96 protein-coding genes (2 of these 96 cut by a window edge) are annotated in these 115,343 nt (G+C 70.6%); 46 read left to right on the forward strand and 50 right to left on the reverse strand.

Annotated elements, in window-relative coordinates:
• Positions 1–915 carry the 3' portion of a ParB/RepB/Spo0J family partition protein gene (locus BM424_RS18470; protein ID WP_093419593.1) on the forward strand. 96 nt of this gene lie to the left of the window's left edge, so 915 of the gene's 1,011 nt are visible here — the last part of the coding sequence; its start codon lies beyond the left edge, outside the window; its stop codon occupies positions 913–915.
• Positions 916–1,051: 136 nt separating this feature from the next.
• On the opposite strand, the gene BM424_RS18475 is transcribed toward BM424_RS18470, so the two are convergent.
• Positions 1,052–2,002: a D-alanine--D-alanine ligase family protein gene (locus BM424_RS18475; RefSeq protein WP_093419596.1), complete on the reverse strand. Its 951-nt coding sequence runs from the start codon at positions 2,000–2,002 to the stop codon at positions 1,052–1,054.
• A 77-nt stretch (positions 2,003–2,079) separates the two neighbouring features.
• Entirely contained in the window at positions 2,080–3,417 is a 1,338-nt protein-coding gene (locus BM424_RS18480) for an aminotransferase-like domain-containing protein (protein ID WP_093419598.1), read from the reverse strand.
• 324 nt (positions 3,418–3,741) lie between these two features.
• Between BM424_RS18480 and BM424_RS18485 the strand changes: the two genes are divergently transcribed.
• On the forward strand, positions 3,742–4,368 hold the full coding sequence (locus BM424_RS18485; protein WP_093419601.1) for a GNAT family N-acetyltransferase: 627 nt from the start codon (positions 3,742–3,744) through the stop codon (positions 4,366–4,368).
• Positions 4,369–4,375: 7 nt separating this feature from the next.
• Here the strand turns inward: BM424_RS18485 and BM424_RS18490 are convergent, their stop codons facing one another.
• The 9 genes from BM424_RS18490 to BM424_RS18530 form a co-directional block, all read right to left on the reverse strand.
• Positions 4,376–5,524, reverse strand: a complete 1,149-nt coding sequence (locus BM424_RS18490) for an N-acetylmuramoyl-L-alanine amidase (protein WP_093419604.1) — start codon at positions 5,522–5,524, stop codon at positions 4,376–4,378.
• Positions 5,525–5,838: 314 nt separating this feature from the next.
• Positions 5,839–6,171, reverse strand: coding sequence for a thioredoxin (gene trxA, locus BM424_RS18495; RefSeq protein ID WP_139274098.1), 333 nt, complete (start codon positions 6,169–6,171; stop codon positions 5,839–5,841).
• 50 nt (positions 6,172–6,221) lie between these two features.
• On the reverse strand, positions 6,222–7,202 hold the full coding sequence (gene trxB / locus BM424_RS18500) for a thioredoxin-disulfide reductase (protein WP_093419609.1): 981 nt from the start codon (positions 7,200–7,202) through the stop codon (positions 6,222–6,224).
• A 213-nt stretch (positions 7,203–7,415) separates the two neighbouring features.
• Positions 7,416–8,240 (reverse strand): anti-sigma factor, encoded by an 825-nt coding sequence (locus tag BM424_RS18505; RefSeq protein ID WP_175548157.1) that lies wholly within the window; start codon positions 8,238–8,240, stop codon positions 7,416–7,418.
• Positions 8,237–8,842 carry an RNA polymerase sigma factor SigM gene (sigM, locus tag BM424_RS18510; protein WP_093419612.1) on the reverse strand — a complete coding sequence of 202 codons (606 nt, stop codon included), beginning with the start codon at positions 8,840–8,842 and terminating at the stop codon, positions 8,237–8,239. Before sigM ends, BM424_RS18505 begins: the two co-directional genes overlap by 4 nt.
• 131 nt (positions 8,843–8,973) lie before the next feature.
• The gene (locus BM424_RS18515; RefSeq protein ID WP_093419614.1) at positions 8,974–10,533 is read right to left on the reverse strand and encodes a protein kinase family protein; all 1,560 of its coding nucleotides are present in this window, start codon (positions 10,531–10,533) and stop codon (positions 8,974–8,976) included.
• A gap of 84 nt (positions 10,534–10,617) precedes the next feature.
• Positions 10,618–12,429, reverse strand: coding sequence for a murein biosynthesis integral membrane protein MurJ (murJ, locus tag BM424_RS18520; protein WP_245775953.1), 1,812 nt, complete (start codon positions 12,427–12,429; stop codon positions 10,618–10,620).
• Positions 12,430–12,489: 60 nt separating this feature from the next.
• Entirely contained in the window at positions 12,490–14,715 is a 2,226-nt protein-coding gene (locus BM424_RS18525; protein WP_093419617.1) for a DUF6049 family protein, read from the reverse strand.
• Positions 14,712–15,290, reverse strand: coding sequence for an NUDIX hydrolase (locus BM424_RS18530; RefSeq protein WP_093419620.1), 579 nt, complete (start codon positions 15,288–15,290; stop codon positions 14,712–14,714). Before BM424_RS18530 ends, BM424_RS18525 begins: the two co-directional genes overlap by 4 nt.
• 114 nt (positions 15,291–15,404) lie before the next feature.
• On the opposite strand from BM424_RS18530, the gene BM424_RS18535 reads away from it, so the two are divergent.
• Positions 15,405–16,889: a CCA tRNA nucleotidyltransferase gene (locus tag BM424_RS18535; RefSeq protein WP_245775954.1), complete on the forward strand. Its 1,485-nt coding sequence runs from the start codon at positions 15,405–15,407 to the stop codon at positions 16,887–16,889.
• 223 nt (positions 16,890–17,112) lie between these two features.
• A complete protein-coding gene (locus BM424_RS18540) occupies positions 17,113–17,628 on the forward strand; it encodes a YqgE/AlgH family protein (RefSeq protein ID WP_245775980.1) in 516 nt (171 codons plus the stop codon).
• Between the two features lie 61 nt (positions 17,629–17,689).
• On the opposite strand, the gene BM424_RS18545 is transcribed toward BM424_RS18540, so the two are convergent.
• Positions 17,690–18,091: an SdpI family protein gene (locus tag BM424_RS18545; RefSeq protein WP_093419628.1), complete on the reverse strand. Its 402-nt coding sequence runs from the start codon at positions 18,089–18,091 to the stop codon at positions 17,690–17,692.
• A gap of 278 nt (positions 18,092–18,369) precedes the next feature.
• Between BM424_RS18545 and leuS the strand changes: the two genes are divergently transcribed.
• The 3 genes from leuS (at position 18,370) to BM424_RS18560 (ending at position 24,624) form a co-directional block, all read left to right on the forward strand.
• Complete coding sequence (gene leuS, locus BM424_RS18550; RefSeq protein ID WP_093419631.1) at positions 18,370–21,255, forward strand: leucine--tRNA ligase; 2,886 nt, start codon at positions 18,370–18,372, stop codon at positions 21,253–21,255.
• A gap of 309 nt (positions 21,256–21,564) precedes the next feature.
• A complete protein-coding gene (locus BM424_RS18555) occupies positions 21,565–23,577 on the forward strand; it encodes an acyl-CoA dehydrogenase family protein (protein ID WP_093419633.1) in 2,013 nt (670 codons plus the stop codon).
• A gap of 99 nt (positions 23,578–23,676) precedes the next feature.
• Complete coding sequence (locus tag BM424_RS18560) at positions 23,677–24,624, forward strand: hypothetical protein (RefSeq protein WP_093419636.1); 948 nt, start codon at positions 23,677–23,679, stop codon at positions 24,622–24,624.
• Between the two features lie 16 nt (positions 24,625–24,640).
• Here the strand turns inward: BM424_RS18560 and BM424_RS18565 are convergent, their stop codons facing one another.
• From BM424_RS18565 to BM424_RS18580, 4 genes are read right to left on the reverse strand one after another with little or no spacing between them, the layout of a single operon-like run.
• Positions 24,641–25,921, reverse strand: coding sequence for a cytochrome P450 (locus tag BM424_RS18565; protein ID WP_093419638.1), 1,281 nt, complete (start codon positions 25,919–25,921; stop codon positions 24,641–24,643).
• Between the two features lie 9 nt (positions 25,922–25,930).
• Positions 25,931–26,281, reverse strand: a complete 351-nt coding sequence (locus BM424_RS18570) for a DUF742 domain-containing protein (RefSeq protein WP_093419641.1) — start codon at positions 26,279–26,281, stop codon at positions 25,931–25,933.
• Positions 26,278–26,679: a roadblock/LC7 domain-containing protein gene (locus BM424_RS18575; RefSeq protein WP_093419643.1), complete on the reverse strand. Its 402-nt coding sequence runs from the start codon at positions 26,677–26,679 to the stop codon at positions 26,278–26,280. The genes BM424_RS18570 and BM424_RS18575 overlap by 4 nt, the downstream gene beginning before the upstream one ends.
• Complete coding sequence (locus BM424_RS18580; protein WP_245775955.1) at positions 26,676–27,830, reverse strand: ATP-binding protein; 1,155 nt, start codon at positions 27,828–27,830, stop codon at positions 26,676–26,678. The genes BM424_RS18575 and BM424_RS18580 overlap by 4 nt, the downstream gene beginning before the upstream one ends.
• A gap of 617 nt (positions 27,831–28,447) precedes the next feature.
• Between BM424_RS18580 and BM424_RS18585 the strand changes: the two genes are divergently transcribed.
• On the forward strand, positions 28,448–28,774 hold the full coding sequence (locus BM424_RS18585; RefSeq protein WP_139274099.1) for a hypothetical protein: 327 nt from the start codon (positions 28,448–28,450) through the stop codon (positions 28,772–28,774).
• 19 nt (positions 28,775–28,793) lie between these two features.
• On the opposite strand, the gene BM424_RS18590 is transcribed toward BM424_RS18585, so the two are convergent.
• Positions 28,794–29,492 (reverse strand): TetR/AcrR family transcriptional regulator, encoded by a 699-nt coding sequence (locus BM424_RS18590; RefSeq protein WP_093419650.1) that lies wholly within the window; start codon positions 29,490–29,492, stop codon positions 28,794–28,796.
• A 178-nt stretch (positions 29,493–29,670) separates the two neighbouring features.
• Between BM424_RS18590 and BM424_RS18595 the strand changes: the two genes are divergently transcribed.
• The gene (locus tag BM424_RS18595) at positions 29,671–29,937 is read left to right on the forward strand and encodes a glutaredoxin domain-containing protein (RefSeq protein WP_093419652.1); all 267 of its coding nucleotides are present in this window, start codon (positions 29,671–29,673) and stop codon (positions 29,935–29,937) included.
• A gap of 837 nt (positions 29,938–30,774) precedes the next feature.
• Complete coding sequence (gene ptsP, locus BM424_RS18605; protein ID WP_425442030.1) at positions 30,775–32,400, forward strand: phosphoenolpyruvate--protein phosphotransferase; 1,626 nt, start codon at positions 30,775–30,777, stop codon at positions 32,398–32,400.
• Positions 32,401–32,488: 88 nt separating this feature from the next.
• Here the strand turns inward: ptsP and BM424_RS18610 are convergent, their stop codons facing one another.
• A complete protein-coding gene (locus tag BM424_RS18610; protein WP_093419659.1) occupies positions 32,489–33,172 on the reverse strand; it encodes a response regulator in 684 nt (227 codons plus the stop codon).
• Entirely contained in the window at positions 33,169–34,362 is a 1,194-nt protein-coding gene (gene macS / locus BM424_RS18615; RefSeq protein ID WP_245775956.1) for a MacS family sensor histidine kinase, read from the reverse strand. Before macS ends, BM424_RS18610 begins: the two co-directional genes overlap by 4 nt.
• A gap of 210 nt (positions 34,363–34,572) precedes the next feature.
• On the opposite strand from macS, the gene BM424_RS18620 reads away from it, so the two are divergent.
• A complete protein-coding gene (locus BM424_RS18620; protein ID WP_093419661.1) occupies positions 34,573–35,769 on the forward strand; it encodes a diguanylate cyclase in 1,197 nt (398 codons plus the stop codon).
• A gap of 46 nt (positions 35,770–35,815) precedes the next feature.
• Here BM424_RS18620 and BM424_RS18625 read toward each other — a convergent pair whose 3' ends face one another.
• Positions 35,816–36,994, reverse strand: coding sequence for an AI-2E family transporter (locus BM424_RS18625; RefSeq protein WP_093419663.1), 1,179 nt, complete (start codon positions 36,992–36,994; stop codon positions 35,816–35,818).
• Between the two features lie 225 nt (positions 36,995–37,219).
• Between BM424_RS18625 and BM424_RS28925 the strand changes: the two genes are divergently transcribed.
• On the forward strand, positions 37,220–38,023 hold the full coding sequence (locus BM424_RS28925) for a hypothetical protein (RefSeq protein ID WP_093419666.1): 804 nt from the start codon (positions 37,220–37,222) through the stop codon (positions 38,021–38,023).
• 161 nt (positions 38,024–38,184) lie between these two features.
• On the forward strand, positions 38,185–39,291 hold the full coding sequence (locus BM424_RS18635) for a hypothetical protein (protein ID WP_093419669.1): 1,107 nt from the start codon (positions 38,185–38,187) through the stop codon (positions 39,289–39,291).
• A gap of 53 nt (positions 39,292–39,344) precedes the next feature.
• On the opposite strand, the gene BM424_RS18640 is transcribed toward BM424_RS18635, so the two are convergent.
• The gene (locus BM424_RS18640) at positions 39,345–40,643 is read right to left on the reverse strand and encodes a glycosyltransferase 87 family protein (protein ID WP_093419672.1); all 1,299 of its coding nucleotides are present in this window, start codon (positions 40,641–40,643) and stop codon (positions 39,345–39,347) included.
• 329 nt (positions 40,644–40,972) lie between these two features.
• Between BM424_RS18640 and BM424_RS18645 the strand changes: the two genes are divergently transcribed.
• Positions 40,973–41,833, forward strand: a complete 861-nt coding sequence (locus tag BM424_RS18645) for a sensor domain-containing diguanylate cyclase (protein WP_093419674.1) — start codon at positions 40,973–40,975, stop codon at positions 41,831–41,833.
• A gap of 111 nt (positions 41,834–41,944) precedes the next feature.
• Here the strand turns inward: BM424_RS18645 and BM424_RS18650 are convergent, their stop codons facing one another.
• Together BM424_RS18650 and BM424_RS18655 are read right to left on the reverse strand one after the other, a co-directional pair.
• The gene (locus tag BM424_RS18650; protein ID WP_093419677.1) at positions 41,945–43,042 is read right to left on the reverse strand and encodes an inositol-3-phosphate synthase; all 1,098 of its coding nucleotides are present in this window, start codon (positions 43,040–43,042) and stop codon (positions 41,945–41,947) included.
• Between the two features lie 20 nt (positions 43,043–43,062).
• On the reverse strand, positions 43,063–43,683 hold the full coding sequence (locus BM424_RS18655) for a PadR family transcriptional regulator (protein ID WP_093420109.1): 621 nt from the start codon (positions 43,681–43,683) through the stop codon (positions 43,063–43,065).
• Positions 43,684–43,895: 212 nt separating this feature from the next.
• On the opposite strand from BM424_RS18655, the gene BM424_RS18660 reads away from it, so the two are divergent.
• The 5 genes from BM424_RS18660 (at position 43,896) to BM424_RS18685 (ending at position 50,135) form a co-directional block, all read left to right on the forward strand.
• The gene (locus BM424_RS18660; RefSeq protein WP_217649757.1) at positions 43,896–44,300 is read left to right on the forward strand and encodes a DUF5318 domain-containing protein; all 405 of its coding nucleotides are present in this window, start codon (positions 43,896–43,898) and stop codon (positions 44,298–44,300) included.
• Positions 44,301–44,400: 100 nt separating this feature from the next.
• Positions 44,401–47,502: a transglycosylase domain-containing protein gene (locus tag BM424_RS18670; RefSeq protein WP_175548158.1), complete on the forward strand. Its 3,102-nt coding sequence runs from the start codon at positions 44,401–44,403 to the stop codon at positions 47,500–47,502.
• A gap of 197 nt (positions 47,503–47,699) precedes the next feature.
• On the forward strand, positions 47,700–49,274 hold the full coding sequence (locus BM424_RS18675) for a glycosyltransferase family 87 protein (RefSeq protein ID WP_093419687.1): 1,575 nt from the start codon (positions 47,700–47,702) through the stop codon (positions 49,272–49,274).
• Between the two features lie 30 nt (positions 49,275–49,304).
• Complete coding sequence (locus tag BM424_RS18680; protein ID WP_093419689.1) at positions 49,305–49,718, forward strand: hypothetical protein; 414 nt, start codon at positions 49,305–49,307, stop codon at positions 49,716–49,718.
• A gap of 219 nt (positions 49,719–49,937) precedes the next feature.
• Entirely contained in the window at positions 49,938–50,135 is a 198-nt protein-coding gene (locus BM424_RS18685) for a PspC domain-containing protein (RefSeq protein WP_093419692.1), read from the forward strand.
• A gap of 44 nt (positions 50,136–50,179) precedes the next feature.
• Here BM424_RS18685 and BM424_RS18690 read toward each other — a convergent pair whose 3' ends face one another.
• Both BM424_RS18690 and BM424_RS18695 read right to left on the reverse strand, forming a co-directional pair.
• Complete coding sequence (locus BM424_RS18690) at positions 50,180–51,595, reverse strand: M20/M25/M40 family metallo-hydrolase (RefSeq protein WP_093419694.1); 1,416 nt, start codon at positions 51,593–51,595, stop codon at positions 50,180–50,182.
• 54 nt (positions 51,596–51,649) lie between these two features.
• Positions 51,650–52,285 carry a GOLPH3/VPS74 family protein gene (locus BM424_RS18695; protein ID WP_093419697.1) on the reverse strand — a complete coding sequence of 212 codons (636 nt, stop codon included), beginning with the start codon at positions 52,283–52,285 and terminating at the stop codon, positions 51,650–51,652.
• A gap of 413 nt (positions 52,286–52,698) precedes the next feature.
• Here BM424_RS18695 and pdhA point away from each other — a divergent pair, with 413 nt between their 5' ends.
• Genes pdhA through BM424_RS18710 form a run of 3 tightly spaced genes read left to right on the forward strand, consistent with a single transcriptional unit; the run spans position 52,699 to position 56,316 of the window.
• Complete coding sequence (gene pdhA / locus BM424_RS18700) at positions 52,699–53,925, forward strand: pyruvate dehydrogenase (acetyl-transferring) E1 component subunit alpha (RefSeq protein ID WP_093419700.1); 1,227 nt, start codon at positions 52,699–52,701, stop codon at positions 53,923–53,925.
• Positions 53,925–54,941, forward strand: a complete 1,017-nt coding sequence (locus BM424_RS18705) for an alpha-ketoacid dehydrogenase subunit beta (protein ID WP_093419702.1) — start codon at positions 53,925–53,927, stop codon at positions 54,939–54,941. Before pdhA ends, BM424_RS18705 begins: the two co-directional genes overlap by 1 nt.
• A gap of 13 nt (positions 54,942–54,954) precedes the next feature.
• Positions 54,955–56,316, forward strand: a complete 1,362-nt coding sequence (locus BM424_RS18710) for a dihydrolipoamide acetyltransferase family protein (RefSeq protein WP_093419705.1) — start codon at positions 54,955–54,957, stop codon at positions 56,314–56,316.
• 42 nt (positions 56,317–56,358) lie between these two features.
• On the opposite strand, the gene BM424_RS18715 is transcribed toward BM424_RS18710, so the two are convergent.
• From BM424_RS18715 to BM424_RS18725, 3 genes are all read right to left on the reverse strand, one after another.
• Positions 56,359–56,829: a pyridoxamine 5'-phosphate oxidase family protein gene (locus BM424_RS18715; protein ID WP_093420112.1), complete on the reverse strand. Its 471-nt coding sequence runs from the start codon at positions 56,827–56,829 to the stop codon at positions 56,359–56,361.
• 95 nt (positions 56,830–56,924) lie between these two features.
• Positions 56,925–57,209, reverse strand: coding sequence for a hypothetical protein (locus BM424_RS18720; RefSeq protein ID WP_425442031.1), 285 nt, complete (start codon positions 57,207–57,209; stop codon positions 56,925–56,927).
• Between the two features lie 471 nt (positions 57,210–57,680).
• Entirely contained in the window at positions 57,681–58,247 is a 567-nt protein-coding gene (locus tag BM424_RS18725) for an SCP2 sterol-binding domain-containing protein (protein ID WP_245775957.1), read from the reverse strand.
• 109 nt (positions 58,248–58,356) lie between these two features.
• On the opposite strand from BM424_RS18725, the gene BM424_RS18730 reads away from it, so the two are divergent.
• Positions 58,357–59,028 (forward strand): TetR/AcrR family transcriptional regulator, encoded by a 672-nt coding sequence (locus BM424_RS18730; protein ID WP_093419709.1) that lies wholly within the window; start codon positions 58,357–58,359, stop codon positions 59,026–59,028.
• A 95-nt stretch (positions 59,029–59,123) separates the two neighbouring features.
• Here the strand turns inward: BM424_RS18730 and BM424_RS18735 are convergent, their stop codons facing one another.
• Positions 59,124–59,960, reverse strand: coding sequence for a MaoC/PaaZ C-terminal domain-containing protein (locus BM424_RS18735; protein ID WP_093419712.1), 837 nt, complete (start codon positions 59,958–59,960; stop codon positions 59,124–59,126).
• A 14-nt stretch (positions 59,961–59,974) separates the two neighbouring features.
• Positions 59,975–61,306, reverse strand: coding sequence for a 3-oxoacyl-ACP reductase (locus BM424_RS18740; protein ID WP_093419714.1), 1,332 nt, complete (start codon positions 61,304–61,306; stop codon positions 59,975–59,977).
• 126 nt (positions 61,307–61,432) lie between these two features.
• Here BM424_RS18740 and BM424_RS18745 point away from each other — a divergent pair, with 126 nt between their 5' ends.
• Positions 61,433–62,710: an acetyl-CoA C-acetyltransferase gene (locus BM424_RS18745; protein WP_093419717.1), complete on the forward strand. Its 1,278-nt coding sequence runs from the start codon at positions 61,433–61,435 to the stop codon at positions 62,708–62,710.
• Positions 62,711–63,106: 396 nt separating this feature from the next.
• Positions 63,107–64,297, forward strand: a complete 1,191-nt coding sequence (locus tag BM424_RS18750) for an ATP-binding protein (protein WP_093419719.1) — start codon at positions 63,107–63,109, stop codon at positions 64,295–64,297.
• A gap of 409 nt (positions 64,298–64,706) precedes the next feature.
• Here the strand turns inward: BM424_RS18750 and BM424_RS18755 are convergent, their stop codons facing one another.
• The 3 genes from BM424_RS18755 to BM424_RS18765 form a co-directional block, all read right to left on the reverse strand.
• Positions 64,707–65,672: a glycoside hydrolase family 26 protein gene (locus BM424_RS18755; protein ID WP_093419722.1), complete on the reverse strand. Its 966-nt coding sequence runs from the start codon at positions 65,670–65,672 to the stop codon at positions 64,707–64,709.
• Positions 65,673–65,804: 132 nt separating this feature from the next.
• Positions 65,805–66,506 carry a phosphotransferase family protein gene (locus BM424_RS18760; protein WP_342742631.1) on the reverse strand — a complete coding sequence of 234 codons (702 nt, stop codon included), beginning with the start codon at positions 66,504–66,506 and terminating at the stop codon, positions 65,805–65,807.
• A complete protein-coding gene (locus tag BM424_RS18765; protein ID WP_342742632.1) occupies positions 66,445–67,968 on the reverse strand; it encodes an MFS transporter in 1,524 nt (507 codons plus the stop codon). The genes BM424_RS18760 and BM424_RS18765 overlap by 62 nt, the downstream gene beginning before the upstream one ends.
• Before the next feature lie 73 nt (positions 67,969–68,041).
• On the opposite strand from BM424_RS18765, the gene BM424_RS18770 reads away from it, so the two are divergent.
• The 9 genes from BM424_RS18770 (at position 68,042) to BM424_RS18810 (ending at position 80,407) form a co-directional block, all read left to right on the forward strand.
• Positions 68,042–68,953, forward strand: coding sequence for a LysR family transcriptional regulator (locus BM424_RS18770; protein ID WP_093419727.1), 912 nt, complete (start codon positions 68,042–68,044; stop codon positions 68,951–68,953).
• Positions 68,954–69,059: 106 nt separating this feature from the next.
• The gene (locus tag BM424_RS18775; protein ID WP_093419729.1) at positions 69,060–70,874 is read left to right on the forward strand and encodes an NHL domain-containing thioredoxin family protein; all 1,815 of its coding nucleotides are present in this window, start codon (positions 69,060–69,062) and stop codon (positions 70,872–70,874) included.
• Between the two features lie 196 nt (positions 70,875–71,070).
• Complete coding sequence (locus tag BM424_RS18780) at positions 71,071–71,391, forward strand: GroES family chaperonin (RefSeq protein ID WP_093419732.1); 321 nt, start codon at positions 71,071–71,073, stop codon at positions 71,389–71,391.
• A 73-nt stretch (positions 71,392–71,464) separates the two neighbouring features.
• A complete protein-coding gene (locus BM424_RS18785; RefSeq protein WP_093419734.1) occupies positions 71,465–73,657 on the forward strand; it encodes a VanW family protein in 2,193 nt (730 codons plus the stop codon).
• A 635-nt stretch (positions 73,658–74,292) separates the two neighbouring features.
• Positions 74,293–75,078 (forward strand): basic amino acid ABC transporter substrate-binding protein, encoded by a 786-nt coding sequence (locus BM424_RS18790; RefSeq protein ID WP_093419737.1) that lies wholly within the window; start codon positions 74,293–74,295, stop codon positions 75,076–75,078.
• 143 nt (positions 75,079–75,221) lie between these two features.
• The gene (locus BM424_RS18795) at positions 75,222–76,016 is read left to right on the forward strand and encodes an amino acid ABC transporter permease (protein WP_093420117.1); all 795 of its coding nucleotides are present in this window, start codon (positions 75,222–75,224) and stop codon (positions 76,014–76,016) included.
• Positions 76,013–76,765 carry an amino acid ABC transporter ATP-binding protein gene (locus BM424_RS18800; RefSeq protein WP_093419739.1) on the forward strand — a complete coding sequence of 251 codons (753 nt, stop codon included), beginning with the start codon at positions 76,013–76,015 and terminating at the stop codon, positions 76,763–76,765. Before BM424_RS18795 ends, BM424_RS18800 begins: the two co-directional genes overlap by 4 nt.
• Positions 76,766–77,135: 370 nt before the next feature.
• A complete protein-coding gene (locus BM424_RS18805) occupies positions 77,136–79,412 on the forward strand; it encodes an oxidoreductase (protein ID WP_245775958.1) in 2,277 nt (758 codons plus the stop codon).
• A 125-nt stretch (positions 79,413–79,537) separates the two neighbouring features.
• A complete protein-coding gene (locus BM424_RS18810; RefSeq protein WP_245775959.1) occupies positions 79,538–80,407 on the forward strand; it encodes an SGNH/GDSL hydrolase family protein in 870 nt (289 codons plus the stop codon).
• On the opposite strand, the gene BM424_RS18815 is transcribed toward BM424_RS18810, so the two are convergent.
• On the reverse strand, positions 80,375–81,589 hold the full coding sequence (locus tag BM424_RS18815; protein ID WP_093419744.1) for an ROK family transcriptional regulator: 1,215 nt from the start codon (positions 81,587–81,589) through the stop codon (positions 80,375–80,377). The two genes, BM424_RS18810 and BM424_RS18815, sit on opposite strands and share 33 nt — an antisense overlap.
• 121 nt (positions 81,590–81,710) lie before the next feature.
• Here BM424_RS18815 and BM424_RS18820 point away from each other — a divergent pair, with 121 nt between their 5' ends.
• From BM424_RS18820 to BM424_RS18830, 3 genes are read left to right on the forward strand one after another with little or no spacing between them, the layout of a single operon-like run.
• A complete protein-coding gene (locus BM424_RS18820) occupies positions 81,711–83,045 on the forward strand; it encodes an extracellular solute-binding protein (protein ID WP_093419747.1) in 1,335 nt (444 codons plus the stop codon).
• Positions 83,046–83,057: 12 nt separating this feature from the next.
• Positions 83,058–83,927, forward strand: coding sequence for a carbohydrate ABC transporter permease (locus tag BM424_RS18825; protein WP_245775960.1), 870 nt, complete (start codon positions 83,058–83,060; stop codon positions 83,925–83,927).
• Positions 83,924–84,763, forward strand: a complete 840-nt coding sequence (locus BM424_RS18830) for a carbohydrate ABC transporter permease (protein ID WP_093419750.1) — start codon at positions 83,924–83,926, stop codon at positions 84,761–84,763. The genes BM424_RS18825 and BM424_RS18830 overlap by 4 nt, the downstream gene beginning before the upstream one ends.
• A gap of 619 nt (positions 84,764–85,382) precedes the next feature.
• Here BM424_RS18830 and BM424_RS18835 read toward each other — a convergent pair.
• The 5 genes from BM424_RS18835 to BM424_RS18855 form a co-directional block, all read right to left on the reverse strand.
• Positions 85,383–87,200: a phosphoenolpyruvate carboxykinase (GTP) gene (locus tag BM424_RS18835; protein ID WP_093419752.1), complete on the reverse strand. Its 1,818-nt coding sequence runs from the start codon at positions 87,198–87,200 to the stop codon at positions 85,383–85,385.
• Between the two features lie 434 nt (positions 87,201–87,634).
• On the reverse strand, positions 87,635–88,384 hold the full coding sequence (locus BM424_RS18840; protein WP_175548159.1) for a DUF6802 family protein: 750 nt from the start codon (positions 88,382–88,384) through the stop codon (positions 87,635–87,637).
• A 72-nt stretch (positions 88,385–88,456) separates the two neighbouring features.
• A complete protein-coding gene (locus BM424_RS18845; protein WP_093419755.1) occupies positions 88,457–90,304 on the reverse strand; it encodes a dynamin family protein in 1,848 nt (615 codons plus the stop codon).
• Positions 90,305–90,342: 38 nt separating this feature from the next.
• Positions 90,343–90,810, reverse strand: a complete 468-nt coding sequence (gene grpE, locus BM424_RS18850; RefSeq protein WP_425442032.1) for a nucleotide exchange factor GrpE — start codon at positions 90,808–90,810, stop codon at positions 90,343–90,345.
• Positions 90,807–92,327: a dynamin family protein gene (locus tag BM424_RS18855; RefSeq protein ID WP_093419760.1), complete on the reverse strand. Its 1,521-nt coding sequence runs from the start codon at positions 92,325–92,327 to the stop codon at positions 90,807–90,809. The genes grpE and BM424_RS18855 overlap by 4 nt, the downstream gene beginning before the upstream one ends.
• A 204-nt stretch (positions 92,328–92,531) precedes the next feature.
• Between BM424_RS18855 and BM424_RS18860 the strand changes: the two genes are divergently transcribed.
• The 3 genes from BM424_RS18860 (at position 92,532) to BM424_RS18870 (ending at position 95,125) form a co-directional block, all read left to right on the forward strand.
• Entirely contained in the window at positions 92,532–93,329 is a 798-nt protein-coding gene (locus tag BM424_RS18860) for an HAD family hydrolase (protein ID WP_093419762.1), read from the forward strand.
• Between the two features lie 132 nt (positions 93,330–93,461).
• Complete coding sequence (locus BM424_RS18865; RefSeq protein ID WP_093419764.1) at positions 93,462–94,403, forward strand: ABC transporter ATP-binding protein; 942 nt, start codon at positions 93,462–93,464, stop codon at positions 94,401–94,403.
• Positions 94,400–95,125: a hypothetical protein gene (locus BM424_RS18870; protein ID WP_093419767.1), complete on the forward strand. Its 726-nt coding sequence runs from the start codon at positions 94,400–94,402 to the stop codon at positions 95,123–95,125. Before BM424_RS18865 ends, BM424_RS18870 begins: the two co-directional genes overlap by 4 nt.
• A 535-nt stretch (positions 95,126–95,660) precedes the next feature.
• On the opposite strand, the gene BM424_RS18875 is transcribed toward BM424_RS18870, so the two are convergent.
• Positions 95,661–96,101, reverse strand: a complete 441-nt coding sequence (locus BM424_RS18875) for a universal stress protein (RefSeq protein WP_093419770.1) — start codon at positions 96,099–96,101, stop codon at positions 95,661–95,663.
• Between the two features lie 255 nt (positions 96,102–96,356).
• Here BM424_RS18875 and BM424_RS18880 point away from each other — a divergent pair, with 255 nt between their 5' ends.
• The 4 genes from BM424_RS18880 (at position 96,357) to BM424_RS18895 (ending at position 100,978) form a co-directional block, all read left to right on the forward strand.
• Positions 96,357–96,932 (forward strand): hypothetical protein, encoded by a 576-nt coding sequence (locus tag BM424_RS18880; protein ID WP_245775961.1) that lies wholly within the window; start codon positions 96,357–96,359, stop codon positions 96,930–96,932.
• Positions 96,933–97,088: 156 nt separating this feature from the next.
• Positions 97,089–97,733, forward strand: coding sequence for a tRNA (guanosine(46)-N7)-methyltransferase TrmB (gene trmB, locus BM424_RS18885; protein ID WP_217649763.1), 645 nt, complete (start codon positions 97,089–97,091; stop codon positions 97,731–97,733).
• Positions 97,734–97,982: 249 nt separating this feature from the next.
• Entirely contained in the window at positions 97,983–99,218 is a 1,236-nt protein-coding gene (locus BM424_RS18890; RefSeq protein WP_093419775.1) for a nitric oxide synthase oxygenase, read from the forward strand.
• Positions 99,219–99,646: 428 nt separating this feature from the next.
• The gene (locus tag BM424_RS18895; RefSeq protein WP_093420127.1) at positions 99,647–100,978 is read left to right on the forward strand and encodes an amidohydrolase family protein; all 1,332 of its coding nucleotides are present in this window, start codon (positions 99,647–99,649) and stop codon (positions 100,976–100,978) included.
• 76 nt (positions 100,979–101,054) lie between these two features.
• Here BM424_RS18895 and BM424_RS18900 read toward each other — a convergent pair whose 3' ends face one another.
• Positions 101,055–101,747: an SDR family oxidoreductase gene (locus BM424_RS18900; protein ID WP_093419778.1), complete on the reverse strand. Its 693-nt coding sequence runs from the start codon at positions 101,745–101,747 to the stop codon at positions 101,055–101,057.
• 131 nt (positions 101,748–101,878) lie between these two features.
• On the opposite strand from BM424_RS18900, the gene BM424_RS18905 reads away from it, so the two are divergent.
• The gene (locus BM424_RS18905; RefSeq protein WP_175548174.1) at positions 101,879–103,180 is read left to right on the forward strand and encodes an MFS transporter; all 1,302 of its coding nucleotides are present in this window, start codon (positions 101,879–101,881) and stop codon (positions 103,178–103,180) included.
• 209 nt (positions 103,181–103,389) lie between these two features.
• Here BM424_RS18905 and BM424_RS18910 read toward each other — a convergent pair whose 3' ends face one another.
• The 9 genes from BM424_RS18910 to BM424_RS18950 all read right to left on the reverse strand — a co-directional run bounded on the left by BM424_RS18910 (position 103,390) and on the right by BM424_RS18950 (position 114,861).
• On the reverse strand, positions 103,390–105,459 hold the full coding sequence (locus BM424_RS18910; protein WP_245775962.1) for a PhoX family protein: 2,070 nt from the start codon (positions 105,457–105,459) through the stop codon (positions 103,390–103,392).
• 506 nt (positions 105,460–105,965) lie between these two features.
• Positions 105,966–107,966 carry a PhoX family protein gene (locus BM424_RS18915; protein ID WP_093419783.1) on the reverse strand — a complete coding sequence of 667 codons (2,001 nt, stop codon included), beginning with the start codon at positions 107,964–107,966 and terminating at the stop codon, positions 105,966–105,968.
• A gap of 111 nt (positions 107,967–108,077) precedes the next feature.
• Positions 108,078–109,301: an MFS transporter gene (locus BM424_RS18920; RefSeq protein ID WP_093420132.1), complete on the reverse strand. Its 1,224-nt coding sequence runs from the start codon at positions 109,299–109,301 to the stop codon at positions 108,078–108,080.
• 127 nt (positions 109,302–109,428) lie between these two features.
• Positions 109,429–111,162: a hypothetical protein gene (locus BM424_RS18925; RefSeq protein WP_093419786.1), complete on the reverse strand. Its 1,734-nt coding sequence runs from the start codon at positions 111,160–111,162 to the stop codon at positions 109,429–109,431.
• A gap of 121 nt (positions 111,163–111,283) precedes the next feature.
• On the reverse strand, positions 111,284–111,658 hold the full coding sequence (crcB, locus tag BM424_RS18930) for a fluoride efflux transporter CrcB (protein ID WP_093419788.1): 375 nt from the start codon (positions 111,656–111,658) through the stop codon (positions 111,284–111,286).
• The gene (locus tag BM424_RS18935; RefSeq protein ID WP_093420134.1) at positions 111,655–112,104 is read right to left on the reverse strand and encodes a fluoride efflux transporter FluC; all 450 of its coding nucleotides are present in this window, start codon (positions 112,102–112,104) and stop codon (positions 111,655–111,657) included. Before BM424_RS18935 ends, crcB begins: the two co-directional genes overlap by 4 nt.
• A gap of 165 nt (positions 112,105–112,269) precedes the next feature.
• The gene (locus tag BM424_RS18940) at positions 112,270–112,800 is read right to left on the reverse strand and encodes an OmpA family protein (protein ID WP_093419791.1); all 531 of its coding nucleotides are present in this window, start codon (positions 112,798–112,800) and stop codon (positions 112,270–112,272) included.
• 292 nt (positions 112,801–113,092) lie between these two features.
• Positions 113,093–113,893 carry an ABC transporter permease gene (locus BM424_RS18945; protein WP_093419793.1) on the reverse strand — a complete coding sequence of 267 codons (801 nt, stop codon included), beginning with the start codon at positions 113,891–113,893 and terminating at the stop codon, positions 113,093–113,095.
• A complete protein-coding gene (locus tag BM424_RS18950) occupies positions 113,890–114,861 on the reverse strand; it encodes an ATP-binding cassette domain-containing protein (protein WP_093420137.1) in 972 nt (323 codons plus the stop codon). The genes BM424_RS18945 and BM424_RS18950 overlap by 4 nt, the downstream gene beginning before the upstream one ends.
• 239 nt (positions 114,862–115,100) lie before the next feature.
• On the opposite strand from BM424_RS18950, the gene BM424_RS18955 reads away from it, so the two are divergent.
• Positions 115,101–115,343, forward strand: partial view of an acyl-CoA dehydrogenase gene (locus BM424_RS18955; protein WP_093419796.1) — the 5' end (the start) only. It continues 1,599 nt past the right edge of the window; 243 of the gene's 1,842 nt are visible here — the first part of the coding sequence; the start codon lies at positions 115,101–115,103; the stop codon falls past the right edge of the window.

Consider the following 115,343-nt stretch of genomic DNA (forward strand, 5'->3'; position numbering starts at 1 on the left):
ACGTCCGGGGTTCGCGGCGGCGACGCGTACGGAACTCCCGAGCAGAGCTCCCCTGTTTCACGTGAAACCGAGGAGACCGTGGAGGGGTCCGTCGCGGGTGCCGTGTACAAAGAGATCCCCATCGCGTCGATCACTCCCAACCCGAAGCAGCCTCGTCAGGTCTTCGACGAGGAAGCGCTCAACGAGTTGGAGCACTCGATCCGCGAGTTCGGGCTCATGCAGCCCATCGTGGTGCGCGAGATCGAGAACGATCAGTACGAACTGATCATGGGCGAACGCCGGTGGCGCGCTTCGCAGCTGGCGGGTCTGGAGGAGATCCCCGCGATCGTCCGGGAGACCAAGGACGACGCGCTCCTCCGGGACGCGCTGCTGGAGAACATCCACCGCGTGCAGCTCAACCCGCTGGAAGAGGCGGCGGCCTACCAGCAGCTGCTCGACGAGTTCGGTGTCACCCACGATGAACTCGCCGATCGGATCGGGCGGAGCCGTCCGGTCATCACCAACACGATCCGCCTGCTGCGCCTCCCCCTGGAGGTGCAGCGCCGGGTGGCGGTCGGCGTGCTCTCGGCCGGCCACGCCCGCGCGTTGCTGAGCCTGGACGACGTCGGGCATCAGGAGGACCTCGCGAAGCGGATCGTCGCGGAGGGGCTGTCGGTCCGCGCGACCGAGGAGCAGGTGACGCTGAAGAAGTCCGAGGGCCCGGCGAAGGAGAAGTCGGCGGCGAAGAAGCCGATCCAGGCCCCCGGCTTCGATCGGCTCGCGGATCGGCTGGCGAACCACTTCGACACCAAGGTGAAGGTGAACCGCGGGACCCGGAAGGGCAAGATCGTGATCGAGTACGGGTCGGTCGACGATCTTGAACGCATCGCGGAGATGATCTTGGGTCAGGAAGCCCGCGGAATCAGCGAGGAATGACACCAGGGCTTTACGTCACGGTGACGATGACGATCAGTAGTCGAACCGATCGCGCGCGGTGACGATCGGCTACCGATGAGAAAGCGGCGGACTCCGAGGAGTCCGCCGCTTTTGTTTCACGTGAAACCGGCGCGAGTCACGCGCCGCGCTGGATCGCCCGCTCGACGAGTCCGGCGTAGGTCTCCCCGAGCGACCGGCCGGCCGCCTCGACCGCCATCGGCAGCAGCGAGGTCTCGGTCAGTCCCGGCGACACCTTCGCGTCGAGGAAGTGCGGGACGCCGTCGGTATCGATGATCGCGTCCGTCCGGGAGATGTCGCGGAGCCCGAGCAGCTTGTGCGCGGCGATCGCCAGCTCCCCCGCCGCCGTCGCGGCGTCGGCGGAGATGTCGGCCGGGGCGCGGTAGTTGGTGAGCCCGGCGGTGTAGCGAGCCGTGTAGTCGTAGACGCCGTCCGCCGCCTCGATCTCGACCGCCGGCAGCGCCTTCGGACCGTCCGGCCCGTCGACGACCGTGATCGCGACCTCGGTCCCCTCGATGAAGCGCTCCACGAGGACCGCGTCGCCGTAGGACAGCGCACCCACCATCGCCGACGGCAGCCCCTCGGCGTCCCGGACCACCTGAGCGCCCAGACCGGAGCCGCCCTGGTCCGGCTTGAGCATCAGCGGCAGGCCGAGCTTGCCGACGAGCGCGTCCAGCACGTGCTGGGCTCCCAGCTCGCGGAAGGTCGCGTGGGGCAGTGCCACCCAGTCCGGCGTCGTCAGGCCCGCACGGGCCAGCTCAGCCTTCGCGGTGGGCTTGTCCCACGCGCGACGGGAGGCGTGCGGGCCGGTGCCGACGTAGGGGATGCCGAGCATGTCCAGCACGGCCTGCACCGAGCCGTTCTCCCCCTCCCCGCCGTGCAGCGCGATCACCACCGCGTCGGGACGCTCCTCGGTGAGACGGGACAGCAGGCGCGCGTCGGCGTCCCACTCCGCCACGGTCATGCCGACCGAGCGCAGCGCGGCGGACAACCGGCGACCGGAACGCAGCGACACGTCGCGCTCGTGCGACAGTCCACCGGCGAGCACGGCAACCCAGCGATCAGACACTTGTGAAGCACCTCGGAAAAGTAGCGGTCCACCGCACCTGGAGAGGCGCAGTGGACCGGTCGTGTGGATGGGAAAACTCACGCGGTATCGGGCGACGGCGCCTGCGGTCCCGGCACGCTCCTCGGCGGCACCGTACCGAAGGTGCGGACCAGCTCCATCTCCTCGGACAGCGTGTTGGCGAGCCGGCGCACGCCCTCGCGGATCCGCTCCGGCGTCGGGTAGCAGTACGACAGCCGCATCTGCCTGCTGCCGAAGCCGTCCCGGTAGAAGCCGGTGCCCGAGACGTAGGCGACCCGCTGGGTCACCGCGCGCGGCAGCATCGCCTTGGTGTCCACGCCCTCCGGCACGGTCAGCCAGACGAAGAAGCCGCCCTCGGGTTTGGTCCACGTGCACCCGGCCGGCATGTACTGCTCCAGCGCGGCCATCATCGCGTCCCGGCGTTCCCGGTACTGCTCCTGGAAGATCTTGATCTGGCCCTGCCAGTCGTGCGTCGACAGGTACCGCGAGACGATCATCTGGTTCAGCGTGGGTGGGCACAGCGTGGCCGACTCGGCCGTCAGCACCAGCTTCTCCCGGATCGCCAGCGGGGCCAGCACCCAGCCCACGCGCAGGCCCGAGGCGAAGGTCTTGGAGAACGAACCCAGGTACACCACGTTGTCCGGGTCCATGCTCCGCAGCGCCGGGTAGGGCTTGCCGTCGAAGCCGAGCAGGCCGTACGGGTTGTCCTCGACGACGAGGATGTCGGCCTGGCGGCAGATCTCCAGGATCTCGGCCCGCCGGTTCACCGCCAGCGTGATGCCGCCCGGGTTGTGGAAGTTCGGGATCGTGTACAGGAACTTGATCCGCTTGCCCTGCTTGCCGACCTCGTCGATGGCCTGGCGCAGCGCCTCCGGCTGCAGGCCGTCGTCGTCCATCGCCACGTGGACGACCTCGGCCTGGTACGCCCCGAACGATCCCAGCGCGCCCACGTACGACGGGCCCTCGGCCAGGATCACGTCACCCGGGTCGCAGAAGATGCGGGTCACCATGTCCAGGCCCATCTGGGAACCGGCGGTCACCACCACGTCGTCCGGGTGGGCGCTGATCCCCTCCAGGGCCATCACCTCGCAGATCTGCTCGCGCAGCTCCGGCACGCCGTGCGCGGAGCCGTACTGCAGCGCGACCTGCCCGTCCTCGGACACCAGCCGGGCCACCTCGGTGGCCAGCGAGTCCAGCGGGAGGGCGGCGAGGTTGGGCATGCCGCCCGCCAGCGAGACCACCTCGGGGCGGCTGGCGACGGCGAAGAGAGCTCGGATCTCGGAGGCGGTCATCCCGGCCGTGCGCTCGGCGTAGCGAGCTCGGTAGGCGTCCAGGTTGCGGGCGGCCTTGTCCAGCGACTGCTCGGGCTGGTCCGGTTGGCTTCCTTGATCCGACATATCGCGCTCCCGTTTCGGTTAGGCGCACCAAGATTCGGGCGATTCTATAAGGCCTATCGTCGTGCGGTATCGCCTGTGTAACAGGCCTCTCGTCGGCGCTGGTGGGCCGCCCGGCGGCCGCTTCGTCGTTTCACGTGGAACATCAGGTTGGTCCCGGTGCCGCTCGTCCGCCCGTGGATCTTGATTCGGTTGTGGTTAGGGATCTCACCCCATCGAGGCGTTCCGGGTGAGTAGCGGTGCTTCCCGTCGGGCAGGTGACCGGCCTATTCTGGCGGTACTCCCGCCGAACCGAGCGCGGGTTGGTGCGGCTTGCCAGGAGGTCAGGTGTCGCGACGCGTGGTCGGCGTCACGCTGGACAACCTCGACCACCTGCCCCCGAAGTGCCGCCGGTGCGTCTACTGGGAGCTGGCGCCGCACATCAGGGAGCAGGCGGAGGAGTTCGGCGAGACCGAGCTGGAGAAGGAGGCCTGGGTCTCCAGCGTGCTGCTGGAGTGGGGCTCCTGCGGTCGCCTCATCTACGTCGACGGCGTGCCCGCCGGGTACGCGATCTACGCGCCGCCCGCCGCCGTGCCGCGGGCCGCGTCCTTCCCCACCGCCCCGGTGAGCGCCGATGCCGTGCTGCTCACGGCGCTGAAGGTGACGCCCGAGTTCGAGGACGGCGGCCTGGGCCGCGTGCTGGTGCAGAACGTCGCCAAGGACCTGACCCGGCGCGGGGTGAAGGCGGTCGAGGCCTTCGGCGACCTGACCGGTGAGGCCGAGGGCTGCGTGATCCCGGCGGGGTTCCTGCAGCAGGTGGGGTTCAAGACGGTCCGCCAGCACCCGAAGTGGCCGCGGATGCGGCTGGAGCTGCGGACCGCCATCAGCTGGAAGGAGGACGTCGAGGCGGCCCTGGAGCGCCTCCTGACGTCCGTCACCATCAAGACCGCGGAACCGGCCGTCGGCGGCGCCTGAGACGCTCTCAGGCGCCCTCAGCGCGCGCCAGCTCGTGGCGCAGCAGGTCGTCGAAGGTGAACGTGCCCGTCGGCTGGTCGTCCTTGCCGAGCAGGTACAGGCGCTTGACCGCGACCAGCAGGCCCTCGGCCACCACGTCGCGGAACGACGGGTCGAGCAGCCGGTTGCGGTCGCCCTCGTTGGTCAGGTAGCCGAGCTCCATCCGGACCGCGGGCATGCGGGTCAGCCGGAGGACGTCCCAGGTCTTGGGGTGCGAGCGGCAGTCGCGCATGCCGGTGCGGGCCACGATCTCGCGCTGCAGGAAACCGGCCAGCGCTTCCCCCACCGTCGAGGTGGTGCCGTTGCCGGTGCCGAAGTGGAAGCTCGCCACGCCGTCGGCCAGCGGCGACGGGTTGGCGTCCAGGTGCAGCGACAGGAACATGTCGGCGCCCGCCTCGTTGGCGAACGCGGCGCGGTCGGCGTCGGGCGGGCAGGCGTTCGGCCCGCGCGTGATCAGCGCTTCCATGCCGGTGGCCACCATCCGGCCCTCCAGCCGGCGGGCCAGGTCCCAGGTCAGGTCGGCCTCGGAGACGTCGCCGACGGTGACCCCGCGGTCCGAACCGCCGTGGCCCGGGTCGATCACGATGCGCTTGCCGCGCAGCCGCGGACCGGCGCGGCGGACCTTCTCCTGCTCGCGCAGGAACACCGGCCGACCGCCGCGGACCTTGGGCGCGAGCTGCTTGAGGGCGCGCAGGGTGCCGGGGCCGCAGATGCCGTCCGGGGTGAGCCCGTAGTCGCGCTGGAAGCTGCGCAGCGCCTGCTCCGTCTCGGCGCTGAAGATGCCGTCCGGGCGTCCCGCGTCGTAGCCCAGCTCCAGCAGCCGCTCCTGCAGGGCGAACACGTCGTCGCCGCTGACCGGCTTGGACACCAGGAAGGCCAGCGAGCGGTCGCCGAGGCGCCAGCGGGCGTCGGTGAGCGCGCGGTAGGTGGCCGGCCCGACGACGCCGTCGGTGATCAGTCCGCGCTGCTGCTGGAATCCGCGTACCGCTTGTTCCACCGCTTCGTCGAAGATCGCGGGCCCCGGCCGACCGTTGGCCGGCAGCAGTCCCAGCGACGCAAGGGTGTTCTTGATCTCGGCAACGGCCGGACCGACGTCACCGCGGTGGAGCAGCTGCATGCACTCCTCGCTCGATTCAGGCGTCGGCGAGACACCGACGCGGAGGATGATCGGGTTGCCCCGATGTTCTGCGTTTGCGGAGCGGGCCCGCTGCCGGCGGACCCGTCGGGTCATTGTGCCTTGCGCGCCGCACCCCGGCGCTGCGGCCTACGAGCACCGGGTCGGACGTGCGACAACGGACCGTACACGATTGATCCCGCACGGCGGCGAAAACACGAACCCGCCGTCACTGTCCTATCGACAAGACGGCGGGTCCGCGTTATTCGGTTGCCCCGAAACGAGGCTGATTTCACAGCGAAATCACAGGTTTTCGATCAGAGGTAGTCCTCGAGGTCCGACAGCAGCGCGGCCTTCGGCTTGGCGCCGACGATCTGCTTGACCGGCGCGCCGTCCTTGAAGACCAGCAGGGTCGGGACCGACATCACCTGGTAGTCGCGGGAGATGCTGGGGTTCTGGTCGATGTCGAGCTTCGCGACGGTGATCTTGTCGGCGTGCTCGTCGGCGATCTCCTCCAGCACCGGGGCGACCATCTTGCACGGGCCGCACCAGGTGGCCCAGAAGTCGACCAGCACGGGCTTGTCGCTGTCGAGAACGGTGCTCTTGAAGGAATCGGCGTCCACGGTCACGGTGTTGCCGGCCATGTTCATCTCCCTTGTGTTGAGAAGTGGGGTGGTCTGGGTGTCGGGGGTGGCGGGCCTCAGGCCCCGTAGCCGCCGCCGACCAGTTCGGAGGCGATCTCGGCCTGCGGGGTCTCGTTCTCGGCGAGCCAGCGCTCGGCGTCGATCGCGGCGGAGCAGCCGGACCCGGCGGCGGTGATGGCCTGCCGGTAGGTGTGGTCCACCAGGTCACCGCAGGCGAACACGCCGGGGATGCCGGTGTGCGTGCTGGGCTGCTGGACCTGCACGTAGCCCTCGTCGTCGAGGGAGACCTGGCCGCGCACCAGCTCGCTGCGCGGGTCGTGGCCGATGGCCACGAACATGCCGCTCACGGCCAGCTCGGAGGTCTCGTCGGTGACGGTGTCGCGCAGCTTCAGCGAGGCGACCTTGCCCTCGCCCTGCACCTCGTCGACGGCCTTGTTGGTCAGCCACTTGATCTTCTCGTTGGCCCGCGCGCGCTCCAGCATGATCTTGGAGGCGCGGAACTCCTCGCGGCGGTGGATGATCGTCACCGACTTCGCGAAGCGCGTCAGGAAGGTGGCCTCCTCCATCGCCGAGTCACCGCCGCCGATCACGGCGATGTCCTGGTCGCGGAAGAAGAACCCGTCGCAGGTCGCGCAGGCCGACACGCCGCGTCCGAGCAGCGTCTCCTCGCCCGGGACGCCGAGGTAGCGCGCCGCGGCACCCATCGCGAGGATGACCGCGCGGGCCTTGTACTCGACCCCGTTGGCGACGACGGTCTTGACGTCACCGGCGAGGTCGACGCGCTCGACGTCCTCGGTGCGCAGCTCGGCACCGAAGCGCTCGGCCTGGGAGCGCATCTGCTCCATGAGGTCGGGACCCATGATCCCGTCCTTGAACCCCGGGTAGTTCTCCACCTCGGTGGTGGTCATCAAGGCGCCACCGAACTGGGTTCCCTCGAAGATCACCGGCTCCAGCTCTGCCCGGGCCGCGTACACCGCAGCGGTGTAGCCGGCCGGACCGGAACCAACGATGATCACGTTACGGACGTCGCTGGTCACCGTGCCCCTTCCCTCGTCGCGTCTGCGCCGCGCAAGGAGCGCGACCGTATTGGCATCAACGCGATCCTATTCGGCGATGTTCCCGATCTCCGGGACCCGGTGCTGCAGCGCACAACACGCCCGATTCCTCCCACGATGCGAGAGGAATCGGGCGTCGGGCGCTAGCTGCGGAGCGACCCGCACCGCCGAGCAAGGCGACCGCTCACCATCCCCTTAACCACCGAAGGTGCTGTCGGAGATCGTTGACGGGTTGCCGCTGCCGCAGTCGGGGCCGACCGCTAAGAGGCGGAACTTGCCGAGCCCGCCGCCGGGCAGCACCAGCAGTTGGGCGGGTTTGCCGTTGAGGGTGATCTCGCGGGCGCCCATCGGCTTGCCGCCGCGCACGCCGTTGGCCTGCAGGCAGCCGATCAGCTGCTGCGGGTCGGCGAGCGTGGACACGTACTGGTCCGAGGACATGACCTGCGAGAACTGCTGTCCGTCGAGGTGCACCTGGTCACCGGCGAGGGCCAGCGGCCCGCCCTGGCTGCCCTGCTGCGGCGACGGGGCCTGCGGCTGCGCGGTGTTGCTGTCGCCGCCGGTGCCCGGCAGGACCGCGAAGATCACCGCCGCTGCGGCCGCGGCGACGCCCACGAGCCCGGCGCCGAGCGTCATCCGGCGGCGGCGACGTGCCTTGGCCGCGGCGAAGTCGACGACCTGACCACCGCTGCCTGCAGGGCCGCTGGTCGCAGCGGTCGACATCGTTGGCACCGGGCGGGTCGGGTCCTCCTCACCGCTCCGGGCGCGGACCTCGGCCTGCAGCGCCGCTTCGATGCTCGCCGAGACGTCGTCCGGGATGGTCAGCGGCGGCAGGTCGGCGAGGTCGGCGCTGGTGGCGTCCAGCGCGGCCATGATCTCCCGAGCCTCCGGGTCGGCCTCGACCTGGCGGCGCAATTCGTCGGCGGTCGGGCCGTCCAGCACTCCCGCGTGCAGATCGGCCAGCAGGTCCAGGGACCAAGGTGGCCCCTGCGGCGCCCCCGCGCGCCGGCTCTCCCCGCTCATCGTCCCTCCCGTCGACGCATTGCCATCGCGTCATCTGGGACGTTCGCATCTGCACTTGGGTTCCGCAGGTGCCCCAGAAGTTTCGCGAGCCTGGCTCGGCCGCGCGCGCACCGGCTCTTGACGGTGCCGTCGGCGACCCCGAGCATCGCGGCGGTTTCGGCCACCGAATACCCCTCCACATCGACCAGGACGATCGCGGAGCGCTGGTCCTCCGGGAGTTGGGCCAGCGCGTCCTGCACGGCCATTCTGGTGTCCTGATCGGCGATCGCGTCGCGCGGGACCGCCGGTTCGGGGCCGGTTTCCGGCAGCGGGACCGTGGGGCGCGCCTGGCGGCGGCGGATCCGGTCCAGGCAGGCGTTCACGACGATCCGGTGCAGCCACGTGGTGACCTGCGATTCGGCGCGGAACGACGCGGCGTTGCGGAAGGCCGAGATCATCGCGTCCTGCAGCGCGTCCGCCGCCTCGTCGGGGTCGCGCGTGGTCCGCAGCGCCACGGCCCACAGCCGATCTCGATGTCGGCGGAAGAGCTCGGAGAACGCATGCGGATCCCCGCTTGTGTGCGCCGCGATCAGCTCGGCGTCGGAAGGGACAGGGACAGACACGGCTCAAGACAATACTGACCGTGAGACGCCGCTAGGGCGGCGTGCGGAAATGTGACCGAATTCCGCTGCGTGCCCAGGAAAAAGCGGATGTGATCGTGACTTCGATCACATCCGCTTCGTCGTTGTCGCCGTCAGGCCGCGCTGCCGGACACCGTGATCTCGTTGATCTTGGAGCTGAACTCGCCGCCCTCCTGCGAGAGCTGGGTGAGCACCACCATGATCTTGCTGCTCGGCGCCACCGCCTCCAGCTTGATCGGCGTGTCCCCGGAGTTGAGGGTCGCACTGCCCAACAGCTTCGAGTCCATGCTCGGCGAGCCGTCGACCTGGCGGATCTCCACCTTGGAACCGGCGCTCGGCGAGTTGATGACGATCTGCTGCAGCACCGCCGGGCGCTCCAGGGTCAGCACGGCACCGGTGGCGGTGTTGATGCCGCCGGGACCCAGCTGCTGGTAGTAGCCGAAGGTCGACCAGTAGGTGCTCGGGTCGCCGTCGAAGAGGTTGTTGATCCGCGCCGGCGCGTCCGGCTGGCCCTGGGCGGTGAACGACTCGCCGCTCGCGATCTTCACCGGCGCCGCCTGCGGCGACGGTTGCTGGGCGGCGGTTCCCGGGTTGTTGCCGCTGATCACCGTGCCGGTGCCGCTGGACTGGTTCGACTCGGTGAAGATGCCGATCACGCCGACCGCGATCCAGCCGATCACCAGGATCGTCGCGACCGCGAGCACGCCGACGCTGACCGCGAGCTTCTTGTTCCGGGTCTTGTCCGGCTTCGGGTCCTCGCGCCGCCACACCTCGTTGGACTCGGCGGGCGGGGTGCCGTTGGACAGCGTGTTCGTCGGCTCGTAGGTCGCGTACTGCTCCAGCACCCGCAGCACGGCCGCGCCGGTGCGGACGCCGCCGGTGGTGCCGGTCGAGTCCGGGTTGCCCAGCGCGCGAACCGCGACGGTGGACAGCTCCATCGGCACGGTCGGGCGCAGCGTGCGCGGCGCGACGAGGTTCCCGTCCGGTCCGGTCGGTGCCGCGGGCAGCCCCTCGGGGGCGTCGCCCAGCGCCCAGCGTCCGGTCAGCAGCAGGTAGAGCGCGGCGCCGAGGCCGCGCACGTCGTCGCTGGAGGTGGCGTGCGCGAGCGGTCCCGGGAACGCCATCCGCACTTCGCCTTCCGGCGTGACCCGGATGCGCTGCGGGTGATCGGCGCCCAGCACGAGACCGGCGTGGTGCGCCGCCTCGACCGCCGCGGCCAGCGGCTGCATCAGCCGGGCAGCGGTCCCCGGCGGCAGCGGGCCCTCGGCGACCAGGTCCAGCAGATCGGTGCCGTGCGTCCACTCGGCGATGACCAGACCGAGGACCCCGGGCGGATCGCCTGCGGACGAGGTGACGACGTCGAGCACCCGCGCGACGCCGACGTGGTTGAAGGTGCTGGCGTGCATCGCGCGTTCCAGGGTGCGTCGCGCGTTGGTGGCGGCCTCGGCGTCCGCGCGATCCCCGACCAGGATCGTCAGCGCGACGTCGCGGCCCAGGACTCCGTCCTTGGCACGCCACAGTTCGGCGTTGCAGCGATCATCGGAACCGACTTGGGAGAGCAGCCGGTACCGGCCGTGGTCCAAGACCCGGCCCGGTGTGAGCTGCTCCGGGGCGTCGGCTCCCGGTTCGTCGTCGCTGTCCGCCGCGATCCGCTCGGTGGGTTTGCTGGTCACCTTCCCTCTCCCGCTCCTCCCGGTCCGCCTACGGGTTGCCCTCACGGAAGGAGACTTCGTAGACGAGGGTACGTGACGCGAAAGTCAGCGACGACGTAGCAAACCGGTGAGGCGCCCGATCGCCGGTTGAAGTTCCGCCACTCGAAGCATGGACATCAACCCGAAGATCACCGCGAACCCGATGACGCTGCCGATCAGCAGCTGCAACCACCCGGTTCCGGCCCCCGCCGCGCCCGGGACCAGCGCGTCGATGCCGACGGCGACACCCCACGCGGCGAGTCCGCCGATCACCGAGGCGATCAGCGATTTGCCCGCCGTGGCGAGAAATCGCCTGCTGCCGAGCGGTCCGAGCCGGTGCCGCAGCCAGGCCTCGCCGACCAGCCAGCCGACGATGAACGTGAAGGAGTTGACAAAGGTCAGACCGAACACGATCTGATCGGACGGCAGGATCGCGGCCACCAGGACCGCCAGCAGCACCTTCGCCACGGTCATCACGACCATGATCAGCGTCGGCGTGCGGGCGTCGTTGAGCGCGTTGAACGTCCGCATCTGCATCATCGTCAGCGCGTACGGCAGCACGCCGAAGGCCGAAATCGCCAGCGCCACACCGAGCGTCGTGGCCGACCCGGTCTCGCCGCGGAGCGCGAACAGGGACAGCGCCAGCGGCACGCCGAGCGCGGTCATCACCGCGCTGACCGGCATCAGCGTCACCGTCGACAGCCGGTTGCCCAGCGACAGGTCGTCGATCACCTTCGCGTAGTCCTCGTCGGCGGCGGCCGCCGACATGCGCGGCAGGATCGCGGTCATGATCGAGAACCCGATGACGCCGTACGGGAGCTGCAGCAGCATCCAGACGTAGTTGTAGGTCGACCAGCCGCCCGCGTCGCCGGTGAAGGCGACCCGGCTCAGCGCGACCAGACCGATCTGGCTGACCGCGACGTAGGCCAGCATCCACAGCGCCAGGCCGCCGAACTCCGACAGCCGGGAGTCCCAGCCCCAGCGCCAGCGGAAGGTGAAGCCGGTCGAGCGCAGCGCCGGGATCTGGATCGCGGCCTGGCTGACCACGCCGAGCGTGACGCCGATGCCGAGCACCAGCACGTGCGCGTCGGTCATGGTGACGGGGTTGAGCGACATCTCCCCCGGCAGCAGCATGTACACGCCGATCGTGACGATCACGACCAGGTTGTTGACCACCGGCGCCCAGGCCGGCGGGCTGAAGATCTGCTTGGACTGCAGGATCGCGCCGGCCAGCGCGGACAGGCCGTAGAAGAAGATCTGCGGCAGCAGCAGGTAGGCCAGGACGTTGACGAGCTCGGTGTTCGAGGTGTCCGACGCGGTGACGAAGATCCAGGTCAGCAGCGGGGCGGCGATGACGGCGATGAGCGTGCCGATGCCCAGCACGACCACGGCCAGCGTCATCATCTGCTGCACGAACCGCTGCCCGCCGTCGGCGTCGGCCTTCTGCGAGCGCACCAGCACCGGCACCACGACGCTGGTCAGCACGCCGCCGATGAGCAGCTCGAAGATGCTGTTGGGCAGCGTGTTGGAGACGTTGAACGAGTCGTTGACGACGCCGAAGCCGACCGCGAAGGCCAGCAGCAGCTTCCAGAAGAAGCCGGTGATCCGGCTGATCAGCGTCGCGATCGCCATCGATCCGCTGGCCTTGAGCAGCGACGGCTTGCCCGGTGAGACCGGCCGGATGACCTCGGTCTGCGCCTGCTCGAAGGCCTGATCCGGGCCCGGTTCGGCGGGGATCGCCGCGATCGGCTGCGTCTCGGCGACGTGCCAGCCCTGCCGGGGGTGGCCGCCCGGCCGTCCCTGCCGCGGGTCGCGGTTCATGGGCATCGTCGGGCTGTCGGGCTGCCCGCCGGACAGCCTGGGATCCTGTCGGTTCACTACCTCAATCCTTACCCGCGCCTGCGCCGCCCGGCGTTCCGGGACGTGCGCACCAGGATCTCAGCCCCGGTCGCGGTCGCCTTCGGTGGTGGGCCGCTGCGCGGCGGGAGCGCCGGTGGCGGTGTGCGCGAGCGGCTGCGTCTGGGCCGCGTCGGCCGCCTGCTGAGCTGCGGCTTTGCGTTCCCGGCGGGCCTTGGCCTTGTTCAGGATGCGGCGCACCGACAGCAGCACCAGCACGGCACCGGCGATGCCGGTCAGCCACGGGATCATCGGGCCGTACTCGGTGGACTCCATCGGCAGCCGCTTGGTGGTGCCCAGCGGCGTGCCGGAGCCCGCGGTGACGCTGATGTCGACCATGAAGCGGCCCGCGCGCTTCGCGGAGGCCTCCAGCATGAACTGGCGCCGCCCGTTCGCGGGCACGGTGGCCAGGCCGCCGCCGAAGTCGTGCTGCACCTCGACTCCCGGCACGTTCGGGATCTTGAACCGGATGCCGACGGTGAACGGCAGGTCGTTGACCACGGTGACCGGGATCGGGCTGTCCGAGGACAGCCGGTTGGTGGTGCCCGGGTACTCCTCGATGCGGACCTTGCCGAGCATGTCGTGGATCGGCCCGGTGGCGCGGCGCACCCAGTCGTCGGCCGCGCCGGCGTTGCCGCGCCAGGCGCTGGAGACGCCGTGCAGCAGGCCGTTGCGCAGCGGCGTCGTGACCCGGCCGGGCTCGACGGTCTGGGCGCGGTCCGACTCCGAGGAGCGGGCCAGGTCGCCGACCTTGAAGTTATGCGCGGCGAGGTGGTCGATCACCTCGCGCGGGATCTCCGAGCCGCCCGCCTGCACCGGGTAGGTCAGGTCGGCCTCGGCGAGAGTCGCCGGGTTCGGCTCGGGCAGCGCGGTGAGCCGGATCAGCCCGTCGGCGTCGAGCTTGGACAGCCCGGTGAGCAGGCCGCGCAGGTCGTCGGCCCGCATGTTCCAGCGGCGCGGCGGCACCAGCACCGAGGTCGCGTTCGGGACGTAGCCGCCGGTGGCCCGGAACGCCAGCGCGCCGAGCGCGTTCTGCGAGGTCAGCGACCCGCCGCCGGGCGGCGAGGGCTGGGTGACCTCCTGCTGGGTGTCGCGGTTCGGGTCGAGCGCGGAGGCCATCAGCGGGTCGATCGGGATGGCGGTGGTGTTGCTGCCGCGCAGCTTGACCGGGGTCAGCGAGCCGGCCGGGATGTTCACCGCGCGGGTGTCGAGCAGCATCGTCGACGGCAGGTCGCCGGCCTTCGGGTCGGCGATCGCGCCCTCGATCGGCCACAGCACGTCGCGCGGGTCGACGCCGAGCCCGTCCGGGGCGCTGAGCAGCTGGGAACCGTCCATCGCGCCGTTGACCAGGTCGGACAGCCCGGCGCGGCCGAGCGCGACGACGTCGGCGTCGGCGTAGGGCAGCGGGATGACGCAGCGGCCGGTGGTGGCCTGGCGGAGCTTGGTCAGCCACAGGTCGGCGGCGGAGCGGCCGATGCCCTCGACGAGGGTGCCGTTGGGCTGGCGCACCTGGTAGCCGCCCTGCATGGCCTTGGCGGTGATGAGCAGGTCCGGGTCGATGGCGAAGCACAGCGCGTTGCCCAGCGAGGACCCGGCCGGGGCGCTGTCGCTGATGGCCTGCACGAGGTCGTAGAGCCGCCCGCCGGGGGCGAGCGAGGTGGAGAGCTGGTCGTCGACGAGCACCGCGCGGCCGCCGGGCAGCGCCTCGCGCTCCAGGCGCGGGGTGTCGACGATCGGCACGATCAGGCTCGTCGGGGTGGCCTGCGCGGGGCGCATCGGCGGCTGGCCGGGCAGCGCGGTGACCGGCAGCAGGAACTGGGCCTCGGCGATCCGGCTGCCGCCCGCCTGGACGTTGACCAGCAGCGGGTAGACGCCGGGCTGGCTGAGCTGCAGCGAGTTCGCGCCGGTCAGCGGGACGCGGATCTGCACGGGCAGGGACTGGCCGGGTTCGAGCCGGTCGGCGAGCGGCGCGGAGGCGGGCTGGGTGATGCCGTCGGAGCCCTCGCGGATGGCGCGCTGCACCGCGGGTTCGCTGGTGGGCGGGGTGCCGCGTTCGACGCGGGCCTGGATCCCGTTGAGCGCGCGACCGCCGCGGTTGGTCAGCGTGCCGCTGACGACGACCTCGCCCGGTGATCCGCCGCCCACCACCGATGGCGTGACCTTGGTCACGTCGAAGTCGGCTGCGTTGCCGCTCTGCGCGGTCGCCCCGGTGACCGGCAGCATCGCGAACAACAGCACCGCGCACAGCGCGGCCAGCAGAAACCTCACGTCTGCTCCGTCCCGCTCCCTCTCGTCGGTCGTGCCCCGAGGCGTTCGCCTCCCGCGCGACCGTCCGCGCCGCCGTCGCGCTCACCGCCGTCGCGCAGGCTCAGGGCCCGGCGCACGAGTCGGCGTTCGTCGGCGTAGGCCAACACCTCGTCCAGCTCACCGAGCGGCACCCATGCCACCTCGGTGACCTCCACGTCCTCGTCGGACAGCTCTCCGCCCACCGCGTCCAGCAGGTAGTGGTGCACGGTCTTGTGGATCCGCCGGTTCCCGGCGGCGAACCAGTAATCGATGGTGCCGATCGCGATCACCACGCGGCCGATGATGCCGGTCTCCTCGGCGACCTCCCGCACCGCGGTCTGCTCCGGCGTCTCACCAGGCTCGATGTGTCCCTTCGGCAACGACCACAGCAGTCGCCCCCTGCGATCCAACCTCCCGATGATCGCAGCCAGCCGGTGATCGCCGTCGATCACCAGCCCTCCGGCCGAGGTCTCGTCGACCGTCCGCAGCCGACGCCGCCGGCGCCGGTTCCGACGCCCCGGCTGGGAACCGCCGGAGCGGCCGGGCGACGGGGGCATGGCCCCGATGGTAGTGCTTCGCGGGAGGGCGCGGTCGGCTCGCACGGGCCCCGGGCGGTGGAACCTCGGGCGCGCGTCGTGGGTGGTCTCACGCGGCCGATACCCTGGTGAATCGTGTCCACCAAGCAGCAACCCGGCATTCCTCAGGCCTCCTCCGAGCTCGATGCCCAGCGCAACGCCGTCGTCGAGCTGATCAAGGTCGCGCCGGTCGCCGAGGAGCTGGGCGAGCGCTTCGCCGCCGCCGGTCACCGGCTCTACCTGGTGGGCGGCAGCGTGCGGGACGCCCTGCTGGGGCGCCTGGGCACGGATCTGGACTTCACCACCGACGCCCGCCCGGAGCAGGTCCGCGAGCTGCTGACCGGCTGGGCGGAGACGATCTGGGACACCGGCATCCAGTTCGGCACGCTCGGCGCCTTCCGCCGAGGCACGACGGTGGAGATCACCACCTTCCGCGCCGACAGCTACGACCGCGTCGGCCGCAACCCCGAGGTGGCCTTCGGCGACTCCATCTCCGGGGACCTGGTGCGCCGCGACTTCACGGTCAACGCGATGGCCATCGAGCTGCCCGCGCGCACCTTCGTCGACCTGCACGGCGGGATGTCCGACCTGGTCGAGCGGCGGCTGGACACCCCGGCCGCGCCGGAGGACTCCTTCGCCGACGACCCGCTGCGGATGCTGCGCGCGGCCCGCTTCGTCGCCCAGCTGGGCTTCACCCCCAGCGAGCGGGTCGTCGAGGCGATGACCGCGATGTCCGGCGAGATCGCCCGGATCACCCCGGAGCGCGTGCAGGTGGAGCTGTCGAAGCTGTTGTGCGGCGAGTTCCCGCGGCGCGGGGTGGAGCTGCTGGTGAGCTCGGGGCTGGCCGAGCACGTGCTGCCCGAGGTGCCGGCGATGAAGCTGGAGATCGACGAGCACCACCAGCACAAGGACGTCTACAGCCACTCGCTGACCGTGCTGGACCAGGCCATCGACCTGGAGCGGGCGGCCGACCCGGACGGCGAGCCGGACCTGGTGCTGCGGCTGGCGGCGCTGCTGCACGACATCGGCAAGCCGGCGACCCGGCGCTTCGAGTCGGGCGGCGGGGTGAGCTTCCACCACCACGAGGTGGTCGGGGCGAAGATGACCCGCAAGCGGCTGCGCGCGCTGCGCTACCCCAAGGACGTCATCAACCAGGTCTCGGACCTGGTGTTCCTGCACCTGCGGTTCCACGGCTACAGCGACGGGCAGTGGACGGACTCGGCGGTGCGCCGCTACGTCAACGACGCGGGCCCGCTGCTGCCCCGCCTGCACAAGCTGGTGCGCGCCGACTGCACGACCCGCAACAAGCGCAAGGCCAACGCGCTGCAGCGCGCCTACGACGATCTCGAGGAGCGGATCGACCGGATCGCGGCCGAGGAGGACCTGGCGAAGGTCCGCCCGGACCTCGACGGCAACGAGATCATGCAGCTGCTCGGCGTCGATCCGGGTCCGGTGGTGGGCAAGGCGTGGAAGCACCTCAAGGAGCTCCGGCTGGACCGCGGACCGATGTCGCGGGAGGAAGCGATCGCCGAGCTGCACCGCTGGGCCCGCGAGCAGGGCATTGAAACCGCAGGTCAGTGACCTGCAGCCGGTGCACTATTACTACTGAGTGCTGACCAGTGAGCATTACCGCTCACTGGTCAGCACTCGTTCGTATCGGTTTCCGGTTTTCCGCCCATCTTGTTGCGCGAGGAAGGGACCGTCCCCGCCGATCCGGTGAGATCATGCGGAGGTGGGATCGGACGCCAAAGGATCAGACGCCGAGGTGGAGCCGGGCACCCTGCTGGTCGCCGCTCCGCAGCTGATGGACAAGAACTTCCGGCGAACCGTCGTCTACGTCATCCACCACCGCTCGGAGGGCACCCTCGGGGTCGTGCTCAACCGGCCCAGCGAGGTCGCCGTGCACGACGTGCTCCCGAAGTGGGGCGACCACGCGACGCTCCCCCAGTCGCTGTTCGTCGGCGGACCGGTCGAGCAGCGCACGGCGATCTGCCTGGCGACCCTGCGCGCCGGTGAGGACGTCGGGGCGATCGACGGAGTGGTCGGCGTGCGCGGGCCCGTGGGGATGGTCGACCTGGACGGCGACCCGGAGGCGCTGGCGCCCCGCACGCGCGGACTGCGGTTCTTCGCCGGCTACTCGGGCTGGGACGCGGGCCAGCTGGCCGGGGAGATCGAGCGCGGCGACTGGCTGGTCGTCCCGGCGCTGCCCGACGACGTCATCGCCGACCCCGACACCGAGCTGTGGTCCCGGGTGCTCCGCAGGCAGGGCCCGCCGCTGGCGTACCTCGCCACCCACCCCGGAGACGTGAAGCTGAACTAGTTCTCCACAGCCTGTGGACAACTTCCTGTGGAGAACGTGGGGAGAAGTGCGTTCTCACTGGTCAGCCGCCGCAGCAGCCGCCCGCGCACCCTCCACAGCCGGCGGCCGGAGCGGGAGCCGGGACGGTCTCCGCGGCCCGGTTGCCCACAACCCCGCCGACGGTCATCAGCGCGAAGGCGCCGACCAGGCCGAGCACCGCGACCATCCCGACGCTGAAGCCGCTCACCAGCGCGGGCAGCGACACCCCGGCCAGCACGGCGATCGCGCCGCCGGCCAGCATCGCCGGACCGGCCGCCCGGTTGGCGAGCTCGAAGGCCTCCTCGCTGCGCATCGCGGCGGGAGTCCGTACGCCGACGTAGGTGTTGAGGGGCAGCGAACCCCGGAGGCCCCGGAACCCGAGCAGCACCAGGGCCGCTCCGCCGAGGATCAGAACCGCGCAAAGGATCACCTGAACAGCGAGCACCCCCGCAGCCTAAACCTCCGCCCGGCGGAGATCCGCCGGACATCGGCTCCGGGTGCGCTGTCCCACACGCCGAGCGGAAACCGTTTTGCCTGGTCCGCTACTCTGGAGCCATGAGCGCGCGGCTGCTTCTTGCGAGGCCGCGTTGAACCGATGAGACGGTTCAGCGCGGCGACCCCTCATGCCCGACCAGGGCTGGGGGGTTTTCCGTTTTTCGGGGGCGGCACACTAGGGCGCACGAACGCGCGCGTTCCGGCGGAGCAGGGAAGGACGCAAACGACATGACTGGCCAGCCCAACGAGGCCACTTCGACCGAAGAGGTGCCGGCGCACCGCTACACGGCGGGCACCGCGACCGAGATCGAGCAGCGCTGGCAGCGGGAGTGGACCGAGCGCGGCACGTTCCACGCGCCGAACCCCGCGGGCCCGCTGGCCGACGGCGAGGTGCCCGAGGACAAGCTGTTCGTCCAGGACATGTTCCCGTACCCGTCCGGTTCCGGTCTGCACGTCGGGCACCCGCTGGGCTACATCGGCAGCGACGTCTACGCCCGCTACCACCGGATGCTGGGCCGCAACGTGCTGCACACGATGGGCTTCGACTCGTTCGGCCTGCCCGCCGAGCAGTACGCGGTGCAGACGGGCACCCACCCGCGCACCACGACCGAGGCCAACATCGAGCGCTTCCTGGGCCAGATCCGCCGGCTGGGCCTGGGGCACGACGAGCGCCGCCGCATCGCCACCACCGACATCGAGTTCTACCGGTGGACCCAGTGGATCTTCCTGCAGATCTTCAACGCCTGGTACGACCCGGACGCCGACGGCGGCCGGGGCCGCGCGCGGCGGATCAGCGAGCTGGAGGCCGAGTTCGCCTCCGGTGAGCGCGCCACCCCGGACGGCCGCCCGTGGGCGGAGCTGTCCGAGGCCGAGCGGCGCGACGTCGTCGACCCGTACCGGCTGGCCTACCTGTCCGAGGCGCCGGTCAACTGGGCGCCGGGCCTGGGCACCGTGGTGGCCAACGAGGAGGTGACCGCGGACGGGCTGACCGAGCGCGGCAACTTCCCGGTGTTCCGCCGCAACCTGAAGCAGTGGATGATGCGGATCACCGCCTACGCGGACCGCCTGGTCGACGACCTGGACCGGCTGGACTGGCCGGACAAGGTCAAGACGATGCAGCGGAACTGGATCGGCCGCTCGCAGGGCGCCAACGTGGTGTTCCCGGTCGGCGACTCCGGCCGGTCCGTCGAGGTCTTCACGACCCGTCCGGACACCCTGTTCGGCGCGACCTACATGGTCCTGGCGCCGGAACACCCGCTGGTCGACGAGCTGGTCGCGGACGCCTGGCCGGACGGCGCGGACGAGCGCTGGACCGGCGGCGCGGCCACCCCGGCGGACGCGGTGGCCGACTACCGGCGCGCCGCCTCGATGAAGTCCGACCTGGACCGGCAGGAGAACAAGGAGAAGACCGGCGTCTTCACCGGCGCCTACGCGGCCAACCCGGTCAACGGCGCGCAGATCCCGGTCTTCATCGCCGACTACGTGCTGATGGGCTACGGCACCGGCGCGATCATGGCCGTCCCCGGCCAGGACCAGCGCGACTGGGACTTCGCCACGGCCCTGGGGCTGCCGATCATCCGGACCGTGCAGCCGGCCGACGGGTTCGACGGCGAGGCCTACACCGGCGACGGACCGGCCATCAACTCCGCGTCGGAGTCCACCGGCCTGAGCCTGAACGGCCTGGACATCGCCGACGCCAAGAAGACCGTGATCGCCTGGCTGGAGGAGCACGGCCACGGCCGCGGCACGGTCCAGTACAAGCTGCGCGACTGGCTGTTCGCCCGCCAGCGCTACTGGGGCGAGCCGTTCCCGATCGTCTACGGCGACGACGGCGTGCCGCGCGGCGTGCCGGAGGACCAGCTGCCGGTCGAGCTGCCGGAGGTGGAGGACTACTCGCCGCGCACCTTCGACCCGGAGGACGCCGACTCGCGCCCGGAGCCGCCGCTGGCCAAGGCCGAGGCGTGGCGCAACGTCGAGCTGGACCTGGGCGACGGGCTCAAGCACTACGAGCGCGACACCAACGTCATGCCGCAGTGGGCGGGTTCCTGCTGGTACCAGCTGCGCTACATCGACCCGGACAACTCCGAGCGGTTCGTCGACCCGGCCAACGAGCAGTACTGGATGGGCAAGAACCCGCAGAAGCACGGCGGCAACGACCCGGGCGGCGTGGACCTCTACGTCGGCGGCGTCGAGCACGCCGTGCTGCACCTGCTGTACTCGCGGTTCTGGCACAAGATCCTGTTCGACCTGGGCTACGTGTCCTCGGAGGAGCCGTACCGGCGGCTGTACAACCAGGGCTACATCCAGGCCTACGCCTTCACCGACGCGCGCGGCGTCTACGTCCCGGCCGAGGAGGTCGAGGAGAAGGACGGGAAGTTCTTCTACCAGGGCGAAGAGGTCTCCCGCGAGTACGGGAAGATGGGCAAGAGCCTGAAGAACTCGGTGTCGCCGGACGAGATGGCCGACGCCTACGGCGTGGACACGCTGCGGCTGTACGAGATGTCGATGGGCCCGCTGGAGGCCTCGCGCCCGTGGGTGACCAAGGACGTCGTCGGCTCGCACCGGTTCCTGCAGCGGCTGTGGCGCAACGTCGTCGACGAGACGACGGGTGAGCTGCGGGTGACCGACGAGGAACCGGACACCGAGATGCTGCGCGCCCTGCACAAGACGATCGCGGGCGTCCGGGAGGACTTCGCCGAGCTGCGGTTCAACACCGCGGTGGCGAAGCTGATCGAGTTCAACAACCGGATCACCAAGACCTACGCCTCGGCCGCGGGCACCCCGCGCTCGGTGGTGGAGCCGCTGGTGCTGATGGTGGCGCCGCTGACGCCGCACCTGGCGGAGGAGCTGTGGACCCGCCTGGGCCACGCCGAGAGCCTGGCGCACGGCCCGTTCCCGGTCGCCGACGAGCAGTACCTGGTGGAGGACTCGATCGAGTACCCGATCCAGGTCAACGGCAAGGTCCGCTCCCGCGTCCAGGTCCCGGCCTCCGCCGATCAGGACGCGGTGAAGTCCGCGGCCCTGGCCGACGACAAGATCGTCGCGGCGCTGGACGGCAAGGACCCCCGCAAGGTCATCGTCGTCCCCAACCGCCTGGTCAACATCGTCGCCTGACCCTCGCTCACCCTCCGCACGTCAAAAACCCCGGTTTTCGTCCCCGCGAAAACCGGGGTTTTCGACGTTCCGGACCCCGACGGTTCGCACCTCGGGTCAAATCCTGCGGTATTCGACCGGTCAAAAACCGCAGGATTCGACCGGTCAAAACCTGCGGTATTTGACCCGAGGTTCCGCGGGGTTCGGGCGTGTGCGGGGTTGGGGGTGGGTGTCCGGTATTACGCTGCGTGGTGAGTTTCGTCGCATGGCGGGGTTACCCGTCGGTAACTACGGTGGGCGGCGTCGGACGGAGAAGCTGGAGGCCGCGAGATGACCAAGCCCGCTGACGCGAGGTCCGCTGACACCGAGCCCGCTGACAGGTCCGCCGGGGCGGGGTCCGGGGACGGGCCCGCGTTCGACGCCGCTGAGCTGCGGACGCTGCTGGACGGTCGGTGGGCGTCGGTGCGCGAGAAGGTCCGCGCGTCGCTGCGCGAGAACGACCTGTCCAACGCCGACCACCTCGACACCGAGAGCCACCGGGCGCGGACGCTGGAGCAGCTGCGGCTGCTGGCCAAGTCCGGCGTGCCCGAGCTCGGCTTCCCCGTCGCCCAGGGCGGCGGCGGTGACCAGGGCGGATCGGTGGTCTCGCTGGAGCTGCTGGCCGGGAACCTGTCGCTGATGGTCAAGTCCGGCGTGCAGTGGGGCCTGTTCGGCGGCGCGGTCGTCGCCCTGGGCACCGAGCGGCACCACGAGCGCTACCTGCGCGACATCATGAGCGCCGAGCTCCCCGGCTGCTTCGCGATGACCGAGACCGGGCACGGCTCCGACGTGCAGCGGCTGCGCACCACCGCCACCTACGACCCGGCGACGCAGGAGTTCGTCGTCCACACCCCGCACGAGGCGGCGCGCAAGGAGTACATCGGCAACGCCGCCCGCGACGGCCGGATGGCCGTGGTGTTCGCCCAGCTCATCACCGCGGGCAAGAGCCACGGCGTGCACGCGCTGCTGGTGCCGATCCGGGACGAGGCGGGCAACCCGCGCGAAGGCGTGCGGATCGAGGACTGCGGCCGCAAGGCCGGGCTCAACGGCGTCGACAACGGCCGCCTCTACTTCGACCAGGTGCGGGTGCCGCGCGAGAACCTGCTCAACCGCTACGGCGACGTCGCCGAGGACGGCACCTACACGAGCCCGATCGACAGCGAGGGCAAGCGCTTCTTCACCATGCTCGGCACGCTCATCCGCGGCCGGATCTCGGTGGCGGGCACCTCGGGCTCGGCGGCCAAGCTGGCGCTGGAGATCGCGCTGCGCTACGCCGACGCGCGCCGCCAGTTCGACCGCCCGGGCTCCGACCAGGAGGTCGTCGTCCTCGACTACCTGGCGCACCAGCGGAAACTCCTCCCGGCGCTGGCGAAGTCGTTCGCCCTGCACTTCGCCCAGGAGGAGCTGGTGCAGGCCCTCGACGAGGTGCAGCGCACCGGTGACGAGCGCGCCCAGCGCGAGCTGGAGTCCCGCGCCGCCGGGCTCAAGGCGGTCACCACCTGGCACGCGACGCACACCATCCAGACCTGCCGCGAGGCCTGCGGCGGCGCCGGGTACCTCACCGAGAACCAGCTCGCGGGCCTGAAGGCCGACACCGACGTGTTCACCACGTTCGAGGGCGACAACACGGTCCTGCTGCAGCTGGTCGCCAAGGGCCTGCTGACCAACTACAAGGACCAGTTCGACGGGATCGGCACGCTGGGCCTGGCGAAGTTCGTCGCCGACCAGTTCGTGGGCGCGGTCATCGAGCGCTCCGCGGCGCACTCCATCGTGCAGCGCATCATCGACGCGTCGAACAAGGACGACATCCTCGACCGCGGCTGGCAGCTCAAGGCCTTCGAGGACCGCGAGGAGCACGTCCTCGACGGGCTGGGCCGCAGGCTGCGGAAGGCCAACAAGGACAACGCCTTCGAGGTGTTCAACGACGCGCAGGACCACGTGCTGCGGGCCGCCCGGGTGCACATCGACCGGCTGGTGCTGGAGTCGTTCGTCGCCGCCGTCGACCGCTGCGCCGACCCGCGCAACGCCGCACTGCTCGACAAGGTCTGCGATCTCTACGCGCTGACCATCATCGAGGAGGACAAGGCCTGGTTCCTGGAGCACGAGCGGATCAGCGCCCGTCGCGCCAAGTCCATCACCCAGGCCGTCAACACCCTCTGCGGCGAACTGCGCCCGCACGCGGTCGATCTCGTCGAGGCCTTCGGCATTCCCCGGCAGTGGCTCACCGCCCCCATCGCGACCGGGGCCGAATCCGCCCGCCAGGACGCGCAAATCGCCCACGACAGGACACATCCCCTGCCGTGACGCGGTTTCTCCCCCGGTGGTGTTCGAAGCGGAGGGAACCGGAGCGGTTCCGGTGCGTCCGAGGGACGTACGCGTGGAACACCACCGAGGGAGGAAGCGATGAGAGCGCTGGTTCGCAAGAGCGCCGTGGCCGCGGTCAGCGGAGCGCTGCTGCTGGGGGTCCCGGTGACCGGGTCGGCCGCCGAGAGCGCGGCCATCACCTGCAATTCCGATTCCAGCGGCGAGGACGCGTCGTTCTACGGCGGGCCCTCGGCGGGCTACACCTACGACGAGAAGTTCAGCGCGGGCCCGGCCATCCCGGGCATCCCCGAGCACACGCCGCAGGGCCTGGCCGCGTGGAACGACTGGGACGGCGCGGGCCACGGCCTGCTGCTGATCACCGCCTACGGCCCCGACGGGTCGAACGCCAAGATCTACGGCGTCGACCCGGCCTCCGGCAAGACCGTCGGCGACGTCGAGATCGCCGAGACGCACGCCAGCGGCATCGCGATCGCCCGCGGCTGGGCGTTCGTGACCGGCCGGAACAACTCCGAGGGCCACTACACGATCCGCAAGTACAAGCTGTCCCAGATCGCCGACGCGCTCAAGGCCGAGGGCAGCCCGTACCTGAAGCAGACCGGCGAGGCCCGCGAGGTCTACGGCGCCTCGTTCCTGGCCGGTGACGGGAACACGCTCTACGCGGGCAAGTACAGCCGCGACGGCCGGGAGAAGATGTACGCCTACTCCGTCGCCGAGAACGGCGACCTGACCACCGGCAAGTCCTTCGAGGTCCCCAAGGGCACCCAGGGCCTGATGGTCACCGGCGACGAGTTCGTCTACAGCACCTCGCTGTCCCGCGACGTGCGCAGCAACATCTACGTCACCACCAAGGGCGCCACCGACATCGACATCCCGGCGACGCACTGCTTCCGCTCCCCGAGCATGTCCGAGGGCATCGACGACCTGGGCGGAACCGCCTACGTGCTGCACGAATCCGGCTCCGGCCAGTACCCCGACGCGCTCAACGTCGTGAAGCGGCTGCACAAGGCGAAGGCCGGATCCCTGTAAGCCGGCTCCCGGCGGGTCAGCCGCCGCGCAGCCAGCGGACGAACCCTCCCCAGAACCCGGCGGGCCGGTAGGGGCCGGGTTCGCGCCGCACGACCGGAGTCGGCGAACCCAGCCACGGCCGGATCTGCTTGGGCGGTGGCGGGAACGTCACCGGTAACGAGGCCAGGGCCCGGTGGAACGGGCCGGGTTTCCACTCCAGCTCGTCGGCGGGCACCGCGGGTTCCAGGTCCGGCAACCGGTCCAGGACGCGTTCGACGGCCGCGGTGCCCGTCATCCGCGCGATGCGCTGCGCGGGTGTCGGGCACGCGTGCCTGCCCGCGCCGAACGCGACGTGCGCCCGATTCCCCACTCTCCCGGGGGAATCCACCGCCGGATCGGTGTTGGCGCCGGCGAAGCTGATCAGCAGCGGCTGGTCCGCAGGCACCGGGATGCCGCCGACCTGCACCTCCCGGGTGGGGAAGACGGCGCCGTGGTTGGCGATCGGCGGATCGGTCCACAGCACCTCGTCGAGCGCGTCGGCCACCGGCAGGCTCCCGCCGGAGAGGTCCCCGGCGAACCGCTCGTCGACCAGCAGCAACCGCAGCGTGTTCGCGATCAGGTTCTGCAGCGGTTCGCTGCCCGTCCCGCACAGCAGCGTCACCTGGTGCACCGCCTCCTCGTCGGAGAGCCCGGCCTGGTGCGCGAGCAGCCAGGACACCACGTCGGGGCCGGGTTTCCGGCGCTTGGCGGCGACGAGCTCGGCGACGGCCTCGCCGATGCCGCGCCCGCCGTCCACGCCGTCGGACAGGGCCAGCGCCCCGGAGACGATCTTCTCCGAGATCACCGGCGGCGCCCCGCAGATCCGGGTCACCATCAGCAGCGGCAGCACCCGCGCGTACTGCTCGACCAGGTCCGCCCTGCCGTCGGCGGCGAACCGGTCGATGAGCGCGTCGGCGGTCTCCTCCAGGTGGGTGCGGAGCTCCCTGGTGTCGACGCGGGCGAGCGCGTCGGTCATGGCGCCGCGCAGCCGGGTGTGCGGGGCGCCGTCGGTGAACATGCAGTTCGGCCGGTAGGTCATCTGCGGCAGCACCGGGCAGTTCTGCGGCACGGTGCGCTGCCAGGACCTCGGGTCCTTCGGGAAGTTCGCCGGATCGCGCAGCACCTGGAGCGCTTCGGCGTAGCCGAGCACCAGCGTCGCGGGCACGTCCGGTGCGATCTCCACGGGTGCGGTCGGTCCGGCTTCCCGCAGCCGCCGGTAGGCGGACTGCGGGTCGGCGGCGAATTCCGGTGCGTGCAACCGGGTTCGGTCGTCGGTCACGAATGCTCCCTAGAGACTGGCGCGGAGCCCGTCGAGGACGCCCTGCAGCAGTTCCATCCGCGGTGCCTCGAGGTCGCGCTGGGCGCTGCGGGTGACGATGTGCCCGCTGTCGAGGAGGTCTCCGAGCAGCACCTTCGTCACCGACATCGGCAGCGCGAGGTTCGCGGAGAGCTCGGCGACCGACAGGGGCCGGTCCCGGCACAGCCCCAGCGTGCGCCGCATCTCGGGTCCGGCGGTGCCGGGCGAGGCCTGGCGGACCGCGTAGATCTGGGTGTCCATCTCGAAGGTGTTGCGCGAGGGCCGGGCCCGGCCGCCGGTGACGACGTGCGGCCGGACCAGCGCGCGCTCATGGCGTTTCACGCGAACTCACCGATGCGCTGACCGGCGCTGAGTTCCTTCCCGAGCCGCTGGACGAGCTCCATCAACCGGTGGGTCATGCTCTCCACGTCGACGTCGTGACCGGCGGAGGCGGCGACGTAGGCGCGCGGGCCCGCGGCGACGAGGAAGACGTAGCCGTGGTCGTACTCGGTGATGGTCTGCTGCCAGGACTTCTCGGTCGAGCCGCAGAAGGCGGCGTTGGCGCGGGCCAGCGACTGCAGGCCGGACATGGCGGCGGCGTGCCGCTCGGCGTCGTCGGAGGTGATGTCCGCGGAGTGGGCCATGAGCAGCCCGTCGGAGGACAGCAGGATCGCGTGCCTGGCCTCCGGGATCCGCAGCGCCTCGTCGAGCATCCACCCCAGGTCGTGTTGTCGGTTCATGATGTGGTCGTTCCCTCTTCGTCGTCCGGTTTTTCCTCGGACCCGCGACCGGTGAGGCTGCCGCGTTGCCACGCCCCCATCACCGATGGCTTGCCCCTTCCCCAGTTCCCCTGCTCGGCGGCTCGCGCCGGCACGGTGGTGCTGCTGCGACGCTGCCGCTTGGGCAGTCCGCCGCTGGTCTCCTGCGGTTCGTTCGCGGCCGGTGCGCTCCTCGCCTGCGCGGGCGCGGGTTCTTCGGTCTTGGTGAGCAGTTCGTTGGGCAGGAACAGCACCGCGCGCATGCCGCCGTAGGGCGAGGCGGCTTCCACGAAGACCTTGAACCCGTACCGCGCGGCGAGCACTCCGGCGAGCGCGAACCCGATCTGCGGCGGGTCGCCGAGCTTGTTGATGTCGACGACTTCCCGGCCGGTGAGCAGCGCTTTCGCGCGTTCGCGGGCTTCGGGGTTCATGCCCACCCCGGCGTCGTCGACGACGATGGACAGCCCGTTGTGCGCGGGCTGGAAGTGCACCTGGACCTGCGTGGCGGGCTGCGAGTAGCGGGCCGCGTTGTCGAGCAGTTCGGCCAGGGCGAGCACGACGGGTTCGACGGCCCGGCTGGACACGGCGAGCTCGCTCTCGGAGTGCGCCTCGATCCGCAGGTAGTCGCGGATGCGGGAGGTCGCCCCGCGCACCACGGCGAGCACCGGCGCGGCCGAGCGCTGCTGGCCGGGCCAGGTGCCGCACAGCACGGCGGTGGCCTGGGCGCGCCGCACGAGCTGCGAGTTGGCGTGGTCGATCTTCATCAGCCCGGCGAGCACGGCCGGGTCGTCGTGCTCGTGCTGCATCTCGGTGATGGCCAGCTGCTGCTCGTTGGCGAGGCTCTGCACGCCGCGCATGGTGGAGATCAGCGTGGCCTTGGCGGCGCGGTCGGCGCGCTGCCGGGTCTCGTCCGCGAAGCCCGCGAACTGGCCGATGACGGTCTGCAGCTCGTGCTGGAAGGCGGTGTCGGCGAGGGTGGGTCGCAGCGGTCCGGGCACGTCGATGGGCAGGCCGCGCTCGGCGTCCATCAGCGCCGGGAGCCGGCGCGTGACCAAGTGGTGCGCTTCCTCATCGCGCAGCCGGATCTGGAACTTGAGGCGCTGCAGGGAAACCAGGAAGGCCAGCAGAATCACTACGATTGCCGCAAGGGCAACCCACAATGCCACGTCCACTGGGGAGTGCTCCGTCGTTAGCGTGCGTGAATGAATTCGAAAGCGCTGGGAACGACGAAGTTACCACGCTGATGGGGCGACAATCGAAAGAGATTTACTGCGCAAGCAACCACTGATCGTGACGAGATCGGCGTGATGACCAGCGAAGATGTGACCTAGGTAGCGTGCCATTGCGACACTTGCGTGATCTGCTGGGCTCGGTGGAACCCCTTTCGTGCGCGCTCGGTGACAACGCTGCGGGGATGCCCTCCCATTCCGCCGAACGACGGAAATCCGTGAACCGGAGCAACCAAATTTCGCAGCACGAACACGGCCCTCGCGTCCTCGTTTCCTCGATCTGATGAACTCCCGCGAAGTCGCCCGGCGAACGTCTACAATCCCGCGAATTCTCGCCCTCCCGAAAACGATCACCGCGCTCGTGCCGCTTCGAGGGCGTCTCCGCCCGGGCATCGCGACCCGCTTCGACGACCTGCGCGCGCATCGCTAGTCTCTCCACATCGGACTGATGAAAACGGAGGTATGACAGCATGTTTCGCGAAATCACGCTTCAGGTGGTCTCACCCGGGTGGTTCGTGGGGGTGGGTGCACTCCTGGTGACGGCCGTGTTCCTGCTGACCTTCCCGCTGCGCGGCGGGCACGGCCAGCACGCGGGCTCCGGACCGGGCGCGCTGACGGTGTGGAAGTTGCAGAAGACGATCCGCGATCGGAGCGAACTCTCCGATTTCGCAAGGTATTTCATCGCGGTGCTGGAGGCCGACCGGCGACCCGGGACGGCGCGGCAGCGCGCCCGGACCGAGCCGCCGCCCTACATCGGGACGCACCGCCGACGGGAGTTGTTCCACCCGGACGTCGTTCACCCGCGCGTGCGGATCACCCTCAGCCCCGGGCTGGTACGACCACACTGAGTGAGAGCCGGGGCGACGATCAGGTCAGGCCGCTCTCCTCGGCGAGCTCCTGCAGCGCCGCGTCGAAGAGCTGATCGGCGTGGATCACCTCGAACGGGAAGCGGCCGAAGACCTCCAGCGCGATATGCCCGTACAGGCGCACCCACCAGCGCATCAGGAAGTACACCGCCTCGGCGTCGATGGCCTCCGCAGGAACCTCGATGCCCTCGTGGGAAAAGGCGTCGGCCAGCGACTTCTGCTGCACCGACAGGTCCGGCAGCGTCAGCGACGCCTTCACCTTCTCCTGCGCGTTCGGGTTCTCCGAGATCATCGGGGCGACGATGCTCAGGAACACGCCCGCGAACCGGTCCGGCTGCCGGGAGCGGTCCTTCGGGGTCGCGAACACCAGCGCGAACTCCTTCGGGTGCGCCAGCGCCCAGGAGCGGAACCGGCGGCAGACCGCGAACGTGCGGTCCAGGAACTGCTCGGTCTCCGGGTCGAACGCGGCCGAGAGCTCCTCGGAGAGGTCCGCGCACACGTCGTCGCACAGCTGGCGCAGCAGGTCCTCGCGGGAGGAGTAGTAGCGGTAGAGGGCGGGCGCGGTGATGCCCAGCTCGCGCGCGATCGCGCGCAGCGTCACCGCGTCGCTGCCGTGCTCGACGAGCAGCGTCCGGGCGTGGCGCCGGATGTCCTGCTCGGTGGCCGTCCGCGCCCGCTCGCGCGGGGACAGCTCCGTCATGTCCTCTACCCCTCGGTCCTGGGCCCGGTTCCTCGACCGGTCGGTCAGACCGTAACGGGCGTCACCACCGGGCTGGAAGGGGTCCTGTGTGGACGACATGAGCTGCGTCTCGCGGCGGATGAATTCGCCGCCCGGATTGTTCAAGCTGGGAGAGGAACTTGGCACAACTGGAGGTCTGATGTCCGCCGAGAAGGTCACCGTCTACAGCCGGCCGGGCTGCCCCTTCTGCATGTCGCTGCGCGCGGGTCTGCAGGGATCCGGCCTGGCGTTCGACGAGGTCGACATCTGGCAGGACCCGGAGGCGGCGGGCGTCGTGCGCTCCATCGCCGACGGCAACGAGACCGTGCCGACCGTGGTGATCGGGGACTGGAAGGCGGTCAACCCGTCGGCCCGCGAGGTCCTGGCGGCGGTGGCCGAGCACGCCCCGCACCTGCTGCCCGCCTGAGAACCGGCTGCTGGGCCGAGATCGGGGCTGCTGGGCCGAAGTCAGCGCCGTGGGCCGACCGCACGGGGGGCGTTGCGGCCGGCCCACAGCAGGTTGCGATCGTCGATGGCGCGATTACCGACGAGCGACAACCCGTTCAGTTTGACGGCAACGCCCGGGGAAAAGATCCTCCTTGACAGGGGAATTCGCTCGAACGGTGGATCACAAGCGGAGTAATCTGTTGTGTCCGAAAGCACATGGAATTCTGCATTCAAGGCGTTTCCCCTGGTGAGGACCTCACTCGCGTTTTCTTCCCGATCTTTTCCGGCCTTTCCGCCGATCGCGTGGGCCGGGGACCCCGGTCGAGGCGACCGGGGACTGGGATTCCTCGTGATGACTGGTGTCGACCGGTTCGCCCGGAACGACTTCAGCGCGATCGTCGGCGGTCCGGGAGTCGGGGATCCGGGGGTCGGGTTCGGGGTCGTCGTCCGCCGGGGAGGGCTGGGCCGCGAAGAAGGTCACGATCGCGGCCAGTCGTCCGGCGAAACGGTGCGCGTCCAGTGTCGGCTCGGTGAGCGTCGCGGTGAATGCCATGCCCACAGCCTGCGGTTTCAGGGGTGCGAGCCGGATCCGTACGGCTACTCAGTTGCTACCTATGAGTAACGCCACGCGCTGCTGCATCCGGGTGACGTAGGAATCCGCGATCGACCTGCGGGTGCCCACTGGCTCACACGGTCGAGCCAAATGGGAAAACCGTCCCTACGCTGGTCTTCAGCCGGGCGTCGAGGTGCGTGTCGTATCCGCGCCGCGTCCTTCTGCCGAGCAACGCGGAAAGGTATGGTCTAGACCATGTCGCGTATGACTGGTGTCGGAGTCAGCTCCGGCCGTGCCGCCGGGCCGATCGTCCGGGTCGCCGACCCGCTGCCCGAGCCCGCCGCCACGCCCGCTCCGGCCGACCCCGCCGCCGAGGCGGCCCGGATCCGCCCCGCCGCCGACGCGGTCTCCGAAGGGCTGTTCCAGCGCGCCGCGAAGGTCGGCGGCGACGCCAAGGCCGTCCTCGAGACCACCGCCGCGATGGCCATGGACCCGGCCCTGACCTCGCAGGCCGAGCAGCTCGTGGCCACCCGCTCGCTGCCCGCCTCCCGCGCCGTCTTCGAGGCAGCGAACGGCTTCGCCGACGCGCTGCGCGCCGCCGGGGGCTACATGGCCGAGCGCGCCCGCGACGTGCACGACGTGCGGGACCGGATCATCGCCTCCATCGAGGGGATCACCCCGCCCGGCGTCCCCGAGATCACCGAGCCGAGCGTGCTGATCGCCCGCGACCTCGCACCCGCCGACACCGCCGACCTCGACCCGGAGCTGGTGCTCGCGCTGGTCACCGAGGAGGGCGGGCCCACCAGCCACACCGCGATCCTGGCGCGCGCCCTGGGGATTCCGGCGGTCGTCGCCGTGCGCGGCGTGCTCGACGCCGCCGCCTCCGGCGCGACCGTGGACGGCGACGAGGGGACGGTCGAGCTCTCCGAGGCGGCGGTCGCGGCCCGCGCGGCCGAGCGCACCGAGCACGCCGACTGGGACGGCGTCGGGCGCACCGCCGACGACGCGCCCGTGAAGGTGCTGGCCAACGTCGGCTCGGCCACCGACTCGACCGCCGCGGTCGAGGCCGGTGCGCAGGGAGTCGGGCTGTTCCGCACCGAGTTCTGCTACCTGGGCGCCGACGAGGAACCCGACGTGGCCACCCAGCGCGCCGCCTACGCCGAGGTGCTGGCGCCGTTCGCGGGCAAGCCCGTGGTCGTGCGCACCCTCGACGCCGGTGCCGACAAGCCGCTGGCGTTCCTGGACATGGGCGTCGAGCCGAACCCGGCCCTGGGCGTGCGCGGGCTGCGGGTCGCCTTCGACCGGCCGGACCTGCTGGACACCCAGATCGAGGCGATCGCCGGGGCCGCCCAGGACTCCGGCGCCGAGGTGTCGGTGATGGCCCCGATGGTCGCCACCGCGGACGAGGCCGCGTGGTTCGCCGAGCGCGCTCGCGCCGGCGGAATCGATCGAGTGGGCGTGATGATCGAGGTCCCGGCCGCGGCGCTGTCGGCGGCCGAGATCCTGCAGGCCGTCGACTTCGTCAGCATCGGCACCAACGACCTCGCCCAGTACGTCTTCGCCGCCGACCGGATGGCCGGGGCGCTCGCCGGGCTCAACGACCCCTGGCAGCCCGCGCTGCTGCGGCTCATCGGGATGGTCGGGGAGGCAGGTCGACTTGTCGACAAATCGGTAGGTGTCTGCGGTGAGGCCGCCTCCGACCCGCACCTCGCGGGCGTCCTCGCGGGCCTCGGCGTCACCAGCCTCTCGATGAACGCCCCCGCCGTCCGAGCGGTGGGCGCGGCCCTCGCCCAGCACCCCCTCGACACCTTCCGCAAAGCCGCCCGAGCGGCCCTCGAAGCCCCCAGCGCAGCAGCAGCCCGCCACACGACCAAGACGACCCTCGCCTGATCCTCGGGACAAAACCTGCGGTATTCGACCCGACAAAACCTGCGGTTTTTGACCGGTCGAATACCGCAGGATTTGACCGGGGGGAGGGTCAGGAGTCCTCGGGGGTTTCGGGGTCTCGGTCTTGGTCGAGGCCGTGCTCGATGGCGTAGCGGGCCAGTTCGACGCGGTTGTGGAGCTGGAGCTTGCGCAGCGTGGACTGGACGTGGTTCTCGACCGTGCGGTGCGAGATGACCAGCTTCGTCGCGATCTGGCGGGCCGTCATGCCCTTGGCGACCAGGCGCAGGACCTCCGTCTCGCGCTCGGTGAGCTGCGGGGCCTGGTGCTCCGAGTCGGGCGTGATCGCCATGCGGCGGTACTCGCCGAGCACCAGCCCGGCCAGGCCCGCCGTGAACACCGCGTCGCCGGCGGCCGTGCGGCGGACCGCGTCGACCAGCTCCTCCGCCGAGGCGGACTTGACCAGGTAGCCCGAGGCGCCCGCCTTGACGGCCTCCAGGACGTCGGCGTGCTCGCCGCTGGCCGAGAGCACCAGCACCCGCGTGCCCGGGATCTCCTGGGTGATCTGCAGCGTCGCCTGCACGCCCGAGGTGTCGCCCAGGTTGAGGTCCATCAGCACCACGTCCGGCGTCACGGCCTGCGCGATGCGCAGCGCCGACCCGGCGTCGCCCGCGGTCGCGCGGACCTCGAAACCGCGCTCCCCCAAATCGCGCGCGACCCCGTCCCGCCACATCGGGTGGTCGTCGACGACCATCACGGTGACCGGCGGTTCGCTCATCGCTCTCCTCCTCTGGGGCGTTGGGGCCCTCGGGATCGTCCGGGCTCGGGAGCGCGGGGAACGCGCACCTCCCACTCGGTTCCCTCGCCCGGCGCGGTGTCGAGAGTGATCATCCCACCCAGGGCGGCGACCCGGCCCCGGATGGATTTCGCAATCCCCATCCGCCCTTCGGCGGCAGCCTCGTCCAACCGGCCGTCGGGGATGCCCGGTCCGTCGTCGCGGACGCTGAGCACGATCTCGTCCGGCAGCTCCTCCAGCAGCACCCACGCCTGGGCCTTCTCGCCCGCGTGCTTCTCGACGTTGGCCAGCGCCTCCCGCACCACCGCCGCCAGGTCCGCGCTGAGCTGCTCGGTCAACCGCACCGGGGTCCCCGGCACCGACACGTGCACCCGCGCGGTGCGCAGCACCTCCAGCCGGGCCGCCAGGTCCGGGTCGCCGTCCTCCGCGGACTCCGGCGTGCTGGCGATCAGCGAGCGCAGCTTGATCTCCTGCTCCCCCGCCAGCTCGGCGAGTTCCGCCGCCTCGCCGCCGAGCTCCGCGCCGCGCCTGCGGACCCGGGCCAGCACCTGCAGCACGCTGTCGTGGATGGACCGGGCGAGCCGTTCCCGCTCCGCCGTGGCCGCTTCGGCGCGCAGCGCCCGCGCGAGCCGCTCGGTCGACCGGCGCGCGGTGTCCGAGTTCAGCCCGATCACCAGGCCCACCCCGACCAGCAGCAGCGTGTCCATCGCCATGTCCGCGCCGATGCGGCCGCGGATCAGCAGGTTGGCGGCCGCGGCGATGATCCCCGCGACGACACCGCCCTTCATCCCCCACTGCACCGCCGCCGCGGTGACGCCCGTGGAGTGCCAGACCGTCACCACCGAGGGATCGGAGGTGCTCATGTGCGCCTCGGTGAGGATGAACTCGTTGAGCAGGAACAGCGTGTTGACCACCACGACGTCGGCGGCCACCAGGCGGTTCGTGCGCCCGGCGCGGGTCCGGTAGCGCCAGACCGTGAACACCGTCCACACCGCCATGCAGCTGATGCAGACCGTCGCCAGCCACGGCCGCGCGTAGGTCTCGTACTTCATGCCGAACCAGAACGCGGCGTAGAGGAACGTCACGACGCGAAAGACGTTGTGCCCCCGCCACAGCGGGGTGCGGCCGTCGGCCACCTGCGGCGGTGTCGGCGCTGCGTGCGAACCGGTCAATTCGAAGTCCCCTCCCGGGCAACCATCCTGCCGCACGGGCGGCCCGCGGCGGAATCGCGCGGGAGGGAAAGCGACACGGGTCGCGTTGCTCCGATCCGCCGAGCCGCCACGCCCGGTTGGGGGTCATCGGCGCGAAACGCCGTTCACCGTTTTCACGTTGTGCTTCGGTCCGCCGAATCGCTGTGCGAGGCTCCGGGCGGGAGGTGGGAGATGGGGGATTGGTCGCTGTGGCGGATGCGCCCTGCTGCGATCGGCTACGCCCTGCTCGTCCAAGCGCTGGCGGTCGCGCTGGTGGTGCTGGTGTTCGTCACCGGCCGCCGGCCGGACTCCGACGAGCTCGTCAACTTCGCCGCGCTGGCCATCACGGCGGGCGCGACGATCATCGTCACCTCCGTCTCGATCAGCCTCCGGCGGCAGATCCGGCGCAACCCGTGGACGCTGCACATCGTCTACCTCGCGGCCGGAATCCTGCTGCTGCCACCGAATCTCCTGGTCCTGCTGCTGCTCGGGCCCACGCTGCACGGGGTTCTGCACGACCGGCCCGAGCCGCACCGCTGGCTGTTCACCACCGCGGCCACCACCCTCGCCACCTTCGCCGCACGTCTGGTCATGGGCTGGAACGACCCGGTGTGGACGCCGCCCGGGTTCTTCCTCACCGGCGTCGTGCTGCTGGTGGTGCGGTCCTCGGTGGTCGCGGGCGGAATCCGGTTGCGCAGACCGGACGCCACCCGCAGCGCGGTGCTCGGCGAACCGATCGACGTGCTGCTGGGCATCGTCGCGGCGAGCCTCGGCGGACTGCTGGCGGTGGCGATGTCGGCCTCACCGTTCTCCGCGCTGCTGGTCGGCCCGTCGATGGTGCTGCTGGACCTGGCCAGCCAGATGCCGCAGTGGCGGCGCTCCGCGCAGCACGACGGCAAGACCGGGCTCGCCAACGCCACCCACTGGGACCGGCTCGCGCGCCTGGAGCTGATGCGCGCCCGCCAGCGGCAGCAGCCGGTCGCGGTGCTGCTGATGGACCTCGACCACTTCAAGCGGGTCAACGACGAGATCGGTCACGTGGCCGGTGACACCGTGCTGGGCGGGTTCGCGGGGATGATCAACAACAACGTCCGCCGCGAGGACCTGGCCGGGCGCTTCGGCGGCGAGGAGTTCGTGGTGCTGCTGCCCGGCACCGAGTGCGAGACCGCCTGCCGGGTGGCCGACCGGATCCGCACGGCCACCACCGGGCTGTCGGTGCCGGTCCGCGACATCCGGGGCGAGCAGCGCGAGCTCACCGGCCTGACGGTGAGCATCGGCGTCGCGACCACCGGCCGGTTCGGCTACGAGCTCACCGATCTCCTGGTGGCCGCCGATGCAGCGATGCTCGCGGCCAAAGCAGCAGGCCGCAACGCGGTGACCGTTGCTTGAGCGGATGTTTCGGGGTCGCCTTGCTCGGCGGTGCGGGTAGCAGAACCTAATCCTTCTTCTCCGGTTCCTCGGTGTCCTCGGGTTCGTCGGCTTCGGGCTCGGGTTCCTGCTCGGCCGGTTCCTGCGGGAGGCCGGTGGTGTCCGGGATCTGCTCGTCGTCGGCGACCAGGGCGCGGATGGAGGCGTTGAGCACCGCGACCATCGGGATCGCCAGCAGCGCGCCGACGATGCCGTTGACCACGACGCCGATGCTGATCGCCAGCACCACGCCCAGCGCGTGGATCTGCACCGCGCGCCCGAGGATCAGCGGCTGCAGGACGTTACCCTCCAGCTGCTGCACGGCCAGCACGATGCCGACCACGATCAGCGCCACGACCCAGCCCTTGGTCACCAGCGCCACCAGGACCGCGACCGCCCCGGAGGCGACGGCACCGACGATCGGCACGAAACCGCCGAGGAACACCAGCGCGGCCAGCGGGATCGCCAGCGGGACGCCCAGGATCACCAGGCCCAGCCCGATGCCGAGCGCGTCGGCCACCGCCACCAGCGCGGTGGCGCGCACGAACCCGACCAGCGAGGTGAACCCGGCGATGCCGGCGCGGTCGACCTTGTCGCGCACGTGCCTCGGGGTCAGCCGGATCACGAACAGCCACACCCGGCGACCGTCGTGCAGGAAGTAGATGAGCGTGAACAGCGCCAGCACCAGGCCGGTCAGCAGGTTGCCGAAGGTGCTCGCCGTGGACAGGGCGCCGCTGGTGAGCATCGCCTGGTTGGTCTGCAGCCAGTCGCGGGCCTGCTGGATGTAGTTGGCGATCTGGTCGTCGTTGAGGTGCAGCGGCGACACGGCCAGCCACTGCCGCATCGCCTCGAGGCTGGCCACCACCTGGCGCTGCAGGTCCGGGAAGCCGTTGATGAAGGCGTTCACCACGAAGGTCAGCACGCCGCCGACCACCGCGAGACCGCCGATCAGCACCATCGCCGTCGCCAGCGCCCGGGGCACGCCCCGCCTCGCCAGCCACGACACCAGCGGCGCCAGCAGCGCGGCCAGCAGCAGCGCGATCGCCACCGGGATCACGACCACGTAGATCCGGGTGATGACCACGCCCGTCACGTAGAGGGCGGCGGCGATCACCAGCATCCGCCAGCTCACCGCCGCGGACACCCGCAGCACTCGTGGGATCGACGTCGCGGCGTCGTCCGGCCCGCTGATCTTCGGCTCGCTCACACCGCCACCGTATCGCCGATCTTGACCTCGCAACCCCCCAACGCCACCACTGCCCGAGCACGTCCGGTTCGGGGGATTCGGCAAGTCGGGGTGGGTAACACGATGTAGCGAACCCGCTTCCCTGCGCTTACGGAAGTCGACCTTGTTTTGACAGAGTTCCGGACGCGAGGGAGGACGAAGCTCCGTGGGGGAGTCACAGCAGGCCGAGGAGGTTCTGGCACCGCGATGTCCGTCCGCGACCGCACGACGCTCACCGCCGCACGGCGGTGGTTCGGTCGTGCCCTGGTCCTGGCCGGAACGGCGGTTGCCGGGACCTCCGCGGCCCTGCTGATCGGCCAGCCCGCGGAGGCGGCGTCGGACGAACCGGAGCCGTCGCTCGCCGACGCGCCCGTGCTGCCGGACGCCGCCGCGGTCGCCGACACCCCGGCGGTCTCGGGCGCTCCCGTGCTGTCCGGGGCGGGCGCGCTCACCGACGAGGTCGCGCAGCTCCCGGCCACCGCGCTGGATCGGGTGTCCGATCCGGCTTCGTTCCCGCTCGACCGCGTCGACCCGCTCTCCCTGGTGCCCGCCGAACCCGTCGGGCACCTGCTCACCGGCGGTCTCGACGAGGAGCACGCCGACCCGCCCCGGGACGACGTGCCGCCGCAGTCCCCGGCGGATTCCACCCCGAACACCGCCGTTCCGAACACCGCCGCCGGGCCGGACCGGCAGGCGGACGTGCCGCGACCCGTCGCGGACACCCCCGTTCCGGCGCCTGCGGCCGTCGCGCAGGCGGACGGTCCGGTCCGGACGCCCGGACGGCCCGTCCCCGACACCCCCGAACCGGAGCTCCCGAAGGAGAACTCCGCGCTGCCCGCACCCGCCGGGTGCGCCAAGACGGCGGACGGGCAGCAGCACGGCACCGGTCTGCTCGGCTGGTACCCGGCGGCCCCGAGGGCCGGCGGAACCCGCCCGGACGCCTGCGCCGACGACCGGCACGAGCTGCCGCGCGGCGTCCCGGCACCGCAGCCTGGCGCGACCCCTGACTGACCCGCTGACCGGCGGCGATTCGCAGCGTGGCGAGAGCGCGCGCCGGTCACTTCGCGATCTGAGTCCACCGCCGCCCGACCATGATCAAGTTCTGATTGCGGTGCGGCGCACGAAGTTGATTTTCCCCCGGAACGCGGGGAGCCTGGTGAAGGAGAAGATCCATGCAGACTTGGGCGAAGCGCGGCGTGCAGACCGCGCTGGTCACTGGTGGCATGCTGGCCGTCGGAACGGGGGTCGCTTCCGCCGGGGACGCCTGTCAGCAGCGTCCGATGCCGTTGGGAGAGTCGGTGTTCCCGCCCGCGCTCGACGACACTGCCCCGCTGGGCCGTTGCCTGGCCGGAGACCTGTTCGCAGAGGGTGCGCAGCGTCGTGATCACGTCGACGAGTCCGCCAACGAGCTGACCCGCGAGATCCCCGCGCTGCGCTTCCAGGAGTCGCCGCTGCAGCTCGCCGGCTGGGCGGCCGACCCGGCCGAGGCCAAGCCGCTGGACCTGCGCCGCTCGGCCCACGGCCCCGCGCCGGTCACCCCGGCCGAGGGCTTCCACCGCTCGCTGAGCTGGTCCGCGCCGATCGGCGACGTCGTCCGCGACCCCGCGAAGGACAGCGGACCGAAGACCGCCGAGCTGGTCATCCCGCACGACGACCTGGTCTACTTCGACGGCTTCGGCCAGGCCGACGGGATCATGGACCTCTACGAGGGCGCCATGGCCTCCCGCGAGCCGGCCCAGCAGGAGACCGGCGGACTGCTCGAAGGCGGACTGCTGGCCACCGACGCGGTCGACCTGACCGCCTCCGACGTGGGCGGCCTGCGCAGCGACCTGCACACGGTCCCGCCGCTGGTGCTGTCCGCGGCGCTGGCCGCACCGCCCGCTCCCCCGGCCGCGCCCGCCGAGTTCGTGCCGCTGCACGTGCCGGGCGAGCGGCAGGCCCCGGTCACCGAGGTGCCGCTGCTGGACGGGCTGTCGCTGCTCGAGCTGTCCAAGGTCCCCGGGACCGTGGAGCGCAGCGGCCCGGGCCTGTCCGCGCCGCTGCCCGGTCTGGGCGAGCTCAACGCGCTGCAGAACGGCCAGGCCTCGGTGCCGACGCCGAGCCGGATCACCGCCGCCCTGGAGGACACCGCGCTGCCGGCCCGGACGATGGTCGCCCCGCGCTCCGAGCTGCCGCTGCTGTCCGGCGCCCCGGACGTCACGCTGCCGATGCCGGCGGTCAGCCCCGAGATGATGCACCGCTTCGACAACGCCGAGACCGTGGTCATGAACCGCATCTGATCTGGGATCGCGACGAAGAAGGCCCCCTCCGAGGAGGGGGCCTTCTTCGCGTTTCAGGAGGTGACCGCGGGGGGTTTCTCCGCTCGCGGGATGTCCACCGGGTCCCGGTCGCGTTCCCGCCACCACAGGACGACGTTGTAGATCAGGAAGGCGAGGCCGAAGTAGACGTAGGAGTTGCCGACGAACTGCTCGAAGACGTTCCAGGTCAGCTCCAGGCCCTTGCCCTGGGGCATCTTCCAGTGCGGGCCCATCATGAAGAACCCGCTGATCAGCGTCGTCATCAGCAGCATCGCCCAGTCGCGGCGCACGACGGCCGCGCCGCCGAGCAGCACCAGGCCGGGGATCGCCCACACCCAGTGGTGCGACCAGGAGATCGGCGAGACCAGCAGTCCCAGCACGCCGTTGATCACCACGGCGGTCGGCAGGTCCCGCTGCCGGATCGCGTTGAGCATCCCCAGCACGGCCAGGGCCAGCACCAGCACCACGAGCACGCCCAGCACGACGTGCAGGTGCGGCGTGCCCAGCTTCGTCAGCAGCGACTTCAGCGACTGGTTGCCCGCGTAGACCGAGGCGTCACCGGTGAACTTCGGCCCGAAGTTGACGCTGCTGGTCGCGAACATCTCGTGCAGCCAGAAGCGGCGCGCGTTGTCGAAGGTGACCAGCAGGCCGAGCACAGCGGTGCCGAGGAAGCCCAGCAGCGACACCGCGATCATCCGGAAGTCCCGGCGCAGCAGCGGCAGCAGCAGGAACACCAGCGGCGTCAGCTTGATGCCCGCGGCGATGCCGATCAGCAGCCCGCGCGGGTAGGGCAGCTTCTTGGTGCCCTCGACCCGCCACAGGCAGTCGACCACGACCAGCGCCATCAGCACGATGTTGACCTGCGCGTAGGTGATCGTCTCCATGATCGGTTCGCTGATCGTGGCGATCGGCAGCACGGCGGCGGTCACCAGCAGCACCTTGTCGCGGTGCGCCTGCAGGAACGTCGACTCCCGCAGCACCACGTACAGCGTGGTCAGCAGCGCGATGTGGCTGACCAGCATGATCACCGCGGTGGAGATCGCCTTGGGCACCAGCGCCAGCGGCGCGAACACGATCGCGGCGAACGGGGGGTAGATGAAGGGCAGCCGCAGCCCGGACTCGGTGGGCGGTAAGCCGTGGTAGAGGTCGCGGCCCGCCAGCAGCGCCTGGGCGCCCTGCCGGTAGACCTCGCCGTCGATGTGGTCGTGGGTGTTGACGGTCGAGACCACCACGACCGCGATCAGCTCCGCGATCGCGATGACGGCCAGCAACGATCTGTGCTCGCGCAGTCGCTCGGCCAGCGGACGCGGGTCCGCGGTTCCGGGCATGGGCATGCACCATCCTCTCGGCTACCACTGCTGCCCCAGGGTAGAGATGCGTCGGGTCGTCTCCAGCGGTCGGAGCCCGGTTGTGATGCTCTGTCTATCGCGTGTTCGCTCGCCGTGTTGCGGCCAGGTCTTCCCGATCGTGTTTCACCTGCACGAATGATCAAGTTCCGGGGATCGAGGTGACGCGTGGGGAAGCTGTGGCGAACGCCTTGACGCTGCGTAGCGCACAGACCGTGAAAGCACCATTACGGGTGGTCGCTTCGCTCTTGAAAAGCGCCCGGTCACAAGGGGAGGCTCGAACGGACTGCTCCGTTTGGTGGGGAGGGAGGGGCCGAATGAGTGTCCTCGACGTGGCTGCCGCCCAGCTGGCGCCGGTGTGGGACGAACTCGTCAGCGGGCTCAACGTCGGGATGCTGCTGACCGACGACCGCGGCCAGGTGCTGGCCACCAACGACGTCGCCGCCGGGCTGATGCAGCTCGACAAGGCCGACATGCTCACCGGCACCCGCCCGCACGACTGGGAGGTCCGCGACGACACCGGCTCGCCCATGCCGGACTGGGCCGACCTGGCCGGTCAGGTGCTGCGCGCGGGCTGCCCGCTGTCCATCCCGCTCGTCATCATCAGCGGTCACACGCAGAGCCGCATCTGGGCGGACTACCACGCGGTGACCGTCGGCGGTCGCAGGCGCGTGCTGGTGCTGCTGCAGTCGGTGCACACCGACGTGTCGCACTCCTCGGGCCTGCTCGACCCGCTGACCGGGCTGCCCGGCCGCGTGCTGCTGCTGGACCGCTTGGAGCAGTCGCTGGTCCGCTCCCGCTCCCGGGGCACGCTGTCGACCCTGGTGCTCATCGACGTGCAGCAGCTGGCGGACTTCAACGCCGCGCACGGCTTCGAGCGCGGCGACGAGATGCTGTCCACCCTGGCCGGGCGGCTGCGCGAGGGCCTCAAGGACGAGCACACCGTCGCCCGCTACGGCGGCGACGAGTTCGCGGTGGTCGCCGAGCACCCGAGCGGCACCGGCGAGCGGATCGCCGCCCAGGCCCGCGAGGTCGCCGGCTGGCCGATGCGCGTCGGGCGCAAGCGCGTCCGCCCCGGCCTGCGCGTCTCCTGGGTCACCACCGACGGCCACGCCTCGGTCCACTCGGTCCTCGCCCGAGCCGAACACCAGCTGACCTCGAAGGTGAACACCCCGTAGACCTGGTCGCCGATCTGGAGGGAGGTACGCCTTGGGTCATGTAACCCCTGCTGAACGAAGCGGGGCACCCACGGTGAGGTGGGTGCCCCGCTTCTGGCTTCCGGTCCTGCTTCAGCGCTCGGTGTTGCCCGCGATGAAGTCCTCGACGGCCTGGTAGGCGTCGGAGTCGGAGTACTGCTCCGGCGGCGACTTCATGAAGTACGACGAGGCCGACAGGATCGGGCCGCCGATGCCGCGGTCCTTGGCGATCTTGGCGGCGCGGATCGCGTCGATGATGATGCCCGCCGAGTTCGGCGAGTCCCACACCTCGAGCTTGTACTCCAGGTTCAGCGGCACGTCGCCGAAGGCGCGGCCCTCGAGCCGGATGTAGGCCCACTTGCGGTCGTCCAGCCACGGCACGTAGTCCGACGGACCGATGTGCACGTTGCGCTTGCCCAGGTCGCGGTCGACCTGCGAAGTCACCGACTGCGTCTTGGAGGTCTTCTTCGACTCCAGGCGCTCCAGCTCCTTCATGTTCATGAAGTCCATGTTGCCGCCGACGTTGAGCTGCATCGTGCGGTCCAGGTGCACGCCCCGGTCCTCGAACAGCTTGGCCAGCACGCGGTGCGTGATGGTGGCGCCGACCTGCGACTTGATGTCGTCACCGACGATCGGGACGCCGGCCTCGGTGAACTTCGCGGCCCACTCCGGGTCGGAGGCGATGAACACCGGCAGCGCGTTGACGAAGGCCACGCCCGCGTCGATGGCGCACTGCGCGTAGAACTTGTCGGCCTCCTCGGAACCCACCGGCAGGTAGGACACCAGGACGTCGACCTCGGCGTCGCGCAGCGCCTGGACCACGTCGACCGGCTGCTCGTCGGACTCCTCGATGGTCTCCCGGTAGAACCGGCCGAGACCGTCGTGGGTGTGGCCGCGCTGCACGGTGACGCCCAGCGGCGGGACGTCGGCGATCTTGATGGTGTTGTTCTCGCTGGCGACGATGGCCTCGGAGAGGTCCCGACCCACCTTCTTGGCGTCCACGTCGAACGCGGCGACGAACTTGACGTCGCCGACGTGGTAGTCGCCGAAGGCGACGTGCATCAGACCGGGCACCCGGGTGTCCGGTTCGGCGTCGGAGTAGTAGTGCACACCCTGCACCAGCGATGCAGCGCAGTTCCCAACGCCGACGATCGCCACTCGCACCGAGCGACCGGGACGATCTCCGCCCATGGCAGGGCCCTCCTTCTTGGTCATCTGTCGTGTCCTTGCTTGAGTTGCGCCGGTGGCGGATCACCCGCGCGCGGGTGGCCACCGGTATCGGGCCCGGTCGCCGAGGCAGCGGCCTGCTCGGCTCGTTCGGTCTCGATGATCTCGTCCAGCCAGCGCACCTCGCGCTCGCTGTGGTCCAGTCGCAGCCGGTGCAGCTCCCGCGTGTAGCGGTCCAGGCAGTCGCCGGACCGGGCCAGCGCGCTGCGCAGCCCCTCCTGCCGCTCCTCCACCCGGCGGCGCCGGGCGAGCAGGATGCGCATCCGCGCGTCGGCCGGTGTGCGGGAGAAGAACACCACGTGCACGCCGAAGGCGTTGTCCTCGCACGCGCGCGGGCTGCTGTCGGCGACCAGCTCGGCGAAGCGCTGCCTGCCGGTGTCGGTGATGCGGTACACGCGGCGGGCCCGCCGTCCCCAGGCCTTGGACTCCTCGCCGTCCGGTTCCTCCTCGATCAGCCCGGCGCGGCACAGCCTGCGCAGCGTCGGGTACAGCGATCCGCAGGAGAGCGCGCGGAACACGCCGAGCGTGTCGTTGAGCTGTTTGCGCAGCTCGTAGCCGTGCATGGAGGAGCTGTGCAGCAGCCCGAGCACCGCGAGTTCGAGCATCTGCACCTCCCACCAACGTCTAATAGGCGCGGCGAATAATAAGGACTGCCAACGCCGACCGGTTCACCTCGCGGAGTATATCGCGCCGATATATCGGGTCACGCCATCGAGCGGGGCGGGAGGTGTTCGGCATCACCGCACGTGACGCCGGGGAGGGCCGCCTGCCCTGAACGGCGCATGGAGCGCGTCGGGGCGACACGTACCCTGTGGTCGTGCGGACCCAACGGCAAGTGGTCGACTACGCGTTGCAGCGCCGAGCGCTGCTCGCGCAGTTGCACGCTGGCCGCGTCGGGGTGATGGAGGTCTGCGACGCCGACCCGTACCTGTTGCAGGCGGCGAAGTTCCACGGTGAGCCCAGCGACACCACCTGCCCGGTGTGCAGGAAGGAAGAGCTGACCCAGGTCTCCTGGGTGTTCGGCGACGCCCTCAAGCACGCGTCCGGATCGGCGCGCAAGCCCGAGGAGCTGGACCGGATGGCCACCCTGTTCGAGGAGTTCAACGTCTACGTCGTCGAGGTGTGCCGCACATGTAACTGGAACCACCTGGTGCTGTCCTACGTTCTCGGGACCGACGGCTTGAACGACGGTCGCTCGGGACGCAAGACTGCAGCGGAGTGAGATCGTTCGTGCACCCGGCACGACCCCGCGCCGATGCGGCGCACCCCCGACGTGAACGCATCACCGGCGTCGCCCCGACGCCTGTCCTGGAGGCCAACTCGTGAACGACGAGCGTGACGACCACGCGAAGGGCCGCCACTCCCGGCATCCGAACGACGGTCGCCCCGCGCCACCCCCGCCGCAGAACCCGGGCCAGCCCCCGCAGCGCCCGGCCGGTGGACCTCCGCCGCCCCCGAGCGGTGGTCCGGGGTGGCCCGGCGAGCAGCCCGGTCCCCGTCCGGGAGCCGGCGGTCAGCAGCCGCCGCCCCCGCCGGGGCGTCCCGGCGCGCCGTCCGGCGGGCAGCCGCAGTGGCCCGGTGCGGAGGGTTCCGGCGCCCCCGGTGACGAGTCCCCGGGTGAGACGACCGGTGCGTGGACGCCGTCGTTCGACGACGACTCCGCACCCGGCTCGGGTTCGTCGCCCCTGACCAGCAAGTTAAACGGGGAGGACGACGCGACGAGCTACTCGCCGTCGCCTCCTCCTCCGCCTCCGGGTCGTCCGGGCCAGCCCCCGTCCGGTCAGCAGCCCCCCTCTGGTCAGCAGCCTCCGCCCGGCCGCCCCGCGCCGCCGCCCGGCGAGGCGCCCACGCAGAACATCCCGCAGACCCCGGGCGATGACCGGGGAGGTTCCGGCTCGCCCGCCGCTCCTGCCGGTGGTGCCGCCGCCGGTGGCGCGGCTGCCGCTGGCGGTGCTGCCGCTGCGGGTGCGGCTGCCGCAGGTGCCGGTGCCGCTGGAGCGGCCGCCGCTGGTGCTGCCGGCGCCGCCGGTGCGGGTGCCGGCCGCGAGCCGAACCTGCTCACGCACTCCGATCAGGCGACGTACAACTACTACGCCGACGATCTTGATGACGACCCCTACGGCGACAACGATTCGCTCGGCGACCGCAGGGCCGGGGGTGCCGCCGACGTCGGCGCCGCCGGTTTCCGCGGGAACGGCCGAGGCGGGGATGACAGCGAGGATCCGGACGACGACATGAGTGCCGCTCAAGCCAAGCGCGCCGTCATATGGCGGCGCGTCCGCAGGGCCTGCTACGTGGCCGCGGCCGCGGGAGTGATCATCCCGACGATCGTGTTCATCTACGGCTACCTCTTCTGGGAGGCGCCGGACGAGCAGAAGCTGCTGAACATGAAGCAGCCGATCACGATCACCTACGCGGACGACTCGCCGCTGGCGACGGTGAGCTCGGACGGCTCCCGCGAGGTCGTGCGCGACCTCAACGACGTGTCCAAGCCGCTGCGCGACGCGACGATCTCCGCCGAGGACGCGAGCTTCTACACCAACCCCGGATTCGACTTCCAGGGCATCGCCCGGTCGGTGTTCTTCATGTTCACCGGCTCCGGCGTCGGTGGTGGTTCCACGATCACCCAGCAGTTCATCAAGCTCGACCTGGAGCTGAACAAGTCGGACCCCGACTACGTTCGCAAGGTCAAGGAGATCGTGCTGGCGTTCAAGATCACCAACGAGCGCAGCAAGGACGACATCCTGCTGTCGTACCTCAACACCGCCTACTACGGCCGCGGCGCCAACGGCATCACGGCGGCGGCCAACGCCTACTTCGGCAAGAAGCCCAGCGAGATCAACCCGGCCGAGGCCGCGGTGCTGGCGGGCATGGTCCAGCGCCCGAAGGGCAACGACCCGCGCGAGGACATGGAGCAGGCGACCACGCGGTTCAACTACGTGCTCGACCAGATGGTCAGGAACGGGTTCCTGCCCCAGTCCGAGCGCGCGCCGCTGACGACGCCGCCGGAGACCCGCGGGCAGAGCGACTGGCGGATCGACCGGCGCCTGACGCCGGACCAGTTCAAGATCAAGGACCAGGTGCTCCGCGAGCTGGAAGAGGCCGGCTACGACGAGGACACGCTGGCCCGCGAGGGTTACAAGATCAAGACGACGATCGACCCGAAGGCCCAGAAGGCCGCGGTCGACGCCGTCACCAGCCAGGCCGAGAACACGCTGCCGGACAACATCAAGACGTCGCTGGTCGCGGTCGAGCCCAAGACCGGCGAGGTCAAGGCCTACTACGGCGGCGGCGGTGACGTCGGCGGCTACGACTGGGCGGTCGCGCCCACCGAGCCTGGCTCGTCGTTCAAGCCGTTCACGGTGCTGGCCGGTCTGCACAAGGGCCTGGGCATCGGCGAGTTCTACGACGGTTCCAGCCCGCAGGAGATCGCGGGCACCGAGTTCGCCAACGCCCCCGGCGTGGCCTGCGACATCCCGAACCGCTGCGGTATCCGCGAGGCGATGACGAAGTCGGTCAACACCGTGTTCGTCAACCTGGCCGCCCGCGTCGGCCCGCCCGCGGTCGCCGAGGCCGCGCACACCGCGGGCATCCCGGAGGAGTACAAGTCGGGTGGCGGTTCCACCAAGACCCTGCAGAACTCCAACGGCGTGACCCAGTCCGGTATCGCGCTGGGCATGTACCCGGTCAAGCCGATCGACATGGCGAACTCGTACGCGACCCTGGCCAACCAGGGCAAGTCGCACGTGCCGCACATGGTCAAGGAGATCGCGCCGCGCGAGGGCTCCCCGATCAAGATCCACAACGAGCCGGCCAAGAACCTCTACGACGAGTCGGACTCGGAGGCCGCGAAGCTGGCCTACAACACGATCGCGTCGATGTTCGACGTCGCCGACCACTCCAAGCGCGGCTTGGAAGGCGGCAGGCCCGTGATGTCCAAGACCGGTACCCACCAGTACCTGGACACCAAGGACAACGCGACCGCGTGGATGATCGGCGCCACGCCGCAGCTGTCCACCGCGGTGTCGATGCTGGCCAGCGAGAACGGCCGCAACGTGCCGCTGGAGGACAACTCCGGCGTCAGCTTCTACGGCGGCAAGTACCCGGCCATGGTGTGGCAGCAGTTCATGAACAACTACCACAAGGGCCTCAAGGTCGAGCAGTTCAAGAAGACCGACACCATCGGTCAGTTCGAGGACATCCCGCTGCCCCCGCCGCCGACGTCCTCGGAGCCGCCGACCTCGTCGATGCCTCCGACCACCGAGCCGAGCGAGTCGGAGAGCGAGGACCCGACGGCGACCCGGACGCGTCCGGGCCACGGTGACGACTGCGGCGGGTTCTTCGAGCCGCCGTGCGAGTCGTCGAGCAGTGAACCGGACCAACCCGGCGACGTCGCGCCCACGCGCGGCGGATGGGGCGGCTAGCCCGATCCGATCGTCCGAAGGGGCATCCGCCGACCCGGCGGGTGCCCCTTCGGCCTTTCCGGGCCAAGTAGCATCCGGGCGTGTCCACCAACGAAACCGCCGATCCGGAAGCAGCGGCATCTTCGGGCGACGAACCGGCGGCAACTTCGGGGACCGCTCTCGCGGCGGGGTCTTCGGGGACCGCTCTCGCGGCGGCGGTGGACTCGGCATCGCTCTCCCCCGCCGACCGGGTCGCGCCGACCTGGACCGAATCCCTCGGCCGCAAGGCCGGTCGCGTCGTCGGCGGGCCGCTGGGCAGGCACGCTCAGGTCGGGCGGCAGTGGTTCTGGACGCCGCTGCGGGTGATCCTGCTGCTGGCGGTGCTGACGCTGGCGGCGGCGTGGCTGTTCAAGGCCCCCTGCCAGGTCACCTACGACACGAGCAGCGGGCCGCAGCTGGACTGGCGGAACAGCAAGCAGTACACCGCCATGTGCTACACCGACATCATCCCGCGCTACGGCGTCGGCGATCTCGCGCCGGACGACGCGTTCCCGTACAAGACGGGCTGGGTGGAGAACCGGGGCACACCGCAGGAGAAGGTCCGGTACATGGAGTACCCGGTGCTGACCGGGGTCTTCCAGTGGATCAACGCGCGCGCCGCCGACGGCTGGGCGACGCTGGCCGGTTTCGGCTGGCTGCCCGGCGGCCTGCTCACCGTCCTGTACTTCAACATCACCACGTTCTGGCTGGCCGCGGCCTGGCTGGTGACGATCTGGGCGCTGGTGCACCTGGCCCGCAGGCGGGTCTGGGACGTCGCGCTGGCCGCGGTGTCGCCGCTGGTGTTCGCGCACGCCTTCACCAACTTCGACACCCTCGCGACCGCGCTGGGCACCGCCGGGCTGCTCGCGTGGGCGCGACGACGACCCGTGCTGGCGGGCGTGCTCATCGGCATCGGCGGCGCGACGAAGCTCTACCCGCTGTTCTTCCTCGGGCCGCTGCTGGTCCTGGCGTGGCGGGCGGGCAAGCTGCCCGACGCCATGCGGTCGGTGCTGGCCGCCGCCCTCGCGTGGCTGGCGTTCAACGTGCCGATCCTGCTGGCCTACCCGGACGGCTGGGGCGAGTTCTTCCGGCTGAACAGCGCGCGCCCGGCCGACCCGGACTCGCTGTACAACGCGCTGATGTACTTCACCTCCTGGGAGGGCTTCGACGGTCACCTGGCGCCGGGCGCGACGCCGGTGGTGCTCAACGCGGTGAGCCTCGGGCTGTTCCTGGTGGCCTGCCTGCTGATCGGGTGGCTGGCGATGGCCGCGCCGACGCGGCCGAGGGTGGCGCAGCTGTGCTTCCTGGTGGTGGCCGCGTTCCTGCTGACCAACAAGGTGTGGAGCCCGCAGTACTCGCTGTGGCTGGTGCCGCTGGCGGTGCTGGCGCTGCCGCGCTGGCGGCTGCTGCTGACCTGGATGATCATCGACGCCGCCGTGTGGGCGCCGCGGATGTACTACTACCTGGGGACCGCCAACAAGGGGCTGCCGGAGGACTGGTTCCTGGGCGCGGTGCTGATCCGGGACGCGATGGTCGTGCTGCTGTGCGTGCTGATCGTCCGCGAGATCCTCGACCCGGCCCGCGACAAGGTCCGCACCGCCCTCGCACCCCGGGGCGAGCACCCCGGCGGCGTCGACGACCCGTGCGGCGGACTGCTCGACGGTGCCCGCGACCGGTTCGTGTTACCCGGTGTCGCACGTTGGGGGCAACGGACGCTCGCGCTGACCCGGGGGGCTCTAGCTTCGAGGCGCTGATCCGCTCGTTCTCGTGGAGGTGCTTCGCAGATGCCAGGTCGCACGCTGACCCTCGTCCTCGCCGCCGCGGCGGTGGCCGTCCCCACCGCGCTCACGGCCACCGCAGCCGCGGCCGCACCCGCGCCGGCCCCGGTCCAGGTCCAGCTCGGCGACGCCCGGTGCCAGGACATGTCCGCCCTGGTCGGCTCGATGCCGATGCTCGCGGCGGCGTTCCCCGACCCGGCGCACACCCCGTCCGTGGAGTACCGCATCACCGCGGGCCCGGACGCGCCGATGACGCCCTACGCGGTGAAGGTCAACGGCGAGACCAAGGGCTCCGGCTCGGTGGGCGCGAAGGGCCTGGTCATGGCGAGCACCCCGCTGCCCAACAACACCCCCAGCACGGTCGAGGTCACCTCCGGAGACCAGGTCCTCGCCACCCGCACCTACACCCCGGCCTGCTGACCACCGGGACCCCACCTCCGGCTCGACTCCCGCCGAGGTCCTCCTCCGCTGAGAGTGCCGTCCCCGGCCGTTGGACAGTTTTAGCCATAATTGTCCGGACATAACGGACATTGATCATGGTTGATTATGGCTAAAACTGTCCACTGCCGGGGACGTCTCCGGGAGCGGTCAGGGCTCGTCCCTGAGGTTCCGCGACTGCGCGCGGCGCATCGTGGAGACATGACGACGACGCACCAGAACAAGTCCCTCTCCCGCCCGAAGGACGAGGCGATGATCGCCGGGGTCTGCGCAGGCCTGGCCCGGCGCTTCGGCATGAGGCCGACGACCGTCCGGATCCTCTTCCTGCTCTCCTGCCTGCTGCCCGGACCCCAGTTCGTGGTCTACCTCGTCCTCTGGCTCCTCATCCCGAAGTCCTGACCTGGTGCCGGGCCGTCACCGAGGCGACGACCCGGCGGCGCCGCTCACCGGGTGGCGTGGGCGTTGAGGATGCAGGCGATGGCGCTGGTGATCTTGGCCGCGAAGGCGAGGTCGAGGCTCTCGTCCGGGACGTGGGCGTTGCTGGCCGGGCCGAGAGCGCCGGTGACCACGAACTGCGCGTCCGGGTAGGCCTCGTGCAGCAGGCCCATGAACGGGATCGAGCCGCCCAGGCCCATCGTCCGCCAGCCCGCGCCGAAGATCTCCTCGCTCGCGGCGTCCAGCGCGCTCGACAGCCACGGCGCCGGGTCGGGGGCGTTCCAGCCGAGCCCGGCCTCCGAGTGGCCGAAGGTCACGCGAGCGCCGTAGGGGACGTCCTCGGACAGCGTCGCCCGCACGGCGTCCAGCGCGACCTGCGGGTCGGCCGTGGGCGGCAGCCGGAAGCTCAGCTGCAGCGTCGTCGACGGCCGCAGCACGTTGCCCGCGTCGGCGGGCTTGGGCAGCCCGTCCGCCCCGATGATCGACAGGGTGGGCCGCCAGGTGTTGTTCAGCGCCAGCTCGACCTCGTCGTCGGCGACCGGCCGCATGCCCTCCGGCCACGGCACCGAGTCGCGGATCATGCCGGGCACGGCCTCGATGGCCGAGCGGGCCTCGGCGATCCGGTTGGCCGGGATGTCCACGTTGAGCTCCGGCACCAGGATCTCGCCGGTCTCGGAGTCCTCCAGGCGGTCCAGCAGCTGCCGCATGATCCGGAACGAGCTGGGCGCGATGCCGCTGGCGATGCCGGAGTGCAGGCCGGAGTCGAGCACCTGCACGGTGACCTCCAGCTGCACCATGCCGCGCAGCGAGTTCGTCAGCCACATCCGCTCGTAGTCGCCCGCGCCCGAGTCCAGGCACACCACCAGCGACACGGCGCCGAGCCGGTCGCGCAGGTGCTCCAGGTAGGCGGGCAGGTCGGGGCTGCCGGACTCCTCGCCGGTCTCCAGCAGCACCACGCAGCGCGCGTGCTCGCCGCCGTGCGCGCGGACCGCCTCGATCGCGGTCACCGCCGCGTAGCCGGCGTAGCCGTCGTCGGCCGCGCCCCGGCCGAAGAGCTTGCCGTCGCGGACCACGGGCGTCCACGGGCCCAGGCCCTCCGACCAGCCGCCGACCGGCGGCTGCTTGTCGAGGTGGCCGTAGAGCAGCACGGACTCCGCCGGCGCCCCGGCCGAGCCGGGCACGTCCACCAGCAGCAGCGGTGTCCGGCCGGGCAGCCGGACGACCTCGATCGTCGCTCCCTCGACGCCCCGGCCGTCGATCCACGCCCGCACGTGCTCGATCGCGGCGTCGAGGTGCCCGGTGGTCTCCCACTCGGCGTCGAACGACGGCGACACCGCCGGAATCCTCACCAGCTCGGACAGGCTCGGCAGAACGGCCTGGTCCCAGGCCTGGTCAACGGTCTTGGCAACAGCAGCTCGATCCACGAGCGCGATCCTATGCCCATCTGGTGGGACGCGTCCGGGCCTGGCGCGAGTAGGTCAGCTGCCGGCCGCGCCGCCCGCGACGGCCGCGGCGGCGAGCATGGCCGTGGTCTGGGCGATGACGTCGCGCACCGCGCCGCCCAGCTCCTCGCCCTTGCTGATGTCCCGGAGCCGCTTGCGCTCGATCAGGCTCAGGCCGAGGTGCTTCTCCAACCCGGTCGCGTGCACCAGCGCGGCCAGCATCGCGAGGCGCTCGTCGAGCGGGATCTCGTCGCGCGCGGCGGCCCGGATCCGGGCCGCCAGCACGTCCCGCGTCCCCGGGTCGGGGGTGAAGTGGTTGTACGGGATGAACAGGCTCCTCCGCCGCTCGCTGCGCATCAGCCCGCGCTCGACGAGCGCTTCGGCGTGCTGCTCGCGGGCTTTGCGGCGGCTCTGGATGAACGTCGTCGCGGCCAGCGGCCTGCCCCTCGGACCCGCTTTGCGCTGCACGTACTCGACGGACTCATCGATCCAGGCGGTGCCGGTGGGCTCCGGGTCGAGCACGGTCAGCTTCTTGTCGGTGAGTGCGAAGCGCTCGGTGAGCACCAGCTCGCCCATCTCGGCGGCCCCGGTGTGGTCGGCGGTGACGTAGTGGAAACCGCGGGGCTTGTGCAGCAGCAGCACGAACTCCTCGGGCAGGCTCAGCTGAGTCATGAGCGCAGTGTGGCACCGGCGGTGCCGGGATGGTGGCTGGTCCGTTCGGGTCACGGTCACCGGGGTGGGCGGTTGTCGTATTCCCGCAACGGGAGCGAGGCCCTCCCCAATATCGGTACCGCAATGGTCCGGAACTCGTTAGTCGGTCCTCCATTAATTCGATGACCTGCGAATTCGCACTGTCCTCAGAAGAACTAACGTGACCTCACGGGAGTCGATCGCTCGCCGCTGAACCGATCCACTCCCTGTGGCAGGGCTCACGGATCACGGGGTTTTCGTGCCAGGATGACGAGGAGCGATCCACCGCTCCGCTCGGCCGTCCGAGTGACCCACCAGGTCACCGGCAGGCCGTCGGGGCAGCCGGTCGGCACCGCCACAAGCGGTGTCATCGGCGCGACACGAGGAGATCACACATGTCCCCCGAGCAATGGACGTCCTCATCCGGCGACGCACCCGAGAAGCGCACCGAGCTCCCTGCCGCAACCGCAGCCAAGCCCACACGGGAGCAGGTGATCGCCGGTTTGCGCGCGACGAGTGAAGGTGGGGCTGACCTCGTTCAGCTCCTCACCCCGGAAGGCCAGCGGGTCCAGCACCCGGAATTCGACATCGACATCTCCCCCGAGCAACTGCGCGACCTGTACCGCGACATGGTCCTGGTCCGCCGCGCCGACCGGGAGGGCAACGCCCTGCAGCGCCAGGGCCAGCTGGGCATCTGGGTTCCGCTGCTCGGCCAGGAGGCCGCCCAGATCGGGGCGGGCCGAGCGCTGAAACCGCAGGACATGGCCTTCCCGAGCTACCGGGAGCACGGCGTTGCCTGGGCCAGGGGCATCGACCCCACCGAACTGCTCGGCATCTTCCGCGGCACCGACCACGGCAGCTGGGACCCCACGAGCACCGGGTTCCACCTGTACACGATCGTCATCGGCAACCAGTGCCTCAACGCCACCGGCTACGCGATGGGCCAGCGCTTCGACGGCAAGGTCGGCGACCCCGACGGCGAAGCGACCATGGTGTTCTTCGGCGACGGCGCCACCAGCCAGGGCGACGTGCACGAGGCGATGGTGTGGTCGGCCGTCTACGACTCGCCGGTCGTGTTCTTCTGCCAGAACAACCAGTGGGCGATCTCCGAACCGCTGGAGCGCCAGACCCGAGTACCGCTCTACCAGCGCGCCAGCGGCTACGGCTTCCCCGGCATCCGGGTGGACGGCAACGACGTGCTGGCCTGCCTGGCGGTCTCGAAGTGGGCGCTGGACGAGTGCCGCAACGGCAACGGCCCGGTGCTCATCGAGGCGTTCACCTACCGGATGGACGCCCACACGACCTCCGACGACCCGACCCGCTACCGGATGACGGACGAGCAGGAGGCCTGGAAGCTCAAGGACCCGATCGAGCGGCTGCGCGTGCACCTGATCCGCGAGCACGCCGCCGACCAGGACTTCTTCGACTCCGTCGACGCCGAAGCCGACCGGCTCGCCGAGCGCTTCCGCGAGTTCTGCTTCAACATGCCGGAACCGCCGCCGGAGCGGATCTTCTCGAACGTCTACGCCGAGGAGAGCCCGCAGCTCGCCGCGCAGCGCGAGGACTACCTGTCCTACCTGGCCGGATTCGCCGACGAGACCGTTGCAGGAGGTGTTCGCTGATGGCCGCACCCGCTCTCGAACGCCCGACCACCGCGTCGGGGACCCAGACGGTCACCATCGCCAAGGCGCTGAACATGGGTCTGCGCGCTTCGCTGGAGCGCGACCCGAAGGTGCTGGTCATGGGCGAGGACGTCGGCAAGCTCGGCGGCGTCTTCCGGATCACCGACGGACTGCAGAAGGACTTCGGCGAGCACCGCGTGCTCGACACCCCGCTGGCCGAGTCCGGGATCATCGGCACCGCGATCGGCCTGGCCATCCGCGGCTACCGGCCGGTGTGCGAGATCCAGTTCGACGGGTTCATCTTTCCCGGCTTCGACCAGATCATCAGCCAGCTCGCCAAGCTGCACTACCGCAGCCAGGGCAAGGTCACGATGCCGATCGTGATCCGGGTGCCCTACGGCGGCGGCATCGGCGCGGTCGAGCACCACTCGGAGTCGCCGGAGTCGCTGTTCGCGCACATCGCGGGCCTGAAGGTGGTGTCCTGCTCGAACCCGGTGGACGCCTACTGGATGCTGCAGCAGGCCATCGAGTGCGACGACCCGGTGCTGTTCTTCGAGCCCAAGCGCCGCTACTACGAGAAGGCGGAGCTGGACACCTCGATCGATCCGCTGCCGCTGCTGAACTCGCGGGTCGCCCGGCCCGGCTCGGCGGTCACCGTCGCCGCCTACGGCCCGATGGTGCGGACCTGCCTGGACGCCGCGGCCGCCGCGGCCGAGGACGGGCTCGACCTGGAGGTCGTGGACCTGCGCGCGCTGTCCCCGCTGGACCTGGGCCCGGTCTTCGAGTCGGTGCGCCGCACCGGCCGGTTGGTGCTGGTCAGCGAGGCCCCGGCGGAGTCGTCGGTGACCTCCGAGATCGCCACCCGGGTGCAGCAGGAGTGCTTCTACTCGCTGGAGGCCCCGGTGCTGCGGGCGACCGGGTTCGACACGCCCTACCCGCCGTCGAAGTTGGAGGAGGGCTACCTGCCCGACCTCGACCGGGTGCTGGACGTGGTCGACCGCTCGCTGGCGTACTGAGGGGAGTTCATCGATGGCGCTCAAGAAGTTCCCCCTGCCCGACGTCGGCGAGGGGCTGACCGAGGCGGAGATCGTCGGCTGGAAGGTGCAGGCCGGCGAGAACGTCACCGTCAACCAGGTGATCGTGGAGATCGAGACCGCCAAGGCCTCGGTGGAGCTGCCGTGCCCCTGGGCGGGCACGATCCGCGAACTGCTGGTGGAGCCGGGTCAGACCGTCGAGGTCGGCACGCCGATCATCAGCATCGAGATGGCCGGGGCCGAGCCCGAACCCGAGCCGGAACCCCAGGAGAGCTCCGGCAAGATCGGTGAGGAGTCGAACGGCCGCATCGCCACGCTGGTCGGCTACGGTCCGCGGACCTCGTCCGCCAAGCGGCGTCCCCGCAAGGACCGGGTGAACGGCGCTGCCACCGGCGGCGCGGCCACCAACGGCACCGGCGCGAACGGCGGCGGCACGGCGACCGTCGCGCCGCCGGAACCGCGGACTCCGCAGGTCGAGGAGGTGCGCGGGGCCGTTCCGCTGGCCAAGCCGCCGGTCCGCAAGCTCGCCAAGGACCTCGGCGTGGACCTGCGGTCGCTGGCCGGGTCCGGCACGGGCGGCGTGATCACCCGCGAGGACGTGCGGACCGCGGCCACCCCGTCCGCCTCGACGGCCACCCCGGTGGCGACCCCGTCCGGGGCGCGCGAGCGGCGGGTGCCGATCAAGGGCGTCCGGAAGGCGACCGCGCAGGCGATGGTGGACAGCGCGTTCACCGCACCGCACGTCACCGAGTTCCTGACCGTCGACGTCACGCCGATGATGGAGCTGCGCGAGCAGCTCAAGTCGGACCCGGCGTTCCGCGGCGTGAAGATCACGCCGCTGGCGTTCGCGGCCAAGGCGATGTGCCTGGCCGCCCGCCGGACCCCGGACGTCAACGCGACCTGGGACGAGGCCGCCGGCGAGATCGTCTACAAGGACTACGTGCACCTCGGGGTCGCCGCGGCCACGCCGCGCGGCCTGGTGGTGCCCAAGGTCCGGGACGCCGACGGGATGTCGCTGCGCGAGCTCGCCGAGGCCCTGGAGCAGCTGACCAACACCGCCCGGGACGGCAAGACGGCCCCGGCGGACATGGTCGGCGGCACGATCACCATCACCAACGTCGGCGTCTTCGGCGTCGACACCGGCACGCCGATCATCAACCCCGGTGAGTCCGCGATCCTCGCGTTCGGCGCGATCCGCGACATGCCGTGGGTGGTCGACGGCCAGGTGGTGCCGCGCAAGGTCTGCCAGCTCGCGTTGAGCTTCGACCACCGGGTGGTCGACGGTCAGCAGGGTTCCCAGTACCTCGCCGACGTCGGCGCGCTGCTGGCCAACCCGAGCCTGGCCTTCACCTACTGATCCGCGCGGGAGAGCGCCCCCGGAACGTCCGGGGGCGCTTTCTCATGCGCGCTTGAAGACGCGAACGCCCTGGTCAGGGGTCCACGAGGTGATCACGAGGTGGGTCTGGTCGTCGGCGACGGTGGTGGTGACGACCTCGGTGAGCGCGCAGCGGAACAGGTGCGCGTCGGACTGCGGCGGCCCGGCCTCGGCGACCCAGGCGGCCTGGTCGTCGCCGGTCACCTCGGTGGCCAGCCCGGAGATCTTGACGTCCGGCTCGGTCATCGTGCCGTCGCCGGGATTGGCGTGGATCGCGAACCGCCCGTCGCGCTGCAGGTCGCGGGCCTTGCGCGCGCCCGGCATCGAACCGAGCACGAGCTCGTCCCGGTACCAGCCGACCTCGCTGCCGCTGACCCGCGGCGATCCGTCCGCGCGCAGCGTCGCCAGCACGTGGTGCTGCGCCGATTCGAGTCGTGCCCGAGCGGCCGCGGCCAGCTCGGGTGCCTGTTCGGTGAACTCCCGCCATCCGGTCACGCCGACCAGACTGGCACGGGGGTCCGACACCGCGCGGACAGCGGAACGGCCCGCACCATCTCCCCGGATGGTGCGGGCCGTTCGGCCAAGTCTGCTCAGTTGCCCTTGCGGCGACGCCCTCCTCGGCGGCCTCCGGAGGTCTCGGAGCTCGCGGAACCGGAATCCGAGGTGGTCGAGCCCGCCGACACGGCGACCGGTTCGGCCGCTTCAGCCGGGGTCTCCTGCTCGGCTTCCTGGGACTTCTGCTCGTCGTACTCGCGGAGAAAATCGAATGCGTGCTTGTCGAAGTCGTGGATGTCGATCTCCGGCAGCTCGCCGAGCTCCTTGTTGATCTCTCGGAAGATCGGAGTCTCCGCCTCAGGCGTCGTCAACTTCTTCACCGCTTCGCCCTCCCGTTCGTCATCGAAGCGTTGGCCGGGCCGAGCTCTCCCCGCAGAGCCCGTTCGATGTGCTCCGGACCGTCGGTCCTTCACTCATCGGTGGGACGCGTGCCGGTGCTCATCCTGACGCATCGGCACGCAGTTCATCCAATCGGACGAACCCTGTTGCACCTGTCCACGCACATGGTGCAACAGCGATCACGATCCAGCGAGATGAACCGATCTCACAACGCGGCCAGGCTGCATACTGCCCTCAACGGTGTCAACGCCGGTAGCCGTTGTGCCATTCCGCACCGTGTCATATGCCACTGACCTGCGGTTAACCCGCAGAACAAGTTGATCTGCTAGGGGAATCACCAGAGAACGCGCGAACGGACCGTGCTCCGCTGGGGGTCGGGAGCGCGGCCCGTCCGCTGGTGGCCGGGTCGTCGTGGGGGGCTTTCCGGCGACCCGGTGTCTGGTGCGCGGGCGTCACGCCCTCGGGATCTGGAACAGCTTGGGCAGGTTGACGGCGAAGCCGATGTCCCCGGCGAGCCGGACCCGACGGGACATCACCAGCTTCGGGGCGGTGGTGTTGCCCGAGGTCAGCTGGAGGAAGTCGAGCGGGGTCATGGTGATGGTGACCGTGGGCGAGTCGTGCTGGGCGCCCTTGGTCACCCGGCAGCGGCCGTCGGCCAGCTCGCACTGGAAGTGCAGCAGGTCGTCGGCCTTGCCGATCCGCCAGTTCACGACGGCGTGCCTGCGCTTGGCGTGTTCGGGCTGGTAGTGCTCGCTCATGCGCCGGAAGATCTCGTCGAGGATGCGCTCGCGCAGCGCGGGTTCGGCGAGCACGGCGTTGAGCTGGTCGACCGACGAACGGGAGATCAGCCGGGCGAACTGCTCGGGGGTGAGCGCGCTGAGATCGAGGTCGTCGTGGGCGGCGCTCTCGGAGGCGGCGTGCAGCAGCCGGACCAGCTCGGCCTTGTCGGTCGCGCGGGGGTCGACGTCGGCGAGGGTCGAGGGCTCGGGGTCCGATCGGGACTGCGGCAACGCTGCCACCTCCAAAGCTACTGGGGAGTAAGACTACGTCCGAGTAGGTTGGCGGGCAAGCCGCACGAACTTGAGTCGCTCCACTAACCTGAGGCGAATTACCAGCGTATGAGGTGAGATGGAAGAACATCGGGACAGCGAGCGCCCCCGGTCCCGGCGCCTGCCCAGGGAGGTGCGGGAGCGTCAGATTCTCGACGCGGCCGTGGAGGTGTTCGCCAAGCACGGGTTCCACAACGCGTCGATGGACGAGATCGCCGAGACCGCGAGCATCTCGAAACCGATGCTCTACGCCTACCTCGGCGCCAAGGACGAGCTGTTCATCGCCTGCGTCCGGCGCGAGGCGGCGAAGCTCGTCGAGGCCATCGGCGCCGACATCGGCGAGGTCGCGACCCCGGCCGATCAGCTCTGGCACCGGCTGCACATGTTCTTCGAGTACGTGCAGGTCAACAAGGCCGGGTGGCAGCTGCTGCACCGCCAGGGCGACGTGCCCGGCGAGCCCTACGTCCAGGAGCTCTCCGAGTGGCGGGAACGCGCCACCGACCTGATCGCGGCGCTGCTGGCCGAGGCCACCACGCAGTCGCCCCAGCCGATGCAGTCCGAGCAGACCGAACCCTTCGCCGCCGCCCTGGTGGGCGCGGGCGAGGCCCTGGTCGAGTGGTGGTTCCAGCACCCCGACTTCACGGCCGAGGGCATGGCCATGCGGCTGATGAACATGCTCTGGCTCGGCTTCGGCGAACTCGTCGAAGGCCGCTCCTGGTTCCCCACCGCGGAAACCCCCACCCCGTCCTGACCCACCCCGAGGACAAAACCTGCGGTATTCGACCGGACGAATACCGCAGGTTTTGACCGGTCAAAACCTGCGGTATTCGCCGCGAGGACTTCTCGTCAGGCCGTGACGGAGCCCGTGAGGTGGGGTTTTCCGGAGCGGGAGTGCAGGGCGAAGTCCCAGCCCGCGGCGGTCCGGCGCATCGTGAAGTCGGCCTTCGACGGCAGCAGCAGCGGCTTGGCGAAGTCGACGTCCACGGTGAACGCCTCCGGCAGACGCCCCTCCAGGGCCGCCAGGCAGCGGGCCTTGGACCACATGCCGTGCGCGATCGCCTTCGGGAAGCCGAAGGCCTTCGCGGTCAGCGCGTGCAGGTGGATCGGGTTCCGGTCACCGGACACCGCCGCGTACTCGCGGCCGAGACCGGCGGGCACCCGCCAGGTCCCCGAGGGCGAACCCGGCTCGATCTCCCGGCGCGGCTTCTGCGGGGCGCTCTCGTCCCGCTTGCCCACGCGCAGGTAGGTGGAGGTCTCCCGCCACACGACCTCGCCGTCCACGCTGGTCTCGGTGACCACGTCGAACTGCTTGCCCTTCGGGTGCGGGCGCAGGTCGGCGACCTTGACCACCTGGGTCAGCTCGTCGGTCACCAGCACCGGCCGGTCCTGCTGGATCCGGTTGGCCACGTGCACCAGGCCGACCAGCGGGAACGGGAAGCCCTTGTCGGTCATCAGCTGCACCGACGCGGGGAACGACAGGATGTGCGGGTAGGTGACCGGCAGCTCGTCGCGCAGCCTGAACCCGCAGACCCGGTTGTACTCGGCCAGCTCGACGGGGTCGACGGTGATCCCGCGCCGCACGTACTCGGTCTCCGGCAGCTCGCCGCCGCGCCGGGTCGGGCCGGTCGCGGCGGCCTTGAGGTACAGCGGCCCCAGGCTGGGAGCGGTGGAAAGTTCCGGCATCGTCCCTCCAGACCTCAGGCGCCGAGCAGGCTCTGGCCGCAGACCCGGACCACGTTGCCGTTCACGCCGGCCGACGCGGGGTTGGCGTACCAGGCGATGGTCTCGGCCACGTCGATCGGCTTGCCGCCCTGCGACATGCTGTTCATCCGGCGACCGGCCTCCCGCACGAACAGCGGGATCGCGGCGGTCATCTTGGTCTCGATGAAGCCCGGCGCGACGGCGTTGATGGTGGCGCCCTTCTTCGCGGCCAGCGGCGCGGTGGACTGCACGTGGCCGATCACGCCGGCCTTCGAGGTCGCGTAGTTGCCCTGGCCGACGTTGCCCGCGATGCCGCTCATCGACGACACGCAGATGATCCGGCCGCCGGGACGCAGCGGCGAGTCCTTGCTCAGCAGCTTCTCGTCGATGCGCTCCTGGGAGGCCAGGTTCACCGCGATCACCGCGTCCCACTGGGCCTCGCTCATCCGGCCGATCGTCTTGTCGCGGGTGATGCCCGCGTTGTGCACGACGATGTCGAGGCCGTCGTGCCGCTCGCGGAAGTGCTCGGCGAGCTTGTCCGGCGCGTCGTCGGCGGTGATGTCGAGCTGCAGCGTCGAGCCGCCGATGCGGTTGGCGACCTCGGCGAGCTCACCGCCCTGCGCCGGGACGTCGAGGCACACCACGTGCGCGCCGTCGCGGGCCAGCGTCTCGGCGATGGCCGCGCCGATGCCCCGGGAGGCGCCGGTGACCAGCGCGATCTTGTCCTGCAGCGGGCGGTCCTGGGCGATCTCCGGCACGTCGGCCTTGCCGATGCGCACGACCTGGCCGGACACGTAGGCGGACTTGCCGGACAGCAGGAACCGCAGCGTGGAGTCGGTGGCCTTCTCGGCGCCCTCGGCGACGTAGACCAGCTGCGCGGTGGCGCCGCGCTTGAGCTCCTTGCCCGCGGTGCGGGTGAAGCCCTCCAGGGCGCGCTGCGCGGTGGCCGCGCGCGTGTCGGACAGGGTCTCCGGCTGGGTGCCGAGCACGATCAGGCGCCCGCAGCGGTCGATCTGGCGGATGGCGGGGCCGAAGAAGTCGTACAGCTCGCGCAGGCCCTGGCTGGAGGTGATGCCGGTGGCGTCGAAGACCAGCGCGGCGTAGCGCTCGTCGTCGGTGCGCTCCTTGCGCACGTCGGCGCCGACGTCCTGCAGCGTCGCGTTGACCGAGTCGGCGAGCCTGCCCGAACCGCCGAGCAGCACCGGCCCGGCGATCAGCGGCTCGCCCGGCTTGAAGCGGCGCAGCGGGGTCGGGTTGGGCAGCCCCAGCTTCTTGACGAACTGGCGCCCGAACGCGGACTGGGTGAACTGCAGGTATCGATCGGACATCTCTGGACACTCCCGAGGAGGCGGTTCATGAGGGTTCGGACACGAAGTCGCACGGTCACTCGACGGCTAACTTACCCGCGGGTAGGTTAGATTGGCCAGGAACGAACCAGCAACGAGGGAGCAGATATGGCCACCGCTCGGCGAGTCGCGATCCTCGGCGGCAATCGGATCCCGTTCGCGCGATCCGGCGGCCCCTTCGCTCGCGCCTCCAACCAGGACATGCTCACCGCCGCGCTCGACGGGCTCGTGGCCCGCTTCGGGCTGGCCGACAAGACCGTCGACGAGTTCGTCGCCGGCGCCGTGCTCAAGCACAGCCGCGACTTCAACCTCGCGCGGGAGACCGTCCTCGGGTCCCAGCTCGACCCGCGCACCCCCGCCCACGACGTGCAGATGGCCTGCGCGACCGGCCTAGAGGCCGTCGTCTCGGTCGCCAACAAGATCGCGCTCGGCCAGATCGAGGTCGGCATCGGCGGCGGCGTCGACTCCGCCAGCGACGCGCCGATCGCCGTCAACGACGACTTCCGCCGCGTGCTGCTCAAGGCCAACCACGCCAAGACCACCGGCGCCAAGATCAAGGCGCTGGCCGGGGCCCGGCCAGGGCACGTCGTGCCGGAGATCCCGCAGAACTCCGAGCCGCGCACCGGCCTGTCGATGGGTGAGCACGCCGCGAAGACCGCGCTGGCCTGGGAGATCACCCGCGAGGCCCAGGACGAGCTGGCCGCGCGCAGCCACCACCGGCTCGCCGCCGCCTACGACCGCGGCTTCTTCGACGACCTGATGACCTCGTTCCAGGGCCTGGCCAAGGACCAGAACCTGCGCGCGGACAGCTCCGTCGAGAAGCTCGCCAAGCTCAAGCCGGTCTTCGGCAAGGGCGAGGGCGCGACCATGACCGCGGGCAACTCGACCCCGCTGACCGACGGCGCCTCCACGGTGCTGCTGGCCAGCGAGGAGTGGGCCAAGGCCAACAACATCCCGGTGCTGGCCTACCTGTCGGACATCGCGCCGGCCGCCGTCGACCACGTCAGCGGCGACGAGGGTCTGCTGATGGCCCCGGCCTACGCCGTGCCGAAGCTGCTCGACCGCAACGACCTGCAGCTGGGCGACTTCGACTTCTACGAGATCCACGAGGCCTTCGCCTCGCAGGTGCTCGCGACGCTGAAGGCCTGGCAGGACCCCGAGTTCTGCAAGAACAGGCTCGGCCGCGACAAGGTCCTCGGCGACATCGACACGGCGAAGCTCAACGTCAACGGCTCCTCGCTGGCTGCGGGCCACCCGTTCGCCGCCACCGGCGGCCGCATCGTCGCGACCCTGGCCAAGCTCCTCGCCGAGAAGGGCAAGGGCAAGGGCCTCGTCTCGATCTGCGCCGCGGGCGGCCAGGGCCTCACCGCCATCATCGAGCGCTGACCGGCTCTACTCCCGCAACAACCCCAGCGAAAGCCCCCGGAGACCACCCAGGTCACCGGGGGCTTTTCACCTCTCCATCACCCCGAATACCCCTCTCTAGCAAAACCCCAATACACCCGAATACTCCCCGAGGAACGACCCGATCCCGCCGGGGGTGACCCGAATACTCCGGTAATCCGGCACCCGAATACGGTGGTATTCCGTGTCGTGGACGGATTACCGCCGTAATCGGGGACCCGATTACCGGAGTAATCCGGTCAACCACCCGGGTGGGTGTCCGACCGGGGGTTGAGGGGGAGCCGAGTTCGGGTGGGAGGTGGCGGGGGTCAACACGGGATACCGGAATCTCGCGAAGTATCGAATTCGCGCTAGAGACGGGGATACAGTCCGACGGTTATGGACCCGGTCCGCAACCCCTTCGCCCCCGGCGCCGGACAGCGACCGCCCGAGCTGGCCGGACGCACCCGCGAGCTGGACGCCTTCGAGGTCGTGCTCGAACGCGTCTCCCGAGGCCGGCCCGAGCGGAGCCTGGTGCTCACCGGACTCCGCGGCGTCGGCAAGACCGTGCTGCTCGGCGAGCTGCGGTCGATGGCCGTCCGCCGGGGCTGGGGCGCAGGCAAGGTCGAGGCCCGTCCGGAGGCCGGGCTGCGGCGTCCGCTGTCCGCGGCCCTGCACCGCGCGATCCGCGACCTGGCCGTCCGGCACCGCGCGCCGGACCGGGTCGAGGAGGTCCTGGCGGTGCTCAAGGCCTTCGCGCTCAAGGCGAATCCGAACGACGCGAAGCCGCGCGACCGCTGGCAGCCCGGCATCGACGTGCCCGCCGCGGTCGGCCGGGCCGACTCGGGCGACATCGAGATCGACCTGGTGGAGCTGTTCACCGAGGTCGCCGACCTGGCCGCCGACGTCGGCACCGGCATCGCGCTGCTGCTCGACGAGATGCAGGACGTGCAGGCCGAGGACGTCTCCGCGCTGTGCGCGGCGTGCCACGAGCTGTCCCAGTCGGGCGCTCCGCTGGTGGTCGTCGGCGCGGGCCTGCCGCACGTGCCCGCGGTGCTGTCGGCCAGCAAGTCCTACTCGGAGCGGCTGTTCCGCTACGTCCGCATCGATCGGCTGGACCGCTCCGACGCCGACCGCGCGGTGGTCGCGCCGATCGAACGGGAGGAAGCCGAGATCACCCCGGCCGCGCTGGACGAGCTGTTCACCGTCTCCGGCGGCTACCCGTACTTCGTGCAGGCCTACGGCAAGGCGGCCTGGGACGCGGCGGTGCGCACCGAGATCGCCGAGGAGGACGTCCGGCTTGCCGCCCCCGAGGCGGAGTCGGAGCTGGCGGTGGGCTTCTTCGGCTCGCGCTACGAGCGCGCCACCCCGGCCGAGCGGGAGTACCTGCGCGCGATGGCGGAGCTGGTGGAGGGCAAGGACGAACCCGCGCCCACGGCCAAGATCGCCGAGTACCTGGAGCGCCGCCCGTCGTCGCTCTCTCCGGCTCGCGACGCGCTGATCAAGAAGGGGCTCGTCTACTCCGGGGAGCGCGGTCAGATCGCCTTCACCGTGCCGCACTTCGGCCGCTACCTGCTGACCCAGGACTGAGCGCAAGGGGCAGTTTTAGTGAAAACTGTCCGGACATAACGGACATTGATCATGGGTGATTCGAGGAAAAACTGTCCCCTGCCCGCACCTCGCCACCGCGAGATCGCGTTGTCTACGGGTGTATAGCGTCAGCGCTAGATTGATGAATACGGGGCGATGGTGGGCTTCGCGGGGTGCGTGAGATCGACACGTGGTGTGGGGTCGGGGTCGCCGGTACAGGTGATTGGTTGTGACGTAGGGCACACTGTGGAACGTGTGTAACGAACGCTGGGTGGGTGTCGATATTCCTGATGACCCCGCGGTGCTGTCGGACCCCCGACCTGGCAGCATCGCGGGGCTTTCCAATTTCCGGGCCGCTTTTCCCGCCGTTCCTGGCCGCGAAACGCCTGATCAGCCCCTCATCGCGTGATCAGCCCTGCATCTCGTCCAGCACGAGGACCCGGTCGTCCCAGTAGGTGCGCTGGACCTCCGACGGATCGTTCTGGTCCAGGTACTCCGCCCAGAGCATGAAGTACGACCAGTCCGGCTGGGCGTCGAGGAGTTCCGGGGTGGGCACAGTGCCGACCTCGCCGAGGGCGATCGGGCGGCCGCCGGCGACGTCGCGCATCGCCTCGTAGTCCGACTGCGACGGAGCCGCTTTCTCCCAGATGTCGATGCTGGCGAGGTCCACCCGGTCGTCGGTCGGCCAGTAGTCGCGCAGCCCGCTGGTGCTGGAGTCCTTGACGTTCCAGTTCCACACCAGGTTCGTCAGCCCCTGCTGGTCCAGGTGCTCGTGGGTGATCCGGTACAGCGCCGCGCTGCCGTCGGGACCCGGCCGGCCGCCCCACCAGGACCAGCCGTCGTTGATCTCGTGCAGCGGCCGCCACAGCACCGTCACCCCGGCGTCCTGGAGCTGCCGCAGGTAGGGCACGACCTCGTCGAGCCGCGACTTCCACGCCCGGTTGAGCTCGGTGCCGTCGGTGATCAGCTGCGACCACTGCTCGTCGGAGAGGTCGCTCATCACGCCGTCCTCCCAGCCGCACGACGATCCCTGCGTCGGCGGGCACACGTGCCAGGTCAGCGTCACCAGGGCGCCGTTGTTCCACTGGTTGATCGCCTCGTCGACGAGGTTCTGCCGCTGCTGCACGTCGGCATCGGCGAACAGGAAGTCGCCGCCCCACAGGCCCGGGTAGTCGCCGGTGATGTCGTGGATCTTCTGCGTCCACCGCGTCGGGTCCGACAGCGGTTCCTTGTTGTGCTGGCCGGACACCACGTTGCTGCCGGTGATCGACTTCAGGTACTCCAGCGGATCCGCCGGAGGCGCCGCGCTCGCCGGGAGCGGGACGGCGGCCAGGCACGCGGCGGACGCGAGCAGGGCGAGGGCACGACGGCGCATGACGCCTCCTGATCGACTCGGAGGGTCAGGAGTCTGCGCAGCGCGCGCACCTCGGGGAACCGCGCTGGCGGGTATTCGCCGGGCACTGCTCCGAATCGCCGCGCGACCACCCGGCACCCGGGCTCACCGGGTTCAGCCGGTCAGCCCTCCGGCGAACGGCATCCCCCGCCACTGCTCGATCGCGGGCCGCACGGCGTCGGCGAGCATCGGCAGCTGCGGCGCCAGCGCCAGGCACGACACCGACCGCAGCGCCCCGACGGCGTTGACGAACCGCAGCACCCGCTCGTCCAGCTCCCGCAGGCCGAGCGCGCGGGCGCGGGTGTCGTAGGAGGCCGCGCACTCCGGCCCGAATGCCGCCAGGTCCCACTCCGGCGGACCCAGCCCGACCAGCTCGAAGTCCGCGTAGAGCTCGCCGTTCGGGGTCGGCACGAGGTTGAACGCGGGTGCGTCGCCGTGGATCGGCTGCAGGTCGACGCCGAACTCGGACTCGAACGCCGAGCGCGAGCGCACCAGCGGTTCCAGCACCGCCCACTCCCGCCGGGCGCGGTCGAGATCGGCCGGGTCCAGCCGATCGCCGAGATCCTCCAGGGAATCGGTGATCCACTGCGGTTCGGCCGCCGACAGGAACGGCAGCTCGCCCGGGTACTCGCGCAACGCGCGGTGCAGGTCGGCGACCAGGCCGGCGTTGCGCACGTAGTCGGGTTCGACGGTCTCCAGGAACTCGGTGAACTGCCAGAACGTCATCGAGAACCCGTCGCGCAGCACCGGTTCCCTAGGCACCAGCGGGCTCGGCGGGATCACCGGATGCCCCTGCTCGGCCAGCCACGCCACCACGTCGAGCTCCGTCCGCTGCCGCGTCGCCAGGACCGTGACGTCGCTGCTCCGGGGCAGTACCACCGGCACCCGCGCGACCACCGGGGACGGTGCGAGGTGGACGACGACGGAGAACAGGTCGTGCAGCACCGTCGCCTCGCCGACCTCGAGACCGAGGTCCCGGCCCGCGGCCACCGCCGCGTTCAGCGCTCGTGAAGTGCGATCCGGAATGTCCGCTTGCATCCCGCTGATGCTGCCAGGTCGCGGAGGCCTCGGTGAGCGATTTTCCGATGAACGCCGTGACCAGCACGAACGCTGCCGCCACTGCTGTCACCCACGACATCGCCGTCTCCAGCGGGTGCCCGAGCGTGATGAGGCCGACCGCGATCGCCGGGCAGCCGGCCCCGAGGTAGAACGCGAGGTAGAGCGCCCCGGTGATCGCCCCGCGCCGCTCGGCGGGAGCGGCGGACTCCACCGCCGCGGCGGCGCCGCCGTAGGCGAGCCCGTGCCCGGCGCCCGCCGCGACGGCCGCGATCGCGGTGAGCACCACCGACCCGCCGCTGCTCAGAGCCAGCACGACGAGACTCGCGAACACCGCGGCCAGACCGCGCCGCTGCGCCCGCACCGCCCCGAGGCGCGGCACCAGCGGCTGAGCGGCGATCGAGCAGAGCAGCACCGACCCGACCACGCATCCCGACACGGCCGGATCGCGCTGCCCGGCCCGGTCGAGCAGCACCGGGATCACCGACAGGAACAACCCCACCGCCGCCCACGCCGAGAACCCGCTGGCCGCCGAGAACCAGAACACCCGGCGCACCCCCGCCGGAATCCTCAACCGCACCACCCCGGACAAGGCACTCGCGTCGAAAACTCCCGCATTCGTCGCGCGAAAACCGGGGTTTTCGACGTGATGAAAACCGGGGTTTTCGTCGCGGGGAGGGGTGAGGGCGGTGACGCGGAGCCAGGCGTAGGTGAGGAGGGCGAGGTGGAGGAGGTACGGGAGGACGCGGGGTGCCGGGGCGTGCTGGGCGAGGATCCCGCCGACGATCGGGCCCGCTGCGGTGCCCGCGACGAACGCGGTGCTGGACAGGAGCGGGCCGCGGCGGGAGTGCCGGCTGATCAGGGCGCCTGCGGCGCTGGTGGCCGCGCCGAGCGCGATGCCCTGCGCGGCGCGGCCGGCGGCCAGCCAGAGCGGCCCGGAGGCCAGGGCGAAGCAGAGCGAGCCCGCGGCGCCCGCGATCAGGCTCGCGCGCAGCACCGCTCTCGGCCCCACGACGTCGGTGGCCGGACCGAGCACCAGCAGCGCGGGCGCGCTGACCAGGGCGAACGTGGCGTAGATCAGGGTCGTGGTCAGGTCGCTGAAGCCGAAGTCGTGCTGGTACCCGGGCAGCAGCGGGCTCGGGAGGTAGGCGCCGAGGGTGAGGACGACGAGGACGTAGAGGCCGGTGCGGACCGAGCCGGCGGGAGACGTCGAGGGGATCACGGTCTCCAGGCTGCCGACGGAAACTGCTGAAGAAAATCAGACGTTCCTGCATCCGACCGTGCAAAATCGTCGCATGATCGATCCCCGGCTCAAGGTGCTGCAGATGGTGGCCCACCACGGCACCGTCACGGCCGCCGCGGCGGCGCTGAACTACACGCCGTCGGCGGTGTCGTACCAGCTCCGCCAGCTCGCCGAGGAGCTCGGAACCGAGCTGATCGCGCAGTCCGGTCGCGGCATCAAGCTCACCGCCGCCGCGCGGACCGTCCTGCGGCACGCGGAGCTGCTGCACGCCCAGGCCGAGCGCGCCTACGCCGAGCTCGCCGCCGCGACCGACGAGCCCAGCGGCCCGTTCACGCTGTGCGGTTTCTCCACCGCGGCCACCCACCTGCTGCCGCCCGCCGCTGCCGCGCTGCGCGAGCACTACCCGCAGATCCAGGTCCGGGTGATCGAGGCCGAGCCCGCCCGCTGCTTCGACCTGCTGCTGGCGGGCGAGGCCGACCTGGCGCTGGTGATCAACACCGCCGACCTGCCGCCGTCCGCGGATGAGCGCTTCGACCAGCAACAACTCGTCGACGACCCGCTGGACCTGGTGGTGCCGGCCGGGCACCGGCTCGCCGAGCGCTCGCGGGTCTCGCTCGCCGACGTCGCCGACGAGCAGTGGATAGTCGGCCGCCCCGGCAGCACCTACCACGAGCTGGTCCGCGCGGCCTGCACGTCGGCCGGGTTCAGCCCGAACATCGCCCACTACGCCGACGAGTGGGACACCGGAACGGCCCTGGTCGCGCACCACTTCGGGATCATCCTGGTCCCGCGCCTCGCCCGGCTCCACGACTGGCCGGTCGTCCGCGTCCCGCTGCGCGGCGAACCCGCCCCGGCTCGCCGCATCCTCGCCGCCACCCGTCTCGGCGGCGCCCGGCACCCGGTCGTCCGAACCGCTCTGGAGACCCTCACCACCACGGCCACCACCCTCCTCCCGCCCCCGTGACCGGGTCGGGTGGTCGGCGTCATGAAGCGCGCCACCTCCGGGAACACGTCCTGCGGGGTTGTTGTTGACTCTTCATGTGACTGAGCAGCAGAAACGTCGTGGTCGGGTGCGGGCCGCCGAGCTCGTGGGGCGGCAGTGGTTGAACACCGGGGGCAAGGAGCTGAAGCTCCAGGACTTCCGCGGGAAGGTCGTGATCCTCGACTTCTGGACCTTCTGCTGCATCAACTGCCTGCACGTGATCGACGAGCTCCGCCCGCTGGAGGCCGAGTTCGCCGACGAGGTCGTGACCGTCGGCGTGCACTCGCCGAAGTTCGAGCACGAAGCCGATCCGGACGCGCTGAAGGCGGCCGTCGAGCGCTACGCCGTGCACCACCCGGTCCTCGACGACCCGGAGCTGACCACCTGGCAGAACTACGCGGTGAAGGCCTGGCCGACCCTGGTCGTCCTCGACCCCGAGGGCTACGTCGTGCACGTCGCAGCAGGTGAGGGCCACGTCGAGGCGCTGCGCAGCGTGATCACCGAGGTGATCGCCGAGCACGACGCCAAGGGCACGCTGCACCGCGGCGACGGCCCCTACGTGCCGCCGCCCGCTCCGGAGACGACGCTGCGGTTCCCCGGCAAGGTCATCGCGCTGAACAACGGGAACCTGCTGGTCTCGGACTCGGCGAACCACTCGCTGGTGGAGTTCGAGTCCGACGGCGAGACCGTGGTGCGCCGCATCGGCACCGGTGAGCGCGGTCGCGAGGACGGCACCGAGCCGACCTTCGCCGAACCCGCCGGGCTCGCGCTGCTGCCCGACGACCTCGCCGCCGAGGTCGGCTACGACGTGGTCGTCGCCGACACCGTCAACCACCTGCTGCGCGGCCTGCGCCTCGCCGACGGGCACGTCAGCACGCTGGCCGGGACCGGTGAGCAGTGGCGCGACGGCTCCGACAGCGGCCCCGCGCTGGAGACGCCGCTGACCAGCCCGTGGGACGTCTCCTGGTGGGAGCCCGCCGGCGGCGTGGTGATCGCGATGGCAGGCAACCACACGCTCGGCCTGTTCGACCCCCGCACCGGCCGGGTCCGCCGGTTCGCCGGCACCACCGTCGAAGGACTCCGCGACGGTGCCGCCGACCAGGCGTTCTTCGCTCAGACCTCCGGTCTCGCCGACGGCGGGGACCGGCTGTGGCTGGCCGACTCCGAGACCTCCGCGCTGCGCTGGGTCGAGGCCGACGGCGACGGGTTCGCGCTGCGCACCGCCGTCGGAACCGGCCTGTTCGACTTCGGCCACGCCGACGGCCCGGCCGAGAAGGCGCTGCTGCAGCACCCGCTGGGCGTGGCGGTGCTGCCGGACGGCTCGGTCGCGATCTGCGACACCTACAACGGCGCGATCCGCCGCTACGAACCCGACACCGGCGAGGTGTCGACCCTGGCCGCCGACCTCGCCGAGCCCTCCGGCGCGACCGTCGTCGACGGCGAGCTCGTCGTGGTCTCCTCCGCCGCCCACCGGCTGGAGCGCCCGGTGCCGCCGGGACTGGCCGCGAAGCTGATCGAGGGCGCGTCGCAGCAGGTCAAGCGGCCCTCCACGGAGATCGCCTCGGGCGAGGTCGAGCTCGCCGTGGTGTTCACGCCGCCGCCCGGCACCAAGCTCGACGAGCGCTACGGGCCCTCCACCCGCCTGGAGATCACCTCGACCCCGGAGGACCTGCTGGTCGAGGGCGCGGGCGTGGGCACCGACCTGACCCGCCGCCTGGTGCTGGCCGAGGGCGTCGAGCACGGCGTGCTGCACGTGGTCGCCCAGGCCGCCAGCTGCGATGACGACGACCAGATCGAGCACCCCGCCTGCCGCCTGACCCGGCAGGACTGGGGCGTGCCGGTGACGATCTCGGCGAGCGGTCCCGCCCGGCTACCGCTGGTGATGGGCGGTCTGGACGCCTGATCCGGCGAATCGAGACCGTACTGGTACCGACTTCGCAAAAGCCCAGGTCGTGACGATGCGGACGGGGCCGATCCCACTCGGGGTCGGCCCCGTCGTCGCGCGCTGCCCTGCGAGATCGCGAATCACGTGGTCAACGCGGTGTTTCGAGGGCCCCCTGGCGCCCGGGTCACCCGGCGGGGGCAAGTAAACTTTTCGGGTGACCGATGCCAAGCTCGAAATCCAGATGCTGCACGACCGGGTCATGGTGCGCATCGCCGCCGAGTCCGGCGAACGCCGCAGCAGCGGCGGCATCGTGATTCCGGCGACCGCGCAGATGGCCAAGCGGCTGATCTGGGGTGAGGTCTTCGGCGTGGGCAGTCACGTGCGGACCGTCAAGGTGGGCGACCAGGTGCTGTTCAACCCCGATGAGCAGTTCGAGGTCGAGGTCCAGGGACAGGCGTACCTGGTGATGCGGGAGCGGGACCTGCACGCGGTGGCCACCGAGCAGACCGACCAGGGCACGGGCCTGTACCTGTAGCCGGACCCCCGGCGAGCGCGGGCGCGCAGCTCACAACGCCCCCACCGCAGGACCGACAGGAGAAGGGGAAGCGGTGCCGGAAAACCACGACAACTCCAGTGGTGCGGATCCGTCGACCGAACGGCTGCGCACCGACCAGGACCAGCAGAGCGCGTCGGACGTCGAGACCACGCAGGCCTGGCCGGTCCAGGACCCCGAAGCGTCGGCGGACGCCGCCGCCCGGTCGGAGTCGGAAGCGCCGGAGAAGCCCGAGGTGCCGGAGAAGCCCGAGACTCCGCAGGAGTCCGACGCCGAGCGCACCCAGCAGATCGCGGCGCTGCCCACCGACTTCAGCGGGTTCCCGATCGGCGCCACCCAGACCATTCCCTCGGTCGGCCAGCAGCCCGGACCCCAGCAGGCCGCTCCGCAGCAGCCCATGCCGCCCCAGCCGACGGTGCAGCAGCCGACCGCGCAGCAGCAGACCGTCCAGCACGGGCCGCAGACCGCGATGTTCGGCGGCGGCGGTGTCGCGGGCACCGACCTCGGCTGGAACACCTCCGACGAGCCCCGGCCCGTCGACGAGAAGCGGCAGAAGCTGCTCCGGGGCGGGCTGATCGCCGGTGCCGCGGTCGCGGCGTTAGCCCTGATCTACGTCGGTGACCTGCTGTTCACCAGCGGATCGCTGCCGCGCGGCACGGTCGTCGCCGGTGTCGACGTCGGCACCCTCGAACCGGCCGCCGCCGAGAGCAAGCTCCGCGACGAGCTCGAACCCGGCCTCGACAAGCCGGTGCGGCTGCAGGTCGGCGACCGCGGCGCCACCGTCAAGCCCGACGAGGTGGGCCTGCGGATGGACTGGGCCGCGACCGTGAAGAAGGCCGACGACCAGCCGCTGAACCCGTTCACCCGGATCGGCTCGCTGTTCAGCACCCACGAGGTCACCCCGGTCAGCACCAGCGACCGCCCGCAGCTGGTCGCGGCGCTGCAGGAGGTCAGCCCGCAGCTCGGGCTGGAGCCCACCGACGGCACCATCCGCTTCGAGGGCACCAAGCCGATCCCGGTGAACCCGGTTCCGGGGCAGAACCTCGACATCCAGCACGCGGCCAACGAGATCCAGGCGCACTGGGCCGAGGGACGTCCGATCCCGCTGCCGGTCACGCAGCTGCCGGTGAGCACCACCCGCGAGGGCGTGCAGAAGGCGCTGCACGAGATCGCCGAGCCCGCCGTGTCCGCCCCGGTGACGGTGCGCGGCCAGGGCAAGGACGCGACGCTGGAGCCGGAGGCGATCGCCCAGGCACTGCGCTTCACGCCGGACGGAAAGGGCGGGCTCACGGCCTCGCTCGACGGCCCGACGCTGGTCGGCGCCCTCGAACCGCAGCTGCGCGAGACGATGAAGCCCGGCAAGAACGCCGAGATCAAGCTGGAGAACGGCGTCCCGGTCGTGCACCCGTCCGAGGACGGCGTCGGCGTGGACTGGGAGAAGAGCCTGGCGCCGATGCTGGAGACGCTGCGGAAGCCGCAGCAGCGCTCGGTGCAGGCGGTCTACATGCCGGCGCCGGCGCAGTTCACCACCGACCAGGCCAACCAGCTGGGCATCCGCGAGGTCGTCGGCGAGTTCCAGACCGGCGGTTTCGAGGCGGCGTCGGGCGTGAACATCCGGCGGGTCGCCGAGCAGGTCAACGGCGCGATCCTGCGCCCGGGCGAGACGTTCAGCCTCAACGGCTACACGGGTCCGCGCGGTGTTCCGCAGGGCTACGTGGAGTCGGGGATCATCGAGGACGGCCACCCGGCGAAGGCCGTCGGCGGCGGCATCTCGCAGTTCGCGACGACGCTGTACAACGCCTCGTACTTCGCGGGCATGAAGGACATCGAGCACAAGCCGCACAGCTACTACATCAGCCGCTATCCGGCGGGTCGCGAGGCGACGGTGTTCCAGTCGCCGAGCGGGCAGAGCCTCATCGACGTGAAGTTCAAGAACGTCGCCAAGAGCGGCATCATGATCACCACGGAGTGGACGCCGTCGTCGATCACGGTGAAGCTGTGGGGCACCAAGCAGTTCGACGTGCAGTCGTCGACCGGTCCGCGCACCGACCCGACGCCGCCGATGGAGAAGCCGGGTCCGACCGACGGCCCGTGCAGCCCGAGCAAGGGCGCTCCAGGGTTCACCGTCGTGGACACCCGGACCATCCGGGACATCACGACCGGCGAGGTCCGCACCGAGAACAAGAAGGTCAAGTACAACCCGCAGCCGATCATCCACTGCCCGCCCCCACCCCAGGGACCGCGCTGATCAGCTGAAACAACCAACGACGAGGGCCCTTCCCCACCCGGGGAAGGGCCCTCGTCGCCTTCGCGACCCCCACCGCCTTCGCGACCCCTACCGCCTTCGCGAGCCCCACCGCCTTCGCGCCCCCACCGCCTTCGCGGGGCACATGTCGACATCGGGGGCTTGGAGCTTTGTCGACATGGTCACCAGTGGACAGTTTTAGCCATAATCACCCATGATCAATGTCCTTTTTGTCCGGACAATTATGGCTAAAACTGTCCACTGGTGACGGACGTCGGCATCGTGACCCCGGGTGATGGTCGGGTTCGGGTGCCGGCGGGAGCGGGTTGGTGACTGCGCGTGGTGAGGGTGGGGGTCGCGGGGGTCGTGGTGGTGGACACAGGGTGTGGGGGTTTGACCGGTGGGTTCTGGGGTGGACTGGCGGTGGTGGCCGGAAATCCTGTTGCGGCGGGGCTGCGGTCGCGTCAGGTTTGCCGTTCCATGTCCTGGAGGTTGATGTCGGCTTTCGACGAACTTGATGGATTCGCAACACGAGCTATTGGGTTTACGTCCGATCGAGTGGCACCATTCGAGCACCCGCGTTCTCACCTACTAGGAGTTACATCGTGGCGCGTCGCAGAACCCTCCGTGCGCTGGCAATGCTGCCTGCGCTGACCCTGGCTGTGGCAGTGACAGGCTGTGTCGAATCCACGACGAGCGGCGGAGCGCAGGGCGGCGGCGAACTGAGCCTCATCGCTCCCGGTTCGCTGACCACCTGCACCCACCTGCCCTACGAGCCGTTCCAGTTCCCCGGCGAAGGCGGCAAGATCGTCGGCTTCGACGTGGACCTGGTGGACCTGGTCGCGCGCGACCTCGGTGTGCAGCAGAAGATCGTCGACGCCCCCTTCGACGAGGGCATCCAGTCGGGTGAGTCGCTCAACAGCGGGCAGTGCGACGTCGCCGCCGCCGCGATGACGATCACCGACTCCCGCAAGCAGAACCTGGACTTCTCCGACCCGTACTTCAACGCCGAGCAGGCGCTGATGGTCAAGAAGGGCTCGGGCATCACCGACCTGTCCCAGCTGCGCGGCAAGAAGCTGGGCGTGCAGGTCGGCACCACCGGCAAGGACTACGCCGAGGAGCACAAGGCCGAGTTCGGCTACGAGGTCGTGGACTTCGACGACCTGGCCCTGCAGGAGAACGGGGTGCAGATCAACCGGGTCGACGCCGCGATCAACGACAACGGCGTGCTCTACAGCTTCGCCAAGAACAACCCGGACGTCGAGGTCACCAAGGAGTTCGTGACCGGCGACAAGTACGGCATCGGCGTCCGCAAGGGCAACACCGCGCTGCTGACCAAGGTCAACGAGTCGCTGGCCAAGGCCAAGCAGTCCGGTGAGTACGACCGGATCTACGAGAAGTGGTTCGGCAAGAAGCCGGAGTGACCCGCTGATTCGTGCCTGATCGGGGCCGGCGTCGATCACGCCGGCCCCGAGCGGTGCTGCGGGGCCGCGAACACCGTCGCGGTGCCCGCCGGATACATGGAGAGAAGTCGATGACAACCGAGATCGAGCGGCCCAAGGCAGGCATGGGCCGACGACAGCGGGCACGGCTCAACCTCGGCATCCAGTACGCGGTGCTGATCGTGGCCGTCGTGGCGCTGGTCTTCGTCGCGGACTGGGGTCAGATCGGCCGGGCGTTCTTCAACGTCGAGGTCGCCAAGGCCCAGTTCCCCGACGTGATCACCACCGCGCTGCTCAACACCGTCGTCTACACAGCGGTGGGCTTCGCGTTCGGCCTCGCGCTGGCCGTGCTGCTGGCGCTGATGAAGATGTCGCCGGTCGCCCCCTACCGGTGGCTCGCCACCGGCTACATCGAGCTGTTCCGCGGACTTCCCGCGCTGCTGGTGTTCATCGCGTTCGGCTACGGCCTGCCGATCGCGTTCGGCGTCAAGTTCACCAACCTCTCGACCGTGATGCTCAGCCTCGGTCTGGTCGGCGCGGCCTACATGGCCGAGACGATCCGCGCGGGCATCCAGGCCGTGCCGAAGGGGCAGGTCGAGGCGGCCCGCTCGCTGGGCATGTCCTCGAGCCGCACGATGATCACCGTGGTGCTGCCGCAGGCGTTCCGGATCATCCTGCCGCCGCTGACCAACGAGCTGATCCTGCTGACCAAGGACTCCTCGCTGATCTACCTGCTGGGCCTGTCGGTCAACCAGTACGAGCTGGCGAAGTTCGGCCGGGGCGCGCTGAACCAGTACCAGTCGCTGACGCCGATCCTGATCGCCGGTCTGTGCTACCTGATCATCACGATTCCGCTGTCGCGCGTCTCCGACCTGCTGGAGCGCAAGTTCGGCGGCGTCCGGACCAAGGAGGCCAAGTGAGCGACGTGATGATCGAGCTCTCCGGGCTGAGCAAGTCCTTCGGCTCGCTGGAAGTGCTGCGCGACATCGACCTGCAGGTCGAGCGCGGCGAGGTGGTCTGCGTGATCGGACCGTCCGGGTCCGGCAAGTCGACCCTGCTGCGCTGCGTGAACCTGCTGGAAGTGCCGTCGGCGGGCAAGGTCTCGGTCGACGGCACCGAGCTGACCGACCCGGACACCGACCTCGACGGCGCCCGCCGCCACGTCGGCATGGTGTTCCAGCAGTTCAACCTGTTCTCCCACCTGTCGGTGCTGGAGAACCTGACGGTCGCGCAGCGCAAGGTGCTCGGCCGCTCGAAGGACGAGTCGGAGAAGGTCGCCCGGGAGAACCTCGACAAGGTCGGGCTGGCGGAGAAGGCCGACTCGATGCCGGCGCAGCTCTCCGGCGGTCAGCAGCAGCGGGTCGCGATCGCGCGGGCGCTGTCGATGAACCCGCACGTGATGCTCTTCGACGAGCCGACCTCCGCGCTGGACCCGGAGCTGGTCGGCGACGTGCTCGGCGTGATGCGCCAGCTCGCCGACGAGGGCATGACCATGCTGGTGGTCACCCACGAGATGCAGTTCGCCCGGGAGGTCGCCGACCGCGTCCTGTTCATGGACGGCGGCGGCATCATCGAGCAGGGCCCACCGGCCGAGGTCATCGGCAATCCCAAGGAGGAGCGCACCCGCACCTTCCTGGCGCGCGTCCTGGACCCGATTCACCAGGAATAGCTGACGGTGGTCGCCCTGCTTGGCGGTGCGGGTAGCGGAACCTGAGCGGCGCTGTGGACTCCGGGCGCCACTCCTGATGTATGCCAATACACGGCGTCGCGGCGTCCTCGCCACAGCACCGCTCAGAACCCGCGGCGGTGCGGGTTGCGAGGGTGGTGGAGGAGAAACCGGCTGCGCCGGTTGCCCGGGCGTTGACGGCGAACGGCCCCGGCGTGTCGAATTTCGACACGCCGGGGCCGTTTCACGTGGAACGGCAGCGCACCTACGCCATCCCGGTGTTTTCTGGGGCCGGGCGAAACCTCCGGTGGTGGTCGGGCGTCCTTATGGGTAGATGATCGACAAACGTTTCACGGGGTTTCGGGGGCAACGGGTGCCGAGCGGCAGGGTGAAGGAGAACGGCAGCGGTCCGCAGACCGCGGCCGAACGTCGGGTGGACGAGCTGCTGCGCAGCGGCGTTCCGGAGACGCCGGGAGGCGTCCCGCTCGACGTGCACGCCGAGGAGCACGAGCCCGACCAGGAGATCCGGGGCGAGTTCCTGTCCCGGCGGCTGATCGAGTCGCCGGACGAGACGGGCCGCCGCCCCTTCTCCCGGCGAGCCCGGCAGCAGCCGGTGATCCTCATCCAGGACGCGGTGATCAGCGGCTGCCTCAACCTGCGCGCCGCCGAACTGCCCTACCTGCTGGAGTTCGTGCGCTGCCGGTTCCTCGAATCGCCCGACGTGCGGCAGGCCTCGATGGCCGGGCTGATCCTGCGGGACTGCCTGCTGCCCGGGATGCAGGCCCGGAACCTGCGCACCACCAGCGACACCCACCTGCTGCACTGCACCAGCCGCGGCGGGGTCATCGACCTCGCCGACGCCGAGCTCGGCGGATCGCTGCTGCTCAACGACAGCGAGCTGCACAACCCCGGGCACCGGGCCATCTACGCCGACCGGCTCACCGTGACCGGGGCGATGCTGGGGATGCGGCTCAACGTCGCGGGCGAGATCCGCATCCCCGGCGCCAAGATCGGCGGCAACCTCACGCTGGCCGGGGCCTCGCTGCGCAACCGCGGCCGATTGGCCCTCAACGCCAACGGGATTCAGCTCGGCGGATCGCTGCGCTGCGACGTCGACCCCAACACCGGGCGGTCGTTCACCGTGGCCGGGCTGGTCTTCATCCCGAGCGCGGTCATCTCCGGCGACCTGCGGATGCGCGACGCCGTCCTGGAACCCGGGATGAGCCCGCCGCGTCGCGGCGAATCCCCCTACGACGACCCGACCAGCACGCTCATCGCCGACCGCAGCCACGTGCACGGCGACGTCGTGATGGACGAGAACTTCCGCAGCGGCGGCACGATCCGCATGATCAGCACCAGCATCGAGGGCGACCTGCGGCTCTCCGGCGCGCAGATCGACCTCACCTGGGCGCAGACCGCGCGGGCCGCCGTGGACCGCTCGCTGCGCGCGATCCACCTCGACGGCACCGAGATCCGCGGCAACCTCGCCGCCGGCCGGGTCGACGTGTGGGGCGAGTGGCGGATGACCGACGTGCGGGTGCACGGCAGCTTCCAGCTCAACCGGGCGCGGCTGGTCGGGGCGCGCACCGACGTGCTGCAGGCCAGCAGGATCACCGTGGGCAGCAACCTCGACTGCCGGGAGGCCGACATCGCAGGCTCGGTGCAGCTGCAGGGCGCGTCGGTCGGCGCGAACCTCGACATGCGCGCCACCGAGCTCACCAAACCCGCCTGGCACCGGCACCGGCTCGCCTACAAGGCCTCGGTCGACCTGCGCGGCGCCCGCGTCGCGCGAGACCTGGTGTGCGCCTCGGGTGTTCGGCCGTTCGTCGCCGAGGGCGAGATCCAGCTGCGCCGGGCCGAGGTCGGCAGGCAGGCCAACTTCTACGGCGCCCGGCTCGGGGACGGCTTGAGCCGCAACGCCCTCAACGGGTTCGGCATGGTCGTCCAGGAGCTGACGCTCAACGTCGAGGAGCCGCCGAAGGGGCGAATCCTGTTGCGGCAGGCCCAGTGCGAGCTGCTGTCCGACAACGCCGCGCTGTGGGAGGCCGGTGGCGGCGTCGACGTCGACGACTTCACCTACGACAACTTCACCGACAGCGTCGAGCCCACCGACGTCGGCAAGGTCCAGGAGCGGCTGGCCTGGCTGCGCGCCAACTCCGGCGACCGCTACCAGCCCGGCCCGTACGACCAGCTGGCTCGGGTGTTCAGCAACAACGGGAACGAGGAGCACGCGGTCACGGTGCTGATCGAGAAGCAGCGCCGCCGCTACAAGGCGATCGCGGCCTCCACCCGCGCGGCGTTCCGGGCGCCGGTGCGGTTGTGGAGCTTCCTGCAGCTCATCACGGTCAGCTACGGGTACCGCCCGCTGCGCGCGCTGATCTGGCTGGTGCTGCTGTCGGCGGCGGGCACGACGTGGTTCTCGATGCACGGGCCGCTGCAGCCGGTCAACGAGGAGGACCACCCGCACTGGAGCCCGCTGCTCTACACCGTCGACCAGCTGGTGCCGATCATCAACCTCGGCCACGACGTGATGTGGCGGACCTCGGGGACCTCGCAGTGGATCACGGTCGCGCTCATCGCGGCGGGCTGGATCCTGGCCACCACGGTGGCCGCCGGCATCACCCGGGCCCTGCGCCGCGACATCCAGTGATCCCCGGAATTCCCGCTCCTTCGGGGGATTCCTGACGCCGAGCGGGTGCAATCCCGCCGCCACGAGCCGTTCTCGTGCTCAGATCAAGAGGTTTGATCGTCTCTTGATCGGGTTCGGGAGGTCTCGTGCTGGGGTTGCGGTTGCCGGTGATCGCGGGCGTCGGGGTGATGGCGTTGCTGACGACGGGATTTCCCGCGTCGGCGCAGGAGGACGTGTTCGAGTACGTGGCGATGGGGGATTCGGCGGCGGCCGGGCCGCTGGTGCCGGGACCGGACCCGAACCTGCTGTGCTTCCGGTCGACGATGAACTACCCGCAGGTCGCGGCGGCTCGGCTGGGCGCGCAGCTCAAGGACGTGACGTGCTCGGGCGCCGACACCGAGGACTTCTCCGGCCGCCAGCACTTCGTGCTGCCCCCGCAGTACGACGCGCTGAGCCCGTCCACCGACCTGGTCACGGTCACCATCGGCGGCAACGACGTGTCGCTGGTGCAGGCGGCGGTGTCGTGCCTGAACGCGCTGCCGGAGCCGGTCGGCTCGTCCTGCGCGGACCGGTTCACCGCGGACGGCGGGGACGAGCTGGCCGAGCGCATCGACGAGTTCACCCCGGACCTGGACGCGGCGCTGGACGAGATCGCCGACCGGGCGCCGAACGCCGAGATCGTGGTGGTCGGCTACGGCACCTACCTGCCGCCCGGCGGCTGCTACCCGAAGGAACCGATGTGGGCCCGCGACGCCGACTACATCCAGTCCAGTGTGGACAGGTTGAGCGCGCGGCTGGGCGAGCGGGCCCGGGCGCACGGCGCGAAGTTCGTCGACCTCGGCCCGGTCAGCGAGGGCCACGACGTGTGCCAGGCGCCGGACCAGAAGTACTTCGAAGGCGTCGTCCCGACCTCCTGGGCCGCTCCCCTGCACCCGAACGGCCGCGGCATGACGGCCTTCGGCAACGCCGTGGCCGACGCGGTGTCAGGACCCCAGCAGCGTGTTGAGGCGGGGTGAGTAGGCGTGGTCGAACACCAGTGACGCCGCGCCGACCGCGGCGGCGTCCTCGCCGATCAGCGCGGTCTCGACGCGCACCGGGCGCACCTGCGGCGCCCACACCTGCGCGGTGATCACCTTCGACACGCGGTTGCGCACCAGCTCGGAGACGTGCCGCAGCGCGGGTCCGCCGAGCACCACGCGGTCCACGTCGAGCACGCTGACCACCGAGGCGAGCGCCTGGCCGAGGCGGGTCGCGGTCTGCCGCAGCACCTTGCGGGCCGCGGCCTCCCCGGCCGCCGCGTCCTTGCACAGCTGGTCGTAGGCGGCGGTGACCGAGGTGGGCGCGGGCCGGCCGATGGCCGCGCGCCAGTCGGAGACGACGGCGCGCATCGAGCAGTAGGCCTCCAGGCAACCGCGCCTGCCGCAGTGGCACTCGCGGGCGCCGCCGCTGTGCACGTGCCCGATCTCGCCGGCGTTGTTGCTGACCCCGCGGTGCACCTGGTCGCCGAGCACGACGCCGATGCCGACGCCGGTTCCCAGGTAGACGTAGACGAACGAGCCGGAGCGCTGGGCGCAGCCGGACCAGCGCTCGCCGATGGCGGCGGCGGTGGCGTCGTTGTCCATCACCACCGGCAGCGCGAACCGCTCCTCGACGAGGTCGGCGAGCGGAACCTCGGTCCAGCCCTCGAGGTTCGGCGGGTCGAGGACCGTGCGGTGGGCGAGGTCCAGCGGCCCGGGCACCGCGAGTCCGGCGCCCAGCACCCGGTCGGGTTCCAGGCCGGAGCGGCGCACCAGCTGCTGGCCGATGCGGGTGAGCGCGGCGGCGACGGAGGCGGGCGCGGCGTCGGCGGGCAGCCGCCGGGTGGCGCGCAGCCGGACCCCGCCCGCGAGGTCGACGAGCACGCCGGTGATGCGCTCGGGGTCGAGGTGCAGGCCGATGGCGGAGTAGGCGTCGGGCACGACCTTGAGCAGCACCCGCCGCTTGCCGCCGGTGGAGGGCGCGTGCCCGTTCTCGGTGACCAGCCCCTCGTCCATCAGCGCCCGCACGATGTTGGACATCGTCTGCGCGGTCAGACCGGTGCGCTGGGCGAGTTCGACTCGGCTGATCTCGCCGTGACGCCGGATCGTGTCCAGCACGACCGACCGGTTGAACCCCCCGACCCGGGGCAGGTTCGTCCCCTGCCACGACGCACTCGCCATGAAGCTCTCCTCGTTGAGACGCGCATGATCATTGACTTGTGCAAACGATTGGACTTAAGTTGCCCACGAGTGTGATCCGGATCTCAGGTTAGTCGCAAGCGCCACAGGCCGGAGGAGCCAGATGCGCCGGAGAACCGCGTTAGCCGTCATCCTCACCGCCACCCTGGGTCTTCCCGCCTGCGGAGGAGCCGCCGAGGACCCGAACACGATCACCGTCGCCTACCACCGCTACGGCAACACGCTGCAGGTCGAGGCGCTCATGCAGCGCGTGAAGCAGCAGTACGAGCAGGCCCACCCCGGCAAGTTCGTCAAGCTCGACCCGGTCGTCGCGCCGGAGAGCGAGTACCTGTCCAAGCTCCAGCTGCGGATGCGCTCCGAGTCCACCGCGCCCGACGTGCTCTACGAGGACTCGTTCCACGTCAACTCCGACGTCGAGGCCGAGTACCTGCTGCCGCTGGACGACCGGCTCGCCCGGTGGCCCGACTGGAACTCCGCCTACATCGGCGCCACCAAGCAGGCGGGCAAGGCCGCCGACGGCCGGACCTACGGCGTTCCGCTCGACACCGACACGCGCGGGCTCTGGTACAACCGGGAGCTCTTCGCCGAGGCCGGCCTGCCCGCGGAGTGGACGCCCCGCACCTGGGACGACGTGCTGGCCGCCGCCCGCCAGATCAAGCAGCGGCGCCCCGACGTCATCGGCATCGACATGCCGCTGGGCAAGGCCGAAGGCGAGTCGGTGAGCATGCAGACCGTCGAGATGCTGCTCTACGGAACCCGCACCGGCACCCTCTACGACGAGCGGCAGCGCAAGTGGGTTGTGCCCAGCGAGGGTTTCCGCGACGCGATGGGATTCCTGTCCACCGCGGTCGGCGAGGGCCTGACGCAGAGCAAACCGCAGATCGCCGACGCCCAGTACGACAAGAACCAGCGCGACCAGCTCGCCCACGAGGGCGAGGTCGCCATCCGGCTCGACGGCAGCTTCGCCTCCGGCAACTGGCAGGACGCGGGCTGGACCGACTGGCCGCGGACCATGTCGGCGACGCCGATGCCCACCCAGCACGGCCAGGCCCCGGGCACCGTGACGCTCTCCGGCGGCTGGACGCTGGCGGTCAGCGCGGTCAGCGACAAGCCCGACGACGCCTTCGCGTTCATCACGCAGGCGCTGAGCGCCGACAACGTCGTGCAGTACTCGGCGGCGACCGGCAACCTGCCCGCGCGAGCCGACGCCGCCGCCGATCCGCGGGTGACCGACGCCAACCCGCTCAACCGGTTCTGGATCGGCCTGCTGGACAACACCCACTACCGCCCGGCGCTGCCGGAGTACCCGAAGGTCTCCGAGGAGATCCAGAAATCCGTCCTCGACGTCGTCGCCGGGAAACCGCCCGCCGAGGTCGCGGACCGGTGGGCGCAGCAGGTCTCGCGGATCGTGGAACCGGCCAACACCCGGGCGGGCTGAGCGGTGACGGCCGTGCGGCGGTGGCTGGCGCCGATGGCGCCCGCCGTGCTGCTGCTCGGGCTGTTCGTGATCGGCCCGATCCTGTGGAGCGCCTACGTCTCGTTCACCGACGCCGCGCTGACCGGGGCGGCCGCGAGCTCGCCGGAGTTCGTCGGGCTCGACAACTACCGGCGGATGTTCGCCGATCCGGCGCTGTGGCACGCGGTGTGGATGACCGTGGTGTTCACCGTCGGGTCGGCGGTGATCGGGCAGAACTGCCTGGGCATGGCGATCGCGCTGCTCACCCGGCACCGCAACCGCTGGGTGCGCGACGTCGTGGGCGTTGCGGTGGTCTCGGCGTGGGTGCTGCCGGAGCTGGTGGCCGCGTTCGCGATCTACGCGTTCCTCAACTCCGACGGCACGCTGAACAACCTGCTGGCGGCGTTGGGACTGGAGGGCGTGGACTGGCTGTACCGCGTGCCGATGCTCGCCGTCGTGCTCGGCAACGTCTGGCGCGGGACGGCGTTCTCGATGCTGGTCTACCAGGCGGCGCTCGCCGAGGTGCCCGGCGATCTCACCGAGGCCGCCGAGGTCGACGGGGCCGGGGTGCTGCGCCGGTTCTGGCACGTGACGCTGCCGGTGCTCCGCCGGACCATCGCGACGAACCTGATGCTGATCACGCTGCAGACCATCGGCGTGTTCACGCTCATCTACGTGCTCACCGCGGGCGGGCCGAACGCGGCGACGCAGACGCTGCCGCTGCTGATGTACGACTCGGCCTTCGAGTTCGACGAGATCGGGTACGGCGCGACGATCTCCCTGGTGCTGCTGGCGATCGGCGGGCTGTTCGCGGTGCTCTACGCCGCCAGCATCGGCGATCCGGACGAGGACGGGACGCGATGATCGGAGTGACCCTCGCGCGGCGGCGCTCGGTGTCGGTGCTGGTGCACCTGGTGCTGGCGGTGGTCGCGCTCGCCTTCGCGGCCCCGCTGCTGTGGCTGGTCACCGCGTCGTTCGACGCCGATGCGCCGCTGTCGGCGCGGATTCCCGGTGCGTTGACGCTGGACAACTTCGCGCAGGTGCTCAGCTGGGAGACCAGCGTCCGTCCACTGTGGAACGGACTGCTGATGTGCGGTGGCGCGGCGCTGCTGTCGGTGGTCTCGGCGGTGCTGTGCGCCTACCCGCTGTCGCGGTACCGGCTGCGGTTCGGGCGGCCGTTCCTGTACCTGGTGCTGTTCGCCTCGGGGCTGCCGATGACGGCCGTGATGGTGCCGGTCTACAGCATGTTCGTGCAGGTGGAGCTGGTGGATTCGATGGTCGGCACGACGCTGTTCCTGGCCGCCACCTCGCTGCCGATCGCGATCTGGATGACGAAGAACTTCATGGACGGCGTCCCGATCAGCCTGGAGGAGGCCGCGTGGGTGGACGGCGCGTCGGCGATGCAGGCGCTGCGGGGCGTGGTGCTGCCGCTGATCCTGCCGGGCGTGGGCGTCGTCGCGATCTTCACGTTCATCAACGCGTGGGGGAACTTCTTCGTCCCCTTCGTGCTGCTGCTCGATCCGGCGAAGCAGCCCGCCTCGGTGGGCGTCTTCGCGTTCTTCGGCCAGGGCGGGCTGATCGCCTACGGCCAGCTCGCGGCCTACTCGATCCTCTACACGACCCCGGTGATCGCCCTCTACCTCGTCGTCTCCCGCTACCTCGGAGGCGCGTTCAACCTCGCCGGTGCCATCAAGAGCTGAACTCCCGTCGGTCCCGTGGTGGAGGAAGTTTTCATGAAAACTGTCCGGACCTCGGGAGGAGACAGTTTTCATGAAAACTTCCCCCAACCCCAGGTGAGTTCGACGGGGAGTGGGGAGGAGTTGATGGCGTTTTCCCACCTCACAACGGGTTTCGTTGAGTGGTGGGGACAGTTTTCATGAAAACCTCCCGGTGACGAGGTGAGGGAGGTTTTCATGAAAACTGTCGTCCCCCTGGGGAGATGAGATCCCCGTGGGGACCGTGGTCCCGTGGGGTGGGGGGAAGTTTTCATGAAAACCTCCCCCCACCCACGAAGGTCACCGAGGGAGGTCTGCGGGATCCCGGTGTTCGTCGTGGTTCGTCGGTGTCGACTTCTGGTCGATGAAGACCGCTGCCGCGGCCACCAGCGACAGCACCAGCAGTGCCAAGCCGGCCATCGTGCACCCCCTTGCGTCCGACGTTGCTGTCGAGGACGTCCGTATGACGCGCGGCACACCGGGGTGGTTGCGGGCTCGACGTGAAAAAGCGGCGGGAACCCTCGGGAGGAGGGTTCCCGCCGCTTCAGGTGGGCGTGCGACCGGTGCTTCCCACGACGAACCGGTCGCGCACCGACCGGGTTCGTCAGCCGAGGCGCTGCTTGAGGGCCTCGAACTCGTCGCGCATCGAGGTGGGCAGGTCGTCACCGATGGTGTCGAACCACTCCTGGATCAGCGGCAGCTCCGCCTTCCACTCGTCGACGTCGACGTTGAGCGCGGTCTCGATGTCCTCGATCGGGGCGTCCAGACCGTCGGTGTCGATCTCCGAGGCGGCCGGCACGCGGCCGATCGGGGTGTCCACGGCGGCGGCGTTGCCCTCGATCCGCTCGATGATCCACTTGAGCACGCGCGAGTTCTCGCCGAAGCCCGGCCACACGATCTTCTTGCCGGACTCGTCGCGGCGGAACCAGTTGACGTAGTAGATCTTCGGCAGCTTGGAGGCGTCCGCGTCCTTGCCGGTGTTGACCCAGTGCTGCAGGTAGTCACCGACGTTGTAGCCGATGAACGGCAGCATCGCCATCGGGTCGCGGCGCACGACGCCGACCTGGCCGGAGGCCGCGGCGGTGGTCTCCGAGGACATGGTGGCGCCCATGAACACGCCGTGCTGCCAGTTGAACGACTCGTTGACCAGCGGAACCGTGGTCTTGCGGCGACCGCCGAACAGGATCGCCGAGATCGGCACGCCCTGCGGGTCGTCCCACTCCGGCGCCAGGATCGGGCACTGCGACATCGGCGTGCAGTAGCGGGAGTTCGGGTGCGCGGCCTTGACGTCGCTGTCCGGGGTCCAGTCGTTGCCCTTCCAGTCGGTCAGGTGCGCGGGCGTCTCGCCGCCCATGCCCTCCCACCAGACGTCACCGTCGTCGGTCAGCGCGACGTTGGTGAACAGCGAGTTGCCCTTCTCGATGGTGCGCATCGCGTTCGGATTGGTGTGCTCGTCGGTGCCCGGCGCGACGCCGAAGAAGCCGGCCTCGGGGTTGACCGCGTAGAGGCGGCCGTCCTCGCCGAAGCGCATCCAGGCGATGTCGTCGCCGAGGGTCTCGACCTTCCAGCCCGGGATGGTCGGCTGCAGCATCGCCAGGTTGGTCTTGCCGCACGAGGAGGGGAACGCGGCCGCGATGTAGTGGACCTTGTTCTCCGGGGAGATCAGCTTGAGGATCAGCATGTGCTCGGCGAGCCAGCCCTCGTCGCGGGCCATCGCCGAGGCGATGCGCAGCGAGTAGCACTTCTTGCCCAGCAGCGCGTTGCCGCCGTAGCCGGAGCCGTAGCTCCAGATCATCCGCTCCTCGGGGAAGTGGGTGATGTACTTGGTGTCGTTGCACGGCCACGGCACGTCCTGCTGGCCCGGCTCCAGCGGCGCACCCACGGAGTGCAGCGCGGGGACGAACGGGGCGTCGGTGCCGAGGCGCTCCAGCACCTTGCTGCCCATCCGGGTCATGATGTGCATCGAGACCACGACGTACTCGGAGTCGGTGATCTCCACGCCCAGCTTCGGCTCCTCAGCGCCGAGCGGGCCCATGCAGAACGGGATGACGTACATCGTGCGGCCGCGCATGGAGCCCCGGTAGAGCTCGGTCATGGTGGCCTTCATCTTGGCCGGGTCCATCCAGTTGTTGGTGACCCCGGCGTCTTTCTCCTCGACGGAGCAGATGAAGGTCCGCTCCTCGACGCGCGCCACGTCGGACGGGTCCGACGCCGCGTAGAACGAGTTCGGCTTCTTGTCGAGACGCTTGAAGGTGCCGGCCTCCACGAGGCGGTCGGTCAGCCGCGTCCACTCGTCCTGCGAACCGTCACACCACACCACGCGATCGGGTGTGGTCAGCTCCGCGACCTCGCGCACCCACGACAACAGGCGCTCGTGCTCGGTCGGTGCCTGGTCGAGACCGGGGATGGTCACTGCGGTCATCGCGACGTGTCTCCTGACTGGGCGCCACAGCCCGGATCGGTCGCCGACGGGGGCGGCCCGCCGACGTTTGCAGGGAAAGCTTCGCCCGGCCCGGAGAGCCGGGCGAAGTGGAAAAGGGATGCAACGAGGCTAACGGGGATAACGGCGCGCATTGAAGATCGGGGTTGTCGGTTCTCTCACAGGAACGATAAGGGAATCGATTCAGTTCGCACTTCTTCTCCGCTCGTCACGGAAATCCCGTCGCCGGGCGCGCGTGAGGTGCCAGATTTTCCGGCGAAGCGGACAGCAGCGCGAACGTCCGGTGAACCGGGGACAGCCGCCGAATGGCGGTTGCCGTTCGTGGAGAAGTGGAATGAAAAACCGCCCGTTGGCCTGAAATCGGCCCACGGGCGGGTGTTGGAATCACATTCCGTCGCGAATTCCGCGACCCCGGGTCACACCCAGGAGTCGTCCTTTCCGGAACTCGCCGGTTCGCCCTCGCAGATCTCCGGGACGCCCTGATCGGCCGGAGCCGGCCGGGGCTGCAGCTCGGGCTCGTCGAAGGTCCAGGTCGCGTCGTCGGTCGCCGAGGCCGCCTGGTTCGGCGCGTACTGGCCGTTGTCGCCGATCCGGCCCTGCTCGACCACGGTCCACTCGCCCTCACCCGTGTGGTGCGAGATCGTCACGTCGCCGGTCGTGGTGATCTCGACGACCTGGTCGGCGGACCCGTCGCCGTCGACGTCGGTGAGCATCACGGTGTTGCCGTTCTCCGACTGCACGACCGCGGTGTCGGCGACCCCGTCGGAGTTGGTGTCCTCGGTGGCCGGGCCGACCTGCACGTCGCCCTGCGGGGTGTCGACCACCATCTGCCGGTCGTCGCCGGAGTGCTCGCCGGTGCCGGGGTGCTGCTGCGGGGTCTCGGCCGTCCACTCGCCGGTGTCGGCGTGGAATCGCGCCTGGTCGAGGACCTGGCCGTCGGCGCTGATGGTCTGCATCAGGTCGGCCCGGCCGTCGGCGTCGTCGTCGATGTAGGCGACGTGGCCGCCGTCGTCGGTCATCACCGCGACCGTCTCGTCCAGGCCGTCGCCGTCGAGGTCGTAGTTGGCCTCGGCGGTGTACTCCTCGCCGTCGACGGTGACCTTGATGTCCCCGTCCCCGGCTCCGGTCTCCTCGATGTACACGTCGGCACCCTCCGCCGGCTTCACCTGCAACCCCTCGGACGCAGCGTAGAGCCCTCCGGTTCCCACCCGAAACCACCCGCCCCGAACCGGGGCGGGTCAGGCGTCGCGGAGGTTGCGGATCGCGGACAGCAGGTGTTCGGCGCGCTCGCGGCCCGAGGAGGACTCGGTGAGGCGGCGGTCCACCGTCTGCAGGCGGCGGCTGCGCTCGGCCGCATCCATCTTCAGGGCCTTGTCGACGTCCCGGAGCTCGGCGTCGATCGCCTCGATCCGCCTGGTCAGCGCGTCGTCCAGGGCCAGCGAGAGCTGCTGCTCGGCCTCGATGAGCTGCTCGGCGACCAGCTGGTCCAGCGCCGAGCGGGCATCGGCGATCGCGTCGGTGAGCCACTGCTTGAGGTACTGCTTGTCGGCGGCGTGCTTGCGGGTGCGCGCCAGCCACCAGCCCGCGCCCAGGCCGAGCACGATCGTCACCGGCAGCACCACCGGGTTCAGCGCCGCCACGCCCAGCCCGGCCAGCGGCATCGCCGCGGCGCGGCCGACGCCGAGACCACCGGAGACGCCCATGAACACCAGCAGCTTGTCCTCGGCGGTGGGCGGACGCCGGTCCGGCGGGCGCAGCGCGATCGGCGCCTGGACGCCGCGCGCGAACTGCGAGCGGATCACGTCCAGCTCCTCGGCGGAGAACAGGTCGTTGAGGGCCTGCTCGGCCACCGCCGCCAGGCGGGTGGACAGCGTCGCAGCGATGCGGGTCGAGGCCATCTGCAGCGCGATGTCGACCTGCCGAGGCAGGTCGTCGATCTCCTTGCGGCCGGCGCCGTTGATGGACCGGCGGAACCAGTTCTGCACGTCGCGGACCTGCCGCGATACCTCGTGGCCGAGCTCCACCCGGGTGCGCTGGATCTCGCCGCGCAGCTTGACCTGCCAGCCCCGCGTCGAGGAGCGGCGGGCGGTGCTGAGCTCGTCGCGGCGGGCGCGCAGCGACTCGGCCTCGTCCTCGCCGACGGTCAGCGCGCGCTTCTCGGCCTCCAGGGTCGCGGTGAGCTCGCCGAGCACGGTCGACAGCGCGCGCATCGTGTTGGCCTCGCCGAGCATCGCCGACCGGCCGGCGATGAGCCGCCGCAGCTCGTCGCGCAGCTCGACCACCCCGGACTTGGCGCGCAGCAGCTCGGCGTTGGCGCCGTCGGGGGCCTGCGCGGCGCGCAGGTGCAGGCGCGCCGAGACCGGGAAGATCGGCACCTCGGCGAACCGGGGCGCGTGCTCGGCCAGCAACCTGCGGTCCTCGGCCAGCACCTGCCGCCAGCCGCGGTGCTGATCGGTCTTGGCCAGCGCGAACACCACGGTCTCCACCCGCTCGCCGACCTGCTGCAGGAACTCCAGCTCGCCGCGGGTGAACGGGGACGAGGCGTCGACGACGAACAGCAGCGCGGTCGCCGACACCGCCGCCTCGCGGGCCAGCTCGCCGTGCAGTTCCTCCAGCCCGCCGACGCCGGGCGTGTCGACGAGCATCAGCTCGGTCAGCGGCTCCAGGGGCGCGGTGACCCGCACGTGGCGCGGCGGCAGCTGGCCTTCGGGCAGGGGCCGGTCGGCGCTGGTCCAGTTCGGGAGCTCGGCGAGGTCGAAGGGCACCGGGTCCTGCTGGCCGGGGTAGCAGGCGTGGGCCGACCACTGCTCGCCGTGCTCGAAGCGCAGGTAGGTGCTGGTGGCGACGTCGGCGTCCACCGGGGACAGGCCGGGCTGCTCCAGCAGCGCGTTGACCAGGGAGCTCTTGCCGCGGTTGGTCTCGCCGACGACGACCGCGCTGGGCATCGCGGGGCGGCTGCGGCGGACCTGCTCGACCCACTCGTAGGCGGTCGGGTCGGCTTCCCGCAGGAACCCGAGCAGCTTGTCCCGGGTCTGCTTGACCTGCTGCGGAAGCGCGGCGGCAGCAACACCAGGCGCCGTGGTCATGCCGTCCTCTCGGTAGGTCCCAGGCGACGGTACCGGGTTCACCTGCGCAGTTGGTAGACGGTGACGACGGGGGCGCGCAGCACGCGGTCCCGGTCGGCGAAGCCCAGCAGCTCGGTCTCGGCGATGACGCCGTCGAGCCCGGGGTCGTCGGTGGGCAGCGTGCCGCCCGCCTCGTGCCGGGACGGGTCGAAGCGCTGGCCGTCGGGCCGCAGCGGCGTGACCCCGATGCCGGTGAGCCCGTCGGCGAGCCGTTCGGCCACGCCGGCGCTGCGGGCCCGGTCCACGGCGTACACGCACAGCTGGATCAGCGCGGCGCGGTCGGTCAGCGCCTGCTCGAGCGGGTCGATGACGGTTTCGCTGGTCGCGGCGGTCATGTCTGCCCCCTGATCGGCGTCAGCGTCGGAGGCCTGTTCGGCGGCCTCGTGCAGAACAGACGAACCCGAAAGGGCTTCGGTTCCGCTTCCGGGTGACTTCTTCGACCGCCTCCAGCTCCGCACGGTGCTCACCCGGTTCGCAGTTGCTGCCAGATCAGGAAGTAGGCCCGGTGCACCACGTGCGCGATGCGGCTCTGCGCGGGCGTGGCGCCGAACGAGGAGAACGAGCGCCACCAGTTGGCGCGCTCCAGCGCGAGATCGGTCAGCTCGGCCTGCGGCAGGCCGGGACCGCCCAGCTGCTCGCCCGGATCGGAGCTGCCGCCCACCCGCATCACCTCCTCGGCCAGGTCCGAGGGCATCTCCACCGCGCCGGCCGCGACCAGCGTCAGCGCCTCCAGCACGCGCAGCTGGTGGGCCTCCGGCCGGGCGAGCAGGCCCTCGATCGCGTCGTGCACCTTGCGCTGCTCGTCGCGGTCGCCGGAGGCCTGCGACAGCGCGGTGATCGACGCGAGCGCGGCGGCCGCCTTGATCCCGTCCGCCCGCACCCGGAACACCGAGTCCAGCCTGCTCAGCACCGATTCCAGCCCCGAGGCGTCGCGGATCCGGCGCCGCAGGTCGCCCGCGGTGATGTCGGGTTCGGCGTCCAGCGCCTCCAGCGCGCAGCGCACGCCGTGCAGGTCCATCCGCTCCAGCAGCTGCGCGCGGGTGCCCGCCGGGACCTCGCACTCCCAGCTGGTGAACAGGTCCGCCGACAGCAGCAGCGTTTCCCGCGTCTCCTCGTCGAGCTTGGCCAGCGAGCGCAGCGCTTCGGCGTCGGGCGCGGTGAAACCACCGGTCTCGGCGGTCTCGGCGAGCAGCCCGATCACCGGCAGCACGTCGGCGACCTTGGGCTTGAGCAGCGCGGACTGCTTGGCGGCGAGGATCTCGGCGGCCTTCCACAGCTCGCCGCCGGAGCCCTCGACGGTGTCCGCCTCGATCATGTCGGCCTTGTTGAGCACCGCGATCGCGTTCACCGGACCGGCCTCGCGGCTGGCGGTGGCGGCGGTGAAGGCGGCCAGCGCCTGCTCGTCGTCGGCCCGCACGCCCTGGGTGACCACGTAGAGCACGGCCTCGGCACCGATCACGGCATCGCGCGAGACGGGATCGAGCTGCTGGGTGCCGAGGGCCTGCTCGGTGCGCGCGACGGAATCGGAGTCCAGCGAGCCCAGTCCCGGGGTGTCGATCACCGTGAGATCGCGCAGCACGGCGTTGGTCAGGTAGGCCTCCAGGTGGGAGACCTCGTCGAAGTCCACGCCCAGGTCGGCGGGGATGCCGCCGGCGGGGTCGAAGGGAACGGTCTGCCTGCGGCCGTCGTGGAACGCGACCTCGACCCGGTCGACGGTGCCGTACTGGAAGCGGGTCACCAGCCGCGTGCACTCACCGACGTCGGTGGGCGCCACCCGGCGCCCGATCAACGCGTTGACCAGGGTCGACTTCCCGGACTTGATCCGGCCCGCCACGGCCACCTGCAGCGGAGCCCCGAGCCGTCGCAGCACCTCGCCGAACCCCTCGGCGGTCCGCTCGGACACCTGCGGCTGCAGCTCCGCGCACAACCGCGCCACGGCCCCCGACAACGGGCCTGCCCAGCGCTGCTCGGCTGCCGTGTTCACGATGCCCTTCCGACGAACTCAGACATTCCAGACTTCCCGGGAATCCGCCCGCCCCATCCTGCCACACCACCCCCACCCACAACCCCCACTCCACGCACGACGACGCCACCCCGAGGACAAAACCTGCGGTATTCGACCGGTCAAAACCTGCGGTATTCGCCCCGATGAAAACCGCGGTTCTCGACGCGCGGATAGCCTGCACGGGTGAGTGCTGACTTCAAGCCCGAACTGGTCGCCCTGGACGTCGACGGGACCCTGCTGGACCCGGAGACCGACACGATCTCCGCCGCGGTGAAGGCCGCGGTGCGGCGCGCCGTCGAGGGCGGTGCGCAGGTGGTCGTGGCGACCGGGCGGACCTTCCTCGGGACCACGCCCGTGCTCGACGAGCTGGGGCTGACCAGCGGATTCGCGTTGTGCTCCAACGGTGCCGTGCTGGTCGACGTGGCGCGGCGCGAACCCGTGTCCGTCGCGTCCTTCGACGCCACCCCGGTGCTGCGGACCCTCCGCGAGCACCTGCCCGGCAGCATCTACGCCGCCGAGGACGTCGGCGTCGGCAACCTCGTGTCCGCGCCGTTCGACCCCGAGAAGCTGCACGGGCCGCAGCGGATCACGCCGATCGACGAGCTCACCGCCGCACCCGTGCCCCGGCTCATCGCCGAGTGGACCGGCCACGACCCGGCCGAGCTCGCCACCACCCTCGCCGGCGTCCGGCTGCCGCAGTGCGCCATCAGCGTCGACACCTACGAGCCCTGGGCCACCGTCGTCCCCGAGGGCCTGTCCAAGGGCGCGGCCCTGGAGAAGCTGCGCACCGAGCTCGGCATCGCCCCGGACCGCACCTTCGCCGCGGGCGACGGCACCAACGACTTCGAGATGCTGAGCTGGGCGGCCCGCGGCGTGGCCATGGGGCAGGCGCCCGCCGACCTGCGCGTCACCGCCGACGCCACCATCGGCACCGTCGCCGACGACGGCCTCGCCGTCGAACTGGACCGCCTCTTCGGCTGAACGACCCCGAACGTCCACTGTGGAGCGAAGTGGAACCGGGGTGGCGATCCGGGACAACCCTGAGGTGCGTCATCCTCGGGGCCGGTTCACTACGTACCGGCACAGCTCCGCGTCCCAGCAACAGGAGTGATCATGATCGAGGCGAGAGGCCTCACCAAGCGCTACGGCCAGAAGCTGGCGGTGGACGACCTGTCCTTCACCGTCAAACCCGGTCACGTCACCGGATTCCTCGGCCCCAACGGCGCGGGCAAGTCCACCACCATGCGCATGGTGCTCGGGCTGGACAACCCCACCGCGGGCGACGTGCGCATCAACGGCAAGCGCTACCACGAGCTCAAGAACCCGCTGCGCACCGTCGGAGCCCTCCTCGACGCCAAGTGGGTGCACCCCAACCGCACCGCCCGCGCCCACCTGCGGTGGATGGCGCGCTCCAACGGCATCGGCATGAAGCGGGTCGACGAAGTCCTCGAGCAGGTCGGCCTCGCCGACGTCGCCCGGCGCAAGGCCGGCGGCTTCTCGCTCGGCATGTCCCAGCGCCTCGGCATCGCCACCGCGCTCCTCGGCGACCCCGAAGTGCTGCTCTTCGACGAACCCGTCAACGGGCTTGACCCCGAAGGCATCCACTGGATCCGCCGGTTCATGCAGGGCCTGGCCGCCGAAGGGCGCACCGTCTTCGTCTCCAGCCACCTGCTCAGCGAGATGTCGCTGACCGCCGAGGAACTCGTCGTCGTCGGCCGCGGCAAGCTCATCGCCCAGTGCAGCACCGCCGAGTTCGTCGACAGCGCCGGCAGCAGCTCCGTGCTCGTGCGCACCCCCGAAGCCCCGCAGCTCAAGCGACTCCTCGCTGACGAGCAGATCACCGTCCGCACCGCCGCCGACGACCGGCTCGTCCTCGACGGCGTCACCACCGAGCGGATCGGCGAGATCGCCGCCCAGCATCGCATCGTGCTGCACGAGCTCACCGCCCAGCGCGGCTCGCTGGAAGACGCCTTCATGCAGCTCACCAGCGACGCCGTCGAATACCCGACCGCGCTCGGCGAAGCCGAGCTGACCGCCCAGGGGGTGGCCCGATGACCCTGCTCGCCGTCGAGCGGATGAAGCTCTTCTCCACCCGCGCCCCCTGGTGGTGCACGTTCCTCGCGCTCGCCCTGCCCATCGGGTTCACCGCGCTCATCGCCGCCTACTCCGACGGGATCGCGCTCAGCACAACGCAGTTCGGGCACCAGTTCGGACTCATGGTGACGCTCGTGCTCGCCGCGCTCGCGATCACCACCGAGTACCGCTTCGGCACCATCCGCGCGACCTTCGTCGCCGTGCCCAACCGCACCGCCGTGCTGCTCGCCAAGACCGCCGTCGTCGCCGTCCTCGCGCTGATCATCGGCGAGATCTGCGCGTTCGGCTCCTGGGCCGTCGCCAAGGCGCTGCTGCCCAGCGCCGACCTCGCGATCACCACCGCCGACCAGTGGCGCCAAGTCGCCGGTGTCGGACCGGTTTTCGCGTTCGCCGCGATCCTCGCCGTCGGCGTCGGCATGCTCCTGCGGCAGACCGCGGGCGCCGTCACCGCGCTCCTGCTGTGGTCGCTGCTCGTCGAGAACCTCATCGCGCTCATCCCCGAGATCGGCTCCGACGCCCAGCGGTGGATGCCCTTCGTGATGGCCGACCACTTCCTCAGCGGCGGCGGACCCCTCTCCGCCAACATGCCCCTCGGGCCCTGGGCGTCACTCGCGTACTTCGGCGCCGTCACAGTCGGTGTCTGGGTGATCGGACTCGTCGTGACCCACCGGCGTGATGCCTGACCAGCGGATTTGATCATGGAGCCGAAAGTCCTTGATCAAAACCGGGAATCCCCAGCTGGGCCCGGGAACGCGCAACGTTACCGAGCCCGGCCGAGAGTCTGGTCACGCCGACCGATAGGATCAGCTGCAAGATCGAGCGGCAAGCCGATCGCACCGGGTCACATCCGACGCGGAGAGCCAGCGGACGATCACACCGTGAATCGACAACGCTGAAGCACAACCAAAGACGACCGACTGCAGCAGCGCTCGGGGGCGCCGGCGGTCGGGACGGGGGAGGGCCCGGGCTGTCATTCGGGGGATGGCCCGGGCCCTGTGCTTTTTTGGGTAATTGATGAAGATCTACTGATCTGTGGTCTTTTTGCTTGGCGGTGCCAGTAGCGGAACCTGAGCGCCTTCGTGGACTCCGTGCGCCGCTCCTTATGTATGCCGATACACGGCGTCACGGCGTACTCGCCACGAAGGCGCTCAGAACCCGCGGCGGTGCCGGTTGCTTGCTTGGGGCACAGAGAAAGCACCTTCGGTGCTTGTCTGACGGTTAGACCGTTGGCCTTACCACCAGGACTGGGCAGGCTGCGTGTCTTACGCATTGTTCTGCTACTGAGCCGAGCATGAGGCCTGCGAAGCCTCCTCTGCCTCTGTGGCCGACCACCAGGAGGTCCGCTCCTCTGGAGGCGGCCAGGAGGGCTTGGGGGCTCGGGGAGTGGACCGCGTGGATCTTCGTGGTGACCTGGGAGGTGCCCAGCTTGTCCTGCACCAGCTTCTCCGTGTCCCGCTCCACCTCCTGCTGGAAGGCGTCCATGCTCGGGACCGCGTTCGGCGGGCACTCCGGTGGGCGCGGGGCCGTGCGCATGCTCCAGGCGCGGACCACGTGCAGGACCGCGTCGCGGCGGACCGCCTCCTCGGCCGCGACCGCCAGGGCTCGCAACGACGAAGCGGAGCCGTCGACCCCCACGACCACCCCGCCGTTGATCTCCACGCGTTGAAATGTCTGATCCGGCACGCCTCTACTCCAACCGCCACGACTCCCCTTGTCGACCTGATCCCGACTAGGTCAACCGAACGAGTTTTTACTGTGATTGCTCTCACATTTTACACGGCTGTCTCATTCGTCGGTTTGGCTGTGGTAAGGCATAAGTAGAGGTGTCCGCAACCAGCGTCGCTTGGGGGCATGCGCTGGCCGTGGGCGAGTAGTTCGGCTCGCGTCTTTCTCCACACCAGAGGAGTGGGCCACATGCTGTCTTCACAAGAGAGTGCTCTGATCGCAGTACCCCGCAGCGGGGGCGTTCGTGCCAAGCACGACGGCAACGACGTTCAACTGGAGCCCGTACCGCGACTCGAGTGGTCGCTGGCGACCGAGGCTCATCCGCCCGCCACCGAAGCCGCGACACCCGCGTCGCTTCGCCGCAGCTGGATCCACACCGCATCCGAACGCCAGGTCCTGGAACTGTTCCGCAAGCTCAACGGCGCCCAGCACCGGCTGCCCGCGCCCTGGTGGCTGCGCGCGCTGGACCGCGGCGACCTCGCCTCGCGCGCCGAGGCCTTCGGGATCGAGGACGAGGTGCACGCCATCCTCTCGTCCCGCCCCGGCTGGGTCTTCGTGCCCTGGGTCGACGTCAGCGAGGCCGGGTACTGGGAGTACGCGCCGTCCGACCGCGGCGACGTCCGGATGCCCACCACGATCGTCCTCACCGACGAGCACGACGGCTGGCTCAACGCCGTCCCGGCGCACGGCGACACCGAGTCGCTGCCCGTCCCCACCAGCACCGCCAAGCTGCTCTCCCTGCTCCCGCAGGTCGAGGCCTGGTGATCCTGCGCAGGATCAGTGGTCGTCGTGCGGGCGCACCCCTCCACGCGGTGACGGGGACGCGCTGCCGGTTTGCGATAATTCGTCCTCGTGAATTCCTCTGACCAGCAGGTTCCGTTCCGCCGCACCGTCGTCAGCTACGTCCAGCGGGGCGAGCGGATGACCGTCGGGCAGCAGCGGGCCTGGGATCGCCACTGGGCCGAGCTCGGCTCCGACGTCACCGAGCTGCCGGAAGGGCCGCTGGACGTGCAGTCCTGGTTCGGCCGCTCCGCGCCGGTGGTGCTGGAGATCGGCTCGGGCATGGGCGAGACCACCGCGCAGCTCGTCGCCGCGCAGCCGGACGTCAACTACCTGGCGGTCGAGGTCTACAAGCCCGGTCTGGCCCAGCTGATGCTGCGCGCCGAGAAGCTCGAGGTCTCCAACCTCCGGTTGCTGCGCGGCGACGCCATCGTGCTGCTGCGCGACCACGTCGAGCCGGAGTCGCTGGACGAGGTGCGGATCTACTTCCCGGACCCGTGGCCGAAGAAGCGCCACCACAAGCGCCGGCTGGTCCAGCCCGAGTCGGTCGCGCTGATCACCTCGCGGCTGCGGCCGGGCGGGGTCCTGCACCTGGCGACCGACTGGGAGAACTACGCCGAGCAGATGCGCGAGGTCTGCGAGGCCGAGCCGGGCCTGCGCAACCGCTACGCCGACGAGCCCGGCGGCTGGGCCCCGCGCCCCGACTGGCGCCCGGTCACCAAGTTCGAGAACCGCGCCCACGACGAGGGCCGTGAGATCCACGACCTCATCTACGAACGCCCCTGACACCCCTCGGGTCAAAAACCGCGGTATTCGCCCCGACGAATACCGCGGTTTTTGACCGGTCGAATACCGCGGTATTTGACTTGAGGGGTTGGGGGTTCACTCGTTCGGCGGATCAAGGGTTGGGGTGATCGGGTCGATGGCAGTTACATCGGGTCAGCGGGATACCTGATCGTGGCTGCTCAAGATCACCGGAAAGTGACCGGCTGAGGACTGCTCAGGCGGCCGTTCCGGAAGTTAGGTTCTCGCAGCGTGACGGCCATTCGCGAGGAACTCAGCCGGACGAACCCGCCGGAGACAGCCGCCGAGGACTTCCTGCGCTCGTTCCACACCGCGCACCCCGAAGCCGGCTCGCTCGACGACCGGCTCGCCGAGGTGCGGCGCAGCATCGCCGAGACCGGCACCTACCGGCACACCACCGCCGAACTCACCTACGGCGCCCGCGTCGCGCTGCGCGACAGCGGCTGGTGCACCAGCGGACTGCCCTGGAACCGGGTGGAGGTCCGCGACCTGCGCGGCCTGCGCAACGCCTCGGCCATCGCCAGCGAGTGCTTCGAGCACCTGCGGCTGGCCACCAACGCCGGCCGGATCCGGCCGCTGATCACCGTCTTCGCCCCCGACACCCCCGAGCAGACCGGCCCGCGGATCTGGAACGAGCAGGTCGTCCGCTACGCCGGCCACACCCTGGCCGACGGCGGCACCGGAGACGGCGGTGTCAACAGCGCTGCCGGGGTCCTCGGCGACGCCCGCTACCAGGGGTTCACCACCGAGGCCCAGCGGCTCGGCTGGAAACCCCCGACGCCGCGCGGCCGCTTCGACCACCTGCCGCTCGTCGTCGAGACCCCGCACGAGGGCGTCAAGCTCGTCCCCGTCCCCCGCGACGTCGTGCAGGAGGTGCCGCTGGAGCACCCCGACTACCGCTGGTTCGCCGAGCTCGGCCTGCGCTGGCACAGCGTCCCGCTGATCAGCAACATGACCCTGGACATCGGCGGCGTCCGCTACCCCGCCGCACCGTTCAACACCTGGTTCGTCGGCACCGAGATCGGCACCCGCGCCCTGGCCGACGACCAGGCCTACGGGCTGACCCGGCAGGTCGCCGACCGGCTCGGCATGGACACCTCCACCGAGCGCAGCCTGTGGCGGGACCGGGCCGTCGTCGAGATCAACCGGGCCGTGCTGCATTCCTTCGACGCCGCCCGGGTCACCATCACCGACCACCACAGCGAAGCGCTGCACCGGCTGGAACGGCTGCGCCCGGGCCCGCGCGCCGGCGATGCCGGACCCGCGTTCACGGTGAGCAGGAGCGCGGCCCGGCGAGCCAGAAGCGGAGCGGACGATCCACCAGAGCAGGCGGAGCGGGTAACCGGCCCCCGGGTGCAGGAACCACCTGCCCAGGCCTCGGCTCCAGAAGCGCGAAATCGGCCCCGCTACGACGTTCTGGCCCGGATGAGCCGCCGGTGTCTGGGCACGGACCTGCCCCAGGACTGATCCGGCCGCGCTTGCGGTCGCGACCGCCGTAGTTCTCCAGCAGATCCGGCAGCACCGAGCTCAACGCCATCAGCAGCAGGGCGATCATGGCGATGGCGGCGGCGATCGCGGTCATCGTGGTCTCGAACATGGTGAACCTCCCCGACTCGGTTCGTGCTCCCCAGAGTGGCGGTTGAGCGGGCGCTCGTGGATCGGCCAGCCGGGGATGTTTTCCCTGATCATTCGGTCGGCGCATCGGGGCTCCGCCCCTAGGGGGCGTGCTCCCCTCCGCGCTCTGACACCAGAGTCGGGCACCGCGGCGGAAACCGGTATCGGCCGCAGGGCCGGGAAAAACGGGTCGTGGATCAGCCGATCGGCCAGCGCACCTCGGTCTTTCGGCCAACCGCAGGAGCGCTCGGGAGCCCAACGCGGTGGTGCAGAATGCGGACATGCCGACCGCACTCCGCCTGCACGCACCCATGGCACTGCCCTGCGACCCGGACTGCTCGGTCATCCGGGACGCGGTGGTCGACGTCGACGGCACCGGCCGCATCACCTACTGCGGGCCCCGCCGAGGCGCACCCGAACGGCCGCACGACGTCACCGTCCGCGAATGCGGCGGCATCCTGCTGCCCGGCCTGATCAACGCGCACGCGCACAGCCCGATGACGCTGCTCCGCGGCATGGGCGCCGACCTGCCGCTGCTGCGCTGGCTCAACGAGGTGATCTTCCCGGCCGAGGCGCGGCTGCGGCCCTCCGACGTGCGCGCCGGCATGGAGCTGGGCTGCGTGGAGATGCTGCGCGCGGGCGTGACCACCAGCGCGGAGATGTACTTCATCACCGAGTCGATGGTCGAGGCGACGCTGGCGGTCGGCTCCCGCGCGGTGCTGGCCACCGCCGTGATCGACACCCCCGCGCTGGAGGCGCTCGGCGGCTGGCGCGGCGCCGTCGAGGGCATCGATCGCTGGATCGACGCCGACGGCCTGCGCTTCGGCCCCGGCGAGCGCATCGAGCTCGCCTACGGCCCGCACTCCGCCTACCTGCTGCCGCCGGAAGCCCTGCAGACCATCGGTGAATCCGCGCAGCAGCGCGGCGCCCTGGTGCACACCCACGTCGCCGAAACCGTCGGCGAGGACGCGGCGCAGCGCGAGGAGTACGGCTCGGTGCCCGCGCTGCTGGACAAGCTCGGCCTGCTCGAAGGCCGTCTCATCGCGGCGCACGGCGTGCACCTCAGCGACGACGACATCGCGCTGTTCGCGCGCCGCGGCGTCGGCGTCGCGCACTGCCCCGGCTCCAACGCCAAGCTCGCCTCCGGCACCGCGCGGCTCGTCGAGCTGCTGCGCGCCGGCATCCCGGTCGGGCTGGGAACCGACGGGCCCTCCAGCAACGACGACCTCGACCTGTGGGAGGAGGTGCAGCTGGCGGGCCTGCTGGCGCGCACGGTCACCGGCGACGCGACGGCGCTGAGCGCGCGGTCCGCGCTGCTGGCCGCCACCCGGGGTGGGGCGGAGGCGCTGCACCGCGACGACCTCGGTGCGCTGGAACCCGGCCGCTGGGCCGACATCGTCCATCTCGACGTCGACAACCCGGCGTTCGCAACGGGTTTGGACGCGCCCGACGAGCAGGTGCTGTCCAACGTCGTGTGGGCGGCGGGTTCGCGCAGCGTGCGGGACGTGTGGGTGGCGGGCGAGGAGGTCCTCAACGACCGCGAGCCCACCCGCGTCGACCGCCGCACGGTGCAGGCCGCGGCGCGGACCGCGGCGCAGCACGTGCGCGGCTGACCCGTCCCGGACACGACCCCGCCCGAACACGACGGAGCCCCGGACCGGCGCGGTCCGGGGCTCGGTGGTGGGGAGATCAGGCCGCCGCGGGGCGGACGATGATCTCGGTGAGGTGCGAGTCCGGGGTGGCGTTGACGGCCGAGATGATCGGCTTGGCCACGGACTCGGGACGCAGGTAGCGGTCGGCCTCGAAGGACCCGCCCTCCTGCTCGCGGACCGAGCGCTGCATGTCGGTCGCGGTGCGACCGGGGAACACCGAGGTCACGCGCACGCTGTTGGTGGCTTCCTCGGCGCGCAGCACGTCGGCGAAGGCGCGCAGCGCGAACTTGCTCGCCGCGTAGGCGCCCCAGTTCGGCTTGGCGTTGAGCCCCGAGCCGGAGTTGACCAGCACGACGTGCCCCTGGGAGGCGCGCAGCTGGGGCAGCAGCAGCCGGGTGAGTTCGGTGACGGCGAAGAGGTTCACCTCGAAGGTGCGCCGCCAGGAATCGCCGGTGGCGTCGGCGATCTGGCCGAGCTCGACGAGTCCGGCGCAGTGCACCAGGACGTCGACTCGGTCGATGTCGGCCGCGGCGTCGGCCAGCGCGTCGTGGTCGGTGAGTTCCACCGGCCACTCGCGGGCGGCGCCGGGCAGTTCGTCGATCAGGGTCTGGATGGCGTCGGTGTCGCGGCCGCCCAACAACAGGTCATGAGTGTGGGACAGCTCACGCGCGACCGCGGCCCCGATGCCTCGTGAGGCGCCGGTGACCAGGGCAATCGGGCGTTCGGGCATGTCTGTAACGCTACAGGTGGGCTATTTCACCCGAGCCACCGGCCGTCCCAACCACCGGGCGTCACTTGACCCGGTGACCAACCGGCGCGTATGCCCGTCCGGTGAGCAGCGTCAACGTCGCCTCTGCAGAGATGCAGAACCGGATCCTGCGCAAGGTCGCGATCCGGCTGATGCCCTTCCTGTGCCTGCTGTACTTCGTCAACTACCTGGACCGGGTGAACATCGGGTTCGCCGGCCCGAACGGGATGAACGACGAACTGGGCATGACCGCAACGGTCTTCGGGTTCGCCTCCGGGATCTTCTTCCTCGGCTACCTGGTGCTGGAGGTGCCGAGCAACCTCGCCCTGCACCGCTTCGGCGCCCGCAAGTGGCTCGCCCGGATCATGATCACCTGGGGGATCGTCGCGACCGTGATGGCCTTCGTGCCCAACGCGACGACCCTGGTGGCGCTGCGGTTCCTGCTGGGCATCGCCGAGGCCGGGTTCTTCCCGGGCATCATCCTGTACCTGACGTACTGGTTCCCGGCGGTGCAGCGCGCCAAGGCCGTGGCCCTGTTCATGGCGGCCGTGCCGGTCTCCAGCGCCATCGGCGCGACCGTGTCCAGCGCGCTGATCTCCAGCGGCCACGGCGTCTTCGGCATGTCCGGCTGGCGGTTCATGTTCCTGGTCGAGGGCGTCCCGGCGATGCTGCTGGCCGTGGCCACCTGGTTCTACCTCACCGACCGGCCCGAGCAGGCCAAGTGGCTCAAGCCCGAGGAACGCGACTGGCTGGCCGGGCAGCTGGAGGCCGAGCGCGCCGAGACCGAGTCCACCCACGCGTGGCCGCTGCGCAAGGCGCTGACGCACCCGCGGATCCTGGCGCTGGCGTTCGTCTACTTCGGCATCGCCTACGGCCTCTACGCGCTGGGCTTCTTCCTGCCCACGATCATCAAGGGCTTCGAGCAGCAGTACGGCACGGAGCTGTCCACGATGGAATCCGGTCTGGTGACGGCGATTCCGTACGTGATCGGGGCGATCGCGATGGTGATCTGGGCGGCGCACGGCGACCGCACCCGCGAGCGGGTCTGGCACGTGGCGCTGCCGATGCTGCTCGGCGGCGTCGCGATCCCCGTCGCGCTCTACCTCGGCAACCCGTACCTGGCGATGGTCGCGGTGACGGTCTGCGCGGTCGGCGTCTGCGCCGCGCTGCCGACGTTCTGGGCGCTGCCCAGCAACTTCCTCGCCGGCGCCGCGGCGGCCGGCGGCATCGCGCTGATCAACTCGCTGGGCAACATCAGCGGTTTCGCCGCCCCCTACGTCACCGGCGCCCTCGCCGACGCCACGGGATCCCAGCGCACCGGCCTCTGGGTCGTCGGCATCGTCATGATCGCCGCCGCGGGCACGGTCATCGCCCTCAAGTCGGCCCCCAAGCAGAACCCGCCCTCCGAAGGCTGATCCCGCCGGGTCCGCGGAGGTGGCCAGCTCCTGACGCGGGGTTCAGTTGACGGAATATGGCCGTAATCCGGTACCGGATTACGGCCATATTCCGTCAACTGCCTCGGGACGGGCACCCCTTCGGGGGTCATCCGCCTCGGGGCGGTGGGCCCGGAACGCAACGAGGGCCCCCGGCTTCCGCCGGAGACCCCCGCGCTCGCAAGGTGAGATCAGCCGCGGCCGATCTCACCGCCGTCCTCGCGCCAGATCGCCACGACCGACGGACGCGGCTGGGAGGTGCCGCCGTCGGGCCAGTGCGATGCCGGGTTTCCCGCGTTGTGCCCGTCGATCTCGCCCGGGTGCTGCACCGCGACGGTCACGACCTTGTCGCGCACCACGGGGCCGCAGGTCTCGGCGCCCTTGGGCACGGTCAGGAACTGCTTGACGAAACCGCGCTCCGGCCCGTCGACCGGCACCGCGAACAGGCCGTCGTTGGAGTCCAGCGCGTTGCCGTCGGTGGAGATCCACAGGTTGCCGTGGCGGTCGAAGGCCACGTTGTCCGGGCACGAGATCGGGCTGACCCGCGCCTTGTCGAAGCCGCCGAAGTAGGTGCCCGCGTCGTTCGGGTCGCCGCACACCAGCAGCAGGTTCCAGCCGAAGCGGGTGCCGGTGGTGTCGTCGTCGAGCTCCAGCACGTGACCGTGCTTGTTGCCGACGCGCGGGTTGGCCTCGTCCGGAGCCGCGTTGCCCTCGCTGCCGCGGTTGCTGTTGTTGGTCAGCGCGCAGTAGACCTTGCCGTTGACCGGGTTCGGCTGGATGTCCTCGGGCCGGTCCATCTTGGTGGCACCGGCCTTGTCGGCGGCCAGGCGCGTGAAGACGTAGACCTCCTCGGCGGTGAAACCGGGGACGAAGGACTCGGTGCCGCTGGCCAGCTTGATCCACTCGCCGGTGCCGTCGAAGTGACCGTCGGAGGGCAGCGTCCCGGTGCCGTCGATCTCGCTCTCCGGGCTGTTGCCGGTGAACTTGGCGACGTAGAGCGTGCCGTCGTCGAGCAGGCTCATGTTGTGCCTGCGGGCCAGGGCGCTGGTGCCCTGCTTGACCTTGCCGTTCGAGACGAACTTGTAGATGTAGTCGAAGCGCTCGTCGTCACCGGTGTAGGCCACGACGCGGCCGTCGTCGGCGACCTGGATGGACGCGCTCTCGTGCTTGAAGCGGCCCAGCGCGGTGTGCTTGACCGGGGTGGAGGTCGGGTCGTGCGGGTCGATCTCGACGATCCAGCCGAACCGGTTGACCTCGTTGGGTTCCCGCGCGATGTCCCAGCGCTCGTCGAACCGCTCCCACTTGCGGGTGCTCTCGGCGCCCTCGATGCCGTAGCGCGCGAGGCGCTCCTGCGCGACCGGGTCGGTGACGGAGTCGGCGTGGGCGAAGTACTGGTTGAAGTTCTCCTCGCCGGACAGGATCGTGCCCCACGGGGTGAGGCTGCCGGAGCAGTTGTTCTGCGTGCCGAGGACCTTCGTGCCGGTCGGGTCGGCCGAGGTCTTGAGCAGGTCGCTGCCCGCGGCGGGCCCGCGCACCTCGAACGGGGTGGTGAGGGTGATGCGCCGGTTGTAGCGGCTCGGCGCCGGCTTGAGGCTGCCGTCGTCCTGGCGCTCGACGAGCACCACCGACAGGCCGTGCGCGGCCCAGGCGATCTTGGCCTGCTCCTCGGTGGGGTTGTTCTCGTCGTAGCCGAGGAACATGTGCTCCTCGGTGGTGTACTCGTGGTTGCACACCAGCAGACTCCGGGAACCGGTCCGGTCCAGGGCGATGAGCTCGGCGAAGTCGTTGTTGTAGCCGAACTGCTTCTCCTGGGCGGCGGCGCTCTGGTTCGCGAAGTCGAACTCGGGAGCGCCCTCGACGATCGGGTCGCCCCAGCGGATCACGACGCCCTGCCGGTAGCCCTCGGGGATGACCACGGCGTCCTGGGTGTTCGGCGCGACGGGCGCGAAGTCGGTGCCGGGCACCGCGCCGCGGACCGGTCCGTCCGCCGGACCGGGCTTGGGCGCGGCGGCCGCGGTGCCGGTGAGCAGGGACGCTCCGCCGACGGTCAGCGCGAGCGCGCCGGTGGCCTTGAGCGCGCCGCGGCGGCTGAGCACGGACTCGACGATGTCACCGAAGTAGGCGTTGCCGGAGGTGTTCGGCGCCTCGTGCTGGCAGGCGTTGCCGCAGCGGTACTTGCAGGTGATCGAGGATCGGCTCGCGCTGTGGTGGGACGCGAGGGGGAGCGGGATGACCCGCCCGCTGTCCTGTCGGGAAGACAAGCGGACCTCCAGGAGGATTCGTTCGGAACACTCGAACGCTAGACAGATCGGGCGATCTCCCCGGTACATCCGGGTGAACAAGAACCGAACAAGCAACGCAGAGTCCCCAAAGCCCCTCCCCAGCCCCTCCCCAGGCCAAAAACTCCAACATCCGCCAGGTCAAAAACCGCAACATTCATCGGGTCGAAAACCGGGGTTTTTGACCGGTCGAATACCGCAGTTTTTGACCCGACGAATACCGCAGGTTTTGACCGGTCGAATCCTGCGGTATTCGACCTCGGGCGAGTCGGGGGCGGTGGGAGCGCGGCTTCGGGGGTGTGTGGGGACTTGTGGGTTTGTCGACATGGGGCTTCGTGGGGCTTGCTTCGGGGTTGGTCCCGTTGGGGTTCGTGCGTGGGTAGGGGACAGTTTTAGTGAGAACTGTCCATGATCAATGTCCCTTTTGTCCGGACAGTTTTCGCTAAAACTGCCCCCTGCCGCAGCGCACCTCCCTCGGGTCCCCTGGTTCAGCGCCAGATGGCGACTACTGAGGGGCGGGGTTGGGTGGTGCCTCCGTCGGGCCAGTGGCTGGCGGGGTTGTCGGCGTTGGCGCCGTCGACCTCGCCGGGGTGCTGGGCCGAGATGAGGACGAGGTCGTCCTCGATGACCGGGCCGCAGGCCTCGGCGCCTCGGGGGACGCTGAGGAAGGCCTTGACGTGGCCGCGTTCCGGGCCTTCCAGCGGGACGGCGTAGAGGCCGTCGTTGAAGCCGAGCGCGTCGCTGGAGTCGGTGGTGATCCACAGGTTCCCGCGGCTGTCGAAGGCGACGTTGTCCGGGCAGGTGATCGGGCTTACCTGCGATTTGTCGTAGCCGGCGAAGTAGGTCGACGGGTCGGCCGGATCACCGCAGACCAGCAGCAGCCGCCAGGAGAACCGGGTGCCCGCCGGGTCGTCGTCGAGCTCCAGGACCTGACCGTGCTTGTTGCTGTTGCGCGGGTTCGGCTCGTCGGCCGGGGCGTGCCCGTCGGTGCCGCGGTCGGAGTTGTTGGTCAGCGCCGCGTAGACCCGCCCGGTCGTCGGGTGCGGCTGGACGTCCTCGGGCCGGTCCATCTTGGTCGCGCCCGCCTTGTCGGCGGCCAGCCGCGTGAAGACGTAGACCTCCTCGGCGCTCATGCCTTCGACGAAGCTGGTGTCGTTGTGCGCCAACGGGATCCACGCGCCCGCGCCGTCGAACTCGCCGTCGGCGGGCAGCGTCCCGGACCCGTCGATCTCGCCGGGGCTGTCGCCGGTGAACGTCGCGACGTAGAGCGTCCCGGAGTCCAGCAGCGCCATGTTGTGCCTGCGCGCGAGCCCGCTGCCACCGGGTTTCACCGTGCCGTCGGAGACGAACCGGTACAGGTACTCGAACTTCTCGTCATCGCCCATGTAGGCGGCGACGCGGCCGTCGTCGAGGACCCGGATGTTGGCGCCCTCGTGCTTGAACCGGCCCAGCGCGGTGTGCTTGACCGGCGTGGAGGTCGGGTCGTGCGGGTCGACCTCCACGATCCAGCCGAACCGGTTGGGCTCGTTGACCTGCTGGGAGAGGTCCCAGCGCGAGTCGAAGCGCTCCCACTTGCGGTCGGTCTCGGCGCCCTCGATGCCGTAGCGCGCGAGGCGTTCCCGGGTGGCCGGCTCGGTGACCGAGTCGGCGTGGGCGAAGTACTGGTGGAAGTTCTCCTCGCCGGACAGGATCGTGCCCCACGGCGTCACGCCGCCCGAGCAGTTGTTCATGGTGCCCAGCGAGCGCGTGCCCGTCGGGTCGGCCGGGGTCTTCAGGAACTCGCTGCCCGCGGCGGGCCCGCGCAGCTCGAACGGGGTGGTGAGGGTGATCCGCCGGTTCAGCGGGTCGATCACCGGCTTCTTGTCGTCCAGCACCACGACCGAGAGCCCGTGCGCCGCCCAGGAGATCCGGGCCTGCTGCTCGGTGGGGTTGTCGGCGTCGTAGCCGCGGAAGACGAACTCCTCGGTGACGTACTCGTGGTTGTTGATCATCAGCCTGCGGCCGTCGGGCAGCGGCAGCAGCGCGCAGAAGTCGTTGTTGTAGCCGAACTGGCCTTCCTGAGCTTCGGGGGTCTGCGCGTCGAAGTCGAATTCCGGTGCGCCGGGCAGGATCGGGTCGCCCCAGCGGATCACGACCTGCTGCTGGAAGCCCTCCGGGATCACCACGGCGTCCTCGGTGTTGGGCCGGATCGGCTCGAAGTCCAGGCCTGGCGCGGAGAAGTCCAGGTCTGCGGCGGCTTCGCGGGAGGCGAGCGCGGGCACGGCGAGCGCGGCCGAGGCCACCGCACCGGCCTTGAGCAGGCCGCGGCGGCTCAGGGCCTGGTTCAGCGCCTGCCCGAAGGTCGGGTTGTCCGTGGTGTTCGGCGGGTGCTGGGAGCACTGGTCGCCGCAGCGGTATCGGCAGGTGACGTGGGCGCGTCCGCCACCGAGCAGCGGCAGGAGTCGACGTTCGGGAGCCACCGGGACCTCCAAGCTGTTCGAGAACGGCATGGAGCGTAGGCGACCGGGCGCGCAAAACAAGTATTTGGCGAACATTGGGCGAAATGACGAGAGGGCGTGCGGATCGTGGTGATCCGCACGCCCTCTCGCGAGCTGTGGCGATCAGACCTCTTCGCCGACCACGGCCGCCTCGCTGGGGACCCGGTGCGCGTCGGCCTTGCTGCGCAGGCCCGGGGCCAGCAGCAGCGCGGCGATGACGCACAGCACGGCTCCGACGGCGAACGGCGCGTGGTTGGAGCCGAACCAGGTGGCGACGTGGCCGACCAGGGTGGCCGCCGCGGCACCGCCGAGCCAGCGGCAGAAGTTGTAGCCCGCGCTGGCCACCGGGCGCGGCGCGTCGCTGACGCTCATCGCCGAACCGGTGAACAGCGTGTTGAGCAGGCCCGAGGCCAGGCCGCTGAGGACCACGCCGACGACCACGACGGGCTTCGGCCCCACGGACATGACGCCGAGGATCACCGCGTAGAGCAGCACCGCGATGATCGTGCCGCCGACCTCGCCGAAGCGGGCCGCCAGCTTCGGCGCCAGCGTCACGCCGGCCACCGCCACGCACAGGCCCCAGCCGAAGAACACCAGGCCGACCGCGATCGCGCCGAACTCCAGCACGAACGGCGCCCAGGCCAGCACGATGAAGAAGCTGGCGGTGTAGAACGCCGAACCGAGCGAGGTGCGCAGCAGTCCGCGGTGCTTGAGCGCCTTGAGCGGGTCGAGGACGCTGATCTTGGCGCGGCTGGCGCGGTCCCCGTCCTTGGGCAGGAACCCGGCGGAGAGGATCAGCGCGACGGCCATCAGCGCCGCGGTGCCCGCGAACGGGCCGCGCCAGGAGATGTCGCCGAGCAGCGCGCCGAGCAGCGGCCCGGTGGACAGGCCGATGCCCAGCGCGGCTTCGTAGAGCAGGACGGCCGCTTGCTGGCCGCCCGAGGCCGCGCCGACGATCACCGACAGGGCGGTGGCGATGAAGAAGGCGTTGCCCAGGCCCCACACCGCGCGCAGCGCGACGAGCTGACCGATGGAGCTCGCCAGCGCGCACGCGATGGTGGCCAGCACGATCAGGACCAGGCCGGTGACCACGGTGCGCTTGGGCCCGTAGCGGGCGCTGAACGCGCCGGTGATCAGCATGGCCACGACCTGAACGCCCAGGTAGGACGAGAACAGCAGGGTGACCTGCTCGGGTCCCGCGTGCATCGCCTCGGCGATGGACAGCAGGATCGGGTCCACCAGTCCGATGCCCATGAAGGCGATGACCGCGGCGAAGGCGGTGATCCACACCGCCTTCGGTTGTCCCTTGAAGACGTCGAGTAACCGAACGTCGTGCCCGGCGCTCATCGACACGTCACCCCTCATCAACGGCGTTCGCAGCTGCGGTTGCGGCTGCTCGGAAAAGTCACATCGTTCGCAATGCTAAACAATTCTCGTTAGCAGGACAAACGGAGATGAGCAGCGTCACCGCGAATCAGACATCCAGGGCGCCGCGCGCCGCCGCTGCGACCTCCTCGTCCTCGTGGTGCTCGGCCAGCGCTGCCAGCAGCTCCCCGGCGTGCGAGTGACCGCTCGCGGCCAGGTCCGCCACCAGCTGCAACTGCGCCTCCTGCGACTGCTCGGCGACCTCACCGATCAGCAGCGCCGGATCCGACTCCAGAGACACCGCCAGCACATCGGCGGTGAACAGCACCGGATCGCCCTCGCGCGTCACCTGCTCCTCGGTCGTGGCCTCCAGCCACACCCGCACCGCCGCGCCGCACACCTCGTCCTCGGCGACCTCGCGCGCCGCCGCGACACCGTCGTCGCCGGTCACCGCCAGCAGCGCCAGCGTGGGCACCCGCACCGCCGGGTCGTCGACCAGCTCCAGCAGCGCGGTTAGCTCCTCCGCCGCCTGCTGCGAACCCCGGTGCTCGATCCAGTGCGCGGCCAGCGACTCCTGGACCGGTGGCGCTGCATCGGCGAACAGCAGCACCACCAGCTCGGCCGGGGCCAGCCGCAGCGCCTCGGTGGTCGGTACCCGGAAACCGAACGCCCGCAACGACTCCCGCGCCGCCCACACGCCCGCGGGCAGCAGCTCGACGAACGCCTGGAACGGCTGCTCCTCCTCGCTCGCGTGACGCGTGCGCAGCGCCCCCATCGACTCCCACTGCTGCACGATCCGCGTCACCAGGCCCAGCACCGGCTCCGGGTCCTCGGAACCGGCCACGTCGGCCGCCGCGCCGGCCACGACCTCCAGCGGCACCTCGCCGGCCGCGGAGTAGAGCATGCTCAGCACGGACTGCACCAGCTCCGGCAGCAGGTCGTCGTCGCTGTCGGCGGCGATCGCGTCGAGGTCCTCGCGGAAGGCGTCGTCGAGCAGCACGAAGCTCTGCCACAGCTTCGTCCACAGCACCTCCGGCTCGGCCAGCACCGGACCGGCGATCAGCGTCGGGGCCGGCCGCCCGCCGACGACCCGCAGGAGCCCGGCGCGCTGCGCCCACTCCAGCAGCAGCCCGGCGGTGGCCTCGTCCTCGCCCAGCGCGGCCGCCAGCTTCTCCGGCCCCTCCGCCGCCTGCTCCACCACGGTGCGGATCCGCTCGATGATCGGCGCCTGCGCCGCGATCGCGCGCAGCGGTTCGGACTCGGTCGGCTCCACCGGGCTCAGCCACACCCTCGGCTGCGGTTCCGGGTCGCCGGCCTCGCGCGCGGCGATCTCGTCGGCCGTGTCCTGGTCGACGTCGAGCTCACCGGCGTCCACCGCCTCGTGGAACGCCTCCACCGCGGCGTCGTCGGAGTCGTCCACGCCCAGCTCGCGCATCGTGGTCGTCCAGAACTTCTCCGAGCTCCACTCGCCCGGATCGGCCATCGCCGTCAGGTACGCCGGGACTGCGGAGTCGATCGCCTCGTGCAGCTCGGAGGTCGCATCGGTCGAGGTCAGCAGCCGCTCGTCGGCGAGGAAGTCGATCCAGCGGTGCAGCAGGGCAGGGGCCGCCGACCAGTCCTCGGTCAGCACCGCGCGGCGTGGCACGACCTCGGTCAGGGCGCGGACCACGTCCTCCTCGGTCCAGTGCGCCAGCATCCCGTCGGCGAGGAACTTGTCGTCGAGCAGCAGCTCGACGAGCTCCGCCGCTTCGAGCTCGGGGTGGCGGGTGGTGAAGCGGTCGATCAGTTCGGCGCAGGCCTCGTCGAAGCGTTCCTGCTCGCCGCGGATGAAAACGGTGCGCATGGCGACCCCATTCGCTCACGTGTGCGGATCTCGTGCCCACAGGTTAGAGACCGATCCACGGCGAGCCCGGGAACGCAAGCAAGGTCGTGCACTCGTGTCGTGATCCCCCGATGGGGTGAGTTCAGTGCCAGATGCCGGCGGCCAGCAGCACCCCGAGCAAGCCCGCACCGAGCCCGACCAGCACCGATCCGACCACGTTGAGCACGCCCAGCAGCCGCGCGCCGCCGGTCAGCAGGCGCACGCTCTCGTAGCCGAAGGTGCTGAACGTCGTCAGCGCACCGCACAACCCCACGCCCAGCACGGTCTGCAGCACCGGCATCGGCGCGCCGAACAGCGCCGCCCCGGCGAGGAATCCGAGCAGCAGCGAACCGACCGCGTTGACCACCAGCGTTCCCCACGGGAACCCGGTGTCGTGGCGCGCCTGCACCCAGCGGTCGGTCAGGAAGCGCAGGCTCGCCCCGGTGGCGCCGCCGAGCGCGACGAGCAGGACCGTCACGACACCTCCCGCCGGACCCCGCGCGCCAGCGCCCGCGTCGCGGTCACGCCCACGAACACCGCGACCAGGCAGCACAGCACGGTGCCCAGCAGGTAGCCCAGCGCGGGGAGCGGTTCGGTCACCGCCATCCGCAGCGCGTCGGTGACGTAGGTGGAGAAGGTGGTGAACCCGCCCAGCACGCCCACGCCGAGGAACGGCCGCAGCAGCCGGTGCGGGGTGATCACCTCGGTGATCACGCACATCAGCACGCCCAGGGCCAGGCAGCCCAGCACGTTGACCAGGAACGTCGACATCGGCCCCGGCCAGATCAGGCTCGCGCCGTAGCGCAGCACCGAACCGAGCGCGCCTCCTGCGGCGACCACGGCCAGCAGGTCCAGGGGGATCGCGGGGGCGGGCTTTCCGCGCGCGGGCGCAGCGGCCGTCCGCGTCTCGGCGGAAGAAGCCATCGACACCTCCGTGACCATCTCCGCCGAGGGTACCGGTCCGGGTGCCTGACCAGGGTCGATCGCGACCGAGGTCTCATGAGGGGGGAAGTTTTCATGAAAACTTCCCCCGAACACGACGGAGGGACGACCGACGTTGGTCGACCGTCCCTCCGGGTGAAGGTGTGACTACTGGACCTTGACCTCGACCTTCCGGGACGAGGCGGGGTCGCCGCTCGCGTCGCCCTGACCGGAGACCTGCAGCCGGTCGGCGCTGATCCCGGCCTGGGTCAGCTGGTCGGCGACCGCCTGGGCGCGCTCCTGGGACAGCTGCTGGCTGTCCTGGCTCGAGCTGGTGCCCGACGCGGTGAAGCCCGACACCGTGAACTTCAGCTCCTGCGGAGCGCCCTTGAGCAGGTCGGCCACCTTGGTGACGGTCTGCTGGGCCTGGTCGTTGAGCTCGCTGCTGTCCGGGTCGAACGTGATCGGCGTGCTCTGGGCGATCTGGTCGAGCTGGCCCTGCAGCTCGGTCTTGGCCTGAGCCGCGTCGCCGCCCTGCTCACCGCCGCCCTGCTCACCGGCGCCCATGCCGCCCGGGGTCTGCTCCCCCGCCTGGCCTTCGCCGCCGGGCTGCTGGCCCTCCTGGCCCTGGCCCTGACCTTCTTGGCCCTGGCCCTGCTGGGGCATCCCGGGCACGCCGGAGGGCATCTGGGTCGGCATGCCCGGCCCACCTCCGGGGCCGCCCCCGCACCCGGCGAGCACTGCACCCGTGCAAGCGATCACTGCTGCGGCGTATTTGACGTTCGTTCGGCGCATAACCCACCTCGCGGTCCGTGGTGCGTTTCTCGGAGACGGGCAGATAGTGCGGGCCGGTCGGCCCGAATCCGCACAACTTTCGCGCGAGTCCGAACCCGTTCACACCAAGGAGTGAACTCCAGAGTGCTTCTCAGCAGCGGAAATGTTATCGCCCCGCACTAACGGGCGTCCCTTGTGGACCATCCTGACCGAACCCTCACCGACTCGCCACGCGACGGTAACGAGCCACCGCGAGCGGGATGAACACCGCCAGGATCACCAGCGCCGAGACCACCGAGTACAGCACCGCGTGCTGCGCCGGCCAGCTGTCCGGTGGCGGGCCGGTCACCCGCAGCGGGTTGCCGAACAGCTCCCGCAGCGCGTCCGCGTACACCGTGATCGGGTTCCACTCCGCGAAGCCCCGCAGCGGACCCGGCATCGACTCGGCCGGCACGAACGCCGAGGACACGAAGGTCACCGGGAACATCCACAGCAGGCCCGCGCTCTGGGCGACCTCGACGCTGCGCGCCACCAGCCCGATGAACGCCCCCACCCACGACATCGCGAACGAGAACAGCAGCAGGAGCCCGAACGCCAGCGCGGCGTCGAGCAGGCTGCCGCGGATCCGCCAGCCCACGATCAGCCCGCACAGCGACATGATCACCACGGTCAGCACGCTGACCAGCAGGTCCGAGCCGGTGCGCCCGAGCAGCACCGCCACCCGCGACATGGGCAGCGACCGGAAGCGGTCCATCATGCCCTTCTGCAGGTCGTTGGCCAGGCCGATCACGGTGAACGCGCTGTTGAACGCCACCGTCTGCACGAAGATCCCGGCGATCAGGAACTCCCGGTAGGCGCCGCCGCCGAGGCTGCCGCCGAAGACGTAGGCGAACATCAGCACGAACATGATCGGCTGCGCCGTGCCCGCCAGCAGCAGGTCCGGGTTGCGCTTGATGTTCATCAGGTTCCGCCAGGCCACGACGTTGCTGTCGCGGAGGCCCGCCACCAGCGCGTTCATGCCCGCTCCTCCTCAGGCTCCCCGGCCGAATCCTCGGCGTGCCGTCCCGTCAACCCCAGGAACACGTCGTCCAGCGTCGGCCGGTGCAGCCCGACGTCGTTGACGCCGACGTTCTCGGCGTCGAGCCGCCGCAACGCCTCGATCAGCGCCTTCGGTCCCGCCTCGACCGGCACGCTGACCCGGCGCAGCGAGTCCTCCACCTGCGGTTCGGCGCTGCCGACCTCGCGCAGCACCCGCGTCACCACCGGCAGCTCGGCCGCCTCGGCGGCGACGAGCTCCAGGCGTTCGCCGCCGACCCGGGACTTGAGCTGGTCGGCGGTGCCGCCGGCGATGACCCGGCCGCGGTCGATGACCGCGATCGAGTCGGCCAGCTGGTCGGCCTCCTCCAGGTACTGGGTGGTCAGCAGGACGGTGGTGCCGTCGGCGACGAGCTCGCCGATGACGTCCCAGGTGTCCAGCCGCCCGCGCGGGTCGAGCCCGGTGGTGGGCTCGTCGAGGACCACCACGGTCGGCGAGGCGACCAGCGCCCCGGCCAGGTCGAGACGTCGCCGCATGCCGCCGGAGTAGCCCTTCGACGGCCGGTCGGCGGCTTCGTCCAGCTTGAACCGGTCGATGAGCTGCCGGGCTCGCGCGGCGGCGTCCGCGCGGGACAGGCCGTAGAGGCGGCCGACCATGTGCAGGTTCTCGTAGCCGGTGAGGTTCTCGTCCACGGCCGCGTACTGCCCGGACAGCCCGATGGAGCGCCGCACCGCGTGGGGCTCGGCGAGCACGTCGTGCCCGGCCACGAACGCCCGTCCCGAGTCCGGGCGCAGCAGCGTGGTGAGGATGCGGACCGCGGTCGTCTTGCCCGCGCCGTTGGGGCCGAGCAGGCCGAGGACCTGCCCGCGCGGGATCTCCAGGTCGATCCCGTTGAGCGCGCGGGTCGAGCCGAAGCTCTTGACCAGCGCTTCCGCACGCACCGCAACCATCTCAACCCCCAGCGTGATGTCCGATTCCGCCACTGTAGGTCGCGGGTCGGACGCAACGCCGCTGAATTTTCTCGCCGGGAGGGTTTTTGCGGACGGGAACGCAGGTCAGCAGGGGTGCGCGGGGAGGGTGGCCCAGGTCGCCTCGACAGAAGTTACCGCCAGGTAATACCCTCTTGTTACCGACGAGTAAGGGCTCGGTGCCGGGCCCACCCGCAGCAGCGCGCAAGAGGGAGCCTTCGATGGGCCACTACAAGAGCAACGTCCGAGACCTCGAGTTCAACCTGTTCGAGGTCCTCAAGGTGCAGGACCGACTGGGCAAGGGCGCCTTCGAGCAGTCCGACCAGGACACCGTCCGCGGCGTGCTTTCCGAACTCAACGACCTGGCCACCGGCCCGCTCGCCGAGTCCTTCGTCGAGGGCGACCGCAAGGGCGCGCACTTCGACCCGGCCACCCACTCGGTCACCCTCCCCGAGGCCTTCAAG

The sequence above is a fragment of the Saccharopolyspora flava genome (assembly GCF_900116135.1).
Lineage (GTDB): Bacteria > Actinomycetota > Actinomycetes > Mycobacteriales > Pseudonocardiaceae > Saccharopolyspora > Saccharopolyspora flava.

What these genes read in the sequence shown, in the direction of transcription:
- BM424_RS18480 (WP_093419598.1), bottom strand. Translation starts at nt 3,417, where the DNA reads ATGTCGGATCAAGGAAGCCAACCGGACCAGCCCGAGCAGTCGCTGGAC.
- BM424_RS18490 (WP_093419604.1), bottom strand. Translation starts at nt 5,524, where the DNA reads ATGCAGCTGCTCCACCGCGGTGACGTCGGTCCGGCCGTTGCCGAGATC.
- trxA (WP_139274098.1), bottom strand. Translation starts at nt 6,171, where the DNA reads ATGAACATGGCCGGCAACACCGTGACCGTGGACGCCGATTCCTTCAAG.
- BM424_RS18505 (WP_175548157.1), bottom strand. Translation starts at nt 8,240, where the DNA reads ATGAGCGGGGAGAGCCGGCGCGCGGGGGCGCCGCAGGGGCCACCTTGG.
- BM424_RS18530 (WP_093419620.1), bottom strand. Translation starts at nt 15,290, where the DNA reads ATGCCCCCGTCGCCCGGCCGCTCCGGCGGTTCCCAGCCGGGGCGTCGG.
- BM424_RS18540 (WP_245775980.1), top strand. Translation starts at nt 17,113, where the DNA reads ATGGACAAGAACTTCCGGCGAACCGTCGTCTACGTCATCCACCACCGC.
- leuS (WP_093419631.1), top strand. Translation starts at nt 18,370, where the DNA reads ATGACTGGCCAGCCCAACGAGGCCACTTCGACCGAAGAGGTGCCGGCG.
- BM424_RS18555 (WP_093419633.1), top strand. Translation starts at nt 21,565, where the DNA reads ATGACCAAGCCCGCTGACGCGAGGTCCGCTGACACCGAGCCCGCTGAC.
- BM424_RS18560 (WP_093419636.1), top strand. Translation starts at nt 23,677, where the DNA reads ATGAGAGCGCTGGTTCGCAAGAGCGCCGTGGCCGCGGTCAGCGGAGCG.
- BM424_RS18575 (WP_093419643.1), bottom strand. Translation starts at nt 26,679, where the DNA reads ATGAACCGACAACACGACCTGGGGTGGATGCTCGACGAGGCGCTGCGG.
- BM424_RS18590 (WP_093419650.1), bottom strand. Translation starts at nt 29,492, where the DNA reads ATGACGGAGCTGTCCCCGCGCGAGCGGGCGCGGACGGCCACCGAGCAG.
- BM424_RS18595 (WP_093419652.1), top strand. Translation starts at nt 29,671, where the DNA reads ATGTCCGCCGAGAAGGTCACCGTCTACAGCCGGCCGGGCTGCCCCTTC.
- ptsP (WP_425442030.1), top strand. Translation starts at nt 30,775, where the DNA reads ATGACTGGTGTCGGAGTCAGCTCCGGCCGTGCCGCCGGGCCGATCGTC.
- BM424_RS18610 (WP_093419659.1), bottom strand. Translation starts at nt 33,172, where the DNA reads ATGAGCGAACCGCCGGTCACCGTGATGGTCGTCGACGACCACCCGATG.
- BM424_RS18620 (WP_093419661.1), top strand. Translation starts at nt 34,573, where the DNA reads ATGGGGGATTGGTCGCTGTGGCGGATGCGCCCTGCTGCGATCGGCTAC.
- BM424_RS28925 (WP_093419666.1), top strand. Translation starts at nt 37,220, where the DNA reads ATGTCCGTCCGCGACCGCACGACGCTCACCGCCGCACGGCGGTGGTTC.
- BM424_RS18635 (WP_093419669.1), top strand. Translation starts at nt 38,185, where the DNA reads ATGCAGACTTGGGCGAAGCGCGGCGTGCAGACCGCGCTGGTCACTGGT.
- BM424_RS18640 (WP_093419672.1), bottom strand. Translation starts at nt 40,643, where the DNA reads ATGCCCATGCCCGGAACCGCGGACCCGCGTCCGCTGGCCGAGCGACTG.
- BM424_RS18645 (WP_093419674.1), top strand. Translation starts at nt 40,973, where the DNA reads ATGAGTGTCCTCGACGTGGCTGCCGCCCAGCTGGCGCCGGTGTGGGAC.
- BM424_RS18650 (WP_093419677.1), bottom strand. Translation starts at nt 43,042, where the DNA reads ATGGGCGGAGATCGTCCCGGTCGCTCGGTGCGAGTGGCGATCGTCGGC.
- BM424_RS18655 (WP_093420109.1), bottom strand. Translation starts at nt 43,683, where the DNA reads ATGCTCGAACTCGCGGTGCTCGGGCTGCTGCACAGCTCCTCCATGCAC.
- BM424_RS18680 (WP_093419689.1), top strand. Translation starts at nt 49,305, where the DNA reads ATGCCAGGTCGCACGCTGACCCTCGTCCTCGCCGCCGCGGCGGTGGCC.
- BM424_RS18685 (WP_093419692.1), top strand. Translation starts at nt 49,938, where the DNA reads ATGACGACGACGCACCAGAACAAGTCCCTCTCCCGCCCGAAGGACGAG.
- BM424_RS18695 (WP_093419697.1), bottom strand. Translation starts at nt 52,285, where the DNA reads ATGACTCAGCTGAGCCTGCCCGAGGAGTTCGTGCTGCTGCTGCACAAG.
- pdhA (WP_093419700.1), top strand. Translation starts at nt 52,699, where the DNA reads ATGTCCCCCGAGCAATGGACGTCCTCATCCGGCGACGCACCCGAGAAG.
- BM424_RS18705 (WP_093419702.1), top strand. Translation starts at nt 53,925, where the DNA reads ATGGCCGCACCCGCTCTCGAACGCCCGACCACCGCGTCGGGGACCCAG.
- BM424_RS18710 (WP_093419705.1), top strand. Translation starts at nt 54,955, where the DNA reads ATGGCGCTCAAGAAGTTCCCCCTGCCCGACGTCGGCGAGGGGCTGACC.
- BM424_RS18730 (WP_093419709.1), top strand. Translation starts at nt 58,357, where the DNA reads ATGGAAGAACATCGGGACAGCGAGCGCCCCCGGTCCCGGCGCCTGCCC.
- BM424_RS18735 (WP_093419712.1), bottom strand. Translation starts at nt 59,960, where the DNA reads ATGCCGGAACTTTCCACCGCTCCCAGCCTGGGGCCGCTGTACCTCAAG.
- BM424_RS18740 (WP_093419714.1), bottom strand. Translation starts at nt 61,306, where the DNA reads ATGTCCGATCGATACCTGCAGTTCACCCAGTCCGCGTTCGGGCGCCAG.
- BM424_RS18745 (WP_093419717.1), top strand. Translation starts at nt 61,433, where the DNA reads ATGGCCACCGCTCGGCGAGTCGCGATCCTCGGCGGCAATCGGATCCCG.
- BM424_RS18750 (WP_093419719.1), top strand. Translation starts at nt 63,107, where the DNA reads ATGGACCCGGTCCGCAACCCCTTCGCCCCCGGCGCCGGACAGCGACCG.
- BM424_RS18755 (WP_093419722.1), bottom strand. Translation starts at nt 65,672, where the DNA reads ATGCGCCGTCGTGCCCTCGCCCTGCTCGCGTCCGCCGCGTGCCTGGCC.
- BM424_RS18770 (WP_093419727.1), top strand. Translation starts at nt 68,042, where the DNA reads ATGATCGATCCCCGGCTCAAGGTGCTGCAGATGGTGGCCCACCACGGC.
- BM424_RS18790 (WP_093419737.1), top strand. Translation starts at nt 74,293, where the DNA reads ATGCTGCCTGCGCTGACCCTGGCTGTGGCAGTGACAGGCTGTGTCGAA.
- BM424_RS18795 (WP_093420117.1), top strand. Translation starts at nt 75,222, where the DNA reads ATGGGCCGACGACAGCGGGCACGGCTCAACCTCGGCATCCAGTACGCG.
- BM424_RS18815 (WP_093419744.1), bottom strand. Translation starts at nt 81,589, where the DNA reads ATGGCGAGTGCGTCGTGGCAGGGGACGAACCTGCCCCGGGTCGGGGGG.
- BM424_RS18820 (WP_093419747.1), top strand. Translation starts at nt 81,711, where the DNA reads ATGCGCCGGAGAACCGCGTTAGCCGTCATCCTCACCGCCACCCTGGGT.
- BM424_RS18830 (WP_093419750.1), top strand. Translation starts at nt 83,924, where the DNA reads ATGATCGGAGTGACCCTCGCGCGGCGGCGCTCGGTGTCGGTGCTGGTG.
- BM424_RS18835 (WP_093419752.1), bottom strand. Translation starts at nt 87,200, where the DNA reads ATGACCGCAGTGACCATCCCCGGTCTCGACCAGGCACCGACCGAGCAC.
- BM424_RS18845 (WP_093419755.1), bottom strand. Translation starts at nt 90,304, where the DNA reads ATGACCACGGCGCCTGGTGTTGCTGCCGCCGCGCTTCCGCAGCAGGTC.
- BM424_RS18865 (WP_093419764.1), top strand. Translation starts at nt 93,462, where the DNA reads ATGATCGAGGCGAGAGGCCTCACCAAGCGCTACGGCCAGAAGCTGGCG.
- BM424_RS18870 (WP_093419767.1), top strand. Translation starts at nt 94,400, where the DNA reads ATGACCCTGCTCGCCGTCGAGCGGATGAAGCTCTTCTCCACCCGCGCC.
- BM424_RS18880 (WP_245775961.1), top strand. Translation starts at nt 96,357, where the DNA reads ATGCTGTCTTCACAAGAGAGTGCTCTGATCGCAGTACCCCGCAGCGGG.
- trmB (WP_217649763.1), top strand. Translation starts at nt 97,089, where the DNA reads ATGACCGTCGGGCAGCAGCGGGCCTGGGATCGCCACTGGGCCGAGCTC.
- BM424_RS18895 (WP_093420127.1), top strand. Translation starts at nt 99,647, where the DNA reads ATGCCGACCGCACTCCGCCTGCACGCACCCATGGCACTGCCCTGCGAC.
- BM424_RS18900 (WP_093419778.1), bottom strand. Translation starts at nt 101,747, where the DNA reads ATGCCCGAACGCCCGATTGCCCTGGTCACCGGCGCCTCACGAGGCATC.
- BM424_RS18905 (WP_175548174.1), top strand. Translation starts at nt 101,879, where the DNA reads ATGCAGAACCGGATCCTGCGCAAGGTCGCGATCCGGCTGATGCCCTTC.
- BM424_RS18915 (WP_093419783.1), bottom strand. Translation starts at nt 107,966, where the DNA reads ATGCCGTTCTCGAACAGCTTGGAGGTCCCGGTGGCTCCCGAACGTCGA.
- BM424_RS18920 (WP_093420132.1), bottom strand. Translation starts at nt 109,301, where the DNA reads ATGAGCGCCGGGCACGACGTTCGGTTACTCGACGTCTTCAAGGGACAA.
- BM424_RS18925 (WP_093419786.1), bottom strand. Translation starts at nt 111,162, where the DNA reads ATGCGCACCGTTTTCATCCGCGGCGAGCAGGAACGCTTCGACGAGGCC.
- BM424_RS18935 (WP_093420134.1), bottom strand. Translation starts at nt 112,104, where the DNA reads ATGGCTTCTTCCGCCGAGACGCGGACGGCCGCTGCGCCCGCGCGCGGA.
- BM424_RS18940 (WP_093419791.1), bottom strand. Translation starts at nt 112,800, where the DNA reads ATGCCGACCCAGATGCCCTCCGGCGTGCCCGGGATGCCCCAGCAGGGC.
- BM424_RS18945 (WP_093419793.1), bottom strand. Translation starts at nt 113,893, where the DNA reads ATGAACGCGCTGGTGGCGGGCCTCCGCGACAGCAACGTCGTGGCCTGG.
- BM424_RS18950 (WP_093420137.1), bottom strand. Translation starts at nt 114,861, where the DNA reads ATGGTTGCGGTGCGTGCGGAAGCGCTGGTCAAGAGCTTCGGCTCGACC.